Source organism: Candidatus Pantoea communis (assembly GCF_011752685.1).
GTDB lineage: Bacteria > Pseudomonadota > Gammaproteobacteria > Enterobacterales > Enterobacteriaceae > Pantoea > Pantoea communis.
Window position 1 is genome coordinate 1 of sequence record NZ_VWXC01000011.1, and the last position, 114,519, is coordinate 114,519.

At 53.3% G+C, this 114,519-nt stretch carries 111 protein-coding genes (1 of these 111 only partly in view); 59 read left to right on the top strand and 52 right to left on the bottom strand.

Annotated features, from left to right (window positions below; translation table 11 throughout):
• Positions 1-286 precede the first annotated feature (286 nt).
• From F3J37_RS15190 to F3J37_RS15210, 5 genes are all read right to left on the bottom strand, one after another.
• Positions 287-1,042, bottom strand: a complete 756-nt coding sequence (locus F3J37_RS15190) for an ABC transporter ATP-binding protein (protein ID WP_166934148.1) — start codon at positions 1,040-1,042, stop codon at positions 287-289.
• 3 nt (positions 1,043-1,045) lie between these two features.
• The gene (locus F3J37_RS15195) at positions 1,046-2,068 is read right to left on the bottom strand and encodes a FecCD family ABC transporter permease (RefSeq protein ID WP_166934150.1); all 1,023 of its coding nucleotides are present in this window, start codon (positions 2,066-2,068) and stop codon (positions 1,046-1,048) included.
• A gap of 1 nt (position 2,069) precedes the next feature.
• On the bottom strand, positions 2,070-3,041 hold the full coding sequence (locus F3J37_RS15200; RefSeq protein WP_240154106.1) for an ABC transporter substrate-binding protein: 972 nt from the start codon (positions 3,039-3,041) through the stop codon (positions 2,070-2,072).
• A 237-nt stretch (positions 3,042-3,278) separates the two neighbouring features.
• Positions 3,279-4,169: an oxidoreductase gene (locus F3J37_RS15205; protein ID WP_058961275.1), complete on the bottom strand. Its 891-nt coding sequence runs from the start codon at positions 4,167-4,169 to the stop codon at positions 3,279-3,281.
• Between the two features lie 155 nt (positions 4,170-4,324).
• Positions 4,325-5,074: a DeoR/GlpR family DNA-binding transcription regulator gene (locus F3J37_RS15210; protein ID WP_166934154.1), complete on the bottom strand. Its 750-nt coding sequence runs from the start codon at positions 5,072-5,074 to the stop codon at positions 4,325-4,327.
• 82 nt (positions 5,075-5,156) lie between these two features.
• On the opposite strand from F3J37_RS15210, the gene F3J37_RS15215 reads away from it, so the two are divergent.
• The 4 genes from F3J37_RS15215 (at position 5,157) to F3J37_RS15225 (ending at position 6,368) form a co-directional block, all read left to right on the top strand.
• Positions 5,157-5,747 (top strand): NUDIX hydrolase, encoded by a 591-nt coding sequence (locus tag F3J37_RS15215; RefSeq protein WP_166934156.1) that lies wholly within the window; start codon positions 5,157-5,159, stop codon positions 5,745-5,747.
• Positions 5,744-6,118: an NUDIX hydrolase gene (locus F3J37_RS15220; protein WP_097117790.1), complete on the top strand. Its 375-nt coding sequence runs from the start codon at positions 5,744-5,746 to the stop codon at positions 6,116-6,118. The genes F3J37_RS15215 and F3J37_RS15220 overlap by 4 nt, the downstream gene beginning before the upstream one ends.
• A 68-nt stretch (positions 6,119-6,186) precedes the next feature.
• Positions 6,187-6,321: a hypothetical protein gene (locus F3J37_RS28375; protein ID WP_255464781.1), complete on the top strand. Its 135-nt coding sequence runs from the start codon at positions 6,187-6,189 to the stop codon at positions 6,319-6,321.
• A complete protein-coding gene (locus F3J37_RS15225; protein WP_166934158.1) occupies positions 6,276-6,368 on the top strand; it encodes a hypothetical protein in 93 nt (30 codons plus the stop codon). The genes F3J37_RS28375 and F3J37_RS15225 overlap by 46 nt, the downstream gene beginning before the upstream one ends.
• Positions 6,369-6,397: 29 nt before the next feature.
• Here the strand turns inward: F3J37_RS15225 and F3J37_RS15230 are convergent, their stop codons facing one another.
• Positions 6,398-6,940: a carbapenem self-resistance protein CarG family protein gene (locus F3J37_RS15230; RefSeq protein ID WP_166934159.1), complete on the bottom strand. Its 543-nt coding sequence runs from the start codon at positions 6,938-6,940 to the stop codon at positions 6,398-6,400.
• A 270-nt stretch (positions 6,941-7,210) separates the two neighbouring features.
• Positions 7,211-7,960, bottom strand: a complete 750-nt coding sequence (locus F3J37_RS15235) for an SDR family oxidoreductase (protein WP_058961280.1) — start codon at positions 7,958-7,960, stop codon at positions 7,211-7,213.
• Between the two features lie 131 nt (positions 7,961-8,091).
• On the opposite strand from F3J37_RS15235, the gene F3J37_RS15240 reads away from it, so the two are divergent.
• Both F3J37_RS15240 and F3J37_RS15245 read left to right on the top strand, forming a co-directional pair.
• Entirely contained in the window at positions 8,092-8,997 is a 906-nt protein-coding gene (locus F3J37_RS15240; protein ID WP_166934161.1) for a LysR family transcriptional regulator, read from the top strand.
• A gap of 209 nt (positions 8,998-9,206) precedes the next feature.
• A complete protein-coding gene (locus F3J37_RS15245) occupies positions 9,207-10,079 on the top strand; it encodes a DMT family transporter (protein WP_166934417.1) in 873 nt (290 codons plus the stop codon).
• A gap of 43 nt (positions 10,080-10,122) precedes the next feature.
• Here F3J37_RS15245 and F3J37_RS15250 read toward each other — a convergent pair whose 3' ends face one another.
• The 4 genes from F3J37_RS15250 to F3J37_RS15265 all read right to left on the bottom strand — a co-directional run bounded on the left by F3J37_RS15250 (position 10,123) and on the right by F3J37_RS15265 (position 14,975).
• Positions 10,123-11,016, bottom strand: coding sequence for an SDR family oxidoreductase (locus F3J37_RS15250; RefSeq protein WP_166934163.1), 894 nt, complete (start codon positions 11,014-11,016; stop codon positions 10,123-10,125).
• A gap of 268 nt (positions 11,017-11,284) precedes the next feature.
• Positions 11,285-11,455 (bottom strand): KGG domain-containing protein, encoded by a 171-nt coding sequence (locus F3J37_RS15255; protein ID WP_034827492.1) that lies wholly within the window; start codon positions 11,453-11,455, stop codon positions 11,285-11,287.
• Positions 11,456-11,695: 240 nt separating this feature from the next.
• Positions 11,696-12,796, bottom strand: coding sequence for an ABC transporter substrate-binding protein (locus tag F3J37_RS15260; RefSeq protein ID WP_166934165.1), 1,101 nt, complete (start codon positions 12,794-12,796; stop codon positions 11,696-11,698).
• Positions 12,797-12,845: 49 nt separating this feature from the next.
• Positions 12,846-14,975, bottom strand: a complete 2,130-nt coding sequence (locus tag F3J37_RS15265) for a TonB-dependent siderophore receptor (RefSeq protein ID WP_166934167.1) — start codon at positions 14,973-14,975, stop codon at positions 12,846-12,848.
• Positions 14,976-15,393: 418 nt separating this feature from the next.
• Here F3J37_RS15265 and F3J37_RS15270 point away from each other — a divergent pair, with 418 nt between their 5' ends.
• Positions 15,394-16,281 (top strand): MurR/RpiR family transcriptional regulator, encoded by an 888-nt coding sequence (locus tag F3J37_RS15270; RefSeq protein WP_166934169.1) that lies wholly within the window; start codon positions 15,394-15,396, stop codon positions 16,279-16,281.
• Between the two features lie 2 nt (positions 16,282-16,283).
• Here the strand turns inward: F3J37_RS15270 and F3J37_RS15275 are convergent, their stop codons facing one another.
• Positions 16,284-17,201, bottom strand: coding sequence for a DMT family transporter (locus tag F3J37_RS15275; RefSeq protein WP_166934171.1), 918 nt, complete (start codon positions 17,199-17,201; stop codon positions 16,284-16,286).
• Between the two features lie 119 nt (positions 17,202-17,320).
• Here F3J37_RS15275 and F3J37_RS15280 point away from each other — a divergent pair, with 119 nt between their 5' ends.
• The 3 genes from F3J37_RS15280 to F3J37_RS15290 all read left to right on the top strand — a co-directional run bounded on the left by F3J37_RS15280 (position 17,321) and on the right by F3J37_RS15290 (position 19,426).
• Positions 17,321-17,866: a GNAT family N-acetyltransferase gene (locus F3J37_RS15280; RefSeq protein ID WP_166934173.1), complete on the top strand. Its 546-nt coding sequence runs from the start codon at positions 17,321-17,323 to the stop codon at positions 17,864-17,866.
• On the top strand, positions 17,850-18,293 hold the full coding sequence (locus F3J37_RS15285; protein ID WP_166934175.1) for a GNAT family N-acetyltransferase: 444 nt from the start codon (positions 17,850-17,852) through the stop codon (positions 18,291-18,293). The genes F3J37_RS15280 and F3J37_RS15285 overlap by 17 nt, the downstream gene beginning before the upstream one ends.
• A gap of 218 nt (positions 18,294-18,511) precedes the next feature.
• Positions 18,512-19,426, top strand: coding sequence for an alpha/beta fold hydrolase (locus F3J37_RS15290; protein ID WP_166934177.1), 915 nt, complete (start codon positions 18,512-18,514; stop codon positions 19,424-19,426).
• Here the strand turns inward: F3J37_RS15290 and F3J37_RS15295 are convergent.
• The 3 genes from F3J37_RS15295 to F3J37_RS15305 form a co-directional block, all read right to left on the bottom strand.
• A complete protein-coding gene (locus tag F3J37_RS15295; RefSeq protein ID WP_166934179.1) occupies positions 19,423-20,604 on the bottom strand; it encodes a Gfo/Idh/MocA family protein in 1,182 nt (393 codons plus the stop codon). The two genes, F3J37_RS15290 and F3J37_RS15295, sit on opposite strands and share 4 nt — an antisense overlap.
• 10 nt (positions 20,605-20,614) lie before the next feature.
• The gene (iolE, locus tag F3J37_RS15300; RefSeq protein ID WP_166934180.1) at positions 20,615-21,538 is read right to left on the bottom strand and encodes a myo-inosose-2 dehydratase; all 924 of its coding nucleotides are present in this window, start codon (positions 21,536-21,538) and stop codon (positions 20,615-20,617) included.
• Positions 21,539-21,743: 205 nt separating this feature from the next.
• Positions 21,744-23,912, bottom strand: a complete 2,169-nt coding sequence (locus F3J37_RS15305) for a TonB-dependent siderophore receptor (RefSeq protein ID WP_205298963.1) — start codon at positions 23,910-23,912, stop codon at positions 21,744-21,746.
• 342 nt (positions 23,913-24,254) lie between these two features.
• Here F3J37_RS15305 and F3J37_RS28380 point away from each other — a divergent pair, with 342 nt between their 5' ends.
• The 6 genes from F3J37_RS28380 to F3J37_RS15330 all read left to right on the top strand — a co-directional run bounded on the left by F3J37_RS28380 (position 24,255) and on the right by F3J37_RS15330 (position 29,779).
• Positions 24,255-24,380, top strand: a complete 126-nt coding sequence (locus F3J37_RS28380) for a hypothetical protein (protein WP_255464775.1) — start codon at positions 24,255-24,257, stop codon at positions 24,378-24,380.
• A 44-nt stretch (positions 24,381-24,424) separates the two neighbouring features.
• Positions 24,425-24,556 (top strand): hypothetical protein, encoded by a 132-nt coding sequence (locus tag F3J37_RS28385; protein WP_255464776.1) that lies wholly within the window; start codon positions 24,425-24,427, stop codon positions 24,554-24,556.
• A 328-nt stretch (positions 24,557-24,884) separates the two neighbouring features.
• The gene (locus F3J37_RS15315; protein WP_166934184.1) at positions 24,885-25,781 is read left to right on the top strand and encodes an ABC transporter substrate-binding protein; all 897 of its coding nucleotides are present in this window, start codon (positions 24,885-24,887) and stop codon (positions 25,779-25,781) included.
• Complete coding sequence (locus tag F3J37_RS15320; RefSeq protein ID WP_166934186.1) at positions 25,778-26,701, top strand: amino acid ABC transporter permease; 924 nt, start codon at positions 25,778-25,780, stop codon at positions 26,699-26,701. Before F3J37_RS15315 ends, F3J37_RS15320 begins: the two co-directional genes overlap by 4 nt.
• Entirely contained in the window at positions 26,694-27,455 is a 762-nt protein-coding gene (locus F3J37_RS15325) for an amino acid ABC transporter ATP-binding protein (RefSeq protein ID WP_045814601.1), read from the top strand. The genes F3J37_RS15320 and F3J37_RS15325 overlap by 8 nt, the downstream gene beginning before the upstream one ends.
• 35 nt (positions 27,456-27,490) lie before the next feature.
• Positions 27,491-29,779, top strand: coding sequence for a molybdopterin-dependent oxidoreductase (locus tag F3J37_RS15330; RefSeq protein WP_166934188.1), 2,289 nt, complete (start codon positions 27,491-27,493; stop codon positions 29,777-29,779).
• A 37-nt stretch (positions 29,780-29,816) separates the two neighbouring features.
• On the opposite strand, the gene F3J37_RS15335 is transcribed toward F3J37_RS15330, so the two are convergent.
• Positions 29,817-30,200 carry a VOC family protein gene (locus F3J37_RS15335; protein ID WP_166934190.1) on the bottom strand — a complete coding sequence of 128 codons (384 nt, stop codon included), beginning with the start codon at positions 30,198-30,200 and terminating at the stop codon, positions 29,817-29,819.
• 383 nt (positions 30,201-30,583) lie between these two features.
• Positions 30,584-30,769: a biofilm development regulator YmgB/AriR family protein gene (locus F3J37_RS15340; protein WP_166934192.1), complete on the bottom strand. Its 186-nt coding sequence runs from the start codon at positions 30,767-30,769 to the stop codon at positions 30,584-30,586.
• A gap of 470 nt (positions 30,770-31,239) precedes the next feature.
• On the opposite strand from F3J37_RS15340, the gene F3J37_RS15345 reads away from it, so the two are divergent.
• From F3J37_RS15345 to F3J37_RS15365, 5 genes are all read left to right on the top strand, one after another.
• On the top strand, positions 31,240-31,641 hold the full coding sequence (locus F3J37_RS15345) for a hypothetical protein (RefSeq protein WP_166934194.1): 402 nt from the start codon (positions 31,240-31,242) through the stop codon (positions 31,639-31,641).
• Positions 31,642-31,992: 351 nt separating this feature from the next.
• The gene (locus F3J37_RS15350) at positions 31,993-32,217 is read left to right on the top strand and encodes a hypothetical protein (protein WP_100704068.1); all 225 of its coding nucleotides are present in this window, start codon (positions 31,993-31,995) and stop codon (positions 32,215-32,217) included.
• Positions 32,218-32,366: 149 nt separating this feature from the next.
• Entirely contained in the window at positions 32,367-32,930 is a 564-nt protein-coding gene (locus F3J37_RS15355; RefSeq protein WP_034827547.1) for a fasciclin domain-containing protein, read from the top strand.
• A gap of 43 nt (positions 32,931-32,973) precedes the next feature.
• The gene (locus F3J37_RS15360; protein ID WP_166934196.1) at positions 32,974-33,528 is read left to right on the top strand and encodes an RNA polymerase sigma factor; all 555 of its coding nucleotides are present in this window, start codon (positions 32,974-32,976) and stop codon (positions 33,526-33,528) included.
• Positions 33,525-34,172 (top strand): anti-sigma factor, encoded by a 648-nt coding sequence (locus tag F3J37_RS15365; RefSeq protein ID WP_166934198.1) that lies wholly within the window; start codon positions 33,525-33,527, stop codon positions 34,170-34,172. The genes F3J37_RS15360 and F3J37_RS15365 overlap by 4 nt, the downstream gene beginning before the upstream one ends.
• Before the next feature lie 8 nt (positions 34,173-34,180).
• Here the strand turns inward: F3J37_RS15365 and F3J37_RS15370 are convergent, their stop codons facing one another.
• The 5 genes from F3J37_RS15370 to F3J37_RS15390 all read right to left on the bottom strand — a co-directional run bounded on the left by F3J37_RS15370 (position 34,181) and on the right by F3J37_RS15390 (position 38,538).
• Positions 34,181-34,495: a YicS family protein gene (locus F3J37_RS15370; RefSeq protein ID WP_166934200.1), complete on the bottom strand. Its 315-nt coding sequence runs from the start codon at positions 34,493-34,495 to the stop codon at positions 34,181-34,183.
• 163 nt (positions 34,496-34,658) lie between these two features.
• Positions 34,659-35,363 carry a helix-turn-helix transcriptional regulator gene (locus F3J37_RS15375; RefSeq protein ID WP_166934202.1) on the bottom strand — a complete coding sequence of 235 codons (705 nt, stop codon included), beginning with the start codon at positions 35,361-35,363 and terminating at the stop codon, positions 34,659-34,661.
• A 171-nt stretch (positions 35,364-35,534) separates the two neighbouring features.
• Complete coding sequence (locus tag F3J37_RS15380) at positions 35,535-36,851, bottom strand: MmgE/PrpD family protein (protein WP_166934204.1); 1,317 nt, start codon at positions 36,849-36,851, stop codon at positions 35,535-35,537.
• Positions 36,848-37,996 (bottom strand): amidohydrolase, encoded by a 1,149-nt coding sequence (locus F3J37_RS15385; protein WP_166934206.1) that lies wholly within the window; start codon positions 37,994-37,996, stop codon positions 36,848-36,850. Before F3J37_RS15385 ends, F3J37_RS15380 begins: the two co-directional genes overlap by 4 nt.
• Complete coding sequence (locus tag F3J37_RS15390) at positions 37,993-38,538, bottom strand: GNAT family N-acetyltransferase (RefSeq protein WP_166934208.1); 546 nt, start codon at positions 38,536-38,538, stop codon at positions 37,993-37,995. The genes F3J37_RS15385 and F3J37_RS15390 overlap by 4 nt, the downstream gene beginning before the upstream one ends.
• Before the next feature lie 329 nt (positions 38,539-38,867).
• Here F3J37_RS15390 and F3J37_RS15395 point away from each other — a divergent pair, with 329 nt between their 5' ends.
• Genes F3J37_RS15395 through F3J37_RS15405 form a run of 3 tightly spaced genes read left to right on the top strand, consistent with a single transcriptional unit; the run spans position 38,868 to position 42,485 of the window.
• A complete protein-coding gene (locus tag F3J37_RS15395; RefSeq protein ID WP_166934210.1) occupies positions 38,868-39,938 on the top strand; it encodes an iron-containing alcohol dehydrogenase family protein in 1,071 nt (356 codons plus the stop codon).
• Between the two features lie 31 nt (positions 39,939-39,969).
• Complete coding sequence (locus F3J37_RS15400; RefSeq protein ID WP_166934212.1) at positions 39,970-41,268, top strand: LLM class flavin-dependent oxidoreductase; 1,299 nt, start codon at positions 39,970-39,972, stop codon at positions 41,266-41,268.
• 17 nt (positions 41,269-41,285) lie between these two features.
• Entirely contained in the window at positions 41,286-42,485 is a 1,200-nt protein-coding gene (locus F3J37_RS15405) for an aminotransferase class I/II-fold pyridoxal phosphate-dependent enzyme (protein WP_166934214.1), read from the top strand.
• Positions 42,486-42,537: 52 nt separating this feature from the next.
• Here F3J37_RS15405 and F3J37_RS15410 read toward each other — a convergent pair whose 3' ends face one another.
• The 3 genes from F3J37_RS15410 to F3J37_RS15420 all read right to left on the bottom strand — a co-directional run bounded on the left by F3J37_RS15410 (position 42,538) and on the right by F3J37_RS15420 (position 45,918).
• Positions 42,538-42,939, bottom strand: coding sequence for an H-NS family histone-like protein (locus F3J37_RS15410; protein WP_097117820.1), 402 nt, complete (start codon positions 42,937-42,939; stop codon positions 42,538-42,540).
• Between the two features lie 219 nt (positions 42,940-43,158).
• On the bottom strand, positions 43,159-44,454 hold the full coding sequence (locus F3J37_RS15415; RefSeq protein ID WP_166934216.1) for a CitMHS family transporter: 1,296 nt from the start codon (positions 44,452-44,454) through the stop codon (positions 43,159-43,161).
• A gap of 333 nt (positions 44,455-44,787) precedes the next feature.
• A complete protein-coding gene (locus tag F3J37_RS15420; protein WP_166934218.1) occupies positions 44,788-45,918 on the bottom strand; it encodes an L-dopachrome tautomerase-related protein in 1,131 nt (376 codons plus the stop codon).
• 136 nt (positions 45,919-46,054) lie between these two features.
• On the opposite strand from F3J37_RS15420, the gene F3J37_RS15425 reads away from it, so the two are divergent.
• Together F3J37_RS15425 and fhuE are read left to right on the top strand one after the other, a co-directional pair.
• Positions 46,055-46,936 (top strand): LysR family transcriptional regulator, encoded by an 882-nt coding sequence (locus tag F3J37_RS15425; RefSeq protein ID WP_166934219.1) that lies wholly within the window; start codon positions 46,055-46,057, stop codon positions 46,934-46,936.
• Positions 46,937-47,298: 362 nt separating this feature from the next.
• Complete coding sequence (fhuE, locus tag F3J37_RS15430) at positions 47,299-49,500, top strand: ferric-rhodotorulic acid/ferric-coprogen receptor FhuE (protein ID WP_205298959.1); 2,202 nt, start codon at positions 47,299-47,301, stop codon at positions 49,498-49,500.
• 123 nt (positions 49,501-49,623) lie between these two features.
• Here the strand turns inward: fhuE and F3J37_RS15435 are convergent, their stop codons facing one another.
• The gene (locus F3J37_RS15435; protein ID WP_166934221.1) at positions 49,624-50,598 is read right to left on the bottom strand and encodes a nickel/cobalt transporter; all 975 of its coding nucleotides are present in this window, start codon (positions 50,596-50,598) and stop codon (positions 49,624-49,626) included.
• Positions 50,599-50,688: 90 nt separating this feature from the next.
• Positions 50,689-51,588 (bottom strand): LysR family transcriptional regulator, encoded by a 900-nt coding sequence (locus F3J37_RS15440; protein WP_166934223.1) that lies wholly within the window; start codon positions 51,586-51,588, stop codon positions 50,689-50,691.
• 156 nt (positions 51,589-51,744) lie between these two features.
• Between F3J37_RS15440 and F3J37_RS15445 the strand changes: the two genes are divergently transcribed.
• From F3J37_RS15445 to F3J37_RS15460, 4 genes are all read left to right on the top strand, one after another.
• Complete coding sequence (locus F3J37_RS15445; protein ID WP_166934224.1) at positions 51,745-52,257, top strand: SRPBCC family protein; 513 nt, start codon at positions 51,745-51,747, stop codon at positions 52,255-52,257.
• Positions 52,258-52,639: 382 nt separating this feature from the next.
• Positions 52,640-54,124, top strand: coding sequence for an OmpA family protein (locus F3J37_RS15450; RefSeq protein ID WP_166934226.1), 1,485 nt, complete (start codon positions 52,640-52,642; stop codon positions 54,122-54,124).
• Positions 54,125-54,137: 13 nt separating this feature from the next.
• Positions 54,138-55,721, top strand: coding sequence for a hypothetical protein (locus F3J37_RS15455; protein ID WP_166934228.1), 1,584 nt, complete (start codon positions 54,138-54,140; stop codon positions 55,719-55,721).
• 280 nt (positions 55,722-56,001) lie between these two features.
• Entirely contained in the window at positions 56,002-56,562 is a 561-nt protein-coding gene (locus F3J37_RS15460) for a hypothetical protein (RefSeq protein WP_240154107.1), read from the top strand.
• A gap of 17 nt (positions 56,563-56,579) precedes the next feature.
• Here the strand turns inward: F3J37_RS15460 and F3J37_RS15465 are convergent, their stop codons facing one another.
• The 5 genes from F3J37_RS15465 to F3J37_RS15485 all read right to left on the bottom strand — a co-directional run bounded on the left by F3J37_RS15465 (position 56,580) and on the right by F3J37_RS15485 (position 61,631).
• Positions 56,580-57,143 (bottom strand): class I SAM-dependent methyltransferase, encoded by a 564-nt coding sequence (locus tag F3J37_RS15465; protein ID WP_166934231.1) that lies wholly within the window; start codon positions 57,141-57,143, stop codon positions 56,580-56,582.
• A gap of 138 nt (positions 57,144-57,281) precedes the next feature.
• Positions 57,282-57,440 (bottom strand): hypothetical protein, encoded by a 159-nt coding sequence (locus tag F3J37_RS15470; protein ID WP_160867742.1) that lies wholly within the window; start codon positions 57,438-57,440, stop codon positions 57,282-57,284.
• Positions 57,441-57,636: 196 nt separating this feature from the next.
• Complete coding sequence (locus tag F3J37_RS15475; RefSeq protein ID WP_166934233.1) at positions 57,637-58,707, bottom strand: ABC transporter ATP-binding protein; 1,071 nt, start codon at positions 58,705-58,707, stop codon at positions 57,637-57,639.
• Positions 58,700-60,469 (bottom strand): ABC transporter permease, encoded by a 1,770-nt coding sequence (locus F3J37_RS15480; RefSeq protein ID WP_166934235.1) that lies wholly within the window; start codon positions 60,467-60,469, stop codon positions 58,700-58,702. The genes F3J37_RS15475 and F3J37_RS15480 overlap by 8 nt, the downstream gene beginning before the upstream one ends.
• Positions 60,470-60,542: 73 nt before the next feature.
• Positions 60,543-61,631, bottom strand: a complete 1,089-nt coding sequence (locus F3J37_RS15485; protein WP_166934237.1) for an ABC transporter substrate-binding protein — start codon at positions 61,629-61,631, stop codon at positions 60,543-60,545.
• 309 nt (positions 61,632-61,940) lie between these two features.
• On the opposite strand from F3J37_RS15485, the gene F3J37_RS15490 reads away from it, so the two are divergent.
• The 6 genes from F3J37_RS15490 to F3J37_RS15515 are packed head-to-tail and all read left to right on the top strand — an operon-like array spanning position 61,941 to position 66,769.
• On the top strand, positions 61,941-62,732 hold the full coding sequence (locus F3J37_RS15490; RefSeq protein WP_237449350.1) for a COG4705 family protein: 792 nt from the start codon (positions 61,941-61,943) through the stop codon (positions 62,730-62,732).
• A 19-nt stretch (positions 62,733-62,751) separates the two neighbouring features.
• Entirely contained in the window at positions 62,752-63,378 is a 627-nt protein-coding gene (locus tag F3J37_RS15495; protein WP_166934239.1) for a VTT domain-containing protein, read from the top strand.
• Positions 63,375-64,043: a response regulator gene (locus F3J37_RS15500; RefSeq protein ID WP_166934241.1), complete on the top strand. Its 669-nt coding sequence runs from the start codon at positions 63,375-63,377 to the stop codon at positions 64,041-64,043. Before F3J37_RS15495 ends, F3J37_RS15500 begins: the two co-directional genes overlap by 4 nt.
• Complete coding sequence (locus F3J37_RS15505) at positions 64,019-65,359, top strand: ATP-binding protein (protein WP_166934243.1); 1,341 nt, start codon at positions 64,019-64,021, stop codon at positions 65,357-65,359. Before F3J37_RS15500 ends, F3J37_RS15505 begins: the two co-directional genes overlap by 25 nt.
• A gap of 20 nt (positions 65,360-65,379) precedes the next feature.
• Entirely contained in the window at positions 65,380-65,988 is a 609-nt protein-coding gene (locus tag F3J37_RS15510; protein WP_166934244.1) for an undecaprenyl-diphosphatase, read from the top strand.
• Positions 65,989-66,007: 19 nt separating this feature from the next.
• On the top strand, positions 66,008-66,769 hold the full coding sequence (locus F3J37_RS15515) for a phosphatase PAP2 family protein (RefSeq protein ID WP_166934246.1): 762 nt from the start codon (positions 66,008-66,010) through the stop codon (positions 66,767-66,769).
• 209 nt (positions 66,770-66,978) lie between these two features.
• On the opposite strand, the gene F3J37_RS15520 is transcribed toward F3J37_RS15515, so the two are convergent.
• From F3J37_RS15520 to F3J37_RS15550, 7 genes are all read right to left on the bottom strand, one after another.
• Positions 66,979-67,266, bottom strand: a complete 288-nt coding sequence (locus F3J37_RS15520) for a hypothetical protein (RefSeq protein ID WP_166934248.1) — start codon at positions 67,264-67,266, stop codon at positions 66,979-66,981.
• 106 nt (positions 67,267-67,372) lie between these two features.
• On the bottom strand, positions 67,373-68,764 hold the full coding sequence (locus tag F3J37_RS15525; protein ID WP_166934250.1) for a heavy metal sensor histidine kinase: 1,392 nt from the start codon (positions 68,762-68,764) through the stop codon (positions 67,373-67,375).
• Positions 68,748-69,452, bottom strand: a complete 705-nt coding sequence (locus F3J37_RS15530; RefSeq protein WP_034829737.1) for a heavy metal response regulator transcription factor — start codon at positions 69,450-69,452, stop codon at positions 68,748-68,750. The genes F3J37_RS15525 and F3J37_RS15530 overlap by 17 nt, the downstream gene beginning before the upstream one ends.
• Positions 69,449-72,532, bottom strand: a complete 3,084-nt coding sequence (locus F3J37_RS15535; protein WP_166934252.1) for an efflux RND transporter permease subunit — start codon at positions 72,530-72,532, stop codon at positions 69,449-69,451. Before F3J37_RS15535 ends, F3J37_RS15530 begins: the two co-directional genes overlap by 4 nt.
• Positions 72,529-73,665, bottom strand: coding sequence for an efflux RND transporter periplasmic adaptor subunit (locus F3J37_RS15540; RefSeq protein ID WP_166934253.1), 1,137 nt, complete (start codon positions 73,663-73,665; stop codon positions 72,529-72,531). The genes F3J37_RS15535 and F3J37_RS15540 overlap by 4 nt, the downstream gene beginning before the upstream one ends.
• 335 nt (positions 73,666-74,000) lie before the next feature.
• Positions 74,001-75,092: an ABC transporter substrate-binding protein gene (locus F3J37_RS15545; protein WP_166934254.1), complete on the bottom strand. Its 1,092-nt coding sequence runs from the start codon at positions 75,090-75,092 to the stop codon at positions 74,001-74,003.
• A gap of 47 nt (positions 75,093-75,139) precedes the next feature.
• Complete coding sequence (locus tag F3J37_RS15550; protein ID WP_205298960.1) at positions 75,140-77,263, bottom strand: TonB-dependent siderophore receptor; 2,124 nt, start codon at positions 77,261-77,263, stop codon at positions 75,140-75,142.
• Between the two features lie 512 nt (positions 77,264-77,775).
• On the opposite strand from F3J37_RS15550, the gene F3J37_RS15555 reads away from it, so the two are divergent.
• The 3 genes from F3J37_RS15555 to fetB are packed head-to-tail and all read left to right on the top strand — an operon-like array spanning position 77,776 to position 80,129.
• The gene (locus F3J37_RS15555) at positions 77,776-78,687 is read left to right on the top strand and encodes a MurR/RpiR family transcriptional regulator (RefSeq protein ID WP_166934256.1); all 912 of its coding nucleotides are present in this window, start codon (positions 77,776-77,778) and stop codon (positions 78,685-78,687) included.
• A gap of 19 nt (positions 78,688-78,706) precedes the next feature.
• Entirely contained in the window at positions 78,707-79,375 is a 669-nt protein-coding gene (gene fetA / locus F3J37_RS15560) for an iron efflux ABC transporter ATP-binding subunit FetA (protein WP_166934257.1), read from the top strand.
• Entirely contained in the window at positions 79,362-80,129 is a 768-nt protein-coding gene (gene fetB / locus F3J37_RS15565) for an iron efflux ABC transporter permease subunit FetB (protein ID WP_166934258.1), read from the top strand. Before fetA ends, fetB begins: the two co-directional genes overlap by 14 nt.
• Positions 80,130-80,172: 43 nt before the next feature.
• On the opposite strand, the gene F3J37_RS15570 is transcribed toward fetB, so the two are convergent.
• From F3J37_RS15570 to F3J37_RS15605, 8 genes are read right to left on the bottom strand one after another with little or no spacing between them, the layout of a single operon-like run.
• Positions 80,173-81,021, bottom strand: a complete 849-nt coding sequence (locus F3J37_RS15570) for a VOC family protein (RefSeq protein WP_166934260.1) — start codon at positions 81,019-81,021, stop codon at positions 80,173-80,175.
• Positions 81,022-81,044: 23 nt separating this feature from the next.
• Positions 81,045-81,416 carry a peptidase dimerization domain-containing protein gene (locus F3J37_RS15575; protein ID WP_370662131.1) on the bottom strand — a complete coding sequence of 124 codons (372 nt, stop codon included), beginning with the start codon at positions 81,414-81,416 and terminating at the stop codon, positions 81,045-81,047.
• Between the two features lie 2 nt (positions 81,417-81,418).
• Positions 81,419-82,522: an alkylhydroperoxidase domain protein gene (locus F3J37_RS15580; protein ID WP_166934262.1), complete on the bottom strand. Its 1,104-nt coding sequence runs from the start codon at positions 82,520-82,522 to the stop codon at positions 81,419-81,421.
• 12 nt (positions 82,523-82,534) lie between these two features.
• Positions 82,535-83,539 carry a putative FMN-dependent luciferase-like monooxygenase gene (locus F3J37_RS15585; protein ID WP_166934264.1) on the bottom strand — a complete coding sequence of 335 codons (1,005 nt, stop codon included), beginning with the start codon at positions 83,537-83,539 and terminating at the stop codon, positions 82,535-82,537.
• Entirely contained in the window at positions 83,536-85,146 is a 1,611-nt protein-coding gene (locus F3J37_RS15590; RefSeq protein ID WP_166934265.1) for a dipeptide ABC transporter ATP-binding protein, read from the bottom strand. The genes F3J37_RS15585 and F3J37_RS15590 overlap by 4 nt, the downstream gene beginning before the upstream one ends.
• A complete protein-coding gene (locus tag F3J37_RS15595) occupies positions 85,143-86,000 on the bottom strand; it encodes an ABC transporter permease (protein WP_166934266.1) in 858 nt (285 codons plus the stop codon). The genes F3J37_RS15590 and F3J37_RS15595 overlap by 4 nt, the downstream gene beginning before the upstream one ends.
• Positions 85,997-86,941 carry an ABC transporter permease gene (locus F3J37_RS15600; RefSeq protein ID WP_205298969.1) on the bottom strand — a complete coding sequence of 315 codons (945 nt, stop codon included), beginning with the start codon at positions 86,939-86,941 and terminating at the stop codon, positions 85,997-85,999. The genes F3J37_RS15595 and F3J37_RS15600 overlap by 4 nt, the downstream gene beginning before the upstream one ends.
• Before the next feature lie 12 nt (positions 86,942-86,953).
• A complete protein-coding gene (locus F3J37_RS15605; RefSeq protein WP_166934269.1) occupies positions 86,954-88,576 on the bottom strand; it encodes a TIGR04028 family ABC transporter substrate-binding protein in 1,623 nt (540 codons plus the stop codon).
• 603 nt (positions 88,577-89,179) lie between these two features.
• Between F3J37_RS15605 and F3J37_RS15610 the strand changes: the two genes are divergently transcribed.
• The 12 genes from F3J37_RS15610 (at position 89,180) to F3J37_RS15665 (ending at position 100,183) form a co-directional block, all read left to right on the top strand.
• Entirely contained in the window at positions 89,180-90,073 is an 894-nt protein-coding gene (locus tag F3J37_RS15610; protein ID WP_166934270.1) for a LysR family transcriptional regulator, read from the top strand.
• 228 nt (positions 90,074-90,301) lie between these two features.
• The gene (locus F3J37_RS15615) at positions 90,302-90,712 is read left to right on the top strand and encodes a (R)-mandelonitrile lyase (RefSeq protein WP_240154108.1); all 411 of its coding nucleotides are present in this window, start codon (positions 90,302-90,304) and stop codon (positions 90,710-90,712) included.
• A gap of 10 nt (positions 90,713-90,722) precedes the next feature.
• Positions 90,723-91,466, top strand: a complete 744-nt coding sequence (locus tag F3J37_RS15620; RefSeq protein WP_166934273.1) for a carboxymuconolactone decarboxylase family protein — start codon at positions 90,723-90,725, stop codon at positions 91,464-91,466.
• Positions 91,467-91,782: 316 nt separating this feature from the next.
• Positions 91,783-92,778: an MsnO8 family LLM class oxidoreductase gene (locus F3J37_RS15625; RefSeq protein WP_166934275.1), complete on the top strand. Its 996-nt coding sequence runs from the start codon at positions 91,783-91,785 to the stop codon at positions 92,776-92,778.
• Positions 92,779-92,791: 13 nt separating this feature from the next.
• Positions 92,792-93,928, top strand: coding sequence for an amidohydrolase (locus F3J37_RS15630; RefSeq protein WP_166934277.1), 1,137 nt, complete (start codon positions 92,792-92,794; stop codon positions 93,926-93,928).
• Between the two features lie 81 nt (positions 93,929-94,009).
• The gene (locus F3J37_RS15635; protein WP_166934279.1) at positions 94,010-95,323 is read left to right on the top strand and encodes an LLM class flavin-dependent oxidoreductase; all 1,314 of its coding nucleotides are present in this window, start codon (positions 94,010-94,012) and stop codon (positions 95,321-95,323) included.
• Between the two features lie 19 nt (positions 95,324-95,342).
• Positions 95,343-96,275 (top strand): ABC transporter substrate-binding protein, encoded by a 933-nt coding sequence (locus F3J37_RS15640; protein ID WP_097117850.1) that lies wholly within the window; start codon positions 95,343-95,345, stop codon positions 96,273-96,275.
• A 9-nt stretch (positions 96,276-96,284) separates the two neighbouring features.
• Complete coding sequence (locus F3J37_RS15645; RefSeq protein WP_166934281.1) at positions 96,285-96,797, top strand: GNAT family N-acetyltransferase; 513 nt, start codon at positions 96,285-96,287, stop codon at positions 96,795-96,797.
• 9 nt (positions 96,798-96,806) lie between these two features.
• Positions 96,807-97,727, top strand: a complete 921-nt coding sequence (locus tag F3J37_RS15650; protein WP_097117852.1) for an amino acid ABC transporter permease — start codon at positions 96,807-96,809, stop codon at positions 97,725-97,727.
• On the top strand, positions 97,711-98,505 hold the full coding sequence (locus F3J37_RS15655; protein ID WP_058962363.1) for an amino acid ABC transporter ATP-binding protein: 795 nt from the start codon (positions 97,711-97,713) through the stop codon (positions 98,503-98,505). Before F3J37_RS15650 ends, F3J37_RS15655 begins: the two co-directional genes overlap by 17 nt.
• Positions 98,505-99,410 (top strand): ABC transporter substrate-binding protein, encoded by a 906-nt coding sequence (locus F3J37_RS15660; RefSeq protein WP_166934283.1) that lies wholly within the window; start codon positions 98,505-98,507, stop codon positions 99,408-99,410. The genes F3J37_RS15655 and F3J37_RS15660 overlap by 1 nt, the downstream gene beginning before the upstream one ends.
• Positions 99,411-99,850: 440 nt before the next feature.
• Positions 99,851-100,183, top strand: a complete 333-nt coding sequence (locus F3J37_RS15665; RefSeq protein ID WP_166934285.1) for a hypothetical protein — start codon at positions 99,851-99,853, stop codon at positions 100,181-100,183.
• A 45-nt stretch (positions 100,184-100,228) separates the two neighbouring features.
• Here the strand turns inward: F3J37_RS15665 and F3J37_RS15670 are convergent, their stop codons facing one another.
• Positions 100,229-101,590, bottom strand: a complete 1,362-nt coding sequence (locus F3J37_RS15670; RefSeq protein WP_034829781.1) for a putative bifunctional diguanylate cyclase/phosphodiesterase — start codon at positions 101,588-101,590, stop codon at positions 100,229-100,231.
• A gap of 412 nt (positions 101,591-102,002) precedes the next feature.
• On the opposite strand from F3J37_RS15670, the gene F3J37_RS15675 reads away from it, so the two are divergent.
• The 3 genes from F3J37_RS15675 to F3J37_RS15685 all read left to right on the top strand — a co-directional run bounded on the left by F3J37_RS15675 (position 102,003) and on the right by F3J37_RS15685 (position 103,803).
• Complete coding sequence (locus F3J37_RS15675) at positions 102,003-102,563, top strand: non-canonical purine NTP pyrophosphatase (protein WP_166934287.1); 561 nt, start codon at positions 102,003-102,005, stop codon at positions 102,561-102,563.
• Complete coding sequence (locus F3J37_RS15680; protein WP_034829783.1) at positions 102,560-103,354, top strand: SIR2 family protein; 795 nt, start codon at positions 102,560-102,562, stop codon at positions 103,352-103,354. Before F3J37_RS15675 ends, F3J37_RS15680 begins: the two co-directional genes overlap by 4 nt.
• Positions 103,355-103,428: 74 nt before the next feature.
• Entirely contained in the window at positions 103,429-103,803 is a 375-nt protein-coding gene (locus F3J37_RS15685; protein ID WP_045834108.1) for a YebG family protein, read from the top strand.
• A gap of 91 nt (positions 103,804-103,894) precedes the next feature.
• On the opposite strand, the gene F3J37_RS15690 is transcribed toward F3J37_RS15685, so the two are convergent.
• Entirely contained in the window at positions 103,895-105,001 is a 1,107-nt protein-coding gene (locus F3J37_RS15690) for a Fic family protein (protein ID WP_166934289.1), read from the bottom strand.
• Between the two features lie 726 nt (positions 105,002-105,727).
• On the opposite strand from F3J37_RS15690, the gene F3J37_RS15695 reads away from it, so the two are divergent.
• Complete coding sequence (locus tag F3J37_RS15695) at positions 105,728-108,190, top strand: membrane-bound PQQ-dependent dehydrogenase, glucose/quinate/shikimate family (protein WP_240154109.1); 2,463 nt, start codon at positions 105,728-105,730, stop codon at positions 108,188-108,190.
• An 81-nt stretch (positions 108,191-108,271) separates the two neighbouring features.
• Here F3J37_RS15695 and F3J37_RS15700 read toward each other — a convergent pair whose 3' ends face one another.
• From F3J37_RS15700 to F3J37_RS15710, 3 genes are all read right to left on the bottom strand, one after another.
• Positions 108,272-109,732, bottom strand: a complete 1,461-nt coding sequence (locus tag F3J37_RS15700) for an MFS transporter (RefSeq protein WP_166934291.1) — start codon at positions 109,730-109,732, stop codon at positions 108,272-108,274.
• An 89-nt stretch (positions 109,733-109,821) separates the two neighbouring features.
• Entirely contained in the window at positions 109,822-110,514 is a 693-nt protein-coding gene (locus F3J37_RS15705) for an RraA family protein (protein WP_097117859.1), read from the bottom strand.
• Between the two features lie 3 nt (positions 110,515-110,517).
• Positions 110,518-111,495, bottom strand: a complete 978-nt coding sequence (locus tag F3J37_RS15710) for a hydroxyacid dehydrogenase (protein WP_166934293.1) — start codon at positions 111,493-111,495, stop codon at positions 110,518-110,520.
• Between the two features lie 479 nt (positions 111,496-111,974).
• Here F3J37_RS15710 and F3J37_RS15715 point away from each other — a divergent pair, with 479 nt between their 5' ends.
• The 4 genes in view from F3J37_RS15715 to F3J37_RS15730 are tightly spaced (at most 39 nt apart) and all read left to right on the top strand, a layout consistent with a single transcriptional unit that may run on beyond the window.
• Positions 111,975-112,373, top strand: coding sequence for a DoxX family protein (locus F3J37_RS15715; protein WP_058961083.1), 399 nt, complete (start codon positions 111,975-111,977; stop codon positions 112,371-112,373).
• Between the two features lie 39 nt (positions 112,374-112,412).
• Positions 112,413-112,889, top strand: a complete 477-nt coding sequence (locus F3J37_RS15720) for a GlcG/HbpS family heme-binding protein (protein WP_034829790.1) — start codon at positions 112,413-112,415, stop codon at positions 112,887-112,889.
• A gap of 2 nt (positions 112,890-112,891) precedes the next feature.
• Positions 112,892-113,548, top strand: coding sequence for a sugar dehydrogenase complex small subunit (locus F3J37_RS15725; RefSeq protein WP_166934295.1), 657 nt, complete (start codon positions 112,892-112,894; stop codon positions 113,546-113,548).
• A gap of 21 nt (positions 113,549-113,569) precedes the next feature.
• Positions 113,570-114,519, top strand: partial view of a GMC family oxidoreductase gene (locus F3J37_RS15730; RefSeq protein WP_166934297.1) — the 5' portion only. Its footprint extends 643 nt past the window's final position; the window shows 950 of its 1,593 coding nt (coding positions 1-950); it begins with the start codon at positions 113,570-113,572; its stop codon lies beyond the right edge, outside the window.

Sequence of the window (114,519 nt, forward strand, 5' to 3'; positions counted from 1 at the left end):
TGGCGATGGCGCCAGGGCTGGTGCTGCCGGAAAGAAGAGTGCGGCATTACCCAAGGGCGGTAAAAAAGAGGCCACAACGTTATCCGTTGCGGCCTCCATTAAGATCTTAACTGACAAGCATTACGCCATTGGCGGGCTTGATAGCAGCGGCTATCGAATAATCTCGTAGGTGACGCGCGTGTATGTACTGCAACCACGATTGTGGCAGTCCATTATTGCAGGAATATTTTGTTACTGAACATACCGTTTCCTGATGACTGTATAGCCGTGGACTTCAAGCGCTGACTCATACGTATTGAATATTGAGCGCACCCTGTGCTGATGTGGTGATCTGCGCCTGAACCCGCCACGTTGTGTGTATGCGTTCGGGTGTGAGGACGGCTTTGGGCTTACCCGTTGAAACCACGCGCCCCTGATCGAGTACCACAAGGTGTTGGCAATATTTTGCCGCCAGATTCAGATCGTGAAGAGCAATCACCACCGTCACGGGCAGCGAAGAGATAAGACGCATCAATTCAAGCTGGAATTGGATGTCGAGGTGATTGACGGGTTCATCCAGCAGCAAAACATCCGGTTTTTGCGCCAGTGCGCGGGCGATTTGGCAACGCTGGCGCTCACCGCCGGATAATCGTTGCCAGCAGCGGTCGACCAAATTTTCCAGTTGCATTAACGCCACCGCCTCGTCAACGGCGCTGGCATCCTCTGCCGTCCAGAACTGGAATGCGCCACGATGAGGTGTGCGCCCGAGACGAATAATGTCAATCACCGTGAGTTCATCATCGGCTTCGGCGTGTTGCGGGACAAAGGCCAGTTTACGCGCCAGCTGATTGCGCGAAAGTTGATTCAGCCTCAGTTCGCCAAGGGTTATCTTCGCGCCTGTATCAGGCATTAGCCCAGCCAGCGCACGCAGTAGCGTAGATTTTCCTGAACCGTTGGGCCCAAGCAAACCTACGGTTGCAGACTGAGCTGCGTCGAAGGAGACCGTGGTGAGGATGCGACGCGCTTGAAGTTGGACGCTGAGGTCACTGACCGATATCGTCATCGTTTAGTTGCCCTTTCGTTGATAGAGAAGGAAGGCAAAAGCAGGGGCGCCCACTAATGCAGTCACCACGCCGATGGGTAAAACCTGATGTGGGATCAACGTTCTCGACATCAAGTCGGCAAGGATCATGAAATGGCAGCCCGACAGGAATGTCACGGGAAGGGTGATAAGGTGTCGCTGTCCAACCAGCATGCGGGTCACGTGCGGGATGACCAATCCGACAAATCCCACCGCCCCAATTGAGCTGACAATCACCGCCGTGATGAATGCCGTAATCAACAGCAACACCACCCGCACTTTCACAACCGGAGTACCTAACGTTACCGAGACATCGACACCAAATGAAAACGTGTCCAGCGTGCGTGCATAGCACATGATCACCCCAAATCCGCTGACGATGACGATGGCGCACAGAACGGCATCTGGCCAGCGAACGCCGCTTAAACTGCCTAAGAGCCAAAACATCACACCGCGCGATTGCTCCGCATTGGCTGATGTGCTGACGATGTAAGACGTGAGCGCATTGAACAGCTGTGTTCCGGCAATCCCGGCCAAAATGATGCGCCCGGTGTTTTCCCCCATCCCTCGTGAGAGCAATATGATCAAGCCAAATGCCAGGCAAGCGCCGGCAAAGGCACCACTGCCAACCGTCAACACGCCGCTGCCAATACCCAGTAGCATCACCATTACGGCCCCGGTGGAAGCACCCGCAGAGATACCCAACAGATAAGGTTCCGCCAGCGGGTTTCTTAACAGCGATTGCAACACCAGGCCACAAATCGCTAAGCCACCTCCACTGCAGGCAGCCATAAAGGCCCGGCTCATCCGATATTGCCAGACGATGCCAGCTTCAACGGGAGGGAGATCATAATGCGTCAAGCCCACCCCGTTGGTGATCGCCTGGAAAGTGGCGCTCAATGAAATGGACATATCGCCAATGCTGGATGAGAAGATCATCATCACGGGCAGGCTGATAAGGCCCGTGATGAAAATAAAGCCGATCTTAAATGGGTAAGCCCGATTCATACTATTTAAACGCGGCAATCTTTTGACCGATCAGCTCAACCGCATCGACATTGCGCAGGGACGGATTGAGTGACATCGCAGGCACGACCACGATATGACCCTGCTTAACCGCGTTCATTTCTCGTGTAACGGGATCGCTGGTGAGAAAAGCCTGTTTTATGGCGACATCATCGGCTGGATACAGCCTTCTATCCATGCTGGCGATGACGATGATATCGGGCTGAGATTGTGCGATATGTTCCCAACTCACGGCGGGCCATTCATCGGAGGAATCAATGATATTTTTGAGGCCTAGAGTCTGAGTGATCCAGCCCGGCGCACCATCACTGCCTGCGATCCACGGATCGCCTTTAAGGCGTGTGCTTGAGAACCAATACACCACCTTAAGGGGTTTGCTGGTGTGAAGCGCCGCCTGTTGTTGTGCCTGAGCGATTCGTGCAGATAACTTCTCCTTTAAGGCATCACCACGCTCCGTCACATCGAAGATGTTGGCAAGCGCGGTGATTTCATCATAAATCACCTCAATCGAGTAAGGTTTCACGCGCGCACCGTCGCCGTTTGAAGTGGCGGTGACCGATTTGCCCTGACAATCAGCAGGTGAAATCCAGGTTTTGATGCCAAGCTGTTCAAATTGATCGCGAGTAGCGACTTCACCCTGAGGCCCAACATGCCAACTGTACTGCGCCAAAACCAAATCAGGTTTTTGCGCGACGACGGCTTCAAACCCCGGTGAGTTGTCCGCGAGGCGTTTAATACCACTGCCAGCCTGTGCTAATTCAGAGGGGAGAGGGCCGAACCAGACGGCGGTTCCCGCGATTTTACTCTCCAGGCCAAGTGCCAGAAGGAGTTCTGTTTCATGCTGACCAATGGTCACCACGCGTGCAGGTGGTCGTGAAAAGGTTTCCGTTTTACCGCAGTTTTCAATGTTGAGTGGAAAGGCGGAAGCCAGTGCGGCTGAACTGCTGAATACCATTATGAGTGCTAAAAGGCGGGTCGAAAAAGTGCGCATGATTTACCGATTACGTAGTGTTATGTTATAATATAACATAATGGCAAGTCTGATGTATTCATGTCAATTGATTCTGATACCCATTGTGAGTGTTAAGTGTTAAGTGTTAAGTGTTAAGTGTTAAGTGTTAAGTGTTAAGTGTTAAGTGTTAAGTGTTAAGGCTATTGAAGCGAAGTCCGTGGCCCGGACTTCACTCTGATCTTAACCCGGACCATCACTTCCTGCCGCCAGCAGAGGCACCACCACATCACTGATCGGTGTCGCGATGCCTTGTGCTTTGCCGCGTCGCTGCACCACGCCATTACGGATGTCCCATTCAAGCGGGCGATTGGCCTGACGATCCGCCAGGATCGAGGTGCCTAAATCTGCCGGGGCGCGATGGAAGCCAGCCATAATTTCCTGCGGCACGTTGTCGCTCAGATTGGCGCCTTCCGCACGCGCCACAGTCAGACACTCCCGCAGATAGGCCAGACCCAGCTCGGTGATATCTTCGCGCTGAAACATCCCGGCGCGGCGATTGGCGAGCACCATTAAACCGGCGACGGCGTTTTGCAACAGTTTGCGCCAGGCAATGGTGAGGAAATCTGCCTCCAATTCGACCGCACAGCGCGAGTCTTGCAGTGCTTGCACAATACGCTGTGCTGGCGCGACGTCGGGCACAGTCAGGCGCGGCTTCGCGCGTAACCACACCGAGGCATCAGGCTCGCGCTGAGCCGGGAACCACACCACAGAAGGCAGTACCGTTGCGCCATTGACTAATGGAGACAGCTGTTCAACTTGCTCCACGCCATTTTGCAGCGCGCACACCACCGTATTCTCATCACACAACACCGCCAGCCAGGGTGCAATTTCCGCCACCTGGGTAGTTTTGACCGCCACAAACACCAAATCAAAGGGCCTGGCGATCGCTTCAGGATTGCTCAGCACCGGGCCAGGCACCACAACCTCACCGTCTCCGTGGCGCAGCAGCAATTGTGTATGTGCCGTACGCCCACACAGTGTTGGCGTGCGATTCATTTCATGCAGCGCGGCAGCCACAGTGGTGCCGATGGCGCCGGGTCCGACAAGGGCGATGGTTGGAAACTCAGTCATGCAGCTATTCTCCTGTTTATCCAGTGCTGCCCTCAGGGTCAGCGAAAACTCTCTATTACAGCCTGGCATTGTGACTGAATGATGTGCGTTCCATCGGCCAGATAGAAAAATCATAGCGCGGAATAATCACTCAACGCCTGCCGTGAAAGGGCGAATTACAGCAGGGCTATCTGTTTCTGTTGCAGCAGTCGCTGCATCTCAGCATCAGGTTCTCCATCAACAATCAGTGTGCTGGCCAGTGACAGATCGCCAATGGCGAACGCCGATGCTGAGTTGAGTTTCTCTTTAGAGACCATCACCACCGTTTCCGCCGCACGCGCCGCCAGTGCACGTTTCACACCGGCTTCTTCGTAATTACCCGTGGTTAACCCTGCGGTTTTGTGTACTCCGGTGACGCCCATAAAGAACAGGTCTGCATTGATGTGTGCAATGGCTTCGATCACCGCTGATCCCACGGCAACCACCGAGTGACGATACAGTTGGCCGCCAATCAGAATCACCTCAACCAGAGGAAAATCAACCAGGGCGACGGCAATACTCGGACTGTGGGTCACCACGGTAAAAGCCAGTTCTTTGGGCAGCAGTTGCACCATTTCCGCTGTGGTTGTACCGCCATCAATGATCACCACCTGACCCGGTTGAATCAGTTGCACCGCTTTTTGCGCGATCAGGCGCTTAGAACTGATTTGCACGTTTTTGCGTGTTTCGAAAGGGGCAATAGCAGCAGAAACCGGCAGCGCACCCCCGTGGACACGTTGCAGTAAACCCTCGCTGGCCAACTCCCTTAAGTCACGGCGAATCGAGTCCTCAGAGACGCTAAAGCGCTGGCTAAGCTCGCTTGACATCACTTGCTGCTCATCGGCAAGAATCGTCAATATCTGCTGTTTACGTTGACTGGAAAGCATAATTCTCTCATTCGTGTTTTTGCTTGTATGTGCACGATTATGCATGATAACGTCTGTTTTGTCAGCCATCGGGAGACCAAACATGCAGCATAAAGTGCGCAATATTCGTGAGCAGTTGTTATCCGACAACTGGTACACCTTAAAAAAATACACCTTCGATTTACAGCGTGCCGACGGCAGTTGGCAACAGCAAAGCCGCGAAGCTTACGACCGTGGCAATGGTGCGGTGATCCTACTTTATAACCGCCATAAACAGACAGTCGTCCTGACACGGCAATTCCGCTTTCCCATCTTTATCCATGGGCATGATGGCTTTTTGATCGAGGCCGCAGCCGGTTTGCTGGATAACGCCTCGCCGGAAACGCGCATTATTGCCGAGGCAGAAGAAGAAGCTGGTTACACTGTCACAAATATTGAGAAGGTGATGGAGGCTTATATGAGCCCGGGTTCGGTGACGGAGAAGTTGTTTTTCTTTATCGCGGAATATCACGATGGCGACCGAAAGCATGCTGGCGGCGGTCTGGAGGAAGAGGGGGAAGATATCGAAGTACTGGAGTGGCCTTTCGCACGCGCCATGGACGCGATCCGAAACGGTGAAATCGAAGATGCCAAAACCATCATGTTGCTGCAACACCTGGCATTAAACATTCAATTTGAGGAGAAAGTGCAATGATGATTCTGATCGCAGGTCCGGTTCGCAGTGGCACTCACGGTGATCAGCAACTGATTGAGCAAAATATGCAGAAACTTGATCACATGGCGTTGCAGGTTTATCAAAAGGGCCATACCCCGGTGATAGGTGAATGGCTGGCGTTACCGCTCGCCAATGCGGCGGGTTCGCAGCGGATTGGGGATGAAATCAGTGAAGCCTTCCTCTATCCCGTTGCGCATCGTCTTATTCAGAGTTGTGATGCCATTTTACGCATGCCTGGCGCTTCAACGGGTGCGGATCAGGATGTGCAAGTTGGCAAGGATTTGGGGTTGAGTATTTTTTACGATATCGAACAGGTCCCCTTGGTTCAGGCCCAGGCAGGATACATATAGACAGATAGGGCAAGCTCTGTTTTGCCGATTTGAACACCAAGGGTGGAGGTAGTGTTATGGAGGATGTGATGACGGAGAGAGCCTACTATTTCAGCGATCTGCTGGAGATGGATACGGTTGGGGCGATCTCACACCTTACGCCTGCGGTGGCACGCATGTGCAACGCACCGGGGACGTTGGCGATATCGTCATTACCCGAGTGAAAGAAAAGAAGGGCGAACTTTCGGTGCAGTATGAAGTGCGGGATTAATGAGCAGGCGAATTAACGCCTGCACTGCGCTACTTAAATTCATCTATTTTTAATTGTGCGAAAGCCTGATCAACATCGCTATACGTTTGTGAGGTGGTATAAGTGCCAGACAGTTGCCAATAAAAAACCGGAGCGCCAGGTTCTTCGCTGCTTTCCGCTACCCGATAGCGAGAGAATTTTATTTGCGCGGCTTCAGTCAGATCATCATTGTCCTGATTTGACGAGAATTTCATCGCGCGGATCAGGTAATAAACGCCCTGGATATTGTGCAGTTCAAAACCAATGATTTTGTCAGAGGAACCCGCAAGACGAAAATCCGACCAGGTAAAGCCATCATCATCCGGAACCGGTAAAATAAACCAGTTGCCGTTTTTATTGATGAAGGCAGATAGCGTCTGGCTGGGATGCGAGGTGTTATTGTCAAAGGTCGCAGAGACCAGCAAATCCGGGACGCCATCCTGATTAAGGTCGATATTATTCGCCCCTGCCAGCAACCCGACCCGCGTAGCACCCTGCGCACCGAAAACGGTACATAATGACAGAACGATAAACGCGAAAGTTTTTAATTTCACTGCACGCTTTCCTTACTGGTTAAGACAATATCAGGGATTAAAACCTGAATATTGAAAGACAGCATGGCATTGCTGCCTGATGGCCATCATGGCGTATTTTAAAAATTTTGCTCTCCAATCGCGCTGAATTATGGGTGTTTTTTCTGTGATGTGAAAGGGTGAACGGAATAATTAAAAGAAAAGAGATTAACCGACGAAGCGCGTCATCCGTTTACGCACTTCGTTAGAGGAAAACAGACCTAATGTGAACGTCTTTCCTGAACCCTCAACTCATACTTGCGCCATGCCGCCATCCACAAACAGTTCGGTGGCATTAATAAAGCTCGAAGCATCGGATGCGAGAAACGCGACAACCTGACCAATCTCACCGGGTTCTCCCAAACGGCCCAATGGCACCTGTGCGGCGAGCGCATCGAACAATCCCTGACGCTGATCTTCGGGCACTAAATCGCCCAAACCTGGCGTGCGCACCGGACCAGGGCTCACCACGTTGACACGGATGCCGCGATCTTTCACATCCAGCGCCCAAGAACGGGCAAAGTTACGCACGGCGGCTTTACTGGCGCTATAAACACTGAATCCTGCGGTGCCCTGAACCGAAGTGGTGGACGAGGTCAAAATCACCGAGGCTTTGTCGCTTAACAGCGGCAGCGCTTTTTGCACGGTAAACAGCACGCCTCGCACGTTGGTGCCAAAGATACGGTCAAAGTGCTCTTCAGTAATCGCACCGAGCGGTAACATATCGCCGCCGCCAGCATTGGCGAACAGGATATCGAGCCGGCCTGCCTGGCGTGCAATCTGGGCATACACCGCATCCAGATCGCTCAGCACAGAAGCATCAGCGCGGATACCGGTTGCCTGCGCGCCAATCAGCGTCACGGCGGCATCCAGTTCCGGCTGGCGACGACCGGTGATAAACACCCGTGCGCCCTGTGCTGCCAGCGCCTGGGCAGAGGCTAAACCAATCCCGCTGGTGCCGCCGGTGACTAATGCAATTTTACCGTTTAATGATGTGTTCATGAGTGTTCTCCCAAATGGATTTAAGTGTGTAATGACTGCGTTGCAGTGCATGGGAGGCAATGTAACCCTGCGCGGTTTAGTGATAAATGGTGTAAAATCGAAATCACTATTCCTGTGCATGGATAATAAAAATGGACCAGCTGTTGGAGATAAAGGCGTTTGCGCGCGTGGTGGAAGCGGGGAACTTCACCCGTGCGGCCGATTCACTGGATATGCCGAATGCCACGTTGAGCAAACTGGTGCAGGAGTTAGAAGGGCATCTGGGTGTACGCCTGTTACAGCGCACCACGCGACGCGTCACGGTCACGCCTGAAGGACGAGATTATTACGATAAAGCACTGCGTATCGTGCGTGACCTGGAAGATATTGATGGCGCATTTAACGCGGTAAACGGAACGCCTCGCGGGTATCTGCGCATTGATATTGGCGGCTCAACGGCGCGTGAGGTTCTCATCCCACTGCTACCTGATTTCGTTGCGCGATTTCCTGAGATTAGCCTCGATCTCGGCGTATCAGACCGGGCTGTGGATCTGATTAGCGACAATGTCGATTGCGTGATTCGTGGCGGTCCACTGGGTGATTCATCGCTGGTGGCGCGTCATCTTGGTGATGCTGAGATGATCACCTGCGCGGCACCCGCTTATCTCAAAACTTACGGCGTGCCAGCCTATCCGCAAGAGCTTAAAAATGGCCATCGCTGGATTAGCTATTTATCTCCGCAAAGCGGGCGCGCCTTCCCGCTGCGCTTTCTGCAGGGTAATGAGAAACAGGAAATGAAAATTGAGCATCGCATCGGCATTAACGAAAGCAATGCTCATCTGGCAGCTGCGGTGGCAGGATTAGGCATCATTCAGACATTTCGATACGCAGCAGCCAAAGATTTAGCGTCAGGCGCGCTGGTGGAGATACTGAAGGATTGGCGGCCCGCCAGCTATCCGTTTCACGTGGTGTATCCGCAAAACCGCCATCTGACCCAGCGTTTACGGGTGTTTATCGAATGGTTGCGTGAGGTATTTCCTGCGCGACTCAATGGATGACAAGCCAGAGGCGATCTGTTAACTTTTTGTTTCTGAACTCCCTATTTTGACTACAGGCCTGCGTAAATGACACTTTCAGCCGCACTTTCCCCGTCATACGAACATGGCCTGTATGCGATCTGCTGTCCGCCACCGCCTCCTGCACGCGTTGTGGTTCGCTAAGAACCGAAAGTCTTCACGCTTAAATTTCCAACGTTTGTTTTAGGAGCATTTTCATGCGTTCTTCGTCTTTGACGTCGCAAGCGGCGACGTCGGGCTTCGTGCTGCTGTGGGGCAGTGCGGCCATCTTCTCTCGCCTGGGTTTGGACAATGCCTCACCCATCGCGCTATTGATCGTGCGCTTCAGTGTGGCGCTTGCCGCATTAATGCTGGTGGGCATTTTTCGGCGTCGCTGGCTACCCGATGCGGGCAGCCGAAAAACGGTGATGTTCACCGGGCTGATTTTGATTGGTGCCTATTCGGTGTGTTACTTCCAGGCGATGGCCGAGAGTGTAACACCTGGCTTGATTGCCACCATCATGGGCATACAACCGATCCTGACGCTCTGCATCGTGGAAAGGCGCATGCAGGGCACGCGATTACTGGGATTGCTGATCGCGTTAGCGGGATTGATACTGCTGGTGTGGCGCAGTCTGGCGGCATCGCAGTTGCCGTTGAGCGGCATTGTCTGCGCTCTCGGCGCACTGCTGTGTATGACGTTTGGTGCCATCATGCAGAAAAAGGTGTCCCAGCATCCCGCGCAGGTACTGCCGCTGCAATACGCGGTGAGCCTGGCGCTGTGTGCTCTTCTGCTTCCGGTTAAAGCCTTCCATATCGACTTTACGTTGCACTTCTGGATTTCCGTGCTGTTTCTTGGGGTGATGATCTCGGTGGTGGCGCAGCTGCTGCTGTATCGGCTGCTGAGTGCGGGAAGCATCGTTAACGTCACCAGTTTGTTTTATCTGGTTCCGGTGATAACGGCAGTACTGGATTACCTGTTGTTAGGTAATGCGCTGCCGTGGTCGGGGATGATGGGAATGCTGGCTATTCTGCTCGGCATCATGCTGGTGTTTCGCACACCGCGCCTGAAAACATCGGGGTAAGATCGAACAGGGCGCATCAAAATGGATGCGCCCTTTATCGTAGTTAAACCGTGCCGGTGCCGCCATCAGAACACCAAACCTGTCCCGACGTGAAGCTATTGGTGGTTTCCGCAAACGTCACATAGAGCGGCGCGATTTCAGCAGGCTGACCGGGCCGACCCAGTGGCGCGGAAGCGCCAAATTGCTCCACTTTCTCCTGCGGCTGTCCGCCACACACCTGCAATGCAGTCCAGTAAGGGCCGGGTGCCACGGCGTTGACGCGGATTTGGTCTTTACCCAACTGCTTGGCTAAAGCTTTAGTAAAGGCCGCAATCGACGCTTTGGTCTGGGCATAATCCAACAGGATGGCGCTGGGATCGTAGGCCTGCACTGATGACGTGTTTATGATCGATGAACCCGCCGGTAGGTACTCCAGCGCCGCCTTCGTGATCCAAAACATGGCATACACGTTAGTCTTAAAGGTCGCATCAAAATCTTCTGTCGAGAGGGTACGAATCGATTCATTGAACTGCTGACGGCCGGCATTGTTGACCAAAATATCCAGACCATCGAGTTTTGTCGCCGCTTCCTTCACCAGTTGCTGGCAAAAGGCTTCGGAGCGAATATCTCCCGGTATGGCAATCGCCTTACGACCTTCCGCTTCAATCAGTTTTATCACCTCTGCCGCATCCTGTTCTTCATCGGGCAGGTAATTTATCGCCACGTCGGCACCCTCACGCGCGAAAGCAATCGCCACCGCACGACCAATCCCGGAATCGCCGCCGGTAATCAGCGCTTTACGACCGGTTAAACGACCAGTGCCACGATAGCTGGTTTCACCATGATCCGGGCGCGGTTCCATTTTTGCCGCCAGCCCAGGAAAATCCTGTAATTGTTTTTTAAAGGGAGGTGTCGGATATTGATGGGTGAGCAGCGTTTTATTAGTCAATGAACTCATCTTAATCTCCATGTTCTTCGCTAGTGATAAATTAAGCCTGGCATAAATGTGATATATGTCACGTCAAAAAATGACCAATTGAAATTTTTCAGCTTAAGCGAGGCGTTATTATGGCTGCGGCGATGGAAATAAAAGGCGTGACTGGAATGAGAGGGGAGAGCAGAATAAGCGCAAGACGTCAGTCATATATCGTCATTGCACTTATTCAATTGCCAGTTGAACCTATTGGCATCCTTGTCGTTGAGGCGACTAGCGCGCCCGATGCGGCTTAAGAGCCTTTGTTACTGCTTTTTCCGCCTTTTTTCCCGGCTTCGGAGGCTTTCTCGGGGTTGTCTTTAAAACTACCGCCGCCGCTGCTTTGCCCACCTTTTTTACCTGCTTCAGATGCCTTTTGTTTATCATCTGCGAAGTTACCGGAACCGCCTCTATGCTCGGCCATAAAATGCCCTCATTCATGCATTGCGATTACATAATCGTGGATAGCGTCACACGTTATGTCCAGACTGCAGAATTAAGGTTAGTGCCACTGTGAATATTAACAAGCGCGGCGGCAGCGTATAAGTGGATTATCGAGTGTTTTTTCGTATCTTATTTTTTAAGCAAATGAATTATGAAGGTTAATAATTAATTATTAATATAATCGAAGCGTATTTAACGCTTCGATTATAAATAAGGCCGATTAACTCGCAGGGATTTGAGTGAAATAGGTCCCGCTATAAGGTATGGGCAGGAAATCATGGAAGATTTGCTTTAACGTTTGCTCGGGTTCGACATCCGCGAACAGCTGAGGATAAAGTGTTTTTGCCATAAATTCCGTTGCCGCGATGTGCCAGGGGCTGAGGTAAAAATTCATCCAGATGACCGCGGAGTGGCCGTTACGTAGCGCGGCTAATTCACGCAATCCGTTTTGCTGCGAGGTCAGTTGGGCGAAGCTGCTTTGCACCGCTGGCAGTGCCACTTCTGGCCCCAGCTTCAGCAAACCCTGCGCCTCGTTATCGCCAAATCCGGTGGCGAAGTAGTAATCCGGTTGCGCCGCGATCACCATTTCTTCGCTCAAGCGACCAAACACGCCGTGCTGCGTTTTAGCCGCGATATTATCGCCGCCTGCGGCGTTTAACAGTTCACCAAGGCTGCCGTTGATGGCGGTGACACAGCACTCATTACGGCGGCCAAGATGCAACTGCAACAACACTGAAGGCTTCGCGCCGTGATAACTGGCCAGCCGATCACGAATCACCTGCATATGTGCGTCATAAAAACGGTTAAAGGCCTGCGCGCGAGCCTGCTGATTCAGCACCTCGCCAAAAATCTCCACGCTGCGACGGGTATTCTTCAGCAGATGCACGCGCAGATCGATTTTCACCACCGGAATATGGGCGGCTTTCAGCATACTCACCAGGCGCAGATCGGCATCATCGTAGCGCGCCAGGCTCGGCAGGATCACCACATCCGGTTTGAGCGCCAGGATCTGCTCAGGATTGATGGCATTCGGGCCGCCTGAACCGAGGGAAGGGATTTTTAACATTTGCGGGAACTGACGCGCAAAACTGTTCCACGTCTGGCTATCGTACTTTTTCAAATCCTGAGGCCAGGCAACGATATGCTGAAAAGGATTGCCCGGTTCCAGCAACGCCAGCGTGTAGAGCATGCGACTTTCGCCCAGCACAATGCGCTGCGGATGGTCAGGGATATCCACCTGATTACCGTCAATATCCGTGACGGTTTTTGCCAGCGCGGCGCCACTAAGCACCAGTAAGAAGCAGGCCAATACAATCAGCATTGGCCCCCAAAGGGAAGGGGCGCGCCGGGCGCCCGCTTTAACCACAGAATCAGAACTCAACGCTGGCCTCGACCATTAGGTTACGGGTTTCACCCTCACGCACGCGCAAATTGCCGCCGCTGGAGGTGTAATAGTGCTTGTTGAACAGGTTGTTCAGATTCAACTTAAGTTGTGTCTTTTCACCAAACAGCTGATTGTTCCAGGCGATAAAGCTGTCCGCCACCACGTAATCCGGCATCGTGAAGCTATTTTCAGGATCGCCCGCTCGCGAGCCGACATAGCGCGCGCCGCCACCAACGCGGAAATCACCGGGAATGCCGTTGATACTGAGGTTGTGGCTGAGATAGAGCGCGCCCGAATGACGCGGTGCATTTTGCAGCCGATTGCCATTGTTAGCAGAATTTACGCCATCATCAACAATCTCAGCCTTATCGTAGCTGTAGTTAGCGCTGATATCCCAACCCGGCAATACTTCGCCGTTTAGCTCAAACTCTGCGCCGCTGGAACGGGCTTTATCAATCGCGCGCGTTGAACCGTTAATGCTGAGCGACATGTCACGTTCATCAATGCGGTACAGCGCGACGCTGGCAAACAGCTTTGGCGAGATCTGCCATTTACTGCCGACTTCCCAGGTCGTGCCCTGTTCGGGTTTACCGACATTGCCGTCATCGTCCACATCGGTGGAAGGCGTAAAGGATTTGCTGACGCTGCTGTAAAGCGAGACATCAGGGGTGATTTTATAAATCAGACCCGCTTGTGGCAGGAATTTATTGCCTTCACTGTTCAGTGTTTCCACCACCGGATCGAAGCCTTTGGACGCACGCTGCTCGTAATGCTGATAGCGTCCGCCAAATACCGCAATCCACTGTTCCGTCAGTGAAATACTGTCTTTGGCGTAAACCGAACGGCTATGAATGCGGTTCAGGTTATTGGCGTTGGCGGTGTTTTCCGAGGTGCTATTGGTGACCGGTGACAGGATATCGTATTGCGGATCGGTAAAGTTAAACCCGGTGTTGGATTTCCCTTGATACTGATGCGCGCGATAAGTCTGGTTCATCTCATAATCAGTCCCGATCACCACATCGTGGGTCATGCCCAACAGCTGTTGTGAGCCGAGCAGATCCCATGAAACGTATTTCGTTTTGTGGTTAAAGCCACGGTTAGCATCAGCACGACGCGTGACAACGCCGGTGGAGGGGTTAATGGCGGTGACGCGCACTTCGTTGTTGTCGTATTGACGCTGATTCCAGCCAAAAGTGACGCGCGTGCTCCAGTCATCATTAAACTGCCAGTCATAGTGCGCATTAAGGGTTTTGTTGTGACCCCAGGCATGATTCGCCTTGTCGTCGAGACGATCTTTGTAGCCGATATCCAGCGGCTTGCCATTGATAAAGGCGGTGCCACGATCGTAGGGGATATCGTATTGATAATCTTCATAGCTCACGAGAAAGCTGGCTTTTTCACCGTACCACTGCAACGAAGGCGCGATCAGCGTATGTTTGTCGCTGCCAAAGTTGCGCCAGTAATCCTGATTCTGCTTTTCGGCGATCAAGCGGAAAGCCAGGCCGTTGCCCAGCGGGCCGGTGACATCGACGGTGCCAGCGCCGCCACCTTCGCTGAAGGAACGGCCGCTAACTTTGGTGTGCCAGTCATATTGCGGTTTTTTGCTCACCACGTTGATCACGCCGCCCGGATTTTGAATGCCATAGAGCAGGGATGCCGAGCCTTTTAGCACTTCGACGCGTTCGGTGGTGGCATCGAAGTTCAACCCCTGGCTGCTGCGAATGCCATCACGATAGATTGACCCATCAGAGTTGCTGCCAAATCCGCGACGTACAAAGCCATCTTCGGTGCCTGCCAGGGTATTGCCCTCTGTGACACCACTGACAAAGCGCATCGCATCAGTGAGACTGGCGGCCTGATAGTCTTCAAGCTGTTGTTGGGTCACCACACTCACCGATTGCGCTTCGTTCAGCCGCGGCGTGGGCGTTTTGCTGGCGACGGAACTGCTGGTGGCGTTATAGCCTTGCGGGCTACTTTCCTGCGCGGTCACCGTCAGGGTATTACTGCTTTCCGCTGCCAGACTGCCTGCTGCAGTGAAAACGCTGACACCGTATATAGCGGCGATAATGGCCGGATGGCATGTGGGTTTAAAAGCGAAAGTTTTGTTGTTATTCATTTAAATAAACCTGGTGTTGGTACGGAATTAATCTCGTCCATGAAACGAAGCTAGGATTAAATTATTTTCAGCAGAGAAAAGTGCATGAAATAAGCATTCTCTGTGGATCGTGCGCCTTAAACTGAGATGGCGTGATGTTATTGAGAATCATTCAAACATGAAAGAATGTAGTAGTAAACGGAAATAATGGCGTTGATACTACAGCAGGAAGAGAGTCCATTAACGCCATTTCCATTTGAGGTTTAATTGTTATAAATACAACAAAAACAGTTAGATAAATAGATTTCTTGCTGTAATCAAACGTTCCGCCCCAAAGGAGCAATAGCGATCAGGATGCTGGATTAAACAAGAAATATCACTACAATACCGTGCCTAAATGGGGGACGAAATCACGCCCTGATGATCAACAGGTAAAAAGATGGCCGTAAATAAAATAAAAAATCGGGTTGATGTATTAGGTGAGCGCTATCGCGCACGTGCGCCGTCATTATCGACCAGTCTTCAATCCGTCGCGCGATATATCCACGACAATCGTGAGGCAATATTAGACGCCACCGCCATGGAAATAGCCGATGCCACTCACACCTCGGATGCCACCGTGGTGCGCGCCGTTCAGGCGTTGGGATTTGCCGGTTTGCGTGATTTGAAAACCACGCTGAAAGCCTGGTTTGGCCCGGCGATGAATTCAGAAGAGAAGATGAGCGCCACCGTCAGCGAGCTGTCGTGTGACATCAATTCGGGGATCGATTTCGTACTGGGTGGCCATAAACGCGCCTGCGATGCCCTCTCGGAACCTCACAATCGGCAAGCGGTGGCGCAGGCTGTCGCGATGTTGATCGACGCGCGACAGGTAGCGCTGTTTGGCATTAATGCTTCAGGGATTTTGGCGGATTACAGTGCTCGGCTGTTCACACGTATTGGTATTCCTGCCGTCACGCTCAATCGTTCGGGTATTGCCCTCGCTGAACAGTTGATCACCTTACAGCGTGGTGATGTGCTGATTATGATGGCGCAGAAATCTGCCCATAAAGAAGGGCTGACTACCCTGAAAGAGGCGAAGCGGCTAGGGATGCCGGTGATTTTGCTGACCAATGCCTTAGATTCTGCCTTTGCCAAAGAAGCGGATGTGGTTATCAATGTGCCGCGCGGTGGGGAGAATGGTCGTATGCCTCTGCATGGCACCGTGCTGGTGTGTCTGGAGATGTTGATTTTGTCGGTGGCTTCAGCGACTTCATCGCGCACGGTAAAAACCATGAAACGCATTCAGGATCTCAATCGGTCGCTAAAGCCCACCAGTAAAAAATAGCGCTATTGACTGCCAGTGGTAGTCGGTCTGGCAGCTTTAACCATTCTGCTGCGCGTGACAAGCCATACCGCCAGCACGATCAACAATGCACCGCCCATAAAGCCCTGGTTGATCTGTTCATCCAGCACTAACCAGCCCCACAGGATGCCAAAAGGCGGAATCAGGAAGGTGACGGTGAGGGTGCGCAGGGGGCCAATATCGGCCAGCAAACGGAAGTAGATGATGTAAGCCAGCGCGGTGCAAATAAAGCCGACGGCCAGGATACAGGCCCAGACTTCAGGAATGTGCCAGTTCGCCGCCGGCGTTTGTGGCGCGCTGAAGGCAAAGAAAGGCAGCAGGAATAGCGAGGCACCTAACTGGCTGCCGAACGCGACTTTCGTGGCATCAAGCCCGCCGCGCGATCCAATCCAGCGCTTAGCGAGAAAGCCGGCAAAACCATAACAGGTAGTGGCGACCAGACAAGCCGCGATGCCGAGCACCAGCGCGTGCGAGAGCACCCCTTCGCCAGTGGTACTGATCAACATAATGCCGACAACACCGGCCACCATGCCCAGCACTTTACTCACGGTCAGTTGTTCATTGAAGAACGCCGCACCAATCACGACACCCATTAACGGCGCAGTAGCGTTGAGTATTGCGGAGTAGCCTGCGGGCAGCACGCGAGCGGCAAGGCAATACATCAGGAAAGGTAATCCTGAGTTAATCACACCCAGCAACATTGCCCAACCCAGTTTGCCTTCGAAGCGACGCGGAATGCGCAGTACTGCCATCACGATGATTAAACCCAATGCGCCACATAACACGCGCAAAAAAGCCGTATTTATCGCACCCAGCGCGGGAACGGCAATACGCATAAAAAGAAAACTGGCTCCCCAGATAGCCGCCAGCAGCAAAAGTCGCAACGAGTCCGATGTTCGCATGGTTCAGATTCAATCATTAGCAAGATGGGCTGACATCATAGCAAAAATTCTTAACACTCAAAGCGATGTCGCGGTGCTATGTTACTTCACTGCATCACAAAAAAACGGCGAGGAAATGAATGCATTGGGAGTCTGAAAGGCTGCTGTATCGGCCGATTGAGCGCAAGGATTTGCAGGCGCTTTTTCGCATCTATGGCGATGCACGAACACATCAATTTAACCCACGCGGGCCTTATCCAAGCCTTGATCATGCGCGAGACGTGTTATTACGCAGAATCAAAGACCGCGCTATTCATGGTTTCGATGACTGGGTCATCATGGAGAAAAGCGATCCTCAACACGTGATTGGTTTCGGTGGCGTTTTCGTTAGCGAATTTAACGGTCGCAGAACCAATAATCTCGGTTACCGTTTTGAACCGGATGCCTGGGGAAAAGGCTATGCGACAGAACTCGCGCATCGCGCTATCCGCCACGGTTTTGAAGATCTAAAACTGAAAGAAATTGTCGGTGTGGTGAGAGAAAACCACACCGCATCACGCCGCGTACTGGAAAAGGTCGGGATGACTTTCCTCGAAAGGGTGTTTAATCCGCAAGATCCGCCCGCCAGTTTGATGTTCACCATCACACGCCAACAATGGAGAGAAAGAAATGGAACAGGTCATTAGAGAACTCACTGCAGAGGATTACGCACAGTGGAAATCGCTGTGGTTGGGCTATCTCGACTTTTATGTCAGTGAGGTCACGGAAGAAGTCACCAATACGACATTTCAACGATTGGTTGCGGAAGGCGAACCGATGCATTGTCTGGTGGCGGAGGAGCAGGGCAAATTGACTGGGCTGGTGCATTTTATTTGCCATCGCAGCACCTGGACCCTGGGTGACTATTGCTACCTGCAGGATCTGTTCGTCAGCCCAGACGGGCGTAAACAAGGTACGGGTCGCGCGTTAATCGCAGCGGTGAATGCTGCCGCTGAGGCATTGAACTGCTCGAAAGTGTATTGGATGACGCGTGAGAATAATTACCGCGCCCGAGCGCTGTATGATCAGGTCGCGGCGAAGACGGATTTTGTGCAATACCGTGTTGCACCCTAATCAGCAATTTCACTCACACCGCTTGTCAATTCTTCCTACCATCCTGTACCATTTGGGAATCGATCATTTCCTAAATGGTATTTCCTCTACCGCAAACTCAAATCTTGATACGAGAACGCGGCCAACCATGCCAGCCCAGGAACGATTATGTTTTCGACCTATCCGACCAAAAATTTGATCAATTAGGAAGTAATCATTTCCAATTTTAGGAGTAACGGATGAATGCCTCAGAATTAAAAATAACATCGCGCTGGTCACAACCTGTCACCAACCTGCCTGATTTTTCCCATTATTACGCCACGGTAGACGGTGTTCGCATCCACTACGTTAGCGGCGGCAACCCACAAGGTGAAACCCTGGTGCTGTTAGCCGGGTTCCCGCAAAGCTGGTTTGCGTGGCGCAAGGTAATGGCTCTGCTTGGCGATCATTACTTCATTATCGCGCCCGATCTCCCCGGTCAGGGGGATTCCGATAAGCCTTACAGCGGCTATGACACCACTTCTCTGGCAGAAAAAGTACAGGGCCTGCTGCTGCAACTGAACATCCATCACTACTATCTTGCGGCGCATGATGTCGGTGCGTGGGTGGCCTGGCCGTTTGCCCTGCGTTATGCCAATCAGATAAAAAAACTGGCACTGCTTGATGCCGGCATTCCGGGCGTGACCTTGCCGGATGCGCTGCCTGCCACGCCCGATAAGGCCTGGAAAACCTGGCATTTTGCCTTCCATCTGCTGCCGGATCTGCCTGAAGCCTTAATTGCCGGGCGCGAAGAGATCTATCTGGATTGGTTCCTGAAACGCAAAGCCGTCAGCCCAATGGTTTTTGATGCAGACGATATGACGGAATACACGCGGTTGCTGCAACAAAACGGTGCTTTGCGTGCAGGTATGGCGGCCTATCGCGAAGTGAGCGTCTCGGCGGAACAAAACCGTGCATGGCTGCATGATAACGGCAAACTGACGGTGCCGTTGCTGGCGGTCAGTGCCGATCAGGGTTCGATCCCCGATATGGCGATTCCGCTTCAGGAGTTTGCGGCTGAGGTTTCAGGCATCAAAATCGCGCACTGCGGTCACTTCATCCCGGATGAGCAACCGCAGGCGCTGGCTGAAGCACTGCGCGAGTTTTTTAGTTAGTTGCGCAGACTGGCGATCTCCACACGTTGACCACTGGCAGATGAGCGCACCATCGCTTCAATGATCTGCTGATTCTCCAGGCCAAAGCGGAAATCCGGGAAACAACCGGCTTCGCTGCTGAGGCCTTTAATCAGGTCGTAAATTTCGATCACTTTCACATCGAAGTATCCCAGGCCACCGCCAGCGAAATCGAAGCCAAAGAAGCCACTAAACTGCTCGACCTGAGAACCGGCATAAATGGTTTTAAAGCCGCGATCGTGTTTCGCATCGCCATAACGTGCAATCTTCAGTTCGTTAAAGCGCTCACCGTCCATGATGATGGTGCCTTCGGTGCCCGAGATTTCCCAGGCAATGCCGAACACTTTTCCTGCGGAGATGCGTGAAGATTCAATCACGCCACCGGCGCGGTTCTCGAAAGTGACCAACGCCTGGAACTGATCGTCGTTTTCCACTTTCAAACGCGCCGCCTGTTTATCTGCCTGGGCACCATAGCCTGAACCACCACCTGCAGCAGGACGCGTGTCAATAAACAGCTGCTCCTGTCCTACCACGCTCTTGATCGGCCCCATCAAATATTGCGCCACGCTCACCACGTGTGAGCCTAAGTCACCGAGTGAGCCAGACCCGGCCTGTTCGCGCGAGCAACGCCAACTCCATGGCAGCTCGGGATCGTTGAAAAATCCCTGATCGAACCAGCCACGGAAGCGTGTCGGTGTGCCGATGTCACCGCGATCGATCATCTGCTTCGCCAACTGCGCTGCCGGCGTTTTGATGTTATTGAACGCCATGATGGTTTTCACACCTGCTCGTTCAGCTTCCTGGGTCAGGGTTTGCGCTTCCTGCAACGAAACGGTGAGCGGCTTTTCGCAGTAGACGTGTTTACCTGCACGAATCGCGGCCAGCGCCATGTCGAAGTGCATGCTATTAGGCGTGGTGATATCAACAATATCGATTTCAGGATTGTTCACCAGCGACTGCCAGTCCGCCGTGCTGTGTTGAAAGCCGTAGCGTCGAGCCGCTTCTTCGGCCAGTGCGGGGGTGACATCTGCCAGCGTATGCAGAACGGGTTGCAGCGCCAGGTTACGATACAGTAAACCCGCGCGGCGCCATGCATCGGCATGTGCCTGGCCCATAAAGCCTGAACCGATCAGGCCAACATTCAGTGTTTTTCCAGCCATCAGCGGCTCCTTAAGCGTTTGCAGGTAAAATGTGTTGGGCAACAAAACGTTGTGCGCGGGTCACGGTCTCTAATGGGGGCGCTTTCGCCGGATCCTGCTCGGCTTCCACTACCATCCAGCCCTGATAACCGCTGCGAGCGATAAACTCTGCCAGCGGCCGATAATCAATACCGCCGTCGCCTGGCACGGTAAACAACCCTGCGAGCACGGCTTCGTTGAAGGTCATACCGCTGGCCCGCACTTGTTGCAGGCGATCCAACCGCACATCTTTTAGATGGATGTGGCAAATGCGGTCGGCGAATTCCTCAATAAGTTGCGTATAGGAGAATCCGGCAGCGGTGGCGTGACCGGTATCCAGTAACAGGCCAACGGCGGGCGAACAGGCATTTAACAGCGCACGGATTTCCGGCAGAGTTTCGGCCACCATCATCAGGTGGTGGTGATAGGCGAGGCGTAAACCGTATCGATCAAACAAGGCTTCGGCAAAGCGGGAAAGGCGATCGGCATAGTCGGCGACCTGACTCTCCGGCAACAAACGGCGGGTGCTCAGTGGCACATCCAGCGCGTTGTCAGCCATCCAGCCGCATTCGCCGTACACCATCACGTTGGCGCCATTTTCCTGCAGCAGGGCGGCATGGTTGTGCACTGCATCCAGCTCCTGCTCAACGCTGCGTTCGGTGAGAAATCCGTCATGCCAGCCTGACACCAGTTGCAGTTGATGTTGTGCCAACAGCTGCTTCAATGCACCCGGCTCGCGCGGGAATATGCGACTTAGCTCGACGCCCTGAAATCCGGCCTGTTTCGCTTCCTTCAAACAGTGTTCGGCCGAGGTCCCTGCGCCGAGGTATTGCAGCACTTCATTGACCCAGGAGAGTGGGCTGACGCCGAGTTGAGGTGCGGGGTGACCTGTGCGATAAAACGCTTCTTTGATCATCGGTTATATCCTGTAGGGGAGATAGCGATGAAATTAGCGGATGCGATGTGCTGCGGCGAGCGGTTATTTGACGTAAAACCATCAAAATTTGCAGGCTTAACGTCAAAAAAATATTGATGTGATTTTGGATGGAAATTAATGGTTTAACAGGGAGATAGGAAAGCAAGTCAATAGGGGTGGCCCTTAGAAGGCCACCCATCAGGACTCAGAACGACAGGGTGACGCCAGCGTAATAGGCGCGGCCCGGTTCGTTGTAAGTTGAAGCACCTTCATCTTCACGATAAATGCGCTTATCAAACAGGTTGTTAATACCCGCATTAGCACGCAAATTTTTAGTGATGTCGTAATTGAGGTTCAAGCCGACAATGGAATATGGCTTAATTTCACGTTGTGAAAGACCTCCAGGTCTTCCCTCAATAACTGTTTCTGCATTTTGGCGCGGTTTTTGGCGGCCATACTGCGTCCAGTTGATATTGGCGCTAAGGCTATCAGTTGCTTGCCACTCTAATTGTGAGTTGATAGTAAATTCAGGAATGACCGATAGAGGATTTCCCGTCTTCTTACTTTCTGAACGGAACATGTAAGTCGCATTAGACCGCCACTCAAGTGTGTCCGCAATCAATGGAATAGTGAGGTTCCCTTCCAGCCCCTCTACAATGGCTTTGCCTCCATTCTCCCACTGAAGCACGTTGTAAGTACCATTGGTGTAGACGACATCAGTACCGGATACAATTTTGTTTTTGTAATCGTTACGGAAGTAGGTGATACCAGCGACATAACCCGCGTGGTTAAACTCTAGTCCCACTTCTTTATTAACGCTCACTTCAGGATCGAGATTGTCATTCCCTAATAAATAACATTGGGATAGGCCAATTGGACAGCCATTGCCACGTGTTGATAGTAGGTAGCCGGGAGTTGATTGATATAAGTTAGGCGCCTTGAATGCCCTCGCAATACCCGCTTTGAGCGTAAAATAGTCGCCCAATCCTTGCGAAATATTCAGGCTTGGACTCCAGTTAGCGCCAAAAGCATCATGATAATCAAAGCGTAAACCCGGAATAATTTCAGTGCTGTCAGTGGCGGCAATATTATCTTCAAAATAAAGAGAACTTATCGTGGCGGAGTTAGTACTGCTGCGCTGAGACGGATCGCCTGAACTACCTGGCAAGTAAAGGTTTGTACTTGCAGATTGCATTGAAGCAGGGTCATTAAGCTCATCGCGGTTCCATTCCGCTCCCAAGGTCACGGTTTGGTCCACCAATAATTCCAGTGGGAAGTTTATTTCTCCGCCAGCACGATAACTTTCCAGACGACTGGTCGAATAAACATTACTGTTAATCATCCCTTCAACACTTCCGGCAGTGCCTTCTTTCAAGCGAGTGTTATTGGTCTTCTCGTAGTTGAAATTAAGTTTGGATGTGCCCCAATCCCAGATACCGTTATGAGTGACGCCATAGCTCTGACGATATAAGCGGTTTGTTTCACTGCCGTACAGAGATTCAACTAAACCACCTGCACTGCTATTTCCATTGCTATTCTGCGTGTCGCCCGCATAGATATTGCCCTGACGGCTATAGCCGTAGGAGAAATCAACGATCTGAGTAGGGGTGATTTTCCATGACAGTACACCGTTAATATCTTTATTACGTACCCCTTCCCGTCCCGCAGCATAAGAGCCGTTTTGAGCGGTATTGATATCATAAGCATCCGCATCGGTGCGGTTAGTATTGCCATACAGACGCATGGTTAATGCATCGCCAGCCAGCGGGCCACTCAAATTGAAGTTGGCGCGACGCGTGTCACCCTCTTTACTGTTTTCGGGCTGATTGGTGAACAGTGACAGCGATCCATGCCAGTCATTGGTCGGGCGCTTAGTGATGATGTTCACCACGCCGCCAGCCGCACCGGAACCGTAACGCGCGGCGGCTGGGCCGCGAATCACTTCAATACGTTCTACCATCTCCGCGGGCACCCAGTTGGTATCACCTCGCGAGTCACGTTCGCCGCGCCAGCTGTAACGCACGGAGTTACGCGAACTGACCGGCACGCCATCTATCAGGATTAAGGTGTTTTCCGGGCCCATGCCGCGAATATCAATCTGACGGTTGTTACCACGACTACCGCTGGCCCCGTTACCGGTCAGGTTAACGCCTGGCATTTTGCGGATGATATCGGAGAGGTCGTTAACCGGTGGGCTTTTCTTAATGTCCTCAGCGGTAATAGTGGAAACGCCAGGCTGTTGTTTCAGACCCTGTTCTGCAGTGACGATCATCGATTCATCGTCAGCCAGTTTTTCCGTGGGTTCTGCGGCATAAGCAGGTGAGGTGAGCAAGGCTGCCACAATCAGTGCAAGAGGGCGCTTCCTGACATACAAAGTTACATTCACTTAAATCTTCTCCCTGAAGTATTAACATATGTAAGCAAATGCGCATGATAATGAGAATGTTTCTCATTGTATATGCGATAAACCGGCGTCTCCTTTTTTTCTCCATGATTGGTGCTAAATGCGGGGGAAACGTGAAGAAACGTAAAGCCAGAGTGACGTTTGTGCTTAAAAAACGTTGCGGAGGAAAAGCGTTCATCAAACTGTCATCAATTCCTTGCAAATCAGTAGACTAAAATCAGTGATAACGCACAGTAACTACATGGGAATCCGTTTAGCTTCGAGCCTGCACCAAAATGAGAGCTAAGGACTCGTATAAATTAAGGAGAAAGTGTGCACTGGATCATACAAACCTTTACATTCCTGCGGCTGATTTCGATGACCATTCCTCTGGCCAAAGTTAGCGAAAAGATGGATTTCTGGCTGCAACCTCAACATGGTGGCAACAGCTTTAGTTAGTTCACTCGACGCTCTACAGCTTCCGGGAGGACAGCTGGGATGGTATGGATGACGAACTGGGCGATAAGAAAGTGTCGTGGCAATACTGGCAGGCCGCCGAGCAGAATTTACCCGATACCGTTCCACGCCATGCGACGAAAGAGTTTGAGCCTATACGCAAACGCTTAGAACGATAATGTCTTGTTAAGAAGAAAACGATCATAAGCCATGGTAAAAGCAGGCTGTTGAATACCTGACTAAATCTGAATACCTCACTTCAAACCGCGCCATCGCTGGCGCGGTCATCCCCGTCACCACGGGCGCCGAGTTCTATTCCCGAAATCTGGCAATGGATATCCGTTTTTCGCATTTGTGATCGCTGCACATCTTACTGAGAATGGCTCCGGGACGTTCAGAGGATGAAAATTTCTTTCCGCCGAGAGGTGAGAAAGAAGAAAAATACATCGCTACCTCAACGCCTTTTCCCGACAGGGAAACATTTATATATATCAGGAGAAGGTTCCAGTGAAACTCGCCAAAGGTATCACCCTGCTTGCACTTGCATTGAGTGCGCACACCGCGTTTGCCGCCGATCAATCCGTCCCAACTGACAGCTCACTCCATGTTCAGGCCGACCCAACGCTAAAAAGCCTGCTGCCGGCGGATGTGGTTAAACGCGGCTATATCGTGGCAGGAACCAACCCAAATACGCCGCCAACGACCTTCTATAAAGAAGACAACAAAACGCTGGCCGGCCGTGAGATTGACGTGATGAACGCTGTGGGTGAGCGTTTGGGGATTCAGGTTCAGTGGCGCGACACCGGCGGCTTTGACAATATCATCCCAGGTTTGAAAACCGGTCGTTATGACGTTGCGCTCTCGAACATTAATGCCACCGCGACCCGCGCCAAAATTATCGATTTCGTCAGCTATTACGATGCCAGTCGGTTGGGCATTATCTCGCGTAAGGATGCCAACCTGGCATCATTTAAAACGCTGGACGATGTCTGTGGTAAAGAAGTTGGAGCTGGCTCGGGTACTACGCAAGTTACGCGTCTTGAAGAAGCCAGCAAGGCTTGTGAAGCAGCAGGCAAGAAGCCGATCAAAGTCTCTCCATTCCCGGATCGTCCTGCGGGTGTACAAGCTGTAGTGAGTGGTCGCGTGCCGATGTTCTTTGGTCCATATGAAGGCCTACTGTGGCAGACCAAAGTGATTAAACCGCTGACAATGAGCGGTGAAATCACCGTGAATGACGCACCCGTTTCTATCGCTTTCCCGAAAGATTCTGCGCTGGAGCCAGCTGTACAGGCTGCGCTGAACTCGCTGATCAAAGATGGCAGCTACAAAAAGATCCTCGACAACTGGGGTATCGGTTTTGGCGCAGTCAAAGAATCCAAACGTAATCAGGAAATCTTTCAATGAGTGATGTTCGTGACCACACCGACGATCTGCGGATCGTCGGCAAACGTTACTACGGACGCTGGCTGAGTGCGCTGGTAGTGCTGTTGTGCGTCGTGGCAATGGCGCACTCGATGATTAACAATCCACGCTTCGAATGGAGCGTGATTGCGGAAAACTTCACCGGCGAATCGATCCTGCAGGGCGTACTGATGACGCTGCAGTTGACCGCAATTTCGGTGGTGCTGGGCTTTGCTTTTGGTACGGTGCTGGCGCTGATGCGCCTTTCATCGAATCCGGTGCTGGTGGGCGTCAGCTGGTTCTACACCTGGTTCTTCCGTGGTGTACCGATGCTGGTGCAGCTGTTCCTGTGGTACAACATTGCCGCACTTTATCCGACGATTTCACTGTCGATCCCTGGATTAGGCGAGCTGTGGAGCACCCAATCTAATGCGCTGGTGAGTCCATTCAGTGCGGCGGTGATCGCGCTGGTGATGCATCAGTCTGCCTATGCCGCTGAAATTGTGCGTGCCGGCATCCAGAGCGTGGGCAATGGTCAGCTGGAAGCGGCGCGTGCACTGGGTTATCGCCCGGCGCAGATTTTCCGTCATACCGTGCTGCCGCAGGCAATGCGCGCGATTATGCCGCCCGCTGGCAACGAAATTATCGGTCAGTTGAAAACCACTGCCGTCGTGTCAGTCATTTCGCTGCAAGACGTGTTGTTCTCCGCGCAGATCATCTATCAGCGTACCTATGAAGTGATCCCGCTGCTGCTGGTGGCGACGCTGTGGTATCTGCTGATGACTTCGGTACTGTCGATTGGTCAGTTCTACGTTGAACGCTATTTTGGTCGTGGCGTTACGCGTCGAGAAAAACGCAGCCTGTTTAAATCCTTGCCAGGCTTCAGCGCGCAGAAACCTGAAAGGAGCGTAAGCAATGGCTGAAGCGATCGCCTTACGTAAAGTCACCAAACGCTTCTCTGGCGTCACGATTCTGGATGAAGTGAATCTGGATATTCCCGCTGGTTCGGTGACGGTGATCCTCGGTCCTTCGGGTTCGGGGAAATCCACACTGCTGCGCTGCATCAACCATCTGGAAAAACTGGATGGTGGCACAATTCGCATCGGTGGCGAAATCATTGGCTACAAACAAAAAGGCCAGGCACTGCACGAATTAAGCAGTGGTGAGATTGCGCGTCAGCGTGCGCAAATTGGCATGGTGTTCCAGCAGTTCAACCTGTTCCCGCACCGCACTGTTTTGCAGAACATCGTGGATGCGCCGATGCGCGTCAAAAAGCAAAACCGTCAACAGGCGACCAGCAAAGCGCTGTCACTGCTTAAGCAGGTGGGGCTGGCAGGGCGCGAAGAGGAGTGGCCGCAGAATCTTTCCGGCGGACAGCAACAGCGTGTGGCCATTGCGCGCGCGCTGGCGATGGACCCGGGTGTGATGCTGTTCGATGAGCCGACATCGGCACTGGATCCAGAACTGGTGGGCGAAGTGTTGCAAGTGATTAAGCAACTGGCGCACTCCGGCATCACCATGGTGATTGTGACGCACGAGATTGGTTTCGCGCGCGAGGTTGCCGACAACATTGTCTTTATGGAAGACGGCAAAATCGTGGCGGCCGGACCGACTCAGCAAGTCCTCGACGACCCGGAAAACGGGCGCGTAAGAAACTTTATTGCAACGGTGCTTTAAGCACCGTTTTTCATTTTTGATAGCCAGGAACAGTGATGACGCAAAAACCGGTAATGCACAGCGCCCACTGGGGCGCTTTTCATGCCCAGCAATCGGGCGACCAGCTCACTATCGAACCCTTTAAAGGCGATCCCGATCCCAGCCCGCTGCTGCAAAATTTCCGCACCGCTTTGAATCATCCGGCACGCGTCTCGCGCCCGATGGTGCGTCGTGGCTGGCTGGAAGAGGGCCCCGGCCCCGATCAGCGCCGGGGCAATGACGAATACGTTGCGGTTAGCTGGGAGCAGGCTTACGAATTAGTGGCGCGTGAATTGAAGCGCGTGGGCGACACTTATGGCCCAGAGGGCATTTTTGGCGGTTCTTATGGCTGGTCGAGCGCCGGCCGTTTTCACCATGCGCAAAGCCAGGTACACCGATTCCTGAACACCACGCTGGGCGGCTATGTGCGTTCGGTAAACAGCTACAGTTCCGGCTCTGCTTCGGTGCTGCTGCCACATATCGTCGGCGACATGAACGAAATTGCGCGGCGCGGCGTGAGCTGGGAAGAGATTGCTCAGCACAGTGAAATCGTCATCGCCTTTGGTGGTCTGGCGCTGAAAAACTCGCAGGTGGCGAGCGGTGGATTAAGTGAACACACCGAGCGCGGTTTTATGCAGCAGGCTGCACAACGCGGCACACGTTTTATCTCAGTAAGCCCATTGAAAAGCGATCTACCCGACGAAGCTAAAGGGGAGTGGCTGGCCTTGCGTCCAGGCACCGATGCCGCCTTTATTCTCGGTGTTCTGTCCGTATTGATTGAAGAACAGCTAACGGATGAAGCCTTCCTGAGTCGCTATACCGTGGGTTGGCCGGAAATGGTTGCCTATATCCGTGGTGAAGAAGATGGCACGCGACGCGATGCCGCCTGGGCGGCAGAGATCTGCGGCGTCAGCGCGGCCTTTATCGCTGATTTTGCCCGTCACTTACCCGGTAAGCGTGTGCTGGTCACCGTTGCGCATGCGCTGCAACGTTCGGAGCACGGCGAACAACCGGTGTGGCTTGGGCTGGTACTGGCCGCGGCGCTGGGCCAACCGGGTTTACCGGGCGGCGGTTACACCTATGCGCTGGGCGCGTTGGGTCACTACGGTAAGCATCACAACTTGGTGAGTTTCCCGGCGTTACCGCAGGGCAAAAATGGCATCGATCGTCTGATCCCGGTGGCGCGCATCTCAGACATGTTGCTCAATCCCGGCAAACCTTTCGACTACAATGGTCGCCGCATGACCTATCCGCATATTCGTCTGGCTTACTGGGCGGGCGGTAATCCGTTCCACCACCATCAGGATTTAGCGCGACTCCGTCAGGCATTTTGCCAGCTGGATACGCTGATTGTGCATGAGATTGCGTGGACGGCCAGTGCACGGCATGCCGATATCGTATTGCCCGCGACCATGACGCTGGAGCGAGAAGATATCGGCGGTGCGCCAACCGATCGCCATCTGTTTGCTATGCAGCCGGTCGCGCAACCGCACGGCGAAGCCAAAGACGATTACGCCATTTTTGCTGAGCTGGCGCGCAGGCTGGGACGTGAAGAGGCGTTTACCGAAGGTCGCGATACGCGTGGCTGGCTGAAACACCATTACGCGCAATTGCAGCAAAAGCTGGCAACGCATCAGGTCGACATTCCCGATTTTGAACAATTCTGGCAGCAGGGCGTGCTGGAATTGCCGCAGCTCAAAGACGGTGGACGGATGATGAACGCCTTCCGTGCCGATCCGGATGCTGCACCACTGCCAACACCGAGCGGAAAAATCGAAATCTATTCGGCGACGATTGCCAGCTTCGATTATGAAAACTGTCCGGGACATCCAGTTTGGCGAGAGCCGCAGCAAAAGCCGGATGCAGACCATCCGTTCTGGCTGATCGCTAATCAGCCCGCGACGCGTTTGCACAGTCAGTTGGATTTTGGTGATTACAGCCTGAGCGGCAAACGCGATGGGCGTGAGGTGTGCAGCCTGAATCTGGATGATGCGGCATCGCTGGGCATTCAAGACGGCGAGATTATTGAGCTTTACAACCAGCGAGGTCACGTACTCGCCAGCGCGCGTGTAACCGACACGGTGATGCCGGGCGTGGTGCAGTTGCCAACGGGGGCCTGGTACGATCCGGTGGATCCCACCGCGTTGCGACCGTTATGCCGCCACGGCAACCCGAATGTGCTGACGCTGGATATTGGCACCTCGTCGTTGACTCAAGGCTGCAGTGGCCAAATCACCGTAGTGCAGGTGCGTAAATACACCGGGGAACTGACGCCGGTGCAGGCATTCATCCCGCCGCAAAGTTAGCGTTCTCAATGGGCGGCCGCATGGCCGCCCCAGAACATTAATCTTCTAACTGCAACCACATTACGCGCAGACGATGCCCATCAGGATCGATAGCCGTGAAGGTGTAGCCAAAATCCATCTCGGTCGGAGACTGTACAATGGTGATCTCACGGAACGCGCCCCATTCGTCGTAGAGGAAATCTACGTTGGCTTTGTGCTGCACTTTAAAAGTGATTTCACCGTTGGCCGTAAAATGTTGCGTCTCCACTGGCGGTTGAACGGTATATTTCGACCACAAACCCAGTTTGAATCCATTCTCAAAAACAAACATCGCAAAAGTGGGCGTGACATTAATCGGCTTGATATCAAACAGCGATGCATAAAAGTCGGCACTCTTCACAACATTGGGGACGTACAGAATAGTCATATCGGCGGTGAACATGGTTTTTCTCCTTGTGTGTTTACCGCTGTAGAGTACGAGTCGTCTGTGACAGAAACTGTCAGGAGTCGAAACCATAGGCATATTTTTATCCTCTCACCCGCTAAGCGAAGTTGAGTGATAGCAGGCTAGACCCAGGAATGATTGATGACGGCAATGTCCGTAGATCTTATTTAAAGACCAGTGGACGCAGATGCCTGCAAAGAGTGAGTTAGTTAATCAGATCAAAAAGCCCCAGTTCTCTGGGGCAAGTTTTGTTGGTATACGAGAAGACGAACGTCCTTGTTCACTGGAAATTTCACACAACAAACATCTCAGGATTGAGTGTCATTCTGAGTACTCAAAACAACCGTCTCCAGTGCATTTCGATAAATATTCTGCACAGCTTAATTGTGTTCTGTTTCAAGTCTCAGAATAAGAGCAAGGATAATATCCTTATCAGTAATGCGTTTTTTTCTGGAGGTGAGTTCCAGGCGAACCTCATGTAAAACAGCAAGTTCGGTTGGGTGTTGCCCGCTGTTTACATTGGTGTTTTCAACAGGCTGAGACTCACGGGTCGCAGATATTTCCATAAAGCCTCATGCTGTGAATAATAAGAAATAAAATTTAGAACCGCCCGAAACGGTGGGCGAGAACATCCCACGGTTAAAAATAACCTCTGTATGTGGAAATCCAATAAACACTTACAGAGGCGATGCAATGCATCATTCGTTACGAGCGATTTATATCGCACAACAAACTTATACAAGTTTCTTAAACTTGTACAACGATAAATCATAAGTCCAGAGTGGTACGAGGTGTATTTTGTTTGCATTTTAATGTCTAATAAAGTTTTATTAACCATTTATGGTGATAATGAAGGATTAATCTCATTTTGTGCTGTTTTATTTGATGGATTAGTAAGTAAAAATAATGTTTTTTGTGAGTGGTTAATTTTCATACTGCTCAGTCCAGGGTTGTACAATTTGGCTTAATTCGAGATTGACCTGGAAGTTCGTGTGTTCACCCAACTCAGGTTCTGCTGAAAATCATCGCTAAAGACATGCTGAAGATATTTATTTTCATGTTGGCCTTTCAAATCACCCAAAAAGAGCTACAACTTAATTTCAGAAAAATAATTGTTGAGGTGCGTTTGAACGCATTGGATTTTGATGTTGAGTTTTATGCGGTCCAGTTGAGAAAACTGGCGGCTTTTCACCAGTCAGGAAAAAGTCTTACTGAAGTAAAAATTCAGGTTGATGCAACTATTCAGCATATGAAAGAGAGTCTGGGCAAAGATAAGACACAGCAGGTCGCGAAATGGTATGAGCTACTCAAGGCTCTGGAAAAGTTCAATAGAAACACCGCCCATCCTATGTGGATGGCAGTGATTAAGCACGCTAAACACCGTATCAAAAGCCGCATACAGACAGCGGTTTATTGCAGACAGCATTTTAATCGCTGAGTACGACTGATGAGTAGGGTTGAACTCACCGTTCTGGCGACCATCTGTGCTATCTACTAAAACTCCCCCTGAGCTTAAAAGTGGAAGCTGTGCCTGACAGGGCACAGCTTTTTTTCCGCCTGTAATGCTGCGCAACGGTCTGTAATGGCAGAAATCTCCATTTTATCTACCCTCTGAATAGCGTCTTAAAGGAAGTCAGTGTAGGTGAGTTTTTCTGATGGAAGGTAAGGGGATTTCGACCTTCTGCAGTACCGCCAGGTGTATTGCGTGAACTTTTGGTCGCACTCTTGCTCAATATCTTGATAATGCACGCAGGATTAATTATTTGAACGCGGTAAACGGAGAGATGAAATGGTCAATGACTACTTTGCACCACCCCCAATGGGCATGACGCCGGAACAACACAAGCGGACCATCGCTGTGGCGGCCGCTTTAGCTGTGGCGAAGGAATCCGTCAGTGCCTCTACCTCCGCCAGCGGTTCAAAAGCGTCATGGGATCTTCAGGCGGTGGCCAATGAGATCTCCAACCTGGCGGATGCGATTCAGGACGCTCTCGAGCCAGAAGACCAGATTTAACCGCAGGTGACTGCACACATGACGGCTGTTTTGGCCGTCTTGTGATTTTTTTTTTAAAATATTTTCTCCAGCCTGCATCTAGTTACGCCCCTCCTTACGTATATCCCGTTGTGAGCAACTCCTTCGCTCCCCTAAAACGAGGATTTATGATGAAAAAGTTAATCACCACTGCAGTCATCTCAGGCGCGTTAATGTTCACTGCCACCACCTTCGCAGCCATGAATTCTGATTCTGTCATGGTCGGCGGTGCCGCCATGTACCCGCAGAAAAACATCATTGAAAATGCCCTCAACTCTAAAGATCACACCACCTTAGTGGCCGCAGTCAAAGCGGCGGGATTAGTCGATACACTGCAAGGCAAAGGTCCCTTTACCGTGTTCGCGCCAACTAATGCCGCATTTGCGAAATTGCCTGCTGGTACCGTGGATAATCTGGTGAAACCGGAAAACAAAGCCAAATTGACCAGCATCCTGACTTACCATGTTGTGGCCGGCAAATACGATATGAAAGCGCTGGAAATGAAAATTAAACAAGGCGGCGGTCATGCGGAACTGAAAACCGTTAATGGTCAGCCTTTATGGATTATGAGCAACGGTCCTCACAATATTCAGTTGAAGGATGGCATGGGCAATGTGGCCAATATCAGTACTTATGATGTGAATCAGAAAAACGGTGTGATCGACGTCATCGACACCGTCCTGATGCCTAAGTAATTGTCTATACTCGGAAGGCATTTCAATGCCTTTCGGAAAAAACATGGATAACGTTTTGGCTCAACAGCAGGTGAAATTATTGCGGGCGATTGCGCAAGGCGATCGCCCGGCATTTGAACAACTGTATCGACTCACTTCTCCGCATTTATTTGCACTTGCATTGCGCACCTTGCGTCAGCCAGCCTGGGCGGAAGAAGTGCTGCATGATTGCTTCCTCACCATCTGGAACCGAGCCGACAGCTATGATGCCGCACTCAGCGCGCCCATGACATGGATGACGCATATTGTGCGTAACCGTTGTATTGACTGGTTACGCAGCGGGCAGGCGCGAGAAGCGCTGGCGTCAGAGGAATACAGTGACAGTACTCAGGAAATGGATACCGCTCATGCAGAGCAGCCGTTCGATGATTCGCAGGCGGCACGTTTAAAACATTGCATGCAGCATCTCAGCAGTGAGCAGCGTCAAAGCGTCACGCTGGCTTATTATCAAGGGATGTCTCACAGCGATATTGCAGCCTGGATGCAGCAGCCAGTGGGATCAGTGAAAAGTTGGATCCGTCGTGCGATGGAGCATCTTCGGGAGTGCGTGGGCTTATGAAACAGAATAATCAACATGATGACGCGCTCGCAGCCGAATATGCATTGGGAACACTGCGCGGCAATGCGCGTTTGCGTTTTGAAAGGCGGCTACAGCAGGAGCCTGAACTCGCCGCGAAAGTCGCCAGCTGGCAGACGATGTTAACCGGATTAGATACGCACTTGCGGCCTCAATCACCGCCTGAACGCGTCTGGAAAAAGATCACGTTAAGCCTGCCGGCTAAAACTCCGGTTAAACGCGCCAATCCTTACCTGGGTTGGCTGGTTGCTGCGGGTCTGGCGGCCATTACGCTGGTCTCTTATTACAACTATCGCCCGGAAGAATTCGCACCGCTGATTATTCTCGGTGATGCGCAGCAGCAGGGGCAGTGGGTGGTGAGCCGCAGTAGCGATAGCCGCTATCTGCAACTCGCGCCGCTGAAACCCGTTGCCATTGCGACAGCTAACAGTCTGCAGCTATGGCTGATCCCTGCCGGCAAACAGCCGGTTTCATTAGGGCTGCTGGCAAACAATTCAGCCACTCGGATCGAGATGGATCAAAAAAAGCTGGCAGCAGGGACAACGATTGCGATCAGTCTTGAACCTCAAGGCGGTTCGCCAACGGGGTTGCCAACGGGGCCGGTTTTGTACAGTGGCTTACTTTAGCGCGGCCTCTACTTTTTTGCTGGCGAGAACATCGCCAGTTTTGGGCAGCTCACCTGTTCAATATGCTGGTGGTAGCCTGACTGATCCTTCTTCTTCAGGGCATCAGCGGCGTTCACAATCGCATCGTGATTCTCTGAGCTATTCAGAAACACCTGCTTAATGCGTTCATTCGGTATCTCTTGCGCCAGATGGCAGTGCGCGCGCAGATCGGTGATGATCTGCTGCTCTCGTAATGCGTAGGACAGGTTGCTGTAGGGTGACTTAGCCACAGAAATAAATGAAATCATGACCAGCAATGAGCAAGAGCCAATTTTCCAGAACATAGTGCCTCCGTTGAGCGTGCGGACGCTTTAGCAAAGTGCTAAAGCTGCGGCGATGCTATGCATTGAAGCGTGGTCGATGATCAGTGGTTTCGAAAGTTTTTTTCATGGTTATCAGAGATAGCGCAAAACAAAATGAAATACTGCTCGTTGTGGGCTTCAAACATCATGCCTCACGATAGCCATTCTGTTCCCGCAACTGGTGGTAATCCTTCCAGCGCTTAAGTAATTGAAAGCGCGTGCCTGGATAAACTTCGTCACTCGCCTGAATTTCTTCAATACGATCAACCCTGAAGTTACGAAAATCCTGACGCAACTCACACCAGCCGCACAGTAAGCGTACGCGATCGAAATAGCCCAGCACCACCGGCCAAATTACCCGGGTTGAAGTGGCCTCTTTGAGATCTTTGTATCGTAAGATGATCTTGTTGCGCGTATGGATTGCCTTACGAATTTCAGGCAGATGGGTCTCAAACAGCACTTCACCGCGCGTGGCAACCAGCAGCGATTGATGATCGAGCGCGTGGGATAAATGTTCCGGCAACACGGCATAGATTTTTGCCAGCGCGTGTTGTGCAGCGGATTTCAATTCAGCATCAGTGTGACGGCTGACCCAGTCAAGGCCCAACGCCAGCGCATCAATCTCATGACGGGAAAACATCAAGGGCGGTAAGTGACCGTCAGATTTCAGCAAATACCCCAGTCCGGCGCTGCCCTCGATTGCCACGCCTTGCTGCTGCAGGCAGATGATGTCGCGATAGACGGTACGCACGCTTATGCTGAGTTGCTCCGCAAGATGCTGCGCAGTCACCGGATAGCGGTGACAACGTAACAATTGCACAAGCTCCATTAGTCGCTGGGTTTTGGTCATGGTGTGTGCCTAAGCTAAGAGTCTGGCAGTCAGGAGCGGTCCAGCCGCACGCACCAGAGTTGACTCCAGCGCAAGTGCGGCGACCTGTAGTTTAATACGGCACTCGTCATCCCGATAGACGCAACTTCGTCTGTAATTTGGTGAACTAAAAGCGCTGCAACGGACGTGATATTAAACGCGTAATAACTGCTGCAGCACCGCCAGATCAGCGGTTGTCTGCAATGCACTGCTCTGCTGCACCTGTTGCCATCGCTCACCCGATTCCTGACTCAACGCCAGACGCAGTTTACTCTCCACATCGACGCCATCGGCCAGTGATTGCTGACGGGTACGACGCTGTTGCAACTGCGTGCCATCGCGCAAGGTAAGGGTAACCAGATGAAAACGCAATGCGGGATTGATCGCATCGGGCGGTGCGCTGTCATCGGGCGTGCGACGCACCTTCGCCGCCAGCGGCAGTACTAAGTGATTGAGATCGCCCTCAGCGAAATCTTCCAGCCGCAGATCGTTATAGATCAGCATTGCGGCAATCACGTATTCCAGACTGAAACGCGCTTCAATCCCATTGGTGGGCGATGTGACGGAAGCGGCAATATCGCCCCCAGGCGGGAAAGCTACGCTGATATCGGTGATGTTATCCAGCAGCGCTTCCAGCGAATTGCCGCTGGCTAACCAGCCATCACGCAGAATGCGCGCGGCTTCCGCTGCGCTATGCGTTCCGGCGCAGGTCGGGAAGGGTTTGTACTCCAGACCCGGCATCACGATGCGCCACGTCTCACCCCAATGCTCGACCAATTTTTCAGGTTGAGCTGCGCCGTTGCTGCTGGCCGCAAGGAAAGCCTCAACCACACCATCCTGTTTGCCATCGAAACCGGCCAGCGTCAGCTGGGCTGCAGTAACCGCACGTTCCGCCGCTAAACCCGCGTGGAGCGGTTTGACAGCGGAACCGAACTGCGCACGCAGCCCGCTGGCCTGGGTGGTGGCGATGCCGAGCATGTTGGCCGTTGCGCCGACATCCAGTTTTAATAGACGAGCCAGCGCGGCGGCGGCGGCCAGGGTGCCCAGCGTCGCGGTATTGTGATGACCTAACGCATAATGCTGCTGGCTGGCGGCCAACCCTAGTCGTCCGGCCACTTCCACACCGATGGCGTAAGCATCAAGGAAATCATCGATTTCCGCAGACTGTTGCTGTTGCCAGGCAAACAGCGCGGGCAAAATCACCACGCTGGGATGACCGCGAAAATCAGCGTGGAAATCATCGTAATCCAGCGCGTGAGCGGCGTAACCGAGCAGCAGCGCCTGCGATCGCGGACTACCATCGCCATAAACGGTTCGTAGTGCCGGCAAGCCGCTATCCGGCACCTGACCTTGCAGCACCGGCCAGCTGACGGCGAGAAAATCTTTTACTCCTTCACGCGCCGCTTCACGTGCAGCGGCATCGGGTTGGCTATGGACGATAAGCTCAGCGAGGGCGGCAGTGATACTCATTGCGGCGCCACACTGTTCAGTGCCGCGACGGCGAGATTGGCCAGGTAACGTGAGGTCAGCAGCAGCACGTCATCGTTAATACGAAATGCCGGATGATGCAGCGCATAAGGTTCACCGGTGCCAATCATCATAAAGGCCCCCGGCAACTGCTGTTGATAAAAGGCAAAATCTTCACCAATCGGGCTGGCTTCGACCACGCGCGCTTCAAAGCCGCTGGCGGTTGCCTGCTGCAGGGCGAAATCGGCCCAGTGTGCATCATTCACCACCGACGGTGGACCTGCGTGCCAGTTGAACTCAACGCTGGCAGCAAAGGCCGCGCCAATGCCTTGCACGATCTCGCGGAAACGCTGCTCCAGTCGCTCTCGCGTCTCCTGCGAGAACGAACGCACCGTGCCTTCCAGCCACGCGCTGTCCGGGATGACGTTCCAGGTACTGCCGCTGTGAATCTGGGTAATTGAGACCACCGCATTGTCGCCAGAAGGGGCATTACGGCTGATCAGCGTTTGCGCGGCAGAAACAATCTGCGCGGCGATCACAATCGGATCGTTGCCCTGATGCGGCTTCGCAGCGTGGCTACCGGTGCCGATAATTTTGATATCAAAGCGGTCGACGGCGGCGGTCAGTGGGCCAGCTTTGCTGCCAATCACGCCCGGTGGTAATGAAGGATCGTTATGAATGCCGAAAATAGTTATCGCATCCTGCAGTGCGCCGGTAGCAATCACATCCGGCGCTCCCTGGCCGGTCTCTTCGGCGGCCTGGAACAGAATACGCACGCGGCCCGCTAAGCTCGCTTCCTGCTGTTTCAGCAATATCGCCGCACCTAAGGCTGCGGAACTGTGGAAGTCGTGGCCGCACGCGTGCATCACGCCCGGACGCTCTGAACGGAAGGTCACATCAGACTGCTCTTCAATCGGCAGTGCATCAATATCGGAACGCAGCACGATCAGTGGCCCATTTTCGGGGCCAACTTCCGCCACTAATCCGGTTTTCAGCGGCAGATCCAACACACGGATTTGGTGCTTTTCAAGTTGCTGGCGAATACGCGCGGTGGTTTCAAACTCTTCATTAGAGAGTTCAGGAAAACGGTGTAACTCATGGCGGAAGGCAATCAAATGCTGGCCCAGTGCGCTCTCATCAAAACTCATGCTTTGCTTCCTTGTTGTGTGGCCTGACGTGTCATCCACGCATCATGCGCGCTGTCATCCAGCACTTTCTTCATATATTGGGTGATGTGGCCTTTGCCGAGATCGGTGGTGTGCATCAGCTGGAAGCCGCGCTTTTTATACATCTCGATCAGCCACGGATGGCTGGTGGCGGTACCCAGTGATACCGCTGGCGCCCGCAGTTTACCCAGCAGGATCTCTTGTTCCAGCCGATCCTGTACCTGACGGCCATACTGTTTACCGGGATAGTCGGGATGGGCACCGAACCAGCCAATATGCGGCAGGCCAAACGGCCCAGGCAGCGGTCCCCATGGATAGCGCACGGTGACCGAGGAAACCATCACGCCTTGTGCGTAAAGTGCATAAACGCCGTGATTTTGCAGGTGGCGCAGCGTCTTTTCACGGTCTGCGGTGGCGGCATCAAATTTGATGCCCAGTGCCAGCGTTGGCGCATAGGCGGCGTGCATCAGCGCCTGATAGGTTTCAACCTCATCTTCTCTGACCTGACGAAATTCAAGTGACATAACTATCCCCGGAAAAACCGCCTGGAAGCGGTAAATTGAATGCAGATTGAGCAGCGCATAGCGGTTGAAACAGCGCAATTTAAAGCGCTAATTCAAAATACCCAGCGTGCTAAGCAACTCAGAATATCAGTAATGCCTTGTGCTTCTATATGTGAAAAATGACTAAGCTAATGCGAATTTGTGAAAATGAAATGGCGGCTTTTCCATTGCTTATATCGCGATTTACCGTAGTATGCATAAATTACATAGCGCTATAACTATTTCGCATTAACCCCATGAAATAAAATAACTTTTCTCGTTATAGCCTTATTCTTAATCAGGGTGACGACGTGTTAGCGATCAAATCTCCGCGTGCTTATGCACATGAAGCTGGCCTGCGTAAGCGTGCTGGTGAATTTATCAAACCTTATGCCACACATATCCGCATCTTCACTTCTCCCAACGCCTGGCAAGCGGTTAACCCGGAATTAAGCCAGAGTTTAGAAGCCAACGGTATCCGCTGGGAGTTGGAGTATCTGCACGGTGAATGCACCGATGCCGTGATCGAAGCGCTGAAAACCAATGTTGAGCAACAGCAAGCCGAGCTGCTGTTTGCCGTGGGCGGTGGCCGCGTGCTGGATGCTGCCAAAGCGGTGGGTAGCCAGTTACCGGATCTGAAGGTGATTAACTTCGCTACTTTGGCGGCGACCTGCGCTGCATGGTCACCGGTTGCCATCATTTATAACGAGCAGGGCGGCCACGTGCGCAGCCAGCCGCTGGGGAAAATGCCGGAGCTGGTGCTGGTGGACAGTGAAGTGATCGCCTGCAGCGATGTGCGCTATCTCAAAGCGGGTATTGTCGATGCGCTGGCGAAGTACTACGAATTTGCCCCTTACCTGCGCAGTAACCCGCACGATCTGGCGCTCGATCTCAAAGTGATGACGGCGCAACGAGCGCTGGATGTTTATCGCCAACTGGGTGAAGCCGCCGTCAGCGCCAATGAAAAACAGCAGGTCACGCCGGAGCTGGTGAAAGTTATCGATGCCAACATCGTCCTGGCGGGTCTGGCGAACAGCGTGCGCGATCAACTGCCCACCCCCGGTTTTGCCCATGCCATTCATAACCGTCTGACGCACCAGCCTGAGCTGCATCATTGGCTGCACGGTGAAAAAGTCGGTTACAGCTTGTTGGTGCAATCACTGATTGAACACGATGGCGTGCCGGATGCGGAACTGCTGGCGTTGCTGCGTCAGTATGCGATGCCACTGACGCTGGCGCCGTTGACCGGCGAGCGCGCGGCGGCGATTCGCACTATTGCAGAACAGATTAAATTCCCGGCGGCCAGCGCTGAACGTCTGCCGTTTCGTATCCATGCGGATGCGTTAGAGCAGGCGCTGCTGGCAACCGAAAACCGTTTCTAACTTTTACTCTTTTATCGACCAGGACAACTTCATGGCTACTGCACAAACTCAACGCATCCGCTTGGGCCTCTTCGTACAACCCGTAGGGCAACACGTCAGCGGCTGGCGTCTCACGGAAAAACTCGGCGATCCCACTGACATTGACTGGCTGATCACCATCGCAAAAAAAGCCGAAGCGGGTAAATTCGATCTGTTCTTCGTCGGTGATGCGTTAGCCACCAGCATGTACCGTTTGCCTTCGACCATGGCGCGCCTTGAGCCGCTGACCATGCTGTCGGCGCTGGCGGTGAACACCAAACGCATTGGTCTGGCGGCCACCGCGTCCACCACCTTTAGCGATCCATTCACCATGGCGCGCAGCTTCTCGTCGCTGGATCACATCAGCCGTGGTCGCGCAGCGTGGAACGTGGTGACGTCGTTCTCCACCGACGTGGCGCGTAACTTTAGCCGCAGCGATATGCCAAACCACGCCGAGCGCTATGCACGTGCACGTGAGTTCCTCGAAGTGACCAACAAGCTGTGGGAAGGTTGGGAAGCGGGGGCGGTACAACCGAACAAAGAGACCGGTGAATACTTCGTAAATGACAAAATTAAGTCGATTGATCATGACGGCGAGCACTTCCAGGTGCAGGGTCCGCTGAACATCACGCGTTCTCCGCAGGGACGTCCGGTGATCATCGAAGCGGGTTCATCAGCAGACGGTCAAAAACTGGCGGCCGAAACCGCCGAAGTGATCTTCACCGCTGCCGCCAGCCTGGAAGAAGCGCAAACCTTCTACCGCTCGCAGAAAGATCAGGTGATTGCCGCCGGGCGTAATCCGGATCACGTGGTGATCATGCCGGGCGTGATGCCGATTGTTGGACGCACGCGTGAAGAAGCCAAAGCGCTGTGGAAAGAGCTGAACACGCTAGTGGATATCGAAAACGGTCTGCGTCAGCTGTCGCTGCGTTTCAGCATGGATCTGAGCCAGTATCCACTCGACGGCCCCGTGCCAGAAGTGCCACTGGGTGAAGGCAACCAGAGCCGCGTCAAGCTGATGACGGATATGGCGAAGCGTGAAAACCTGACCTTGCGTGAACTGGCCGCCGTGGCTGCGGGATCGCGTGGTCACCGCGTGATTCTCGGCACTGCAGAAGATATCGCCGATGACTTTGAGCTGTGGCTGAAAGAGGGCGGAGCCGATGGCTTCAACATCATGCCTGCCATCATGTCAGAGCAGCTGGATCTGTTCGTTGAGCTGGTGATCCCGGAACTGCGTCGCCGTGGCTTGTTCCGCGATGATTACGAATTCGCCACGCTGCGCGAGAACCTCGGTCTGCCAACGCTGTAACCCTACAGGAGCTGAACATGGTCACCTTATCGAAGCGTGTGCAGTCCGTGTCGCTCTCTGCCAATGCGGCGGCGCGTCAGTTGACGCGCCAGCTGAAAGAGCAGGGCGTGGATATTCTGGATCTCACCACCGGTGAGCCGGATTTTGATACGCCACAGCACATCCGTGATGCTGCCGTTGAAGCTATGAATAATGGCGAGACGCGCTATACGCCGACCAATGGCACCACGCCGCTGCGTAAAGCGGTGCAGGCCAAACTGGCACGTGAAAATCAGCTGGATTATGCGTTGGGGCAGATTTGTATCGCCAACGGGGCGAAGCAGATCATCTTCAACGCCTTCGCCGCCACCTTGAATGACGGCGATGAGGTGATTGTGCCGGTGCCATACTGGCCGACGTTCCCGGATAGCGTGCGTTTTAACGGCGGCGACGCGGTGCTGCTGGAGTGCCCGCTGGAGCAAGAGTACAAGCTGCAGCCGCAGCAGCTGGCGCAAGCGATCACCGACAAAACCCGCTGGCTGGTGCTGAATAATCCCGGCAATCCATCCGGTGCGGTGTATAACGCAGCAGAATTAACTGCACTGGCGGCGGTGCTACGTGACCATCCCAACGTATGGATCATGCTGGATGAACTGTATGAACACATTCTGTTTGATGGACGTGAACACGTTAGCCTGTTGCAGGTAGCGCCAGATTTAGCCGATCGCATTCTGCTGGTGGGGGGCGTGTCGAAAACCTATGCCATGACCGGCTGGCGCATCGGCTTTGGTGCCGGTCCGCAAGCGCTGATTGATGCCATGGTGGTGGTGCAGTCGCAGAACAGTTCTGGTGCCAGCGCCATCAGTCAGGCGGCAGCGGTAGCGGCGCTGAACGGCGGCCTGGATTTCCTGCCACCGCAACGTGCGGGCTATCAGGCGCGTCGCGATGCGATTATGGCGCAGCTAAGCCCGGTTGAAGGCATTGAGGTGCTGAATCCCGAAGGGGCGTTCTTTATCTTCTGTCGCTGTGCTGGCCTGTTGGGCAAATCGCGTGCTGATGGACGTACGCTGGAAAGCGAACAGGATGTGCTGAATTATCTGCTGGAGAGCGGCGTATCCGGCGTAGCGGGCAGTGCCTATGGCTTGTCACCGTATTTCCGTTTGTCGATTGCCACGGATATTGAAAGCGTGCGCGAAGCCGGAAAACGCATTGCGGCAGCCTGTGCAGTGTTGAAATAGGGATTTAATCGGTCGCCAGGAATGGCGACCCTACAATATCCATGCGGATCGTTTAAATCAGAAACTCATCCATCGAACCGCCCGCATCTAATACGGATTTGATCGGTGAAGGCGTACGACCCTGGCCAGTCCAGAATTTTTCCTGACCGTTTTCGTCGGTGAACTTATATTTCGCCGGACGTGGAGCGCGTTTCGCTTTCGGTTTGGTTTCGCTCTGGTTTAATTTCGTTAATTCACTAATATCGATGCCATCATTCAGCAGCATCTCTTTATACAGCGCCAGTTTTTCTTCTTTTTCGCGCTGAGCGGCATTATTCGCTTCCGCTTCTTCACGGCGTTCTGCAACCACCACGGCGAACTTTTCCAGCATTTCGTCTAATACCGCAATCTCAACATCACGCGCATGGGCGCGCAGTGTACGAAGATTGTTCAATGCTTTGAGTGCATCGCTCATGAATAAACCCTTATAACTTTTATAACAAAGATGAAAGGGGGCATTCTACGTTAATTTTAATCAAATGAAAATATTACCCATAATGCAGAATTGTCCGGAAAATAAGCTTTCAGCAGAGTGGTGTCAATATCGAACAATGAGACATAAAGCAGATATTTCACTCAAGCCAGTCGAGGGTGTAGCCGCGGAAAATAGCGGCTACAAGGGGATAAATATATTCTATAGACTGCGATAAAACGGGAAGCAACCGGTGATCAGTGCGACCACTAATAATACAATTGAGGTGATAAACGACCAACGCAGCGTGAACCGTTGTGTCTGTGCATAATCCAGTTTCAGCATGCCGACCAATAAATAGGTCGAGGCAACCAGTGGGCTGAGAATATGAACTGGTTGACCGACCAGGGCGGCGCGAGCCATTTCAATCGGTTCGATACCGTAGTGTCCGGCAGCCTGCACCAGCACCGGCAGCATGCCGAAATAGAACACATCGTTCGATACCATCCAGGTCACGGGAATACTGATCAAGGCAGTAATCACCGCCAGATAAGGGCCGAGTGCAGCGGGAATAGTCTGCACAATCGCCTGTGCCAGGGCGTTCGCCATACCGGTTTCAGCAAAAATGCCGGTAAACACCGCCGCAGCGAAAATCAATCCAGCTACGGCAAGGATGGCGGGCGCATGGCGGCCGATCTGCTCCTGCTGTTGGCCCAGTTGCGGATAATTGACAACGAACATGATGGCGGTGGCCAGCATAAACAGATACGCCATGGGCATGATATCCAGCACCAGGAAGGTCATCAATGCAATGGTCAGCGCCCAGTTAAACCAGAAACGCCAGGCCACGCAGTGTTTCTCTTCAAACTGCAGCACGGCAGGTTCCACCGGGACATGCGGCTGGAAACCCAGACGTTTGCGTTCACTTCTGCCGAGCATCACCGCCAGGATAAAAGTCCATGCCACGCAGGCCAGTAGCGGAATCAGCAGCGGGACAAACAGAGCAGAGACGTCAGCCTGAACGGCGGCGGCCGCACGCGCCGTGGGTCCACCCCACGGAAACATATTGCCCAGCCCAGTGCACTGTAATAGCAGAGCGGCAACGCTGAGCTTTGATAATCCAATGCGTTCATATATCGGCATAAACGCGGAAAGTACGATCATATATACGGTCGCGCCATCACCATCCAGGGCAACAATAAAGCCAAGCAGTGCGGTGCCGACAAATATTTTCACCGGATCGCCATCGACTGCAGAAACGATTCTTTTAATAATCGGATCAAACATCCCGGCATCCGTTACGCTCATAAAATAGAGCATCGCGAATATCAACATGACGCCAGTGGGCGCAACGGTACGCAATCCTTTGATCACCATGGCACCCATATCCGCGCCATGGCCAGATAACAATGCGAATAGCGTGGGGATAAGGATTAATGCAGTCAGAGCGGAAAGCTTTTTGCTCATTAATAAGCCAATAAAGCAGATTATCATAAGCAGACTGATGATCAGCAGCATGACGAGGGTTCCTGTCCAGAGGGATAGAGCACGTTTGTGGGTAGCAAACGCAACGTGTTCGGAATAAATAAAAAACCGCGAATGATTATTTATTAATCAAATTAACCTTCTGCAACCTCGTCTATCTGGCAATATTATCCAGCGTTTTTTTCGGCAGGCACAAGGTTAGGTATACGCAAAAGTTGTGCGTAACCTCTTAGTTTTAATAAATTTAAAATAGCGAACGGTGATGATTTATCTGGGTGTTATTTCCTCCTGTTTATCAATAAAGAGATCGTTGAATAAGCGCGGCGTGACTACCGCGCTAAATAGCTTTAATCGGCACGTTATGGCTTATTGATGATCCCGCGGCGAAGGCTTAATCGGTAACGGCAGACGGTAAAGCTTCACCGGATATTCCACGGTTGAAGGTTTGCCGCCGGTGGTCGCAGGCGTGCGATTGATCTGTCCGGACGGCATCCACAGTGCGCCGTCAGATACCCACATCGCGTCAATCCACACCAGGCGGGGATCCTGCACCACGGTGGTCACTTTGCCATCGGGCGCGATGCGCTTAATGCTGCGGGTATTGATATCTGACGCATAGATATTGCCTTCGGCATCGATGGCTGTTCCGCCGGTGCTCCAGGTTTCGCGTACTTTCTCCGCATGCTTCGCCACTTCTGCAGCCGATAGGGCACTGTCGTTCAGATAACGGGTTTCAATCCGCGCCAGCGGACCCGGAATCGCCTGGTAGTAGAGCCATTTGCCGTCCGGCGAGACTTCCAGCTGATCGAGGCCGACGCGTTTTTCACGGCCATCACGCAGAATCAACTTTTTGCCATCCGCATAAATTGGCTGGTGATCAATCGAGAGAGGGTGATTATCCAGCACCCGCCAGCTTTTGCCGCTTTTCAGGTTCAGTACCACTAATCCCACCGCACCCGGATCGGTGATATAGGCAAAATCGCCATTAAAACGCACATCATCCAGATAGCTGGTGGGTTGCAGCGTCGGTGCCTTGAACACATAGCTATTCAACACTTTGCCAGTGGCCAGACTAATGTGGACCAGCTTAGCGCCACCGGGCACGGCCTGATCGCCAGTACCAATTCCTTTATTGCCCGAATCCATCACCCACAGATTGCCATCCGGGCCGATACGCAACGCATTCACGTGGTAGAAATGATGCTCCGGATCGTTAGCGTTCCACTGGTTCCAGCTCTCATCGGGAAAGGCTTTCAGCTGATTATTGATCACTTCCGCCAGCTGCAAACCCGCACCTTCCGATTGCGTTAACGAGGCGAACAGGCGGTTGTCATGACTCACGGTAATGCCATTCCACACGCGTGGCGAGGTGGCGACCTGCTCCAGACGACTGTCCTGTTGCATCGGTAACGTCACGGGCAGCGTGTCTTGTGCCAAAACCTGTGCGCTGCTGGCCAAAGCGATCATCGCGACCAGTGTTTTCAGTGAATGTTTCATCCTTTACTCCCTTGTTAAGCGCCACAAGGTGACGCGAACAGCGTGTTGCTCTGTTGTTAATGTCATTCCATCCTGGCAGCGTAGAGTGATAAATTATATTCTCTGAATTTTATCAATTGATTCCTGGTGGGAATGAATGGAACTGAAAGATCTGCATTATCTGCTGGCGGTGAAGGAGACAGGGCATCTGGGTAAAGCGTCGCAATCCCTTGGTATCACTCAGCCCGCCTTAACCAAATGTCTGCAACGTCTGGAGAAGTTTTACGCCACGCGGTTAATTCTCAAGGTGGGGCGTGGGATGCAACTCACCGAAGCGGGACTACTACTTTGTGAACGTGCTCAAAAAGTCGTGCACATGATGCAGGTCACCCGGCAGGATTTACAGGCGCTGGGTGCGGGAACGGCGGGCGTTATCCGGTTAGGCGTGGCGGCCACGGCAGCGGAATTTATGCTACCGGTACTGAGTAAGGACTTGTTGCACAAAGCTCCCACCGCCAGACTCGAAGTGACGGTCGGGATGAATGATTTGCTGCAAAAGCTGCTGCGTGAGAACAAAGTCGATTTGATTCTGGGTTTTCTGCCGCAGGGGAACAGCGAGTTCATTACCCGGCCGCTTGTTGAGGATCCGGTGGTGATTGCCGCCAGCCGTCACCATCCGCTGGCGAATATTCATCCGACGCCTGAACAGCTTGATGAATATAACTGGTTGTTACCTTCCGATAACGTCGCGACGCGTCAGTGGCTGGAACAACGCTTGCGCAGCGGTGGCTATGCGGCGCCGCGCGCGCAAATGGAAAGTAATACGCTGTCCCCGCTGCGCGCCGTGCTGGCGCAAACTCAGTTGTTGAGTTTTCTTTCCCGCCGCTTATTAAAAGGTGAGGGCGGTGAGTTGATTGAAATTCCACTGCCGCTGGTCATGATGCCGCGTACCTTTGGCTGGCAATTCCGCTCACTCAGTGAGCTTTCACCCGCTTCACGTCTTCTGGTGGATTTGGCGGAAAAACGCTGGCCCTGGTGATCCCCGGAATACCCTCAGGACAAGAACCTGTGATTTTTCACAGGTTTGCTCTATTAACGTGCGTGATAATTACCGAAAATAACTCCCCTTTATTATTAATCATTGAAGAATAAGGAAATATCCAAATGTAAAATTGCCGGATAACCGGTAACAATTTCTTGCAATAGTAATCTTAATGCGTATATTTCTCATTTGCTTTCTTAACGGCATCTTTACGGTCGTTCTGTTTGTGCCAGGACGGCACGGTCGGGAAATACCTCATCCTGATATTCCTTTTCAGCACGTTATTTATGGCTGGATCTAACAGACGTCAGCAGCTATGCCGCCAACACAAAATAACGATAAGTTGATTGAGGAATATTATGTCTTTCAAAGAAAAGCGCGTCAGGGAATCAGGCCGTGCACCGCAACGTGCATTGCGTATCTCTGTACTGGCAATGATGGTGGCGTCAGGTATTGCCCAGGCCGCAGATAGCACCAAAACAGAACAAACCCTGACCGTGGATGCCAGCGCCAGCAGCGATGCGCAAGAGCAAGCCGCAAAAGATTACAGCGTTCCGGTCACTCGTGCCGGCACCAAAATGGCATTGACCGCGCGTGATATTCCGCAATCGGTCAGCATTGTCAGCAAGCAGCGTATGCAAGATCAGCAGCTGCAATCCCTGAATGACGTCCTATCGAATACCACAGGTATCAAAGGCGTCAGCGGTGATATGGATCGTACTAACTACTATTCGCGCGGTTTTATCATCGATAACTACATGATCGATGGTATTCCAACGGCGTTTGCTTCGCGCTGGAACCTCGGTGATGCCCAAACCGATATGGCGCTGTATGAGCGCGTTGAAGTGGTGCGTGGTGCAACGGGCCTGCTGACTGGCCCAGGTAACCCGTCTGCTGCGATAAACATGGTGCGTAAGCACGCCGACAGCAAAGAGTTCACCGGGAATCTGGAAGCGAGCTACGGTAGCTGGGACAAACAGCGCTATGTCGCCGACCTTTCTGCACCATTGTCGCCTGAAGGCAACGTGCGTGGCCGCGTAGTGGCGGGTTACGAAGATAAAAACAGCTTTATCGAGCGTTATGGCTTCGAGAAGAAATTCATCTACGGTGTGGTGGATGCTGACCTGACCGATAAAACCAAGCTGTCTGTGGGCTATGAGTTCACGCAGGTGAATACCGACTCGCCGATGTGGGGTGGTTCACCGCGTTGGTATACCGATGGTTCACAGGTGAAATTGCGTCGCGGTTATAACACCTCAACGGATTGGGCGTATAACGACAAAGAAAACAAAAAAGTCTTTATTAACCTGCAGCAGAACTTCGATAACGGCTGGAACATCACGCTTAACGGCACGCATAATGAAATGTTCCTCGACAGTAAGCAGTTGTATATCGACGGCTATGTGAATAAAGATTCCGGTCTGCTGGTTAACCAGTACGACCCTTCCTATGCCTATGATGCGGTTGGCGGGACGGGCTATAACACCGGCAAGCGTAAAGTCGATGCGGTAGATGCCTTTGCCAGTGGTCCCTATGAACTATTGGGCCGTCAGCACGAGTTGATGTTGGGTGTGAATTACAGCCGTCAGGACAACAAGTATTACAGCGCCTGGACCAATATTTCACCGGCTGAATTGGGCAACTTCTACAACTACAATGGGAACTATCCTGAGTCCGACTGGAACCCTCGTACTCCAGCGTCTGATACGCAACTGGTGCGTCAGAAATCGGCCTACCTTGCCACTCGCATTACGTTAGCCGATCCGCTGCATGCCATTTTAGGCGCACGTTACACCAACTGGAATCGCCAAGGTTTAACCACCCGGCAGGAAGAAAACAACATCACGCCATACGGTGGTTTGATCTGGGACTTCTATGATAACTGGTCAGCCTACGCCAGTTACACTTCCGTATTCCAGCCGCAGGATAGCCAGGATGCCTCCGGCCAATTCCTGAATCCTGTCATCGGTAAAAACTACGAAGCGGGTGTGAAATCTGACTGGCTGAACAGCCGTCTGACCACCTCGGTGTCGGTATTCCGTACAGAACTGGATAACGCGCCAGTGAGCACCGGAACGTACACGGCTTCAGGCAACGAAATCTTTGAAGGTAAGAATGGCGTGGTGAGCCGTGGCGTCGAGTTCGAAGTGAACGGTGCACTGACAGATAACTGGCAGATGACTTTCGGCGGCACCACTTATGTAGCCGAAGATCGTGAGGGTGAGAACTACAACTCACAGCTGCCTCGCACCTCGTTCAACCTGTTCACCAGCTATCGTTTGCCGATGCTGGATCAGCTGACGCTGGGTGGTGGAGTCAACTGGCAGTCGAAGACCTACAAAGATATTACCGGACCGGAAGGTGTGGGCACATGGCGTGCACGTCAGGGCAGCTATGCGCTGGTGGATCTGTTCGCGCGCTACGATGTGACCAAAAACGTCACCCTGCAGGCCAACCTGAACAACCTGTTCGACAAAGAGTATGACAAAAACGTCGGTAACGGCGGGATCGTTTATGGTACGCCGCGTAACTTCTCGGTCACTGCGTCTTATCGTTTCTGATTTCAACCAACCGGGCGCGCAGCAATGCGTGATCTGCCCGGATTCACGCGGGCGTTCGTGAGTGAATGGCAGGGGCGGCAAGGATGCCGGCCCGGCGTTGTTCACATCTAGCTTGATAAATTATCAACATCCCGCCGCAATATAATCCCCGTTCGCACTGATCTGCACTACGGTTAAAAACAGCACCAGCGCAAATAAGATCAGCAACGCGCCTCCGGCAATACGTACCATCCCCAGTATTTGCTGCGTGCGTGGCGATGACTCAGCCAACCATAACTCTCCCGCGCGATGGCGAAAATGGCGTACAAACAGGGCCAACGCGACCAGTGCCATACCGGTGCCGAGTGCCATGGTCATCACCGCAAACATGCCCCAACGGGTAATACCAATCACGCTAGCAAACAGCAGCACTGTGAGTGCGCCGCTGCAAGGGCGTACACCCGTGGCAATTATAATGCCGATCCACGCTTTCCAGTTATCCACTGATTCCGTAGTTATGCCGTGATGGTGGCCACAGCCGTTATGATGCTGCTCATGCTCATGCTCATGCTCATGCTCATGCTCATGCTCATGCTCATGCTCATGCTCATGCTCATGTTGGTGCAGATGCTTATTGCGGGCTCGCCAGGCTTGCACCATCATCATCACGCCCAGCGCGGCGATAAACAGCGCGCTGGCTTTTTCCAGATACCAGCGACTGGTGCTGAGATCGCCGGTCGTCAGGTTAAAGCCAACGGCCAGGATAAACACAAAGGCGATGGCGCTAAGGCCCTGCACCAGGCTGCCAAGAAACGGCACGGTGAGGGCGACACCACGCGGCGGTTTATGAGTGGTAAGCCAGGTGGTAACGATAAATTTGCCATGGCCGGGGCCAACCGCGTGCAAAATGCCATAAATGAAGGTCACGCCGATCAACCACAACCCCGCGCTGTATTGCCCGCTATTGATTTGCAGCAGATGCGTCACCAGCAGGCAGTGGAGTTGGATCTGCGTTTGCAGTGACCAGGCGAGAAAAGCCGTCCAGTGGGAAAACAGCACGGCGAGCGCGGCAAAAATTGCCAGCGCTGCAAGGGTAAATCCGGTTTTGGAGGTCATCATCACTATCGACTGTCATGGCGCTAAAAATGACTAGCATGCGCGATCACACCACGAAGTAAAGCGGGATTGTGAGCTTAGGCGATGGAACGCTTAAACAGCAGTGGAAAACAGTAATTCACGCAACCAGCGGTGTCCGGCATCGCGGTGCGTGCGTTCATGCCAGACCACGATTTTATTAAAACCCTGGATCGCTAAAGGAGGAGGCAAGACCTTCAAACCAGGTAAATCGTGCGTTAAGCGACGCGGCACCACGCTGATCAAATCACTGACGCGTAAGATCTCAGGTAAGACTAAAAAACTGCACACCGAAAGTGTCACACGTCGCGAACGTCCAATCGAGGCTAACGCCTCATCCGTCACGCCCTTGAAGTTGCCTCCCAAGTAGGAAACCAGGGCGTGGTCCTGTGCGCAGAAACTGTCGAGCGTTAAATCTTTCTGCGCAGACAGCGGGTGGTCCTCGCGCATGAGACACGCATACTCTTCATCGTACAGCGAGCGGGCGTGTAGATCGGGTGGGGCACTGTCTGGCGTGATCAACGCGATATCGATGTCACCTCGTTCAAACTGCGCAGATAACTGCTCGTTGTTAACGGGCAATACCGCCACGCGGATACCCGGTGCCTGCACTCGTAATGCGGCCATAAAAGGCACAATGACCGCACGCAGGGCATAATCGGTGGCCGCGATTTTGATGGTCATTTCGGCGGTCGCAGCGTCAAAGGCTTTGGGCTGCAACAGTTCTGACACTTCTGCCAGTATGGCCTTCACGGGCTGAGCCAACTCCAGTGCCCGCATGGTCGGGACAACGCCGCGCTGCACCCGCGTGAACAGCGGATCATCAAAACACTCTCTCAGACGCGTTAGCATGCCGCTAACTGCAGGTTGCGTCAGGGCTAAACGCTCAGCCGCGCGGGTGACGCTGCGTTCATCCAGTAAGGCATCCAGCGCTTTGAGCAAATTGAGGTCGAGGTTGCGGATATCGGTTTTCATCATCTTCCGGCGATGGCGTGGCAATACCCCATCATACGCTGCCACCAGATATCACGAAAACGTATATTAAAAATAAATAATGGCAATTGGTCTTATTTCATAGGGAGTCAGATACTTCACCCACGATTTATCCACGGTGAGACGAATGAAATGAAAATGAACGCGATTAACTGGCCAGAGGGATTTGTACCGGGCTTTAGCGATAACTATTGTTCCAACGAAGTGATCGTTGCAGGTTTAAGCACCCAGGATATCTGGCCTCTGCTGAATACGCCGTCACTTTGGCCGACTTATTACCAGAACTCGGCGAATGCGCGCTTCTATGACAATAAAGGCCCGGAACTGGCGCAGGGTGTCCGCTTCTATTTCGAAACCTTTGGCTTCCCGGTGGAAGCGCAGGTCACCGAGTACGTGGCACCCGAAGCGGGTGAAGCCGCCCGTGTTTCCTGGCACGGTTGGGCGGGCGAAGTGGGTAGCGACGACCGTTTAGACGTTCTGCATGCCTGGCTGATTGAAGATCTGTCTGACAATCGCGTGCGCATCCTGACTCAGGAAACGCAAAACGGCAAGCCGGCGGTCGAGCTGGCGAGCGCGAAACCCAATCCGATGATCAACGGTCATCAGGATTGGCTGGATGGACTGGTCGCGGCTGCGAAAGCGCGCAAATAATCCTTTTTTTTGCGCTAACGCGATGCAATGGGTTTAGATAGTTATGGTGGCCGCACTACCAGCATTTTGACTCATTAACTGGAGCGCTATCGTGTTAGTGGGGGATAAGTCATTACTTTGCGCTGCAATTGAGTGATTGTGGCGTAAATTATTCTAAAATTGACTAAATACAGTAATTAAACTTATGATATTAACGGATTTCCCATCTCTCAATTTTCGCTTCACTCGCCCATCTCATTGAATATAATAATTAAGACATTCGCCACTAAAGTTGTTACGCTCTTGGCCGATATCAACCAGTGAATATTTTTTACCAATTCTACGTATCTCAATAAATCATTTTCCCTCCAGACGAGGGAGATTTTTCAATCAAGGATTTGATGTGAATTTACCCTTTTCTAAAAAGGCAGCATCCGTTTTGATTGCTGCTTCACTCGCGACCAGCTGCGCCTCTATGAATGACTTTGCACGAGATTACGGTACTGCTGCTGGCTGTATTGGCGGCGCTGCGCTGGGTGGAGGTATCACTTATTTGGTCACGCACGATGCGAAAAAGGCATTAGTTGGGGGATTGGCCGGTGGCGTCGCGGGTTGCGTGGTCGGTAATGTGTGGCAAAACCGCGAGCAGGCGTTAGCGAAGATCGCGCAAGAAGAAAAAATCCGCATTAGCACTCAAGCGCTGAAAGCTCAGCAAAATAGTAAACAAGATCAGGTCGGCATTGTTGCGCAAGTTGAAGATGGAACAATGTTCAATGTTGATAGTGCAGAACTGACAAGTAGTGGTTTGCGCCAGGTACAAAAAATAGCTGCGGCCATGAAGGGGGGACAGCAAGATAACAGCGCAGTTCTGCTGGTCGTGGGTCATACCGATGCCAGCGGAAATGCTGGGTATAATCAGCAATTATCAGAAGCACGTGCCCACAATGTTGGCCTGGTGCTGGAGCAAAGTGGTATTAAAGCCAGCCAGCTCTATTTCCAGGGAGTAGGATCATCGCGCCCTCTGGCAGATAATGATTCAGCGACTGGTCGCGCTCAAAACCGCCGTGTTGAAATTGTTGCTCTGGCAAATGAATCATTACTCCGTCAGCGACTGGCGCAAGAAAGCAACAACCCTCTGTATTTACAGCACAGCTCGGCGGTTGATAGCCGGCTGGCCCGGACTGAAACGCCGCGTAAAAAAGCCCATCCTGACAATAAAGCGAAAGCAGCATCCCCCACTTCTGAAGCGGCCAAATCGCAGGAGCAAGATCAGGTCACTCAGCCAACTCAAGCGATTGCCGAAAGTAACCCCGCTAACTTTATTGATTTTGGGGGTAAACCCACCTCCTCACGTGTAACGGGTCTGGCGAGTAATTTAAAACCGCTATCGCAGGGTTTTAGTCTTATAAGCCAGGCGCAGGCGAGTAGTGTCACGGGGAGTTGCCTGACAGACCTGCCGCGAGTCAGTGGGCTGGCTAAGAATTTAGCGACGGGTCAATCTATTGGGCAGCACGATACTCGCGAATATCTCCCGAATATGAATGGACGTGCATGGGCTGGATTGGTCAACGGTAATCTTGTGACGTTGAGTCCAGTTTTTGTGCTGAAGGAGGGCGCACAAATTACGCGCAATCCACAGGTCTTTGTGACGCCAAAATATGCCCAGGGAAACAGAAAAACATTGCCTGGCATGACGGGTGTCGCCAATAGCTGGGAAGGGGAAGATAGCATTCTTTATCGGGTTTACATCGAAGATGCGCAGAAACAACCGGTTTCATGTGTTGATCTTCTCATACCTAAATCAGGCCAACCCGCTAAGCAGGGCCAGCTTTTTTATAGTAATCATCGTCAGCCGTGGCTGGCTGAATACGCGCCTCAGCGTGGATAAGGAATAAATCATTATGGAAATTTTAAATACTGTGTTGCAGGCGATTGCGACTTACCGTTATATCTTTTGGCCATTATTTGGTCTGATGGCATTGACCATTATTACCATTAAGTGGTGGGAACAAGTCCGTTATTTCTTCCTCAATTTAGCTTGTGCTTTACCTTTGGTGGGACATATTACTCGTCTGGCAAAAAGTCATGAGTCTCGTCGCATGGGGACCGGCGGACTCGTGTGGCATCCTGCTGAGGAAGCACTGTGTGGCAAATTTTATCAGTATCATAGCATTTCCAACCGCGATGCCGACTTCTATCTGCGTTGTGTTAATTACCTAAATAAGGTCGACGAGCGCGGGCGTAAGCCTACCAGCATTGTCTTGTGGTTGTGCAGTATTGCCCTTGTCATTCTGGAAGCGTTCATTTTTGCTTTGGTGTTGTCACCCTTTATTGCCAACAATATTTCGGCAAATCAGGCTGAGTTATCAGCGATTGTCGTTTCGGTTCTCATTGGGGTGATTTTGGTACCGGCCACACACCTGATGGGTACCCAGCTTCACAAAAATACCCTACTCAGTAAGATTCGCTATTGGCATAAAGAAGCAAAGCTGGAACACCAGGCTGAAGCACTGGTAAAAGACAATCGCGTTTCTCTGGAAAATAGCCGTATTGATGATGATGCGCCCGGCTATTTGCAGATGCTTAACCGCGTGCGCCACGGTATCGGCGCCAAACCAGAATATGTGCAAACGATCGTTACACTGTTGTTGATCGTGACGTTTGCTGTGGGTGCCTACTTCATCCGCGCCGCAACCATTAATGCTGCTGAAACACAGGCGGTGAATGGTACCCCGTTTAGTCAGACGAGCACTGCTGCCACTAACGCTTCGCCTTTCGAATTGCCTCAGCAAGCAGTCGATGATAATCAGCAAGCGGATAAACAAGCAGCGAAAGAAGTGAGTGACAATCGCGTCTTTGCTTCCAAACTGACGTTTATTATTTTGTCTGTCATTTTTATTGGTGTGCAAATTATCGGTATCTTAATTGGTTATTACCGATCATTAGTGGGCATTGAATCTAAGTTGGCTGCGAAATACATCGGCAATTTTAGTAGTTCTGAAGAGTTCGCTGCCTGGTATGCCATGCAACGTGAACGTGTAGAGCGTGATGCTCAGGACAAACTTGCTAGCCTGCAAAATCGTATGGCAATGCAGAGAGCCAGTAGTGCCAGTGTGGCTCAGAGTGAAGTGCGCACCTTTGACGATTACGTGCGCGGAAAAATGCGTGACAAGGCATTAGCGGATGACGAGCACCAACAGTTTAATGCCACGCGTCCTGTCTACAAGCCAGAGCCGATTATGCATCAACATGAGCCGATTTTAGTTGCGCCAACCGCACCTCCCGCTCCTGTGGCTGCAACGCTAGAAATCCCAACGAATCCAGTGACAAATACCGATTACAAAGCGCAAATTGCAGCTCTGGGTGACCTTACCCTGCTTAATGATGAAGAATTACAGCTACTGGCTGACGATCTTGATCTCCCGTTAGATGGCTTGTTAAATCGGCGCAAAGTGCAATTGGTTTTGAATAAAGCACGGGGTTGAACAGGTGAAATTCATCACAAGTTGTTTTCTGTTGCTGGCGAGTTTGAGCGCTTTAGCTCAGGCGGCAGACCGTAATGATATTCCGAGCTGTTATGATTATGCTCATCTTAGCCAGTATCGCCCGGCCAGCAGTGGCCGGGAATTGGTCGTAATCATCGATCAAACTGTGAAAGTCCCGCTGGAGATTAAAAACGCTAGCTGGCAGCAAATTCTGCGGTTTACACAGCCGGGTGATCGCGTAGTGCTCTATCAGTTCTCGGCCTTGTTGCAGAATAATTTTATGCAACGCTTGTTTGATGGTCGGCTAGAACCTTTACTCACTGATAAAGCCATCCGAGACAATCAGGGCATGGAAAGCCTGAAGAACCTGGATAAATGTTTGGCAGAGCAGCGACAGTATTTTGCAAAATCTTTCGGCGGACTGATGGCGAAAAGTTTTGCTGAGCAAGGAGACAACATTGCGAAGAGTGAAATTCTCGATAGTCTGAAACGTGTTAGTCAGGATTTGCAATCTGACGCGTCTACTTCACATACGCTGTTCCTGATCTCAGATATGCTGGAAAACAGCGCATTCGATAGTTTCTATCGTAATAACGCGCTGCGTTTGATCTCACCAGACAAAACATTGCAGCAGGTTAAACAACAACATTTGCTGGCCGATTTCGCGGGTGCCAAAATTTTTGTTGCCGGGGCGGGCCTCATTGATACGGATGCGAAGAACAACTATCGTTCTGGAAAAATTCTCCAACAGCTTGAAGCTTTCTGGCGCGACTATTTCACCGCATCAAATGGGGTGCTGGTGAGTTTCGGCGCGCCGGCACTTAATGTTGAACTGCAATAATTTATTTGAGTCTGTTTTTAATGATGTGCGGCAGCCTGGCACCGATAAACATATGCCGGTGGCAGGTTGCGCATCACGCGCGTGCGCGTCCAGTAAAAGTGCTGTGATAACAGTGGCTCCGACAGCGATGTATATTGAAATTGCACAAACACGCCACCGGGAGTCAGCGCCCGGCTGATTTGCGTCAAAATCCTTTCGCGCAACGCCTGCGGCAGGGAGAGCAGCGGTAAACCTGAGAAAATAGCATCGTAGTCAGTGCCTAACGTTTCTGCGGAATCAGTGTGCACCGTCAAACGCAGATCGTTGAACGCATTAAGCTTATGGGCTAATTGCGGATTGATTTCGTACGCCGCCAGCGTTGCATCGGCTCTCATGCTATGCAGTAAATGATGCGTCAGCACACCATCGCCAGCGCCGAGTTCGGCAATCCGTTGCGTCTGCTGCCAATCTACGGCTTCAGACATGGTGCGACACAGCGCAGAAGAGGAAGGTGCGATAGAACCAAAAGCGCGCGGGTTGGCGAAAAATGCCTGTAAATAGCGGGTTTTTTCTTTGAGTAATGAATACGTCGTTGTGATCACGATTATTACCTCCGGGTTATTGGAGGTGATTCAACCATCAATTTCTTAAGCAAAGCTTAAAGCCGTATTCTTTTATGCCCAGATGACAAACTTGTCATGATAAAGAAATGTCCTGGTATAAGTTCAGTTAAATCTCCCTCATTGCAAGGATTCTGAGCCTTTTAATTGGGTTTCCATAAAATCAGTCACATGGTGCATCCAGCATCGCATACCAAACAGATCCAGGATTAATCCGCTCCAGACCAGCGCCACACAAACCAGTAAAGCTAAAGCGACATAATAAGGGAATGCTGACATAAATCCGTCCTGGACATTAAAACATGCATGGCGCGACAGTATTCTATAAATGGAGCACGCCAGCAACCTAAATAGAATTTTTCGCCAGGCTTACACAACGCGATAAGAATTTCTGGTTAATTTGTGTAATACAGATGCGTTAAATTTCCCCCCACCGCAGATGCGCAGTAGGGGGACAATTTATTTAAGGGAAGGGTTAGCTTTTAGCGAAAATCCACAGATCCTCTTTCGGCAGTGAGACGCGGAAGCGCTGATTCCCGCGGAACTCCTTGCCATACGCGCGCAGCGCAAAATCATCCCCTTCGGTGCGGAACAGGTATTCCCAGCGATCGCCTAAATACATACTGGTGAGCAAGGGCAGCTCAAGTGCGTTGTCATCAGCGGTGTCAGCGATATTCATACGTTCGACGCGAATCACCGCTGTCCCATCCTGTCCAACCCGCACATCGCCACTCGGTTTACCCCATAGCGCCCATTTTGCCCCGGCAATGCGCGCCCGGCCGCCTTCAACGTGGGTGATTTTGCCGTGCAGACGGTTATTGCTACCCATAAACTCAGCGGCAAACAGCGTTGAGGGCTGGCTGTACATCTCTTGCGGTGTGCCTTGCTGTTCAATCACGCCGTTATTCAGCAACAGAATACGGTCAGAGATCGCCATGGCTTCGTTCTGGTCATGCGTCACCATTAAGGCAGACAGTCCGAGACGAATAATCAGCTCGCGCAAGAACACGCGCGCCTCTTCACGCAATTTGGCATCCAGGTTGGAGAGCGGCTCATCCAGCAAAATCACGGGCGGGTTATAGACCAGCGCACGACCAATCGCCACGCGCTGCTGCTGACCGCCGGAAAGCTGATGCGGGTGGCGTTTGCCAAGATGCCCGAGCCCCAGTTGATCCAACACCGCCTGAACGCGTTGATTAATCTCTGCTGTGGCCACTTTGCGTAACTTGAGCGGGTAGGCCACGTTCTCAAATACGGTTTTGTGCGGCCACAGCGCGTAGGACTGAAAAACCAGGCCGAGATTGCGCTCTTCAGCTGGGATTTCACTTTTCGGCGTGCCATCAAACACCACATTTTTGCCGATAGTAATGCGCCCCTGTGACGGTTTTTCCAGACCAGCCACGGCACGCAATAAGGTGGTTTTGCCGCTGCCGGATGGGCCCAGCAGTGAAACCACTTCGCCTTTTTTCAACTGCATCGATACGCCTTTCAATACAGGATTATCGCCGTACATCAGATGCAAGTTATCTACCGATAATTCAATCATGTAATTTCACTCCAAAGCGTAACGCGATGCCGAGGCCGATGACCACCAGCACGATATTAATCAGGGAGAGCGCAGCCACGATATCAATGGCGCCCGCTGACCACAGTGAGACCAGCATTGAACCGATGGTTTCGGTGCCGGGTGACAGCAGATACACGCCCGTTGAGTATTCGCGCTCAAAAATCAGGAACATCAGCAACCACGAGCCAATCAGGCCATGGCGTGACAGCGGTACGGTCACGTGACGCGTGGTTTGTCCGGGGGTGGCACCCACGCTGCGTGCGGATTCTTCCAGTTCCGGGCCGACCTGCAACAGCGTTGAGGAGATCAGGCGCAAGCCATAAGCCATCCACACCACGGTGTAAGCCAGCCAGACGCTAAAGATGGTTTGACGCAGGGAACGCAGCCAAACGATAAAATTCTCACGCAGCCAGTCAGCAACCGGCAGGCTGGAGAGCCAGCCGTTTTTCAGGGACTGATCGAGCCACATCGGAATGAACAGGAACACCCAGAGAAAAGCCAGACCGGCTAACAGACCCGGCACGGCACGCGGCACCAGCACGCTGTAATCCAGGAAGCGTGTAACCTGATCCTGCTTGCGATGCATGGCGATGCCGACAAACAAATAACAGATCACCGCCACCGCGCCGCCGATCACCCCAATCAGCATCGAGTTGACGATGGCACGCAACAGATTGGGTTGATCCCAGATACTGCGGAAGGTCGCGATGGATATTTCATCCCACAGTGAGACGCCGACGCCCCAATGCGAGATGAACGCACGCATCACCACGCCCAGTAGCGGTACGCCGATGGTGATGGTCAGCCAGGCCAACACCACCGCACCCGCAATCCAGCGCCATTTACCCAGCGGCAGGGCGCGCGCTTGTGACGCTTTGCCTTTCATGGTGACAAAACGGTTGGCGGTGCGCATCAGCCAGCGCTGCAGCATCACCAGCGGCACGGTAAAGCAGATCAGCACCACCGCCACGGCGGCCATCAGGTGGTATGAAGGCGTGCCGAGTTTGTTGGTCAGCTTATACAGATAGGTGGCGAGCACCATGTTGCCTTCCGGATCGCCCAGTACCAGCATCAGGCCGAACACCTCTAACCCCAGGAAGAACAGCAGCACACAGGCATACAGAATCGAAGGGCGCACCATCGGCAGGCTGACAGAAGTCATGACCTGCAACGGTGAAGCGCCGACAGTGCGCGCGGCTTCCTCCACATCGGAGCTGACGCTGCGCAGTGCCGATGAGATATAGAGATAGGCGTGCGGCACGTGGGTGAGTCCGGCGATCACCACGATGCTGGTCATCGAGTAGATGTTCCACGGCACCACGCCAAACAGTTGATTCGCCCATTGAGACAAGAATCCCACCGGCCCGGCGGCAACCACATAGCCAAAGGCCAGCACCATCGGTGAGACAAAGATCGGTACCAGAATCAACGGCTCAATCAGGCGGCGTCCTGGCAAGTTGGTTCTGACCATCAGGAAGGCCAAAATACCGCCGAGTGGAATAGCAATGATCACCAGACCAAACGCCAGAATAAAGCCCGACTCCAGCGCCTTATAAAAATCAGGATCGGAGAAAATAAATCCAAAAGAACCGAGAGTCAGCTCTTTCTTTTTGGCAAAGAACGGCGCGGAGAGAAAACTCTGCACCACAATAAACATCAGCGGCACGTAAATAACCAAAGCCGTGATCAGAACAATCAATGCACGTGGCAAACTCTGCCACTTTTTCAGTAACCTGCTCATATGCCAACCCTATCATACACCGGAGGCGAAAGGAGATGTTATGCGCCGCGACGAGCGCATAACGTGGGGAGCATTATTTCCCGGCGGCGGTACGCCACTGTTTAATAAATTCCAGGCGTTTTGCCGGTTCCAGATATTCCAGCAGAGATTCATCCACCGGAATCGGCTTCAAGGCGTTGCCCAACATTTTGGTCATACCGTCAATATCGTTTTTGCCTTCAATATCATTACGCAGGGAAGGGATGTCCGCCTGATTTGCCAGAATACTCTGTCCCTTTTCTGACAATACATAATCCAGCCACAATTTAGCGGCGTTCTCATGCTCACCCTCTTCGGTGATAAACGAAACGCGAGACAGCACCAGGATATAATCTTTCGGGTAAGCGATGCCCAATGCCGGATCGTTCTTCGCTCGGGCTTCCGCATAAGAACCGAGAATATTAAAGCCAATCAAATTCTCGCCTGAAGAGACGCGCTCCATCATCGTGCCGGTCGAAGATTGTACCGTCAGACCCCCTTTCGCCATCCCCGCCAGGTTTTCTTTGTATTGCGGATCCACTTTGCTGTCCTGAACCGTCAGCATGAAACCTAATCCTGATTTTTCAATATCGTAAGTGGTCACTTTATTTTTGAATTTAGCCGGATCGGCTGCAATCATTTTAGCCAGTGCGGTGTGAGAGTCAGGCGCGGTGTCTTTTGGGATGAGTTTATTGTTGTAAATAAACACCACCGGTTCGTAGGTCGTGCCGTAGGCTTTATTTTGCCACACCGCCCATTTTGGAATTTTTCCCTGCTCAGGAGAGGCATATTCCGCAGCGTAGTCGGTGGCCAGCTTCAACGCGGTATCCATGGATGAGCTCCACACCACATCACCGCTGCCGCTGCCGGAGGCTTGTTCACTGATGTAACGATTGTAGAGTTCGGTGCTGTTCATGTCGTTATATTCAACTTTGATGCCCGGATAGAGCGACTCAAAGCCTTTAATCAACGGGCCAGCAGCCTTAGTGTCAGTGGTCGAATACACCACCACCTTTCCCTCTTTTTTCGCCGCATCAATGACTTTTTGATACTCAGCGGGATAACCAGCAGGCACAGCGGCGAGCGCAGAGAAGGAGAGCCCAGCCATTACAGCGGTTGTTAAAAAACGCAGTGAGGTTTTCATACAGATCCTTTTGGTTACATTTGTTACAAGAATTTAACAGTAACCCATTGCGACCCCGATGCAATCCGCTCTGTAAAGTTTTTACAGCTTTTGTGACCTTAGTTAAATTATTCATTTCTTCGATAAATTATTTCACTCTCACTATTGGACTAATAAATCATTTTTCAGGGATGCGCTCATGAAATCCTTAATTGAACATTAAGAAAGAGATTCATTTATTCAGTTTTCAGAAAAAGATAATCACAAGCGGAAAAACTATTTTTCCCTTTTAAGGGAGATTTAAGTTTACCCGGTCATCATGAGCGCAATATGTTGACGGGGAAACCGATCATGACTGACACCTTCTCAGAATTAAAAGCGAAAGTACCGCAAGCCACGTTGTTGTTTTGGGTGCTAAAAATGATGTCGACGACGGTCGGTGAAACCGGCGCTGACTGGATCAACTTTGGGCTGGGCTTTGGGCTTACCGGCACATCCCTTATTTCTGCACTGCTGTTTTTATTCATCCTGCTATTTCAGCTGCGCGCACCCCGTTATATCCCATGGCTTTATTGGCTGACGGTGTTAATGGTGAGCATTACCGGGACCTTACTCACTGACTATTTGACCGATCAAATGCAGGTGCCACTGCTCTATTCAGTGGCGATGTTTGGATCGGGCCTGGTGATGGTGTTGATGTTTTGGCATCGCACTGAAGGCACGCTGGAATTCTCATCCATCAATACCAAAGGTCGTGAAATCTATTACTGGCTCGCCATTATGATCACCTTCGCGTTTGGTACGGCGCTGGGTGATGCGTTAGCAGAAAGATTATCGCTTGGTTACCTGACCACCACCCTGCTGTTTGCGGTGCTGATTGCGGCAACTGCGGCGCTCTGGCGTATCGGCAGGCTCAGCAGCGTGGCCTGTTTCTGGACGGTTTATGTGCTGACGCGCCCATTAGGCGCCTCCCTCGCCGATCTGTTCTCTCAACCGATTAAAGAGGGCGGATTGGGTTACGGCACCACGCCGGTCAATATTATTTTCCTGCTGGCGATGGCGATATTAATCGGCGCATCAACGCTCTACGGCCACTCTTCGCGCCAGATATCCAAACTCTAACCCGATCAGGATTGAATATATGCTTCAGCATCTGATGGATTATCTCTCGGGCAGTCACCTGATTGCTCTGGTCAACGCCGACCCGTTGTGGGTGGTGGCGATCGTTGCGGTGATGATTTTATGCGAAACCGGTTTAGTCATTTTGCCGTTTCTGCCAGGTGATTCGTTGTTATTCACCACAGGCGCCTTTTTACCGGCCACCTCTCTTTCACCTGTCACGGTGATCGCCCTGTTAACCGTTGCCGCGTTTATCGGCGATACGCTGAATTACCATATTGGCAAAGGTGCGGTGGGGCGGTTTATTTTACGGCGCCAGTGGCTGAAAGTTCAGCATCGTGAAAAGACGGAAGCCTTCTTTCGCAAATATGGCGCCGCCACCGTGTTTATCGGTCGCTTCGTGCCGATTGTGCGGACGCTCGCGCCGTTTATTGCCGGCCTGTCATCCATGCCTCGTTCGACATTCCTGCTGTGGAACTTCGCCGGTGGACTGGCCTGGTGTGGCGGTTTTATTGCGCTCGGTTATTTCCTTGGCGATATGCCCTGGGTGCGCGATCACCGCGAGTGGCTGGCGCTCGGCATTATTGGCGTTTCACTGCTGCCGGTGCTGACTGCGGTGATACGTCCTGCTCAGCAGGAAGAGTCATGAGAGTGCTGCTGGTCGAGGATGACCGCATGATCGGGGATGCGGTCTATGCGGCGCTAAAGGATGCCGCCTACGCAGCCGATTGGGTACGTGATGGCGAACAGGCGCTGCTGAGTCTGGCCACGCACAGCTACGATTTGGTGCTGCTCGATCTGGGTTTACCGCGTCGCGATGGCGTGGAAGTGCTGCAACAACTGCGTCTGCAGGGCAACCAGGTGCCACTACTGATCGTGACCGCCCGCGATGCACTGGAAGATCGCCTGAATGGCCTGGACGCGGGTGCCGACGATTATGTGCTCAAGCCCTTTGCCATGAGTGAACTGCTGGCGCGTGCGCGTGCGGTGATGCGGCGCAAAGCAGGTAATGCCGCGCCGTTGATGAGCAATGGTCTGTTAACGCTGAACCCGGCAACCCGCCAGGTGTGCCATCTGCAACGTGACGAAACCCACACGCTGTCGGCTCGTGAGTATGCGCTGTTGCAGGCGCTGATCGCCCAGCCCGGTCAGATTTTTTCGCGCAGTGAGTTAGAAAGCAAAATCTACGGCTGGGGCGAGGAAGTCGAGAGCAACGCGATTGAGTATTTCATTCACTCGCTGCGGAAAAAGCTCGGTAGCGATGCGATTCAGAACGTGCGGGGCGTGGGATGGAAAGTCTCAAAAGACGCCTGAGTGAATCCGTGCAGTTGCGGTTGTCGCTGGTGCTGTGTGTCGCCGTTGGCAGCATCGCCTTTCTCAGCGGCGTACTGGGATTTCTCTCTGCGTGGGATGAAGCACATGAGTTGCAGGATTCGTCGCTGCAGCAAATCGCCAGTCTCGCCAAAGACGGGATGCTGACGCCCGGCAACGGCAGTTTCATTAGCCCACCGCTACAGGATGAAGAGGCATCACGCATTGTGGTGCACTTCATCATGCCTGATGCTGAGCCAGCCGCTGATTTTCCGCTGCCCACGCATTTGGATGTGGGTTTTCACACCTTGAAAGTGAATCAACAAAGCTACCGCGTGCTGATAGAAAATATGGCGGGTGGCGTGCGCGTCGCGGTGGCACAGCGTGCTTCAGTACAGGAAAGTGTCGCACTGTCTTCCGCGCTACGCACACTGGTGCCGTTTGGCATTCTGTTCCCGGTATTGCTGTATTTGATCGCCGATCTGGTGAAGAAGATATTCAGGCCCATCAGACAGTTGGCCGCAGAGGTCGATCAGCAGCGCGACAGTGCCGCAATGTCGCTGAATGGCGCAACCATTCCCCGTGAAATCCAGCCCTTTATCACGGCGATCAATCGCCTGCTGCAACGTTCTTCTGACGCTATCACGTTGCAACGACGCTTTGTCGCCGATGCCGCTCACGAGCTGCGCTCCCCATTAACCGCGCTGATGCTGCAATCCGAGCGGCTGGCAAGCAGCGAACTTCCACCTGAGAGCCAGCATCGGCTGCGCGATCTACGTGCCGGTATGGAGCGTGCCAGCTGGCTGGTGGAGCAACTGCTGACCTTAAGCCGCGCCCAGAGTGGGGAAGCGGTGGCACTGCCGCCGGTCGAGCGCACACAAGTGTTCGCGGTGGTGAAACAGGTGATTTCCGATCTGCACCCGTTAGCGGAGCACAAAGCCCAGGATCTGGGGGTTCTCAGCATCAGTGATGCGGTGGTGAGGGTTCGCCCCTCTGATCTCTATACCGTGCTGCGCAACCTGTTGCACAACGCTATTCAATACACGCCGGAAGGTGGATGCATCGATATGGCTATCGTAAAGCATCACGGACAGGTGTTGATCACCGTCGAAGATTCCGGCCCCGGTATTCCCGCTGATAAACACACGCGAGTGTTTGACGCTTTTTATCGCATGGAAGGCAATGACGCCAACGGCTCAGGCTTAGGTCTGTCGATTGTCCACGCCATGCTGGTTCGTATGCAGGGTGAGGTGGTACTCGCTCCCGCCTCACGCTTCCCGTCAGGTTTAAAGGTAAGTGTTTCCCTGCCACTGGCTTAATTGATTACAAGGAGATAGCGATGTTTCTGACATCTGAGAACGCGGAAAATATTAACGACACGGTTTTTCTGCTGTTAAATGCGCCGGCACATGCATCGACGGCAATGCTGAGTTTTGGCAATGCCTGCGCGTCGTGGCTGATATTTATCTACCCGCTGGCGTTACTGATTTATTGGTTTAGTTTTAATCGCAATCATCAACAGGTGGCGTTGTCCGCTTTATTGACGTCACTGATAGCCTTGAGTATCAACGTGATCATCGGGGATTTCTTCCCGCATCCACGCCCCTTTATGGTGCCGATCGGCCACACCTTTATTTCCCACGTCGCAGACGCTTCATTCCCGAGCGATCATATGACACTGGCCTGTGCGATTACGATGAGCTTGTTATTTAGCCAACGGCAGATATCAGGTGCCGTGCTGCTGGTGATGAGCGGATTTATTGCCTGGGGTCGAATCTATATGGGGGTGCATTTCCCCGGCGATATGTTGGGTTCGGTGCTGGTGGCACTGGGATGTGCATTCGCTGTGAATAAAGCGGAACCGCTACTCACACCGCTGTTTGATAAACTCTGCAATTTGCATACTTATTTATTGGGGTATTTAAAGCTCACGCGCGTAAAACATTAATTGACGGATGATTAAACCGATGCGATTTTTACGCAGCCCTTATATTGCGCTGTTCATCAGTTGTGCATTGTTGTTTGCTATTCCGTTATTTGCCTGGGGCATTCACTGGAGCTGGAATGCCAACGATCAATCCGCGCTATTATGGTGGTTTTATTTGCTGACGCAGACCGTGAGTAAACCTTTTGGCTTTATCACTTCGGCGTTAATGCTGTTTGTTTTGATTTATACCTTAAATATTCGCCGGGGAGAGTGGCTTAAATTTGCGCTGGTGATGCTGTTGCCGGTGATCGTCGGGCAAGTGGCGGTAAGCGAAATTAAAAAGACTAACCAGGAGCCACGCCCCTATGTGGTGTGGCTGAGTCAGACGGACACTGAGATCGGTCGTCACTTTTATCAGGATGCTCCTGTCCAGCGGCAGCAGCTGATTACCCAACGGTTGGCTAATAACACCCAGATTCCGGACTGGCAGAAGCAGCACTGGCTGCAGCAGGTCGATCCGGCGTTTCCTTCAGGTCATACAATTTTTGCTGCTACCTGGGCACTTATGGCGGTGGCGCTGCTGGTGGCGCGCGGTAAGTGGTTGCTGGCTGGCGTTATTATGCTTTGGGCGTATGGCGTGATCATCAGTCGTCTGGCACTGGGTATGCACTGGCCGGGGGATCTGTTTACGTCGATTATGATTGCGCTGTATCTGAGCTTGCCGGCGGTGTGGTGGTGGTTGCGGTGGCGGAGTGCGGGCCTTAACGCCTCTGCGACTGCCGGGCCGTCCTCGCGCCGCTAGCGCGGTGCCTTCAGCTTTCACGTCGTGCCAACGGAACGTTCGGGTAAGGCCGTCCTGGCCAACCCGAACTGCCTTGCGCATCCATGGGCCAGACTCCTGGCCCAACGTAAAAGCCTCAGCGCTGCGGATAGCCCTTGCAGCCGCAGAGGCGTTATGGCCATTAACATCGAGCCCTTTTTAGCTAAACTTACTCAAGCTATTGAGTAAGTTTATTGCTGTTGATAGACCGGAGAATGCACCGATTTATCCATCAAAGGGTGTTGCTGGTTGTCATTATCAAAATGGCGGGGTTGATCCTCATCTCCCATATTAATTTTCCGCTCGCCGAGATCGAAAGGATAATTCTCGTACAGTTTATTCGGTGTGCCGGGATGCCAACTGGCGGGGGTTAATAGCCAGGTATTGGCGGTGCGTTCGACACCCATATTGGCTTCAACCTGGGTAACGGCCAGCAGGGAAAACGCGGCTAAGAGAATCGTTACGAGTTTCTGTTTCATGGTGGTCACCTTGTGGTTAATAACAACGGTTGTGTTGATAGCGTTATTTTCTCACTGTGGTGGTGACCACACTCAAACCTGAAGATGACAATTTTGACAGGCGATATTATTGCGGAATCGAGAAGGTAAAGGTGCTGCCTTTACCGAGTGTGCTGATGACCGCGACTTTACCGCCGTGTAACTCTGCAATGGTTTTCACGATCGCCAATCCCAGGCCGGTATTTTCGGTGCTGGTACGTGAAGGGTCAGCACGATAAAAACGCTCAAACAGATGCGGAAGATGTTCGGGTTCGATGCCTTCACCATTATCCTGCACGCTAAAATGCAGCCAGTGGGGCTCGCGAACCGCACGCAAAATGATCTCACCGCCATTGGGCGTGTAGTGCAGAGCATTCGACAGCAGGTTAGAGATGGCGCGCTGAAAATGCAGCGGATCGGCGATAAATGACTCATCGCCCGTTTGTATCAGCGTGATGTTCTTCTCCTCCGCCAGAATGTCGTAAAAGCCAATCAGACGACGGAACTCATTGGCGCTGTTCAGCGACTCCTTTTTCAACGGCTCGCGACTGTTATCGGCACGCGCCAAAAACAGCATCGAGGAGACGGTGCGCGACAGTCGTTCACCTTCTTCTACTATCGCCTCTAACGTCTCCTGATAATCTGCCGCACTGCGCGGTTGATTCAGGGTCACGCTGGCTGCTAAAATCAAATTATTGATCGGTGCGCGCAGCTCATGCGCGAGGTCGGAAGAGAAGCGCGTCAGCTGGGCAAAGGAGGCTTCCAGTCGCGTGAGCATACTGTCGAACGAAGAGGCTAACACAATTAATTCTGACGGCCAGCGCTCGGTGGCCAACCGCGTGTGCAGCTCTTCCACGTTGATGGTTTCAATCTGGCGGCTGATCACCCGCAGCGGACGCAAGCCTCGACGCGCCAGACCATAGCCGCAGGCAGCAAAAAGCAGGATCGCCAGCGCAGCAGCAATCTGCATGCGCGCCCAGTAATTTTCGATGATTTCATTATTGCGTGAGACGTTGAGCGCGGCCTGCACCAGCCACAGCTCTTTGTCTTTGAGCGGGAAAGTGGTGGCGGTAATCAGATACTTCTCGTGCAGCTCACCGTCATGGTGCTTCCAGCTCTGGTAGTTAAAGTCTTTGGTCGGGGCAGGATAGGCGGATTGCGGTACGCGCATATTTTTCGACTGAGACCAGACCTTGCCGTCGGGGCTGATAATGCGCAACGAAAGGCGATCCTGCTCGGCGATGAACTCGAACAGCTCCTTTTGCCACTGCTCCTGCGGCCCCTGACGTTCGCTAATGGTGCTGGCAATCTCTTTCTGGAACTGCAGCGTGCTGCGCAACTCATTGACATCTTTGCTGTTGAGCTGGTCGCGTAACGTTTGATAGAGCAGGCCGGAGACGCTGTACAGGACTATCGCCATCGCCACAGAGAAGAACAGGGTGAGACGAAAAGTGATCGGGACGTTACGGGGTATCAGCATGCTCTTTTTCTTCCAGGACATAACCGGCACCCCGGATGGTGTGCAGCAGTTTTACCTTGTAGTTATCATCAATTTTGCCGCGCAGACGGCGGATCGCCACGTCAATCACGTTAGTTTCAGGATCGAAATTCATGTCCCACACCTGCTCGGCGATCACCGTACGTGACAACACTTCACCGCTGCGACGCATCAACAGGCTCAGCAGCAGAAACTCTTTCTGTGTCAGCTCGATGCGGTTGCCTTCGCGTGAGACTTTGTGCTTCACAAAGTCCAGCACCAGCCCGCCAATCTGCAACTGGGATTCATCACTGCTCAACACTGCACTGGGCGTCTGACGGCGCAGGATCACCCGCGCGCGTGCCAGCAGTTCACTGAAAGAGAAGGGCTTGATCAGGTAATCTTCCGCGCCCAGCTCCAGCCCTTTGACGCGATCTTCAATATCGTCTCGCGCGGTGAGAAACATGACCGGTGTGGCGCGATCGGCTTGCCGCGCCATCTCCAGTAGCTTCCAGCCATTGATACCGGGCAACATCACATCGAGGATTGCAAGGTCATAATCGTGGGTAAGCAGCAGGTGCAGACCATCAATACCGTTGGCGGCCACATCCACCACAAAGTCATTCTCGCGCAGGCCTTTGGCGATGTAATCCGCCGCCATCTGCTGGTCTTCTACCAATAACAGTCTCATGCTTCCTCCGTTGCGTGGGTCAGCGCATCCAGCCGCGAACCGGTACGGTCAAACAGCAGATACAGTACCGGCGTGATAAACAGGGTGATGAATTGTGAAAACACCAGGCCACCGACCACGGCCACGCCCATCGGCTGGCGTAACTCGGCGCCAGCACCCCAGCCGCAGGCAATCGGTAGCGCACCCATGATGGCGCACAGGGTGGTCATCATGATGGGACGGAAGCGCTGCAAACAGGCCTGAATGATCGCGTCATGCGCGCTCAGCCCCTGCTCACGCTGTGCCGAAAGCGCAAAATCGATCATCATGATGGCGTTCTTTTTCACGATACCAATCAGTAGCAAAATGCCGATCATGGCAATAAAGGTCAGATCCAGTCCCATCAATCTGAGCGACAGCAGCGCGCCAACGGCTGCAGAGGGCAGGCCCAGCAGAATGGTAATGGGGTGGATCCAGCTTTCATACAGCATACCGAGAATCACGTAAATCACAGCCAGCGCCAGCACAATCAACCACACCTGGCTGCTCTGCGACTGCTGAAACAGCGCCGCTTGTCCGGCGTAGTTACCAAACACCGTGGCGGGCAGGTTGATGGCGCTTTCCGCCTGACTGATGGCTTGCGTGGCATCGGACAGAGACTTGCCTGGCGCAAGGTCAAAGGAAATGGTGATCGCGGGCAACTGGCCCTGATGGTTCACGGCGGTGACGCCCTGTACGCGGCTGATATGCGTAAAAGTCGACAGCGGCAACAGATCGCCCGACGCAGAACGGACATAGATCTGTGACAGGTCACTCTCGTTCTGACGGAACGGTTGCTGCACTTCCATGATCACCTCATAGCTGTCTTCCGGTGCATAGATGGTGGAAGCCTGCAATGTGCCAAAGGCGGCGTACAAATTGCTGCGGATCTGGTCGAGATCGACGCCCAGCAGTGAGGCTTTATTGCGGTCAATGGTGAGCTGGGCCTGTAAACCGTTGAGCTGGGCATCACTGTTCACACCGACAAAAACGCCGCTCTTGTTCATCTCCGCCATCAGTTGATTAGTGTAGTCGTTGAGGCTTAAGCCGCTGCTGCTGCTCACCGATTGCAGCGTGTACTGATAAGTACTTTTCGCTGCACGGCCTCCAACCTTAAAGTTCTGCACCGGACTGAAGAACACCTGAATACCTGGCATGTAGTGGGTTTCGGCGCGCATCTGCTGCAATACTTGCGCCATGGCCGGACGCTGGCTGGCGTCCTTCAGTGTAATGTTGAGCTGAGTGGTGTCGTGATCCACTTTCGTCACCAATGTCTCAACCGCGCTGTCCCTCAACAGCGTATTACCCAACTGGAAGGCCACTTCTTTACGCGCGTCGTAGGACATATCCTGCGGCGTATCGATATTCGCTGTGACCTGGCCGATATCCTCCTGTGGGAAGAAACCTTTGGGTGCACTGGTATACAGCCAGGCGGTGAGCGCCACGGTTAGCACCGCGACCGAAAGCGTGACCGCGCGGTGATCCACCGCCCAATTCAATCCGCGCGCATAGTGCTGGCGCAGGTTCTCAAACCCGCGCTCAAACAGCCGGCTCCATGTTGGTTCAGGTTTGGCGTGATGAGGATCATGACGCATCAAAATTGGCACCAGCAGCGGGATGATGGTGAGTGAGGCGGCAGCCGAGACCAGAATCGCCAGTGACACCACCCAGGCAAATTCATGGAACAGCAGGCCCATGGTGCCGGGCATAAAGAAGATGGGGATAAAAACCGCCACCAGCGACAGCGAGATGGAAATCACGGTAAAGCCAACTTCCCTGACGCCTTTCAGCGCCGCCTTTTTAGGATCTTCACCCTGTTCGATGTAGCGCATGATATTTTCCAGCACCACAATGGCATCATCCACCACCAGCCCGACGGCGATGGTCAATCCCATCAATGAAATGTTATCGAGGCTCAAACCAAAGGCATACATCAGGCCAAACGCACCCAGCAGCGAAATCGGCACGCTCAATGCCGGGATCACCGTGGCGCGCACATGGCGCAGGAACAGCAGGATCACCATGATCACCAGCGCAATGGTCAGCAGCAGGGTAAGGTTGACGTCGTGGATGGCGTTGCGTACCGAGATCGAACGGTCATTCAGCAACTGCATGTGCACCGACGCGGGCATCTGCTGCTGTAATTTTGGTAACAGTTGCTTGATGGTGTCGAGCGTCGCCACCAGATTAGCACCCGGCTGGCGTGTCACACTCAGCACGATGGCGGTGTGATTATTCACCGCACTGTGGCTCAGGGTGTTTTCGATGCTGTCCTGCACGCTGGCAATGTCTGCAAGCCTGACCGGCTGGCCATTGCGCGTTGCCACCACCACCTGACTGAAGTCGCTGGCATTACGCAGGTCGCCGCTGGTCTGCAACATCATCATCTGACGTTTGCCATCCAGCTCACCCACAGGGGAATTGTCATTGGCTGCTTTCAGCGCGGTGTGCAGTTCTTCCAGCGTCATGTTGGTGGCAGCAAGCTTGGCGGGATCGACTTCCACGCGCACGGCATAGCGCTTCTGACCAATCACCGTGACTTCCGCCACGCCCTTGATCATCGACAACGACGGCGAGATCAGATCGTCCGAGTAACGGTTGAGATCGGAGAGCGTCATCGAGGGCGAATCCAGACTGATCTGTGCAATCGGCGCATCCGCGGGATTCACTTTGCGGAAGGTCGGCGGCGTGGTCATCTGCGAAGGCAGTTTTTTCAGTGACTGATACAGCGCGGCTTGAACATCAACCGAGGCCGAATCGATGTTAACCGAGGGATCGAACTCCAGCACGATGGTGGTGGCGCCTTCGAGGTTGGTCGACGTCATGGTCGCCACACCCGGAATAGTCGCCAGATTCTTCTCCAGCGGGGTGGCTACTGAGGAAGCCATGGTTTCCGGGCTGGCACCTGACAGTGAGGCGTTCACTTTGATGGTGGGCGTATCAAATGTGGGCAGGGCGGCCACCGGCAAATGCTGCCAGCACACTGCACCTGCCACCATGATGGCGATCCAAAACAACAGCACGGCTATCGGCCGCTGCAAACAGCGTTCAGAGAAGGTCATGGCTGCATTACCGCCTTATCAATGTTGCTGGCGATTTGCACCGTCATGCCGGGGCGTAAGTTATTCGCACCTTCATTCACCACTTTAGTGCCTTGCGCGAGTCCATTGATCACCGCCAGCGACTGCTGCACGCGCAGCAGTGTAATGGTTTGTGCTTGCGCCTGGTTGTGCCCATCAATCACATAGACGAAGTGACCATCGGGGCCGTTTTGCACGGCTTGCGGCGGCAAAACCACGGCATCGGGCGTGACGCCCGCATCAACTTTGACGTTCTGGAACAGACCGGGCCACAGCAGGTGCTGATGGTTATCGAAGTGGGCTTTGAGCGTAATGGTGCCGCTGGTGGTGCTGACGCTGTTATCAATAAAGTCGAGAGTGCCTGGCGTCGGCTTACCGCTGGCGTCCTCCACCCAGACGGTCACCGGTCCCTGGGTTTGTGCTGCCAGTACCGGTTTCAAATCGTTCTCGGGCAGGGTAAACGCGACACCAATCGGATCGAACTGAATGAGTGATACCAGTGGTAAGGTACTGCCGGGTTGCACCAGGCTGCCGGGATGCACATTCAGCGCCCCGGTTTTTCCACCAACAGGTGCGGTAATGCGCGTATAGCCGAGGTTGACCTGTGCAGTTTGCACATCTTGCTGTGCGGCCTTGAACTGAGCCTGATACTGCTGAAGGTTACTTTGCAGCGTGTCCCAGTCAGACAAAGAGATGTAGTTTTTCGCTTTTAACAGGCGACCGCGTTGCAGATCATTCTGTGCTTTCACCAGCAACGCTTTGGATTCCCCTGCCGCGGCCACCGCCCGATCATAGGCGGCCTGCTGGCTGGCATCATCAAGCGTAAACAGTTGCTGCCCGGCTTTAACGAAATCCCCTTCATGGAAATCGACACTTTTCACCGTGCCAGTGAGTTGCGCCTGGATATCCACCTGGTTGAGTGGCACCACATGGCCCTGTGTTGCCAGCGTAATCGGTAGCGGTTTCACCGTGGCACTGATCATGCTCACCAGCACCGGGGCGTGGGCGGGTTTCACGGCCGCATCGGCCGGTTGTTTCGGCCAGAAATACCAGCCGCTCCCGCCGACGATCAAGCCGACCATCAGCAGAAGGGAGTGTTTAGATTGAAAAGCCATGGTGCCTCGACGAGCGTTGTCATTTTTCACAAGTTTATCGAAGGCCACCGAACAGAATGGAAAGAGGCAGATGACAAATTTGTCATCTTCAGATGCACAGATACTTCAGTGGGTTACAAAAAGAAAAACGCCACAGTGTGGCGTTTTAGCGGGTGAACCAGATAGTCAGAAAACTCACGACGGCGAACAGGCTCACTGCAATCGCCAGATACTCGCTGGCGGGATGAACAAACATCGATTTCATAAAAATATCCTCGTGGTCATGAGGCTATTTTCGCGAATCAAGATTAACTCAACCTTAGGGCTAAACCCTGTGCGCCAGTTACCGCGAAAAATCAATTGTGCGTCCAGTAAGTGCCTGTTTCCGGGATGGGCAGAAATTGCTGGTTCATCTCCCACAGCGTGTCATTGGGTGACATATCGTGGAACAGCTGTGGATGGAACGTTTTGGCAAAAAATTCGGCGGCCAGCAGATGCCATGGGCTCATGTAGAAGTTTTGCCAGAAGGCGGCGGCGCGCTGCTGTTGCACGGCGGGCAGGGCCGAGACCGTGCTGTCCTGGGCTAACGCACGCAGGAAGGTGGTTTTGGCTTGTTCCGCATTCACCAGTGGCCCGAGTTGTAGCGCGCTGGTCTCTTCCGGGCCCGAAGATCCGGTGGCGATATAGATATCGGGATTAGCGGCAATCACCGCTTCCGGGTTGAGCTGACCAAACACGGCGGGGAAGCGACCGGCGGCAATATTTTCGCCCCCGGCGAAGGCGATCAAATCCGCCAGATTGCCATGCGCCACCGTGGTACAGCATTCGGCTTTCTTACCCAGATGTAATTGCAGCATCACTTTCGGCCGCGTACCGTGCCAGTTGGCTAAGCGATCGCGAATACGCTGCATGTGCTGCTGATAGAACGCGATAAAGCGTTCGCTTTTGGCTTCATCATTGAGTGCTGCACCGAGCGTACGCAGACTGGCAACGGTATTCGTCAGCGGATCAACGCGGAAATCGAGAAACAACACTGGGATATTCGCGGCCTGTAGCTGCAGCATAAACTGCGAGTTATTGGGCGGAGTACGCGCATACACCGGCAGGATCACCAAATCCGGCTGCAGCGCGATAATCTTCTCTACATTCAGCTGCGAAAAGTTAGAGTTGCCAATCTGGGTAATCTTGCCAATCTCCGGGAAGGCTTTGACGTAACGATCCCAGGTCTGTTTATCCAGATTGCGCAGATCTGCAGGCCAGCCCACCACCCGTTTCGCCGGGTTGCCGTCTTCCACCAGGGCGAGGGTATAGATCATCCGGCTTTCGCCAATCACAATCCGCTGTGGATTATCCGGAACCTTCACCTGGCGTTGCAGGCTATCCGTCAGGGTTTTGCTCTGCGCCGCCAGTGGCAATAACAGCAGCAAAGTCAGTAGCACTCTTTTCATCGCATTGCTCACAGTAGGCTCCGCCCTGAAAGGCGGAGCGCAGCAGATTAGAAGTCGACAGCGGCCTGTAAGTACATAACGCGCGGTTCCCCTTCAATCACGCGCAGATTCCCGGCACTGGATTCATAGTATTCGCGGTTGAACAGGTTTTTCACGTTGAGCTTCAGCTGGGTGTGTTTACCGATCAACTGGCTGTCCCAGGCGATAAAGGCATCGGCCACGGTATAGGCGGGCATCACGAAGCTGTTTTCCGGATCGCCAGCACGAGTACCGACATAGCGTCCGCCGCCGCCCAGGCGCAGTTCACCCGGCAGCCAGGAGAAACGCAGGGTGTGGCTGAGATACAGGCTGCCCATATTGGTCGGGGCGTTCACCAGACGGTTGCCGACGTTGTCAGGATTCACGTTGTCGGAAACAATCTCAGTTTTGTCGTAGCTGTAGTTGGCGATCAGGTTCCAGTCAGGCGCAAACTCGCCGTTGACCTCCAGCTCCGCACCGGTCGAGCGTGCTTTGGGAATGTTGCGCGTCACGCCGTTAATGAAAATCGACATGTCCTCTTCATCAATGCGGTACAGCGCCAGTGTGGCCGCCAGATTGGGCGCAACCTGCCATTTAGAACCGACTTCCCAGGTGGTGCCTTTCTCGGTGGACGCCACGTTGCCGTCATCGTCGGTTTGGGTTGATGGCGTAAACGATTTGCTGTAGCTGCCGTACAGTGAGACATCCGGCAATACTTTGTACACCACCCCCAACTGCGGCAGGAAAGCGTTGCCGCGATCGTTGAGTGTGGTTTCTGGATCGATAAAGCCGTTGCTGGAGGTTTGGGTATAGCGCTGGAAACGGCCACCCAACACTGCAATCCATTTATCCGTCAGATGAATGCTGTCTTTGGCAAACACCGAGCGGCTATAAAGATTGGTGCGCAGATTGCTCAGTGCATCGTTATAGGTGCTGTCGCTGACGATCGGCTCTTCGCCGTACACCGGGTCGTACATATTGAAGGTGCGTGAAACAGTGCCGCGATAAGATCGCGCTTTATAGGTTTCGTTCTGCTCATAATCGACACCCACCAACAAGTCGTGCTGCATGCCCGCGATAGTGGGAGAACCGCTGATATCCCAGGAGACATATTCCGTCTGATGGTTGAAGCCGCGGTTAGCATCAGCACGGCGCGAAACGATACCGGTCGTGGTGTTGATGGCGGTGGCGCGCACTTCGTTACTGTCATAACGGCGCTGCATCCAGCCGTAGTTGAGATGCGTATCCCAGACATCATTGAGGTTGTAACCGTATGAGACGTTCAGGCGCTTGTTTTTGCCCCAGGCATGGTTCGCATTGTCGTCGAGACGACGGTTGTAAGGAATATCGACGGGTTTCCCGCCAATAAACGCCGTACCACGGTCGTAGGGCACATCGTATTTATACTCGACGTAGCTGATGTTGAAGGACGCGCGATCGCCGTACCAGCTTAATGACGGCGCCAGCAGGGTATGTTCGTTAACGCCAAAATTACGCCAGTAATCCTCGCGCTGACGTTCAGCCACCATGCGGAAAGCAAAGCCGTTACCGAGTGGACCGGTGATATCGACCATGCCAGTGCCACCGCCGTAACTGCTGGATTCACCGCTGATGTGGGTGTTCCACTCGTATTGCGGCTTTTTACTCACCAGATTGATAATGCCGCCGGGATTCAGAATGCCGTACAGCAGCGATGAGGATCCTTTCAGCACCTCAACATGATCGATGCTGGCATCCATGGTCAGACCCTGGTTACTGCGTACGCCGTCGATGAAGATTGAACCGTCGGTGTTGGAGCCGAAACCACGCTTAACAAAACCATCTTCAGTACCGCCCAGGGTATTGCCCTGGGTGACGCCACTGACGAATTTCACCGCATCATTCAGGCTGGTGACCTGATAATCCTTCATCACTTGTGGCGTCACCACGCTGATTGACTGCGGTGTTTCGTTGCGTGGCGTTGAGGTGCGCAGTGTCGCCGCCGCATCGTCCTGGTTGTAGCTGCTGGAGGTGGTTTCCGAAGCGGCTGTCACGGTCAAGGTTTGATCCGCGCCGCTGGCTGAATAACTGTACAGCAGGGTGGAAGCCAGTAATACCTGAGAGCCAGAGAGCGTATATTTTACCGCTGATGAAAATAAGCAAAGATACTTCATTAAGTTAAATCCGCATCAAAAAGGGAAATATTCAGAAGAGCGGATGGTAATGAGATTGATTTCCATTTACAACAAAATAATGCCGATTTTTCATCTCATTGACGTATTTTATTGATTATTTTTTTATTGGATTCTGCGGCATAAAACACCTGCTTCATGCAACTGCCGTTGATATGTAGTTTTTAAATGCACTGTTTTATTTAGTATTATTCTAAAAATGTAGTAGTGAATGTAGTTTCATTAATCATGATTTAATTTGACTACATTTTATCGACGCTCGCCTCTCACTCTCCAGTGGCGTTAATAGATTGGAGGTATTCATTTATTTTAATTAAATTAAGGTATTCTTAATTTTCATCGGAATAATACGTTTACTGCTGCCTCTTTTGTGAAGGGGTAAAGGCGCATTCACGCTTTGCTTCGTGACCTGTTCTGGATTACTCTCGCGCTGCGTGACGTTGCGAAGGTCGCGTCTGGCAGCGTAACTTACTTATTAACAAGGTGTTTTAACCGTGACTGATTCCGTGCCTAAAACCAGCAAGCGGCCCTACGATCTCTACGGTGAGCGTTTTCACACCGCTAAACATCAGCTCACGCCGCGCCTGTTTAAAGTGGCGAATTACATCCATCAGCACCGGAGTGTGGTACTGGATAAAACCGCGCTGGGCATTGCCATCGATACCCAAACCTCGGATGCCACAGTGATCCGCGCCATTCAGGCGTTAGGATTCTCCGGTTTCCGCGACTTGAAGATTGTGATGGCGGAGTTCCTGGGCGTCACACAGCGCTCGCCGGCACGCGTGGCTTCCACGGTGAATGCCTTGTCACAGGATGCCAAAGGCAGTGTTGATTTTGTGCTGGATAGTTATCGTATTAGCTGCGATATGCTTGCCTCCAGCGCCAATCGCCAGGCGATTCAGCAGGCGATCGACCTTTTGCAGCAGGCGGATCGCGTGGCTATTTTCGGCATTGGTGCGTCTGCAATACTGGCCGACTACACAGCCCGTCTGTTCAAACGTAATGGCACATCCTCATATGTCCTGAATCGCACCGGCATTGCCCTCAGCGAACAAATTGCCGAGATGCGCCATGCCGATGTGTTGATCATGCTGGTACAAAGTAGCGCGCATCCGGAAGGGCTGGTAACGCTGGCCGAGGCTCAGCGGCTGGGATTGAAAATCATTGTGCTCACTGGCGCGCCAGACAGCATCTTTGCCCAACGCTCTGATGTCACCATTGAGATCCCCCGCAGTCGTGACGCGGATAAAATGCCGGTACACACTACGCCAATGATCTGTCTGGAAATTTTAGTGCTGGGGTTGGCGGCCACCACGCCGGTTGCCACCATGGAAAGCATGAGCAAACTGTATGAGATCAGTAATGCCTTGACGCGCCCCGGCGCGCGCAAAACCAACAAGTCCTGAACCTATTTTGGAAGCGAACATGACCAGCGATTCTTCTCTGCTTGAAGTGCAGAGGGTTACTTATGCTATGCAAGGGCGAACCTTACTGGCACCTGTTTCACTGCAACTTAACGCCGGTGATTTTTTGCTGCTGACCGGGCCCTCAGGCAGTGGAAAAAGCACGCTGTTGAAGATTCTGGCCTCGCTACTGGCCCCCACCGCTGGACAGATCCGCTTTAAGAACCGTGATATCGCCACGATAAAAGCCGAGCTGTATCGCCAGCAGGTATCGTACTGTTTTCAAACGCCGCAGCTGTTTGGCGAGACAGTGTATGACAATCTGGCGCTGCCGTGGCAAATCCGGCAACAGAAGCCGCCACGCGAGGCGCTGATGGCGTCTCTGGAGAGCGTGCATCTGGATGCTGAGATGCTGGATAAACCGGTTGAACAGCTGTCAGGAGGTGAGAAACAGCGCGTGGGTTTACTGCGCAATCTGCAATTCTTGCCCAAAGTGTTGCTGTTAGATGAGGTGACGAGCGCACTGGACGAAGAGAACAAGACACTTGTCCAGCAGCTGATTCAGCAGCGGGTGCAGGAGCAACAGTTGGCGGTGGTGTGGATCAGTCACGATCCCGATGAGATCCAGCATGCAGAGAAAGTGCTGCGACTGACGGCGCCGGAAAGAGGAGAGTCGCATGAGTCAGCATAATATTACCGACAGCTCATTGCTGTTGTCGCTGATGCTGGTGGTAATCGCACTGATCATCAGCCAGAAAGAGAAGCTCGGCATGAGCAAAGACATCATCTGGAGCGTGTGCCGGGCCATTGTACAGTTAGTGATTGTGGGTTACGTGTTGAAGTCGATCTTTGACCTCAACAACCGCTGGCTGACTATCCTGATGGTGCTTTTTATCTGCGTGAATGCGGCACTGAACGCGCGCAAACGCAGCCGCAACATCGACCACGCGCTAGCGATCTCCTTCGTGGCGATCACCACCGGCACTTCGCTCACCCTTACAATCTTGTTATTGAGTGGCGCCATTGAGTTTATCCCGATGCAGGTGATCCCGATTTCCGGCATGATTGCGGGCAACGCGATGGTGGCAGTGGGTCTGTGTTTCACCAATCTCAATCAGAGGTTTAGCGATAATCGGCAGAAGATTCTGGAGATGCTGAGTCTGGGCGCTTCGGTGAAGCTCGCCTCGGGTCGGTTGATTCGTGACAGCATCCGCGCGGCAATGATCCCGACAGTCGATGCCGCAAAAACCGTGGGGCTGGTGAGTCTTCCCGGCATGATGTCAGGATTGATTTTTGCCGGAATCGATCCGGTGAAAGCGATTAAATACCAGATTATGGTGACCTTTATGCTGATCGGTACCGCCAGCCTCTCGACCATCATTGCCGCGTATTTGTCGTATCGCCGTTTCTATACTGCGCGTGCACAGCTGAAGATCGGGATTTAATTGGGTAGGGCGCGGCCCTCTGGGCCGCCGTTGAATTTAGAGATTACTGCTGAAACCGCAGCGCCACGCCAAAAGCATGCTCAGCGCTGACGATCAGCGCGGATTCCTCTTCGTGGAACGGGATATCGCCCAGCAGCAAACTGGCTTTTACCTTGCGCAGATCCACACTGCGTAAGCTTAACGCCGCCATGCGTGCACTGCCGTTGTAATCGGGTGGTAATCCAGCGAAACGTTGTGTGACATAGCCGGCAGCCGCGAAGCGCACCGTCGCCACGCCGGCTTTTAATACGAAGGCACCTTGCTGGCAGGCGGTGAGCGCATTCGCCCCAAACAGCCGACTGTAAGGTTGTGCTGCCGCCGCAGGATCCTGCGCCACCACCACAAACTCGACAATATCAGTCACGCCATTGGGATGCTGACGCCATGCATCCTGCCATACCGCGTGTGGGGTCTCGTGCTGGCAGAAGAAACTGCGCCCATTCGGCACCAGCGCCGGTCGTAATTGCACGGTGCGGAAACGTGCCTGATCCTCATTGCCATCCGGCAACTGCACCGGACGGAAGAAGCTGGCAGGCAGAACGCCATCAATGTCCTGGCTCTCAAGATAACGCCATACTGCATCGGCATCCTCGGTCTTCCACACCAACCCGCTCAGGCCAATGGGTGACTGCCACACATCCTGACGTAAACTGGCACGCCCCGGCTCGAAGCCGAGCAGCTCAAGATAGTTATCACCAAACACGGCCAGATGATTACTGGATCCGAGCGAATGGTGGCCGCGGTCGGTGAGCTGAAACCCCAACCGACGAAAAAGCGCACTGGCCTCATCTAACTGATCGGCCACGTTGATCACCACGTGATCCAGACGGGGAATCGGTACGGAAATCGCCATCGCTTTCCTCCTTGCTCTTATGGTCACCGCGCCCATGCTGGCGCGTCCGGTTCGGATGCTGACAGTGGCTGCCAGTGGACGTGCGTTTCCGCGCCAAAACCGGCGGCAATGCCGGCAATCAGGATGGTGATTTGCGTATCGGTGTGCTGATCCTGACTGCGCACGATGCCCTCGATCTCCGCCGTCTGAGGCAGCACATTCCAGCTATTACCCGCCGTTAAACGCGTAACGCCAAGCGTCCATTGTCGATGACGACTGGGGAGTGCATAAAGCGCAGAAATGATATGGCTGCCGATCACAATCACATCAATGCCTTCATGTGGCCGTGCGGCATGCGCACCTTTACCGGTCAGGGTGATGTGAAAATGTTGGGTGGAGTGGGTTTGCCCGGTCATGGTCATCCTTGTGAGTGTTCAGGTAAAAAAGGCTCGCCCAGCGTCAACATCAAACGGTTTGCCCAGGCAAAGAAAGCAGCGGACTGGATCACATCAAGCAGTTCCAGCGTGGTGAAGCCCTGATCGCGTAATGTCTGCACCTGTTGCAGGCTGGCGGCAGCGGGGGTAATGGAAAGTGTCGCAGCCAGGTCAATCATCGCGGCCCAGCGTGGTGACTGGCCGTGTGCCAACTCTGCGCCCGGTGCCACATTCAGCAGCTTTTGTACTGCCGCATCGTCTTTTGATAACTGGCTGGCTTTGCGCGCATGGACAGAGGCGCAGAAGATGCAGCCATTCACTTTACTGACCACGGTGGCCGCCAGTTCACGCTCGGCACGCGGCAATCCGCCAGCGGTGTAAAAGATGCCTTTGTCGGTCAGCGTGCGCTGTTCCAGCAGCGGCAGATGGCGTGCCAGCAGGCGGAAGTAATCGGAGTTGCTGTGGCCGTTTTTCTTCAACGTAGCCTGTTCATCGGCGGTAAATTCGTTGAGCGGTTTGGCTGCCAGCCAGGGTTCCCAGCCTAACTCTTGCTGGGTAAAGGCGGTGAGGGCGGTTTGGCCGCTCAACGTCAACGGTGCATCGTGCCACTTGCCAGCCACGGCGTGCGCCTGCGTATCACTCTGCTCGCCGTTGAGCAGGCGTAAGCCGGTCAGTAGACGACTTTGAAAGCTCACAAAGGCGATTAACTGTGCGAGGGTGACGATGCCACGCGGCGTCCAGCCAGCGCTTTGCAGGTTTTGAATGTGTTTGGGCGCTGCATCCACCGGGTGCAGGCTGAGCAGTTCGGCAAAGGCGTGACCGGCCGCAAAACGCGCGTCATGTGCCTTGTTGTTCACCTGTTGCTGATAATGCGCCTGTAAGCGGGTGGCGCCGTGCCAGTCGGCGACCTGTGCGGCGAAGGCAAACCGCCATTGTAGCGGAAGGTCTGCATCATCTTCACCAAACAGCACCTCATAGCTGCCTTGCGTGTGCTGAGTGGCAGCATGGCGCTCGTTGCGTGCTAACGCGAGTTCCGAGGCAGGATCGATATCCGCTAAGGCGGCCAGTAAATCAACGGGTTGAGACATCATTTTCTCCTGTTAAGCCTGTTCCAGAGCACGTAGCTCAGGGGCGATGTGATCAGCGATTAATTCAATCGAACGCAGAATGTCGGCGTGTGGCGGATCGATTGAGTGCACCTGGAAGGTGATATCGGTGACACGTTGCAGGGTTGAGTCGGCGCGCAATGACGCCAGGACGGAAGGTGCATCGCCAAAGTGCGCATCAAGCTGACGCGCATGGCTTTCCAGCGTATGTCCGGTGATGACGTGGCCAGCAGCCTGAAACTGCTCAGCCTGGCGCCGCAATCCTGGCTCTGCGAGACGACGCGCATAGTCATTTGAATCGGCAACAAACGCGGTGCGCGAGGCGAGGATGCGCGGTGAAATACCGGCCGGCAGCGCGGCCAGATAGGCATCGATCATCGGATTTTGTATCGCCTCCAGCGGCAAATCTGGCTGGTCTGGCGGACGGGGTTGCGTGCGTGACAACATCAAGCCATGGCCAGCGGCACCTGCTCGCGCGGCACCTTCAACCGAGAATGTGGCGATCCACACGCGCTGTGCCAGCGTTGGCGCGGGCGGGTAGAGATGATTATCCGGGTGCGCGAGGGTATCGCCTCGCCAGGCGCTAAGCAGCGTGTGCAGCTGGTCGGCAAACACGCTGGCGCGTTGATCGATGGTCAAGCCAAAGGGCAGGAAAGAGGTTTTTGTGCCGCCCGATCCCAATCCGACTTCCAGCCGCTCATGACTGAGCAGGTCTAATACGGCGGCATCCTCTGCCACGCGCAGCGCGTTTTCCATCGCCAGCGTAATAATGCCAGTGCCAAGACGGATCGTGCGGGTGTACGCGGCCACGTGGGCGAGGAAGACCAGTGGCGCAGGCAGACCGCCTTCCTTCTCATGGAAATGATGCTGAGCGATCCAGGCGCTGTCGAATCCTAAACGTTCAGCGTGCTGGATCTGTTCGGTGGCGAGGCGATAGCGCTCTTGCGCCGATACCTCATCCAGCAGGCGAGTGAAAAAGCCAATGCGTTTACGCGTCATGCAGACTCCTTAATCAGCGGACGGATAGCGGGGATGGCGTCAATCAGTGCACGGGTATAAGTATGCTGAGGTGCGTTAAATAATGTGACGGTGTCACCTTGTTCAACCACTTCCCCCGCCCTCAGTACGGTCACGCTATGCGCAATGCGTCGCACCGTAGCGAGATCGTGGGTGATAAACAGATAGGTTAATCCCAGTTCCTGTTGCAGCTGTTGCAACAACTGCAGGATTTGCGCCTGTACGGTGACATCCAGTGCCGAGGTGGCTTCATCCAGCACCAGTATCGCCGGCTGCAGGATCAGTGCGCGCGCAATCGCCACGCGCTGACGTTGGCCCCCGGAGAGTTCACGCGGTTTACGGGTTAGCAATTCCAGCGGCAGTGCCACTCGCTCAGCCACAGCTTCAACCCGCTGGCGACGAACATCGGCACTGAGTTTTTCGAAATTACGCAGCGGTTCTTCGATAATGGCAAACAGCGTCTGGCGCGGATCCAGTGATGCAAACGGATTCTGATACACGAACTGGATTTTGCGTCGGAGTTGGCGCAGCGCTTCACCGCGCAGCGCACTGGCATCAATGCCGTCAATCACCACGCGTCCGCTGTCAGCCTGTTCAAATCCCAGCAGAATGCGCGCCAGCGTGGTTTTACCGGAGCCGGATTCACCGACCAGTGCGTGCGTGGTGCCGCGTGGCACTGTCAGGCTGACCTGTCTGGCGACCTGTAACTGCTGCTGTTTACCGAGTGAGAACTGCTTGTTGATGGCTGAAAGCTGGATCGCGGGTGTCGAAAACTTTGCTCCAGGTGAAATCGCCAGCGCCGTGTGGTCCGGTGAAGCATCCTGCAGCAGCTGGCGCGTGTAGGGATTTTGTGGCGCATTAAACACCTGAGCGGCTGGCCCTTGTTCCTGAATCTCGCCGTGACGGAATACCAGCAACCGGTCGGCGCGTTCAGCCGCCAGCGCCAGATCGTGCGTGACAAACAACACCGCGGTGCCCGACTCACGGCGCAGCACATCCAGCAGATCCAGAATGCGTTTCTGCACCGTGACATCCAGCGCACTGGTGGGCTCATCCGCGATGATAATTTGCGGTTGCAAGGCGAGGGCGATCGCAATCAATACCCGCTGCTTCATGCCGCCAGAAAGCTGATGCGGATACTGCGTCAGTCGCTGTTGCGGATGGCTCAACCCGACTTTTTCCAGCAATTCCAGCACCCGCTGCTGGCGCTCAGACTTGCTGATTTTCTGATGCAGTTGCAGCATCTCACCCACCTGATCGCCGATGGTTTTCACCGGGTTGAGTGAGTTGCCGGGATCCTGCGGCACCAGACTGATACTGACGCCGCGCAGGCCGTCCATACGTTTGGCTGACCAGTCGGCAATGTCAGTGCCGTTTAATACGATCTTGCCGCTGTCGCGGCGACCATTTTCGGCCAGCAGGCCAATGATCGCCTGTGCGGTGGTGGTTTTACCGGAGCCGGATTCGCCGACTAATGCCACCATTTCGCCTGCCTGCAAGGTGAAGCTCACGTTGTGCACCACTTCACGCCACTGCCCGCGCTGTTGATAGCTGAGGGAAAGATTTTCAATTGCGAGTAATGCACTCATGCGCCACCTCCGGCGATCTGTTGGCTAATGCGATTCGCCGCCAGCACCACGGCCACCACCACGATGCCGGGGAAAGTGGTGAGCCACCAGGCGGTGGCCAGGTAGTTACGCCCTTCAGCAATCAGTAATCCCCATTCTGGCGTAGGTGGCGGTGTGCCATAACCCAGGAAACTGAGGGTGGAGAGCGCCAGAATCGCCTGACCAAACTGCAGTGCGGCAAAGGCAATTACCGCCGTCAGCGAGTTGGGTAAAATGTGGCGCCACAGCACCAGCCAAAAGCTGCCGCCACTGCCGTAGGCCGCTTCGACATATTCGCTGCGCCGCACACGCACCACTTCACCACGCGCCAGCCGGGCAAAACTGGCGATGGAGGCAATCCCCACGGCCAGCGCGGCATGCACTGTGCCAAATCCCAGCAGAATCAGTACGCTGAGTGACAGCAGCAATGAGGGAATCGACAGCAGCACATCAACCAGGCGCATCAGGGTGTTTTCCGTACGCCCGCCTACCGCGCCCGCCAATACACCCAGCGTGGTGCCGCCAATCAGACCCATCGCCACGGCGGCAAAGGCGGCGGACAGTGACTGTGAAGCACCGTAAACAATACGGGTAAACAGATCGCGGCCGAGCTGATCGGTCCCGAGCCAATACGCGGCCTGCGGCGCTAAACGTTGCGCGCCGGGCACCCCTTGGGTTGGGCTGTAATGGGTCAATAACCCTGGCGCGAATGCCGCTAATAGGGCCAGCAGCATCACCGCCCAGGCCAGCCAGAGTCCGGGCTGAATCTGCCAGCTGCGTTGGGTACGTGGGGTGGCGTCGCGTTGGCGAGCGGTAGCGTAATCGACGAGACTCATCGGCTTCCTCCGGCAATAGGTTGCAAACGGGGATCGAACAGTGGCATCAGCACATCGACCAGCAGATTGATCAGGACAAAGGCCAGCGCAGAGGTCATCACCACCGCCTGTAACACCGCGACATCCTGGTTATTGACCGCCTGCTGCGTCAGTTGGCCGATACCGCTGAGACCAAATACGGTTTCGGTGATCAGCGCGCCGGCGATCAACTCGCCCAGCAGCAGACCGGCCACGTTGAGCACCGGCAGCAGCGCATTGCGCATCACGTGTCGCCACAGCACGCGATTGGCGCTGGCGCCTTTGGCTCGTGCCACCGCCACATAAGGCTGCGTTGAAATCTGGTCAATACTGCGCAGCAGGATTTGTGCCAGCGGCGCGGAGATCGGGATCGCCACGGTGATCACCGGCAGGATTAAACCCTGCAACGGCGACGGGTTGATCACCGGTATCCAGCGCAACTGAAACGAGAACAGCTGTATTAACGCGATGCCGAGCCAGAAGGTGGGCAGCGAGATAAATAGCGCAGGAACGGATTGCAGCAACGAACGCAGCAGACGCAGTGCGGGCAAGCGAGACAGTGCCGCCAGCGCAAAGGCCAGCAGCGTGGCCAGCGCAAAACCCAGCACCGCCAGCTGCAGGGTGGCGGGCAGGTTGCTGATCAACAAATCGCTCACTGACACGCCAGCCTGTACAGAATAGCCAAAATCACCGTGCAGCATCGCCAGCAGCGTATGGAAATATTGCTGCCACAGTGGGTTATCCGCGCCATAAGCCAGCCGCATCTCAGCGATCTGATCCGTGCTCAAGCCCAGATCCGGGTTCTGGAATTTAATCAGCACCGCATCGCCCGGCAGCACCTGCAGCAGCAAGAACGACAGGGTAAACGCGGCCCATAATACCAGCACGCTTTGACCCACTCTTCGCAGCAGAGAACGTTGCATCATCAGCCTGCCTTAGTGTTTATCCAGCCACGCGCCGTAGAACGAAGGACGACCTACGGCTTCAAAGCTCACGCCTTTGAACCAGGGAGCACCCGCGAACACTTGCGGCTCTTCGAAGATCGGGATCACGTAAGCCTGATCGAGCAGATAGCGTTGGACATCGCCGGTCAGAGCCAGACGTTTAGCCGGATCCACTTCCGCCGAGATATCCACCAGCAGTGCATTCAGCTTGTCGTCGCGGAAGTTTTGCACCTTGTCGCTGGAGCCGCCTTTTTGCAGCAGCGCGTTACGGTTGGTGGGGTAGAAACTGCTTTTGATCACATCCGGATCGGCACGGCCGACTTCCGTGACGTTGAGCGGCGTTTTCAGCGGATCGAGATTATCCAGCGTGGCGCTGCCCGCATCGCCCGCTTTCACCGCTAAGGCGACGCCCACCTGACGCCACTGCTGTGCCACCAGTTGCAACACTTCTTTGTTCTGCGGCTGTGGCAGGGATTCGTAGATGGCGAGGGCGAGCTTTTTACCTTCTTTCTCACGAATCCCATCGCTACCGACCTTCCAGCCTGCTTCATCAAGCAGCTGTTTTGCCAGGGCGGGATCGTACTTCAGCTTGTCGGCGAGGTTGACGTAACCGGCTGCAGAATGGGCAATAACCGACGTGGCCTGCGGATAGTTAGGCGAGAACAGTGTCTGCACCACTTGCTGCGCGTTGGTAGCGTGCAACAGCGCCCGGCGCACCTTCAGATCACTGACCAGCGCATTGTCAGGACGGAAGCTGATGCTGTCGTTTACACCGCGTGTGGGTGCGGCATAAATCGGGAAGTTTTGCTGCTGCGCCTGTTTTTCGTCATAGGCTTGCACCTGGCGGATAAATTCTGCCTGGCCCGCCAACAATGCGCCGATGCGCACGCTGTCTTCCGGCGTGACGATAATTTTGATGCCATCGAGATTGGCCGGGCCTTGCTGGGCGATATTTTTCGGCCCCCACTGATAATCTTTACGCGCGGTGAGATCGACTTCACGCCCGAGTTTTTCATCACTGACCACAAACGGACCGGAGCCAATAATATGGCGTGCGTCACCCAGTTGATCGAAGCTTCGTTGCAGGGTGCTCAGAGAAACTAAGCCAGATCCGATGGTCGCGGTGCCCTGTAAAAATCCCGGAGAGGGTTTCTTGAAATAGAATTTCACCGTCAGCGGATCGATGACTTCACTGTGGTCGTAGTTATTAATCACTTCTGAAACCGGTAAGCGAAGGGCTTTATTGCCAAGGCCGTAGGTATCAAAGTTTTTGGCCACCGCGTTGGCATCCAAAGGGGTGGCATCGGAGAAGGTGACGCCCGGACGAATTTTAAAAGTGTATTCAGTTTTATCGGCGTTGCTGCTCCAGCTTTCCGCTACCCAGGGTTCAACCTGCAGCGTCTTTGGATTCTGCCACGTCAGCTTATCGGTGATCTGGTTGAGGATACCGCCGTTGGGGTAGAAACCACCGGCAGGCGGGTAGAGGTTGGTATGCGGTTGCTGTTCAAGATACACCAGCGTACCTCCCTTGACCGGAGTGTCCGCCGCGTGTGCGTTAAATATCCCTGTCAGCAGGGCTAAGCTTAATGCCTGCAAGTGAAAATGCTTACTCATGGTGAATTCCTTATGATTCAATAGCCCGGCGGGCGGATTTCATCATCAAATGCCGCACCCGCGAGGAGAACCAAGGAATTGCACTAAGCTTTTGCGAAAAAAATAAAATGAATGGACTTGTGGGAAATAATTAAGATTCTTCGCCGATTAAAAGTGGCGTTAACTCTCTATAATGTAGAGGTTTTATAATTATGGCTTACAGCATGAGGGGAGTTTAATGAGAGCATATTGGATCCCGGGTTTAATGTTTATGCTGTCAGCGTGCTCAAGTTCCGTCGGGCATAATTTCGATACCGCGAACATTCAGAAAATACAGACCGGTAAAACCACCAGAGCCGAGTTGATAAATATGTTTGGGCCGCCTGATTCTGAATCCCCTTATCCGGAAGGGCAACGCCTTATGATGTGGAAATACAGCGAAGCCCGTACGCTGGATACCACCGCAGGCAAGACACTTACCGTGCAAACCAGGAATGGCCGGGTGTTTACTTACACATTGAGTAAGAGTTGAGGGCAGGGAAACGATATGTTCGTGCTACAGCAGCCCGAATTCTTCGTGTTTTTGAGCGTGTTATTGAACCCGGAAAGAGATGTGAGTAGGCGATGCTAAGAGAAAATTTCAGCGATCTGGTTTATCTGGTGATGGTCGCCCGGGAACGCAGTTTTACCCGTGCCGCTGCCAAATTGGGTGTCTCTCAATCCGCGCTGAGCCATGCGATGCGCGGCCTGGAAGAGCGCCTTAAAACGCGGCTGTTGACACGCACCACCCGCAGCGTGGCACCGACCGAAGCCGGTGAACAGCTTATCCAGAATATCGCGCCCTTGATATCAGATATTGAAAAAGCGCTGGTGGCATTGACCGAACATCAGACGCGTACCTCGGGCAATATCCGGATTACCGCCGGTGAACATGCGCTGCACTCTACCCTGTGGCCATTAATTAAACCCTATCTTCAGCAATACCCTGACGTGAACATTGAACTCTCCGTCGATAACACCCTGACCGATATTGTGAGCGGGCGTTTTGATGCCGGGGTGAGATTAGGCGAGCAGGTGGAAAAGGATATGGTGGCGGTGCGTATCGGTCCTGACTGGAGAATGCTGGTGGTTGCGACCCCCGATTATTTTAAACATCACGGTATTCCTGAAACGCCGTATGAATTGCAGCATCACAACTGTATCAATATGCGCTTGCCGACACTGGGTGGATTGTATAACTGGGAGTTCACCAAAGATAAAAAAGAGATTCGCGTCAAAGTGGAAGGCCAGCTTATTTTCAATAACCTCAGTTCGCGTATTGAAGCGGCACTTAGCGGCATGGGGATTTTGTATGCGCCGGAAGATTCTGTGCGGAAATATATTGATGAAGGTCTGTTGCAGTGTGTGCTGATAGACTGGTGCGAACCTTTTAGTGGTTACTATTTATATTATCCCAGCCGTAAACAGCACACCGCAGCCTTCTCTAAATTGATTGAAGCACTGCGCTATCAGGGTTGACTGACGAGTTATACCTATTGGTGAATTTTGCTCATAAACCCATCCTGATTTGACTACCTTATCAATCAATCCGCGTGATCCTACACTCTTAGCTGCTATCAATGTGGCCGCCCATTCCAGAGCGGTCACCACCCAAACCTGAAGCGCGGAGCTCCCATAATGAGAATGGCTGTTGCCCTCATACTGGCGTTATCTGTCTCAGTTGTTTCTGCAAAGGAGAACACATCGATGATCACTGTTTGGCAAAGTGGTGAAAAACCTTCGGTTAAAGGCAACTCAGAATATTTCACCGGTACGGTGCGTATTGATGCGCCGTTTCAGGGAAGCGAACCTGCACGTATCGGCGGCGCAACGGTGACCTTTGAACCCTCCGCGCGCACGGCATGGCATACCCATCCGCTCGGGCAAACGCTGATTGTGACAGCAGGTCTGGGGCGTGTGCAGGAGTGGGGCGGTGAAGCACGTGATATCCGTCCTGGCGATGTTGTGTGGATCCCGGCAGGCGTAAAACATTGGCATGGTGCCGCACCAGAAAACAGCATGTCGCACATTGCCATCGCTGAAGCTGAAAACGGCCAGGTGGTGGAGTGGTTGGAGAAAGTGAGCGATGAGCAGTACGGTTCCTCGGCCTCTTTGTAAGGAGTAAAAGATGACGAAAAGCATCAATGCCTCGTTAATGATGTGCGCTGCGCTCGCCTCTTCAGTGAGTCTGGCTGATGAAACCTCCGAGCCAGAACAGAAAAAATATGTCGCGCTACGGCAAAAACAGACTCATCCATTGACCCTGCAACAAAAGAGTATCGCGGTGATTGCGGCCCATGCCGCGACAGGCAATATTGCCAAACTGAATGACGCGCTGAATCAGGGATTGGATGCGGGCCTGACCCTCAGCCAGTGCCGTGAGGTGCTGGTCCAACTTTATGCCTATGCCGGTTTCCCTCGCAGCCTCAACGCGCTGGGAGAATTGATGAAAGTGATTGATGCCCGCCGCTTACAGGGCAAAAATGACCAGCCAGGCAACGAGGCCGGGCCTGTTCCAACGCCAGAAAATATGCTAGCCGCCGGTACGCGCAATCAGACGGCGCTGGTCGGCAATCCGGTGAAAGGGCCATTGTTTGAATTCGCCCCGGCGATTGACCAGTTCCTCAAAGCGCATTTGTTTGGCGACATTTTCGCGCGCGATAACCTCGACTGGAAAAGTCGTGAATTAGCCACTGTGGGCGCATTAGCCGGAATGAGCGGTGTCGAGTCGCAATTGCAATCACATCTGCGCATCAGCATGAATGTCGGCTTCGACAAATCACAACTTGCCGAACTGCAGGCGGTGTTTAACGCGCAGGGAGAAGAAGCGGTCGCTCAGCGAATTGAAGTGGTGTTGGCACAGATAAAATAATAAATCCCTTATAAACGCACCGGTATTTATTCCGGTGCGTTTTGCTGTTCAATATAAGAACGAAGAGTGTATTCCGTCAGACTTATATCCAATCGTGCAAACCTTTCCCGATTAGTTTATTACGCATAATCAATCGTTAATCGCAACGCTGATTGATGCACAACCCTCTGTTTTACATGATTTATTCACCCATCAATATTCCGTCCCCCTCTGATATGCATTAATTAAAAATGCATACGACAATAATATGTTTTACCCATTACCCGCCGCCATCACACACTGCTCGCCATCATCATTGAGGAAAAGGATTTGGCGTATGTCATATCGACTGAGCTTGTTAGATAAATCGCCGATTGCCGATGGAGAGAGCGCGTCGCATGCCCTGCATCGCACATTACAGCTGGCGCAGCAGGCTGAGGCCTGGGGCTATCATCGCTTCTGGCTGGCAGAGCATCACAACACTGACCGTCTGGCGAGCCCCTCTCCTGAACTGCTGATCGCCTGGATCATTGGGCAGACGCAGCATATTCGCGTCGGCTCTGGTGGCGTGATGTTGCAACACTACAGTCCTTACAAAGTTGCCGAAAACTTCAACCTGTTAGCTTCACTCGCGCCAGGCCGTATCGATCTCGGTGTGGGTAAAGCGCCCGGCGGTTTACCGCTCTCCACCCGCGCTTTACAGCAGGGCATCCATCAGGACGAAAAGGGCAGCTTTGCTGAACAGCTTTCACTGCTGGATAGCTGGCTGGATGTTCCGCCGGTGGGCGATGAAGAGATCCTGCGCGCCACACCGCAGCCGCCACGTCCGGCTAACCGATTCCTGCTGGGTGCCAGCGAACAAAGTGCCAGGCTGGCAGCAGAACTGGGCTGGCAACTGGTGTTTGCGGCACATCACAACGGCGATCCGCTGTTAATGGAACAGGTGCTTAACAGCTATCGCCATTACAGCAACGGCAAGCAGGCGCTGGTGGCCGTGCAGGTGGTGGTCGCCGATTCGCCGGCTGAAGCTGATTTGCTGGTGGATAATCTGCGCGTCTATCACGTCAGTGTGAAAGACGGCCCAAGCGTCAACGTGGGCAGCGTTGAGCAAGCTGAACGTTACGTGCGACAGGGCGGTTATACCGATTATGTCATTGAGCCGCGCACCCCATCGTTGCTAAAAGGCACGGCTGCTCAGGTGCACGCCAAACTGGACGCCTTGCACCAGAATTTTGGCATTGAGGAGTTCGTGATTGATACCCCGATTGCTGAGGAGCAGGCGCGAGTGAAGTCTCTCGAACTGCTGGCAACGCATCGACTGGTTGCGGCGTAATCCGGAGATAACCATGACTCACACAAGCGAACAGCAACTGATTGACTGGCGACGCGAGCTGCACAGCTGGCCTGAGCTCTCTGGACATGAAGTGGAAACCACAGCGCGTTTGCGCCGCTGGCTACAGGACGCTGGCTTGCGGTTGCTCGATTATCCGCTGGAAACCGGTCTGGTGGTTGAAGTGGGTCAGGGTGAAACGCTGATCGCGTTGCGAGCTGATATTGATGCCCTGCCGATTCATGAAGCCACTGGTCTCGCCTACCGCTCGCGTAATGCAGGGGTGATGCACGCCTGCGGCCATGATGTGCACAGCGCGGTGATGTTGGGCGCGGCGCTGCAACTCCATGCGCTGGGAGATCAACTGCCGGGGCGCATCCGTATTCTGTTCCAGCCAGCCGAAGAAAATGCCACCGGTGCGCGCAAGTTTATCCATGCTGGCGTGTTGCAAGATGTGCAGGCGATCTTTGGTATGCACAACGAACCAGGCTTACCGACGGGTGCCTTCGCCACGCGCGGCGGGGCGTTTTATGCCAATGCCGATAAGTTTGTGGTGCGCGTCGCCAGCCCTGAACAGGGAGTGGATGCCATTCTCGTGTCCAGCCAGATCATTCAGGCACTGCAATCACTCACCAGCCGCAGTTTTAACACCCTGGATAGCCTGGTGTTGAGCGTGACGCGCATCGATGCCGGTCAATCTGGCAACACTTTACCGAGAGAAGCCGAGTTTGGCGGCACGGTGCGCACCCATGACAAGCAGGTGCGGGCGCAACTGGAACAGGGCGCGCGTCAGATTGTCGAGCACATTGCGGCGGCAAACGGTGCGGCCGCGACCTTCAGCTGGCATCCGGGCCCGCCGGTGCTAGAAAACGATGCACGCTGGGCGCAGTTTGCCAGTGAAATTGCTCAGCAGGTGGGGTATCGGGTGCAAACCGCAGAGCTGCACCTCGGCGGCGAAGATTTTGCGTATTACTTACAACAGATCCCTGGCGCGTTTGTCAGCATTGGCAGCGCCAGTGAATTTGGTCTGCATCACGGCGGTTTCAACCCCGATGAAGCACTGATCGCGCCTGCCGCGCACTATTTCACCCAACTGGCGCAGCAGGCCTTGCAGCATCTCAATGCACGATGTCGTGACGCAATTCTGAGTTAGCCCATTTAACCCAATATCCTCCGCTTTGTATGGCGACGAAACCGTCGCCGTCAGGCTATGCCATGGAAAAGAGAGAACACTATGACTGCAAGACAACTGCGACTTGGCACTATTCTGCATGGCGCATCCGGCAATATGTCCGCCTGGCGTCATCCGGCGGCGCAGGCTAATGCCAGCATCAATTTTGACTATGCGAAGCATATTGCGCGCAAAGCGGAAGCCGGCAAGCTGGATTTTCTGTTTGTCGCCGACGGTTTGTTTATCAATGAAAAATCCATTCCCCATTTTCTCAATCGCTTCGAACCGCTGACGCTGCTGTCGGCGCTGGCGGGGGTGACTGAGCATTTAGGATTGGTCGGCACGGTCTCCACCTCTTACAGCGAACCTTTCACCGTCGCGCGTCAGTTTGCCAGCCTCGATCACCTTAGCGGCGGGCGTGCAGGCTGGAACGTGGTGACCTCGCCTTTGGAAGGATCGGCGAAGAACTTTTCGCGCCAGCAGCACCCGGAGCACGCGCTGCGCTATCGCATCGCCGATGAGTATTTGCAGGTGGTGAAAGGGCTGTGGGATTCGTGGGAAAGCGATGCTTTTGTGCGGAACAAAGAGAGCGGTCAGTTCTTCGATGCCGCCAAACTTCATACCCTCAATCACCACGGTGACTTCTTCCAGGTACAGGGTCCACTGAACATCGAACGCACGCCGCAGGGACGTCCGATCGTGTTTCAGGCCGGTGCGTCAGAGGATGGGAAGAAGCTGGCAGCGCGCCACGCCGATGCCATTTTCACCCACCAGCCGACGCGCGAAGAGGCGCAGGCTTTCTATAAAGATGTGAAAAAGCAGCTGGTGGCGAACGGACGTGAACCGCAGGATCTGCATATCTTCCAGGGCGTTGGCGTCATTGTCGGTGACGATGCCGAAGACGTTGAGCGTCAGTACCAAACTACCGCCGCACTGGTTTCCATCAAAGATGCATTGAACTACCTCGGCCGCTTCTTCGATCACCACGACTTCTCGCAATACCCGCTTGATGAACCCTTCCCGGATATTGGCGATATCGGCCAAAACAGCTTCCGCAGCACCACCGATGAAATCAAACGTAAGGCGCAAGCGCACGGTCACTCACTGCGTCAGGCCGCACTGGAAGCAGCCACGCCGCGTCCGCTGTTCTTTGGCACGCCAGAAGAGGTGGCGGATGGCTTACAGCTGTGGTTTGAAACCGAGGCCACCGATGGCTTCATTATTCAGGGCGGCACGCCGGATACCTTCGAACGCTTTGTCGATCGCGTCATCCCCCTCTTGCAAGCGCGCGGCCTGACCCGCAGCGAATATCCCGGCACCACGCTGCGTGCCAGCTTCGGTCTGAAAGACCCGGTTAATCAGTTCACACAACAATAAATTAAAGAGAAAACACGCTATGCAGAAGAAATCCCTTATTGCGCTGATGTTGCTGAGTTTAAGCAGTGCGGCTTTGGCTGAAGACGTGGCGGTGAACGGTCAGCAGATCAGCATCGAAGCCAATAAAACACCGGTGAACACTGCGGAAAATCCCGCTGCGGTGGCGCAAATTCCGGCCGGACATAAGTTTGCCGTACCGGGCTCATTTACCGTGGCAGTGGCCGCACTGAACTCCCCGCCATTAACCGTATTTAGCGATGACAACAAAACCCTGCTCGGCAGCGAAGTGGATATCGCCCGGCTGGTGGCCGACAGCCTGGGATTGAAACTCAATGTGGTGCCGACCTCGTGGGAAGACTGGCCGCTGGGCGTGGCTTCCGGCAAATATGACGCGGCGATTACCAATGTCACCGTGACCAAAGAGCGTAAAGAGCGCTTCGATTTCGCCACCTATCGCAAAGATTCTCTGGGTTTCTACGTGAAATCCAGCAGCCAGATTAAGTCCCTGAACAAAGCCGAAGACATCGCCGGGCTGCGCATCATTGTGGGTTCCGGCACCAACCAGGAAGCGATCCTGCTGGCGTGGGACAAAGAGAATCAGGCGAAAGGACTGAAGCCTTTCACGCCGGTGTACACCAAAGATGATGCCGCACAAACGCTGGCGCTGCAGTCCGGTCGCGCAGATGCCTACTTCGGTCCGAATGTGATTGGCGCGTGGAAAGCCGCGTTAACTCATCAAACCAAACTGGTGGGCAGCGTGGATGGGGGTTGGCCGAAAGCCGCACACATTGCGGTGACGGTGAAAAAAGACAACGGTCTGGTACAACCGATTAACACCGCGCTCAACGGCGTGATCAAGAACGGTGATTACGACAAGGTGCTGAACCGTTGGGGTGAAGGCGTGGAGCGTCTGGATCGCTCTGAAATCAACCCAGCCGGTCTTGGCGACTAAGGAGGCTGAATGAGCCAGCAATTTTTCCGCGAAGTGCACCCTGAAGCCACTGAGTTGCAGCCGATTATCACCGGTCTGTTTGGCGAGTATGCGGCACGTTACGGCGATTTCTTCAAAAGCGCTAACGAGGTGGAATTAACCGAATGGTACTTGCCGCCGCGTGGGCTGTTTATCGTGCTGGAGCGTGACGGCGAGATCATCGCCATGGGCGCCTATAAACCTTATGACGAGGTGACCGCGGAATTTAAACGCATCTGGACGCGCAGCGACCTGCGCCGTCAGGGATTGGCGCTGCTGATTTTGCAGGAGCTTGAACGGCGTGCGTTGCGCGCCGGTTATCAGCGCGTGTTTCTGACCACCGGATTTCGTCAGCCGGAAGCCGTGCAGCTGTATATTGGCCACGGCTATCAGCCGCAGTTTGCGCTACTCGAAGATATGGAAATCTACAGTCGGCCACCTCATGACGGGCGTTTACGCTTCATCAAGGTGATTGATGTGCACAGCGTGGCGCAGGCCAGCTAAGGAGTTGAGATGAGTCAGGAAAAACATTTAACCGTGGTGCCCGCACGCTATCCGGGGCGGATCATCGGGGCGATTGTCGCACTGTTTATTCTCGCCAGCGTGATTGATTCGGTGGCCTTTAATCCCCGCTGGGAATGGCGTGTGTTTGCTCGCTGGTTCTTTGATCCGGTGATTCTCACAGGGCTGGGGCAAACGCTGTTACTGACGTTGTTCGGCACGGTGCTGAGTTTGATTTTTGGCGGCCTGCTGGCGCTGGCGCGGCTCTCTTCGTCATGGTTATTGAGCACGCTGGCGTTTGGTTACATCTGGCTATTTCGCTCGCTGCCGCTGATTGTGGTGCTGATTATTCTCTATAACTTCTCCTACCTGTACGACACGCTGTCGCTCGGCGTGCCTTTCACGGCACTGTCGTGGGGCCATTTCCAGACCATCAATGTGCTGGGGCAGTTCCCGGCAGCGGTGATTGGATTGACGCTGGTGCAGAGCGCCTACAGTGCGGAGATTATTCGCGGCGGCTTTTTGGGTGTCGATCACGGTCAGTTTGAGGCAGCGTCGGCGCTGGGTTTGTCCTCGTCCCGTCGTACCTTCCGCATCATTCTGCCGCAGGCATTGCGCGCCATTATTCCCACCACGTTTAACGAAATCATCAGCCTCGCCAAAGGGACTTCCATGGTGTACGTGTTGGCGATGCCGGAACTGTTTTACACCATCCAGATGATCTACAACCGCACGCAACAGGTGATCCCGCTGTTAATGGTGGGTGCGGCCTGGTATCTGATTATCACCACCGTATTGTCACTGCTGCAGCACAGCGTTGAACGTTGGCTGGCCCGCAGCGTGACACGTGAACCGCAACCGTCGCGCTGGCGTCAATGGCGCAATCGCTCTGCTACCGCCAATGAGGAGCTTTCCCATGTCCGAAGCCATTGATTATCGCAATCTGCATACCACTGGTGCCATCAGCATTACCGGCGTCAGCAAGTCGTTTGGTAAACACAAAGCGCTGGATGACGTCTCGCTGGAGCTGGAACCTGGCTCGGTGACGGTGATTCTTGGCCCGTCAGGATCAGGGAAATCCACGCTACTGCGCACCATTAATCATCTGGAACGCGTGGATGAAGGGTTTATTCAAATCGACGGCGATTACATCGGTTATCAACGTCGTGGTGACAAGTTGTATGAGCTGAAAGAGAAAGCGATTTTGCGCCAGCGCATCAACGTCGGTTACGTGTTTCAGAACTTCAATTTATTTCCCCATCTGACGGTTTTAGACAACCTGATTGAAGCACCGATTGCCCATCGTCAATTGTCACGACGCGAGGCGATTGAAAGGGCGGGAGAATTGCTGGATATCGTGGGATTACGCCATAAAGCTGATGCCTGGCCGCGGCATCTGTCAGGTGGCCAGCAGCAGCGCATCGCCATTGCACGTGCGTTGATGCTGAATCCACGCGTGATGCTGTTTGATGAACCGACCTCGGCGCTCGATCCCGAGTTGGTGGGTGAGGTGCTGGACGTGATTAAGAAGCTGGCACGCTCTGGCACCACCCTGGTGATTGTCACGCACGAGATTGGTTTTGCGCGCGAAGTGGCGGATCAGGTGGTGTTTATGGTTGATGGTCGTATCGTCGAACAAGGCAGTACGCACCAGGTGTTGAACCAACCGCGTCATGAGCGTACGAAAAGATTTTTGGCGCGGGTGCTGTAATGGAAAGAGTGATAGTCAGCGCGCTGGCCGCATGGTTGTTCAGCTCGCCACTGTTTGCCGCAGAAACGCTGGATGCAAAAAACAACGAAACGCCAATCCACATTCCGGCTAACCCGCAAGCCATTGCCAAAATTCCGGCCGGTTTTCATTTTTTGACGCCGGGATATTTGACGGTGGCGACTTCCGCATCCAATTCCCCGCCGATTGGCTTGTGGGCATCAGACAATAAAACGCTGATTGGTAGCGACCCTGATTTCGCCCGGCTGCTGGCCGACAGTTTGGGGTTGAAACTCAAGCTGGTGCCTGCCGCCTGGGAAGACTGGCCGCTGGGCCTCACCGCCGGACGATATGATGTGGCGATGTTTAATATCGCGGTGACGGAAGAACGGAAACAGAAGTTCGATTTCGCGACTTACCGCGCGGATAACCATGCGTTCGCCGTGAAAAAGGACAGTGCGATCACGGCGATCAAAGGGCGCGAGGACGTGGCGGGTAAACGCATCATTGTGGGCTCCGGTACCAACCAGGAGAAAATTTTACTGAGTTGGGATGCGAAAAATCGTGCACAGGGGTTGGCACCGGTTCAGCCGATTTATCTCAATGATGATGCTTCAGCGACGCTGGCGTTGCTCTCCGGTCGCGCGGATGCTTCTTTTGGCCCACAAGCCATGGCGGCATGGAAAGTGGCGTCACGCGGTCAAACCAAAATCGTCGGTCACGGTCCGTTCCGCGCCTGGGTGGCAGTGACGACTAAAAAAGGTAATGGGCTGGATGTGGCATTACAGCAGGCGATCAATGGAGCGATAACCAGCGGACAGTACCAACAAGTGCTGGCACGCTGGGGAGAACAGGAGGAGGGCGTGGAGGCGTCACAGGTCAATCCGCCTGGGATTGTTTATCAATAAATGATTTTTTGTTAATTGAGAGAAAACTCACAGCTTGATTGTTGTGAGTTCTTTCTTTTCAGCGTTGTTGTGAACTTATTCATTCTTTTATTTATTTTTTTTGGCATGAATTAAACGGTAAATCTCATTTTTTGACCGTGAAATAAACTCGCCTTGCATTTAATTAATCGCTTCAGATGGTTTTTTATCTTCTCTTACAAGGATCGGTATTGTTTAGCCTCTCGGTAAGGTGTCATATTGGTGTTTCCAGAGGGAATGTGAGATTGAAAAAGAGTAAAAAGGATTTTGAATGAGTCTGGCTTAACCTGCATTACCCAATCAACGTATAAAAGATTGGGGTTAACATGTTAGTTGAAAATATAAGAGGTCAACTTAATATCTGCCACGCGCAATCCCTACAGTGCAGAGAAATTAAGCGGCCGAGATTGGGGGGCGTTTTCATGGAGTCAAGAGTCAGGAAACTGGAAGAGACGGTTGCCATCATCGCTACAGATGTTGCCGTTATTAAATCGAATTACGCCACTAAACAGGATATGGCTGGAGTCAGGACGGAAATCGTTGAAGTCAAATTAGAAATAGCAGAATTACGGTCGGAGGTTCGAGAAGTGAAAGCCGATGTTGCGTCTATAAAGGAAAATTACGCGACCAAGGCGGATGTACTGGCGATCAGGGGCGATCTGTACCAGGCGCTGAACAAACAAACCAAATGGATGGTTTCAATGCAACTCGTCACGTTAGGACTGGCGTTAACGATCGCCAAAGCGATATTTTAATCCTGTGCACAATGGCGGCTCAGCCGCCGCCATTGCAAAAGTCTCTTATGTGGTGGCTTTACGGATCCAAAGCGCAGCCTCTCCCGCAGGGAGTGGACGGGCAAAGTGATACCCCTGGAACAGGTTACAGCCTTTGTCGCGCAGGTAGTCGAAATACTCTTCGCTTTCGATCCCTTCAGCCAGCACGTTCAATCCCATTTCACGCGACAGTTCAATCGTTTTGTGTACCACAATGGCGGCGGATTCATTGTCAAAAATATGCATGATAAGCGATTTATCGATCTTGATATCATCAATCGCGAAATCACTGATCGATTTCAGCGATGAATAGCCTACACCAAAATCATCGATCGCCCATTTAATGCCTAACTGACTGAAGTGCTCAATGACACTGCTGATTCTTTTTTGATCGTAAATAAAGGTGGTTTCAGTTATTTCAAACTTTAATCTTTCCGGACTGATTTTGTGATGTGAGAGCGTCAGCAAAGTATCCTGGGTAAAATCGCGATGCATCAACTGCAGTGGACTGATATTGATCGAAAACATCAAATTACTAAGATGATACATGCGATCCCAGTCAGACATTTGCTGCAGGGTTCTCTCCATCACCCATTTGCCAATCTCAATAATCAGCCCACTTTTCTCCGCCACAGGAATAAACACCTCGGGCGAGATAAAACCTTTAACCGGATGTTTCCAGCGCAGTAAGGCTTCGAAGCCTATCAACTTTTTATTGGTATCCACCTGTGGCTGATAGTACAGCTCCAGTTGGTTCTTTTCGATGGCGTTGGAAAGCTCCCGTTTAATTAGGTCTGTCTCCGAATAATCACCGCGTGACGTAAACACGGTTAACAGTAGCGCGATAATCGACACACTGCAGTTAACAATATAGAAGCCAGGTTCCTCAGGTATGCTCAGCCTGAAAGCCCCACTTTGCCAGGTTAATCCCGTGGCGATAAACAGCAGATAAAACGCCAGGCAAATGAGAGGAAAAATTTTACTGAGGTAATTTGATTGCTGGCGTAGTACCAGCGCGGAACCGATGGTCAGAGCCATCAGATAATTGTATTCCGAGCGCTTAACAATTGAATGATAATTATCCAGCAATAGTAGCAGGATAATACTGAATAAGAGTGCATGCACGATGATGTAAAGGTTGCGTTTTAAGCCACTGCAGAAGGCCGCACTGGTGATGTAACCACCCAGTAATGTGCTGGCAGCATATAACCAGGCAATGTCATGGTGACCCCTGACAACGTTAAACAACACCATGTAAATACCGGCAACAATGCTGGATGTCCCGGCGATCAACAAGGTTAAACGCAATTTCTTTTCCAGGCTATCGCCTTTCAAAACAAACGGCAGATTGCGAATGATTGAAAATCCTGAACTGAAATAAGAGATCATTAGCTATTCTCAGTTTTATAGTCATAATTATTTAATGTTTTCAGTCAGGTATATTAAGGAAAAGCGTGACGGCTGTCATAACTGTTTTCACGTTATTTACACTCATTCAAGCTGCATTATGATTTGACCTATGTTAGAGGAAATGAGCATTTATCCGGGTAAAACTGGCCGATTGAGGTGACTTAAGTCGATTATTTCCGCCTGCATGCGGCGCGTTAAAAGAGGTTGAAAACTCGCAGCGCATTTTATGATTACCGCGATTGTGCCTACCCTATGGCAAGTCCACACGTTAGAATGAAATCTAAATGCCTTAAGGTAGTTGCAGTGCCAGAGGCAAAAACAACAAGCGCTGGACACGTATTCAGCCTGGCCTGGCCCGATTGTGAAACCCACTTTAAAACGACTGGTTGCAATGAAAATACGCTTTCTATCTGCCAATGAGCTAAAGCTTACCGAAGTGCGCACCATCCTGGAGCCGGTCGGCGTCGAAGTCATTCCCATCGCCCGCCGCATCGAAGAGATCCAAACAGAAAATGAAGTTGAACTGGTACGTGACAAACTCACCAAAGCCTTTTCCATCATTGGGCGTCCACTGTTTGTTGAGCACACCGGCCTGTATCTGGATGGGTTGAATGGTTTGCCTGCCGGATTGACGCGCATTTTCTGGAGCCGACTGAACGCTGAGCGCTTCACTAAACTGGTCAGCGGGCTGGACACCCCAAGCGTGACCGCCAAAACCGTGCTGGGTTATTGCGATGGCCGTAAAATGTACCAGTTTGAGGGCGAGCTGCGCGGCACCATCGCACCGGCACCGGCCGGACCGCGCGAGTTTCAGTGGGACTGCGTATTCATTCCAGAAGGCCATTCGCAGACCTTCGCTGAAATGGGTGAATTCAAAAACGAAATATCCATGCGCCGCCTGGCACTGGATCGCTTCGCCACCTTTTTAAAAACATCACGGGGACTGGCATGAAACCGGAACTCAAACGCGCCTACGATGCAGGCAAACTGATCCTGTTTGCGGGCGCGGGTATTTCACGCAATCTGGGTTTGCCGGAGTGGCATGAGCTGATTGCGCATCTGGCCAAAGAACTGGGTTACGATCCGAAGATCTTTAATACTTATGGCACACATCTTTCGCTGGCGGAGTACTACAAGCAGCGCAAAGGTTCGCTCGGTCCGTTACGCAGCTGGATGGATCGTGAGTGGCATCGCCCGGATATTGACGTGCGCAGCTCTGAAATTCACACCATGATCACCCAAGGTAACTTCTCACGCATCTATACCACCAATTACGATCGCTGGCTGGAGATGGCGCACGAAGCTCACAATGTGCCGTACAGCAAAGTGGCGAATGCCGCAGATTTGGTGTCATTGACCGAAGACAAGCGTCATATCATTAAACTTCATGGTGATTTTGACGATGATACGTCCATCGTGCTGGATGAGAGCAGCTACTTTGAGCGCCTCTATTTCGATTCGCCGCTGGATATCAAACTGACGCATGACGTGATGGGCAACTCGGTGTTGTTTGTCGGTTACAGCATCAGTGACTTTAACATTCGTCTGTTATTCTACCGCCTGACGAAAATGTGGGGCCGCACGGGATTAGCGACCGCACGGCCGAAATCCTACCTGTTTACCAACCGCAATAATCCGGTGGCTAAAGAAGTGCTGGGGCAGTGGGGCATCGAAATGATCGTTTCAGAAGAGGACGATCCGCGCAAAGCGCTGGCGACGTTCCTGGAAGAATTACTGGCTTAATGAGCAGAAAATGTTTGCTCAAAAAAGTTTGCTTAGAATATACTGTATATAAATACAGTTAACCGAGGTGCATCATGGCAGTCGAAACCAAATATGTTGTTGTCAGAAAGGGTGAAGAAAAAATGACGTTTGCCAATAAAAAAGACGCGGATGCCTGGGACAAAATGCTCGATATGGCGGACGCCTTCACCGACTGGCTGCAGCAGCATCAGCCTGAACTGGATGAGGCACAGGCTGAAGCGTTAGGCATGTTACTGGCTGAACAGAAGGATGCGGTGCAGCATATCCTGCGTACCAGCAAATTACCGGATGCGGTAAAGGAAGAAGCGTCAGCTGAAGTCGAGACTGAGGCCTCTGCGGAATCTGAAACCTCTGCGGAATCTGAAGCTTCTGCCGAAGCAGACACCGGTAAACCCGAAAAGAAAGTGCGCGCGGTTAAAGCTGCCTGATACTGTGCTGAGAGCTGAGAGCTGAGAGCTGAGAGCTGAGAGCTGAGAGCTGGGAGCGGCGAGAAGGTCGCTCCTGTTGCCTCACTAAACTTTACAGCTTGATCTGATAACGCGTACTACGCCCACCGCCCGGTAATTTCTCCAGACAACCTTTCTCCAGTAATTCCGTCAAATGGCGCGTCGCCGTGGCCTTACTGACCTTCGCCACTTTTTGATATTGGCTGGCGCTGATGCCGTCCTCAAACCCTTGTTCTCCGCCATCCAGTAAGCGATTCAATACGCGATTTTGTTCAGCGTTCAATTGGGCATTGTGATGTATCAGCCAGAATTTCGCTTTGTTCTGTATCCGCGTGACCGATGCCAGCGCCTCTTCCAGACTGTCATTGAGCACATCGAGGAACCACAGAATCCAGGCCGTGATGTCCAAATCGCCGCGCTGTGTCTCTTGCAAAATCCGGTAATAATCTGCGCGCCGGGTGAGAATCGATGACGACATGGCATATAAACGGATGCTTTGGCTGTCTGCTTGTGCCAGCGCCAAATCCGTCAGCGCGCGCGTAATACGACCGTTGCCATCATCGAATGGATGCAGCGTAACAAACCACAGATGACAGATGGCAGCGCGCAGCAGTGGATCGAGTTGAACCTCGTTATGGCTGTGATTAAACCAGCGAATAAACTCATCAAGCTGCAGTTCAAGCCCGTCGCGCGGTGGTGCTTCAAAATGCACGGTTGGGCGATCGATACGCCCGGATACCACTTGCATCGGCTCCTCACCGCGCAAACCACCCACGTTCAGACGCTTAATCGTCCATTCACTCGACGGGAAAAGCCACTGATGCCACTGGCATAACCGCTCAAAGGTGAGTGGCGTATCGCGCTGGGTGATGGCATCCATCATCATGGTGGCCAGTCCTTCGGATCGTTCGGAGACGGGATAGGGCTGTTCCAGCGAGACACCTAATCGCCGCGCAAGGGAAGATCTGACCGATTCGGCGTTAACACGCTCATCTTCAATGGCGGAGGAAGACAGGATATTGGCGAGTAGCGTATTCAGCGTTTGCGTATCGGTGTTATCGGAGATGCTTGCGCGGCCCAGCAAAATGCCGCGCTGCTGCTGAAGATAGCGCAATCGTGGCAGGAGTTTTTCCTCCTGCCAGCGAAAATTTGGCCACTCAGGTTGCTGCCATATCCACATAATTCGCCTCATCTCATTTGCCAATGAGCCAAAAGGTGATGCTATTAGGCTCATGTTCTGAGCCATAAAAGTGGTTATTCGGCTCGTATATTGAGCTGAATGATACGATTTAATCGGCTCAAACGCCAGTGAATATGCGAATTTGAGTCCTATGAGAAGGCTAAAGGTGTGGCGATTTCAGGCTGAAATTTTCGCGGCAGTGGAAAAGGAGTTAAGTGCCTGATGGCGGCCTGAGCGCCGCCATCAGTAAGAATGAAGTGACTTTGGTTGTAGCAGTGATGGAGAGCAGATCAATGGGTGAAAAGTGAAAATGTTCCGGAGTAGTAACTCACCATCCACGCCACATACACCAGCCAAACCAATAGCAATCCTGTTAAGCCTAATTTACCTGTCATGATGCATTCCTCTTGTTATTTGGCGTCATGTGCCCTGTAACGAATAAGCTGACAGGATGATGAGATGACGATCTTGCGCCAGATCAAAAACAGCAGGATTTTGTCGCGGAAATGCACAGGTAAAAAATGATCCAGGCAGAGAAAAGGTGTTGGGTCTCGCTTCGCTAAACCATTTATCACAGAAATTATAAAGAATTTAAGCGGATAAAAAGTGCCGCTTATTGAACATATTTGCCAAATATCCCGGCATAACCCTCCAGATATTCTAGAGTTAATCGCGAAGTTTAAAAAACACACAATCCTGCAATCGTTTATGGCAAAGGACATTATTTTGAACATCGCAAACCAAATACCCAGACTTTCGTTCTGGAATAAACTATTTGCTCTTATTCTGCTGTTGTTGGGGATTATTCTGGCCGCAGGCGGGGGCTGGCTGGTGGCCTTAGGCGGAAACTGGTACTACGTGCTGGCCGGCATAGGGCTGATCATCTCTGCTGTACTGATATTCATGAAGCGCACCAGCGGTGCAGGCTGGTTCGCGCTGGTGTTTGTCGGTACGCTGATCTGGACCATCCAGGAATCGGGGCTGGATTACTGGCGCTGGGTGCCGCGCTTTGCCTTGATGCTGATTCTCGGCATCGTGTTTGCCTTTCAGTTACCCAATCTGGCGCCGCGCGTCAGTCGGGGTGCTTCACGCGCGCTGGCGGCCGTGCTGATTGTCGCCTTTGTGATTGCGGCTGCGCTGCCCTTTGCACCACTTAATGAAACGCCGGCTACCGATGTACCCGCTGCGGGTTCGGCCAACTTCATGGCGGATACCGGTAATGGGAAAGCGTCCACGCCAGACAATGGTGACTGGTATACCTACGGCGGTTCTCTGGCATCGCAGCGTTTCGCCAATGCCAGCCAGATTACCCCGGATAACGTGAAAGACCTCAAGCTGGCCTGGCAATTCCGCACCGGTGATTTACCCAAAGCGCGTTGGGGCGGTGAAAACACCCCGATTAAGGTGGGCGATACGCTCTATACCTGTACCGCACGCAATATGGTGTTCGCGCTGGATGCCACTACCGGCAAAGAGAAGTGGCATTTTGACCCGAAAGTCAGCGACAAATCTATTCCGTACACCGCCGCCTGTCGTGGGTTGACCTGGTATGACAGCCAGACCAACAGCCATGCAACCACTGGACAGGAAACGGCTGTTGCACCGAACGGTGATAACAGTGACTGCCAGCAGCGCATCATTCTCGGTACGCTGGATGCCCGCATCATTGAGTTGAACGCTAAAACTGGTGAAGTGTGCCGCAGTTTCGGCAATCAGGGCACGGTCAATCTCGCAGAAGATATGGGGGAAACCTACGACGGCTATGTGGCTATCAACTCAGCGCCGGTGGTGATACGCGACACGTTGGTAGTGGGACATCAGACGATCGATGGACAGCGCGCATTTGGCCCGCCGGGCGTCATCAAAGCCTATGATGTGCGCACGGGCGCGCTGAAATGGGCATGGGATGCTGCCGACCCGGATACGGCGACACCGAAGAAAGGACCTAATGCCTATAAACGCGGTTCACCGGATGTCTGGACCTCGTTCACCGGTGATGACAAGTTAGGATTAGTGTATCTGCCGGTCGGGAACTCCTCCGGTGACTATTGGAGCGGTACGCGCTCGCCTGCCGAAAACAAGTATTCGGTCTCACTGACGGCATTAAATATCGATACCGGCTTACCGGCCTGGACTTTCCAGACAGCACACAAAGATGTGTGGGATTACGATCCCGGTTCTCAGCCCACGCTGGTGGATTATCCGGATAAAAACGGCGGTAAGACACCGGCAATTATCATGCCGACCAAACAGGGTGAGATTTATGTGTTAGATCGCCGCACCGGTAAATCGCTGTTTGGTGTGGAGGAACGCCCTGTACCCGGCGGCGGCGTTGAGCCGGATCAGCGTTCGCCAACCCAGCCTTATTCGTTGTTCCATCACCTGAGCAAACCGGACCTTACGCCGCAGGATATGTGGGGCTTAACACCGGTGGATCAGTTGGTGTGCCGCATTCAGTTCCAGCAAGCCAGTTATAAAGGGCAGTACACACCACCGGAAGCCGATCGTCATTCGATTGAGTATCCGGGTTATAACGGCGGTTCTGACTGGGGCAGTGTGGCAGTGGATCCGACTCGCGGCATCATCATTGCTAACTACAACGATATGCCGAACTACAACATTCTGGTGCCGCGTGCGAAAGCCGATGCGATGGGCTGGAAACCCCGCGATGAAATCCCGTATAACCCACACGATACCGGTCATGCGGAAGGGGCAGGCGATCCACAAATCGGCGTGCCTTACGCGGTGAACGTGAATGCGGGTTGGCGCTTGCCGTACACCGGCATGCTGTGTAAAGAGCCGCCGTACGGTGGCATCCGCGCCATTGACCTGCGTGATGGCCGCACTATCTGGGATCGTCCACTGGGCACCGCACGTCGCAATGGCCCGTTTGGTCTGCCAACCGGATTGCCAATTAACATTGGTACGCCGAATAATGGCGGCTCTGTGGTGACATCCAGCGGCCTGATCTTTGTCGCGGCAGCCACCGATGACTTGATCCGCGCCATCGACATGAAAACCGGTAAGGAAGTGTGGAGCACGGAACTGCCTGCAGGAGGCCAGGCCAACCCCATGATCTACACGCAAAATGGACGTGAGTATCTGGTGATTGTCGCGGCAGGGCATCACTTTATGGAGACGCCGGTGGGCGATTATGTGCTGGCATACGCGCTGCCTGAACAGAAATAACCACCATTGAAAACGGGATTAGGCTGCGGCCTAATCCCGCCATAAACACATTGTCATCACATCTCTGTGGTCATCACGTTCTCAGGGATTCACCTCTTCCAGGCGGCGATTCAGCGTGCGTGGACCAAATACACCAATGGTAAACACCACAATCGCCATCGCGCCGGAAATCACGGCAAACACTGAACTGACCCCCATCTCACTCAGCACCCAGGCAATGGTAAAACCTGACAACATGCCGCTGATACGACTCACCGAATAGACCAATCCAATCGCTTTAGCGCGGAAACGCGTCGGGAACAGTTCGGCCTGATAGGCTCGGTAGGAGAAGGTCATACAGGTGCTGGCCAGCGACAATAGCAGTCCCAACGTCACCAGCATCACCGGTTGCGACTGCCAGGAAAACACCGTGCCGACGAGGGCAATGGCCAGCGCGGAACCACTCACCAGCCACTTACGCTCAATGCGATCGGCAAAGGTCATTGCCACCAGCGGCCCCAACGGGCTGGCAAAAGCAATCAGGAAGGAATAGAGCAAACTGTGGGTAAAGGTCACACCTTTTGCTGCCAGCAGTGTCGGGATCCAACTGGCAAAACCGTAATAGCCAATCGACTGAAAGAAGTTGAATACCAGCAGCATGAGGGTGCGACGGCGGTAAGGCGGACGCCACATCTCATTTTTCACTGCCGGTATAGATTCAATGGGTTGCAACAAATGGTTATCAATGGCAGGCAGCGCCGCGCCGGTGGATTTAGCCACGCGCGCTTCCAGTCTGCGTACCACGTCTTCCGCTTCTTTGTAACGGCCTTGCTCAACCAGCCAGCGCGGGCTTTCGGGTAAGCCCATGCGCAGGATCCACACCAGCACCGCGCCGATACAGCCAAACAACACCACCCAACGCCAGCCGCTCAGGCCGAGAATTTCCTGGGGGACCAGCTGCCATGAGAGGAAAGCGATGGTCGGAATCGAGGTGTACTGGATGGCCTGCACGAAGGCATAAGATCTGCCGCGCAGACGCGCCGGAATGAATTCGGAGACATAGGCATCAATGGTGACCAGCTCGGCGCCAACGCCAATCCCCGACACAATGCGCCAGAACACAATGGAAAACGGATGGTGCTGAAACGCCATAATGCCACTGGCGATCGCGTAAACCAGTAATGCGATAATAAACACCTTTTTGCGCCCGATGCGGTCGGCCAGATTGGCAATCAACAAGGTGCCGAGGAAAACCCCGAGGAACATCGCCGCGACAAACGCCCCCAGGCTATGGGGATCAAAAAAGTTATGGCTGCCGTGGGAAAAAATCCCCTCACGCACCATACCGGGACCGATATAGGCGGTCAGGAACACGTCATACACTTCAAACCACCCCCCCAACGCCAGTGCAAAAATAATCAGCCACAGCGGGCGGGCGGCAGGTAAGCGTTCCAGACGCGCAGAGAGTTGCGCACCAAATGCTTTGCCTTCTTCTGGTGTGAAGTTGTCACGCCAGGTCATCGGCGGGGGGATCGACTCGCTCAGCGAAATTTTTTTCAGCACGGTAGGGTACTCCGTTGTTTTTATAATGGTTTGTTAAGGGCTGGCCGGATGGCCATGCCCGATAACACAGGTGATTCAGGGTTTTAACGTTAAACCGGGCAGCCTTTCGCACGCAGAATCGCGTTGAAGCGCTCAGGGTCGTTGTTGCCTGCCACGTTGCTGGCGCGGATCTTCTCCTCACGCTGTGCATGTTGCTGTACGCGAGGCAGCAGCACACTCAGCTCATCCTGCGGGATTGCAATCACGCCGTCGGCATCGGCGACGATCAAATCGCCCGGTGACACCACCAGTCCTGCACAGTGCACGGTGGTGTTCACTTCACCTGGGCCTTCTTTGGAAGGGCCGCGCAGAGTGTTACCCCGGGCCCAGCAGGCAATACCGCCTTCTGCCCATTCATTCAGATCGCGCACGGCGCCATCAATCACGAAACCGGCAATCTTTTTGGTGACGGCAGAGGTGCGCATCAAGCCACCGATCAGCGCCTGAGTCAGATCGCCCGAGCCATCGACCACAATCACATCGCCCGGCTGCGCCATCTCGATGGCTTTATGGATCATCAGATTATCGCCAGGACGCACCTTCACGGTGATCGCCGGGCCGCACAGCACCAGGTTGGCATCGTTGTGATACGCCTGTAAGCCAAGCGCACCAACACTGCGCCCCATGGAGTCGCCAATGTTCGGCACCGGCAAGGCACGGAAGGCATCAATCACGCCCGCATCAATCTGTGCTCCGCGCTCACCGATGAAATAGCCAATCGGCCAGTCTTTATGGATGGTCATAAGTTAACTCCGGTTTAACACCTGCGGATTGACGCAGGCGGATGGGTTGATCTGTTGGTTATCAAGAAAAGCCAGACACTGACGTGCTGCGCTCTGTGCAACGGCATCCAATGCCTGCGGGGTGGAACCGCCAATATGCGGGGTTATGATCAGGTTGCTGAGCGCGCGGAAGGGATGATCGGCAGCCAGCGGCTCAAGGGTCACCGTGTCCAGCGCTGCGGCACGCAGTTGCCCGCTTTGTAATGCGGCAGCCAGCGCCTCTTCATCAATCAATTCACCGCGTGCGGTGTTGATCAGTGTGGCGTGAGCAGGCAACTGTGCCAGGCGTTGCACGTTGAGCATCAAGCGGGTTTTTGGCGTGACCGGACAGTGCAGACTCAGCACGTCCGCCAGCGGCAATAATTCGTCCAGCGAGGTACAGCGTTGCGCCCCTTCAAAGTCGCCATCTACCGGGGCAGCAGGATCGAAAAATGCGACCTGCATCCCAATCACACTCGCGAAGCGCGCCACGCGGCGGCCGATTTCGCCAAAGCCGATCAGACCCAGGGTTTTGCCCTGCAGTTCTTCGCCATCACCGCTGCGGGTCCAGCGCCCGGCGGCGACTTCCTGCTGAAAATAGGGCAGACGGCGCGCGCAGTTCAGCATCAGCGCCAGCGTCAGTTCGGCAACAGATTGCGCATTGGTGGCGGGCGTGGTCAGCACCGGAATGCCACGTTCGGTAGCGGCAACCACATCAATATTGGTGACGCCCACGCCGTGTTTGCAGATGATTTTCAGCGTTGGACAAGCGTTGATGGCTTTCGCGTTCAATTCAACGGTGCGCGAGATCACCGCGTCATACGCCACGCTGCTCATACGCTGTTCAACTTCGGCAACGTCATTGGCGTCATCCAGATAATCGACCACACAGCCTGCTTCAGCGAGCAGTTCACGGCCGCCCTGGCCGAGGCTGGTAGTGGTCACGAGAAAGCGATAAGTCATGTCGGTTCTCCGATAGGGTTTACGACATCCTGGCATCGACAACCGATAAAAAATATTCTGCGAAGGTTATTAATTCATTCCTGACAGGAATAATGACCTGAGACGGAAGCTGAATCGTCACACGCTATAACGTTGGAATTTTGTTAACAAACAGATCGCATGTTGCTGGGATTGTGTTCTGCTATACGCTTTAGGATTTTTACTTAAAAAATCGTTAAAAACGCAGAGTTAGCGGAGCGCAGCGGCCGTATATCAGCAGGCTAAAGACCGCATAAATAGTGTGATCTACTTCAAAAACCTCCCTCAGTACCCTGACACCCCTCAGTTATTTTATCGTCGTTGTTTTGAGCAAAGTGCGCCGCAAAGTTGCACAACTCATGCATTGCGCGTTTTTTAGCCGCACGAAATGATAAATGTAACTAAAGTTATAGAGTGTACCGTTTGGTTCATTAACAACTACATAATAGAACGGTTACATCATGTCTCACTCAAAAGATCTCTTTGCTGTGCTCGGCCGCGTCATGGCGGTGGGTCTGTTCTTCGCTTCGGGTCTCGACAAAATCACCCACTACGCAGACAACCTACAAACCATGGCGAACAACGGTGTTCCGGCCTTTTTCCTGCCGCTGGTGATCCTGCTGGAAGTGGGTGGCGGTCTGGCCATTGCCTTTGGTTTTCTGACACGGTTCACGGCCATTTTTATGGCGGTGTTCTCGGTTCTGGCCGGATTCCTGTTCTATCAGGGATACAGCCACGCACACCTGATGGTGTGGTTAAAAAATATCTCCTGCGCTGCCGGTTTCCTGATGCTGTGTCTGAACGGCGGCGGTAAATGGAGCCTCGATCATCTGATTCAGCAACGTCTAGCACGTCATTAAGATTTTCACCTAACCATTTAATTATTCAGGATAAAACCCATGAAAAAACTCCCGACAGTGCTGCTGTGCGGTGGACTTTTCTGTGCCGCGAGCCAGGCCGCCGAACCCGTTAACCAGGTCGCCGTATTAACCCATCACCAGGCGCAACAGTTGGTGGAGAAAGCTGAGCAGATTATTGGCAGCCATCACATCGGCGGCGCGATTGCGGTGGTCGATCCTTTTGGTCAGCTGATCGCTTATGAGCGTCTGGATGGTGCCACACTGGCCAACAGCGAACTCGCGCCGAAGAAAGCGCACTCAGCCGCCGCCTTTGGCGTGCCGACGTCCAGCTTCCAGCAGAAAATCGCTGCCGGTAATGTCGGCATGCTGGGTAACCCGGTGGTGGTGCCGCTGCCTGGCGGTGAGCCAGTGAAAGTGAACGGTGTGGTTGTGGGCGCCATTGGTGTCAGCACGCCAGATGGCAACGTGGATGCGGAAGCGGCACAGGGCGCGCTGTCGGCGTTGAAAGCAGGTTAGCCATGGAAAGAAGACGTTTTTTACAACTGATGATGGCCACACCGGTCATCGTTTCAATCCCGTTGCAACCCCTGTTGGCCGCACCTGCTGATGCCTCACAAGCGCTGCTGTTGCGCGCCAGTGAACTGTTAACCGGACGCCGTGGCCTCGATATCGGCATTTCTGAACGGTTATGGATGCTGCTGTGTGAACAGGATGCAGGATTCCCGGCTCAGCTAGCGCGCCTGATGACGCGTCTCAATGCGTTGCATAGCGAAGATCGTGAGCAGATCGTCGCGCAACTCGATGACGCGGATGTGAAGACCGCGCTAACGATTATTTCGCCGTGGTATCTCGGCTATACCGGTCATCCGTCTACGACCAAAGCGGTGGATGACGCGCACTTCGTAACTTTCCTGTCGGCGCTGATGTATGAGCCAACGCGTGATCACACCATTCGCCCAAGTTATGCCAGAGCGGGCGGTGATTACTGGGCCGAAGTGCCTCCGGGCGTCACAGCGCCACCGATGTCCACCTTGATCCGCGAATGGGGCGATCAATCGCCTCTCGCCGCAAAGCAGATTAAACAGCCTGATGCACCCTGGTTACTGATGGTGCAGGGCAAAGCCAAAACCCTCGTGGAAGCCGAGGCGATGCTGGCGCAGCACAATACCCTATAACAAGAATCGAGCAGGTACATCATGAGTGAATTTGATGCCGACGTGGTGATCGTCGGCTCCGGTGCGCTGGGCGCCAACGCCGCTTATCAGCTGGCGAAAGCGGGCAAATCGGTGATTATGCTGGAAGCAGGGCCTTATATTCCACGCTGGAAAGTGGTGGAAAACTACCGAAACGGCGCCAGTAAACGTAACTGGTGCACGCCATATCCGAATCTGCCGTGGGCACCCAACTCTTACACCGAAGGCTATATCGATGCCAAAGGGGATGACGATTTCGAATACGTCACCAGCTACTTACGCGTAGCCGGCGGCAGTACGCGTCACTGGGCATCCGCCTGCTGGCGCTTGTTACCTAACGACTTTAAGCTGAAAAGCGTCTACGGCGTTGGCCGCGACTGGCCGTTTGAATACAGCGAGCTGGAGCCCTGGTATGTCAAAGCTGAGCGCGAAGTAGGGGTGGTCGGCACCGCCGATGAGGACCAAAGTGGGCAAGGGCGCGGTCACTATCCGCCACGTTCAGCGGAATATCCGCTGCCGCCGGAAGCCAAGCCGTATATGGTGCAGCGCATGCAATCAAAGCTGGGCCCGATGGGTTATCAGGTGATCCATGAGCCGCACGCCCGCGTGTCACGGCCCTATGATGGCCGTCCGGCTTGCGCGGGTAACAACAACTGCGAACCGATCTGCCCGATTGGCGCGATGTATTCCGGCGATATGCACGTCGATAAAGCGGTGGCGCTGGGCGTGCAGTTACGCACCGAATGTGTGGCCTGGAAGCTGGAGAAAGGCGCAGGTAACAAGATCGTCGCGCTGCACTACCGTCAGCCCGATGGCAAAGACACGCGCCTCACCGCCAAAACTTTCATCATCGCTGCTCACGGGCTGGAAACGCCGAAGCTGCTGCTGATGAATGATGTAGCCAACAGTTCCGATCAGGTCGGTCGTAACCTGATGGATCACACCGGTTTGAG

Excerpts from the sequence above, each read along its gene's own strand:
- F3J37_RS15190 (WP_166934148.1), bottom strand. The coding sequence starts at position 1,042 with ATGACGATATCGGTCAGTGACCTCAGCGTCCAACTTCAAGCGCGTCGC.
- F3J37_RS15195 (WP_166934150.1), bottom strand. The coding sequence starts at position 2,068 with ATGAATCGGGCTTACCCATTTAAGATCGGCTTTATTTTCATCACGGGC.
- F3J37_RS15200 (WP_240154106.1), bottom strand. The coding sequence starts at position 3,041 with ATGGTATTCAGCAGTTCAGCCGCACTGGCTTCCGCCTTTCCACTCAAC.
- F3J37_RS15205 (WP_058961275.1), bottom strand. The coding sequence starts at position 4,169 with ATGACTGAGTTTCCAACCATCGCCCTTGTCGGACCCGGCGCCATCGGC.
- F3J37_RS15210 (WP_166934154.1), bottom strand. The coding sequence starts at position 5,074 with ATGCTTTCCAGTCAACGTAAACAGCAGATATTGACGATTCTTGCCGAT.
- F3J37_RS15215 (WP_166934156.1), top strand. The coding sequence starts at position 5,157 with ATGCAGCATAAAGTGCGCAATATTCGTGAGCAGTTGTTATCCGACAAC.
- F3J37_RS15220 (WP_097117790.1), top strand. The coding sequence starts at position 5,744 with ATGATGATTCTGATCGCAGGTCCGGTTCGCAGTGGCACTCACGGTGAT.
- F3J37_RS28375 (WP_255464781.1), top strand. The coding sequence starts at position 6,187 with ATGACGGAGAGAGCCTACTATTTCAGCGATCTGCTGGAGATGGATACG.
- F3J37_RS15235 (WP_058961280.1), bottom strand. The coding sequence starts at position 7,960 with ATGAACACATCATTAAACGGTAAAATTGCATTAGTCACCGGCGGCACC.
- F3J37_RS15240 (WP_166934161.1), top strand. The coding sequence starts at position 8,092 with ATGGACCAGCTGTTGGAGATAAAGGCGTTTGCGCGCGTGGTGGAAGCG.
- F3J37_RS15250 (WP_166934163.1), bottom strand. The coding sequence starts at position 11,016 with ATGAGTTCATTGACTAATAAAACGCTGCTCACCCATCAATATCCGACA.
- F3J37_RS15255 (WP_034827492.1), bottom strand. The coding sequence starts at position 11,455 with ATGGCCGAGCATAGAGGCGGTTCCGGTAACTTCGCAGATGATAAACAA.
- F3J37_RS15260 (WP_166934165.1), bottom strand. The coding sequence starts at position 12,796 with ATGCTGATTGTATTGGCCTGCTTCTTACTGGTGCTTAGTGGCGCCGCG.
- F3J37_RS15265 (WP_166934167.1), bottom strand. The coding sequence starts at position 14,975 with ATGAATAACAACAAAACTTTCGCTTTTAAACCCACATGCCATCCGGCC.
- F3J37_RS15270 (WP_166934169.1), top strand. The coding sequence starts at position 15,394 with ATGGCCGTAAATAAAATAAAAAATCGGGTTGATGTATTAGGTGAGCGC.
- F3J37_RS15275 (WP_166934171.1), bottom strand. The coding sequence starts at position 17,201 with ATGCGAACATCGGACTCGTTGCGACTTTTGCTGCTGGCGGCTATCTGG.
- F3J37_RS15280 (WP_166934173.1), top strand. The coding sequence starts at position 17,321 with ATGCATTGGGAGTCTGAAAGGCTGCTGTATCGGCCGATTGAGCGCAAG.
- F3J37_RS15285 (WP_166934175.1), top strand. The coding sequence starts at position 17,850 with ATGGAACAGGTCATTAGAGAACTCACTGCAGAGGATTACGCACAGTGG.
- F3J37_RS15290 (WP_166934177.1), top strand. The coding sequence starts at position 18,512 with ATGAATGCCTCAGAATTAAAAATAACATCGCGCTGGTCACAACCTGTC.
- F3J37_RS15295 (WP_166934179.1), bottom strand. The coding sequence starts at position 20,604 with ATGGCTGGAAAAACACTGAATGTTGGCCTGATCGGTTCAGGCTTTATG.
- iolE (WP_166934180.1), bottom strand. The coding sequence starts at position 21,538 with ATGATCAAAGAAGCGTTTTATCGCACAGGTCACCCCGCACCTCAACTC.
- F3J37_RS28385 (WP_255464776.1), top strand. The coding sequence starts at position 24,425 with ATGGATGACGAACTGGGCGATAAGAAAGTGTCGTGGCAATACTGGCAG.
- F3J37_RS15320 (WP_166934186.1), top strand. The coding sequence starts at position 25,778 with ATGAGTGATGTTCGTGACCACACCGACGATCTGCGGATCGTCGGCAAA.
- F3J37_RS15325 (WP_045814601.1), top strand. The coding sequence starts at position 26,694 with ATGGCTGAAGCGATCGCCTTACGTAAAGTCACCAAACGCTTCTCTGGC.
- F3J37_RS15330 (WP_166934188.1), top strand. The coding sequence starts at position 27,491 with ATGACGCAAAAACCGGTAATGCACAGCGCCCACTGGGGCGCTTTTCAT.
- F3J37_RS15335 (WP_166934190.1), bottom strand. The coding sequence starts at position 30,200 with ATGTTCACCGCCGATATGACTATTCTGTACGTCCCCAATGTTGTGAAG.
- F3J37_RS15340 (WP_166934192.1), bottom strand. The coding sequence starts at position 30,769 with ATGGAAATATCTGCGACCCGTGAGTCTCAGCCTGTTGAAAACACCAAT.
- F3J37_RS15345 (WP_166934194.1), top strand. The coding sequence starts at position 31,240 with ATGCTGAAGATATTTATTTTCATGTTGGCCTTTCAAATCACCCAAAAA.
- F3J37_RS15350 (WP_100704068.1), top strand. The coding sequence starts at position 31,993 with ATGGTCAATGACTACTTTGCACCACCCCCAATGGGCATGACGCCGGAA.
- F3J37_RS15355 (WP_034827547.1), top strand. The coding sequence starts at position 32,367 with ATGAAAAAGTTAATCACCACTGCAGTCATCTCAGGCGCGTTAATGTTC.
- F3J37_RS15360 (WP_166934196.1), top strand. The coding sequence starts at position 32,974 with ATGGATAACGTTTTGGCTCAACAGCAGGTGAAATTATTGCGGGCGATT.
- F3J37_RS15365 (WP_166934198.1), top strand. The coding sequence starts at position 33,525 with ATGAAACAGAATAATCAACATGATGACGCGCTCGCAGCCGAATATGCA.
- F3J37_RS15370 (WP_166934200.1), bottom strand. The coding sequence starts at position 34,495 with ATGTTCTGGAAAATTGGCTCTTGCTCATTGCTGGTCATGATTTCATTT.
- F3J37_RS15375 (WP_166934202.1), bottom strand. The coding sequence starts at position 35,363 with ATGACCAAAACCCAGCGACTAATGGAGCTTGTGCAATTGTTACGTTGT.
- F3J37_RS15380 (WP_166934204.1), bottom strand. The coding sequence starts at position 36,851 with ATGAGTATCACTGCCGCCCTCGCTGAGCTTATCGTCCATAGCCAACCC.
- F3J37_RS15385 (WP_166934206.1), bottom strand. The coding sequence starts at position 37,996 with ATGAGTTTTGATGAGAGCGCACTGGGCCAGCATTTGATTGCCTTCCGC.
- F3J37_RS15390 (WP_166934208.1), bottom strand. The coding sequence starts at position 38,538 with ATGTCACTTGAATTTCGTCAGGTCAGAGAAGATGAGGTTGAAACCTAT.
- F3J37_RS15400 (WP_166934212.1), top strand. The coding sequence starts at position 39,970 with ATGGCTACTGCACAAACTCAACGCATCCGCTTGGGCCTCTTCGTACAA.
- F3J37_RS15405 (WP_166934214.1), top strand. The coding sequence starts at position 41,286 with ATGGTCACCTTATCGAAGCGTGTGCAGTCCGTGTCGCTCTCTGCCAAT.
- F3J37_RS15410 (WP_097117820.1), bottom strand. The coding sequence starts at position 42,939 with ATGAGCGATGCACTCAAAGCATTGAACAATCTTCGTACACTGCGCGCC.
- F3J37_RS15415 (WP_166934216.1), bottom strand. The coding sequence starts at position 44,454 with ATGCTGCTGATCATCAGTCTGCTTATGATAATCTGCTTTATTGGCTTA.
- F3J37_RS15420 (WP_166934218.1), bottom strand. The coding sequence starts at position 45,918 with ATGAAACATTCACTGAAAACACTGGTCGCGATGATCGCTTTGGCCAGC.
- F3J37_RS15425 (WP_166934219.1), top strand. The coding sequence starts at position 46,055 with ATGGAACTGAAAGATCTGCATTATCTGCTGGCGGTGAAGGAGACAGGG.
- fhuE (WP_205298959.1), top strand. The coding sequence starts at position 47,299 with ATGTCTTTCAAAGAAAAGCGCGTCAGGGAATCAGGCCGTGCACCGCAA.
- F3J37_RS15435 (WP_166934221.1), bottom strand. The coding sequence starts at position 50,598 with ATGATGACCTCCAAAACCGGATTTACCCTTGCAGCGCTGGCAATTTTT.
- F3J37_RS15440 (WP_166934223.1), bottom strand. The coding sequence starts at position 51,588 with ATGAAAACCGATATCCGCAACCTCGACCTCAATTTGCTCAAAGCGCTG.
- F3J37_RS15445 (WP_166934224.1), top strand. The coding sequence starts at position 51,745 with ATGAACGCGATTAACTGGCCAGAGGGATTTGTACCGGGCTTTAGCGAT.
- F3J37_RS15455 (WP_166934228.1), top strand. The coding sequence starts at position 54,138 with ATGGAAATTTTAAATACTGTGTTGCAGGCGATTGCGACTTACCGTTAT.
- F3J37_RS15460 (WP_240154107.1), top strand. The coding sequence starts at position 56,002 with ATGCAACGCTTGTTTGATGGTCGGCTAGAACCTTTACTCACTGATAAA.
- F3J37_RS15470 (WP_160867742.1), bottom strand. The coding sequence starts at position 57,440 with ATGTCAGCATTCCCTTATTATGTCGCTTTAGCTTTACTGGTTTGTGTG.
- F3J37_RS15475 (WP_166934233.1), bottom strand. The coding sequence starts at position 58,707 with ATGATTGAATTATCGGTAGATAACTTGCATCTGATGTACGGCGATAAT.
- F3J37_RS15480 (WP_166934235.1), bottom strand. The coding sequence starts at position 60,469 with ATGAGCAGGTTACTGAAAAAGTGGCAGAGTTTGCCACGTGCATTGATT.
- F3J37_RS15485 (WP_166934237.1), bottom strand. The coding sequence starts at position 61,631 with ATGAAAACCTCACTGCGTTTTTTAACAACCGCTGTAATGGCTGGGCTC.
- F3J37_RS15490 (WP_237449350.1), top strand. The coding sequence starts at position 61,941 with ATGTTGACGGGGAAACCGATCATGACTGACACCTTCTCAGAATTAAAA.
- F3J37_RS15495 (WP_166934239.1), top strand. The coding sequence starts at position 62,752 with ATGCTTCAGCATCTGATGGATTATCTCTCGGGCAGTCACCTGATTGCT.
- F3J37_RS15500 (WP_166934241.1), top strand. The coding sequence starts at position 63,375 with ATGAGAGTGCTGCTGGTCGAGGATGACCGCATGATCGGGGATGCGGTC.
- F3J37_RS15505 (WP_166934243.1), top strand. The coding sequence starts at position 64,019 with ATGGAAAGTCTCAAAAGACGCCTGAGTGAATCCGTGCAGTTGCGGTTG.
- F3J37_RS15510 (WP_166934244.1), top strand. The coding sequence starts at position 65,380 with ATGTTTCTGACATCTGAGAACGCGGAAAATATTAACGACACGGTTTTT.
- F3J37_RS15515 (WP_166934246.1), top strand. The coding sequence starts at position 66,008 with ATGCGATTTTTACGCAGCCCTTATATTGCGCTGTTCATCAGTTGTGCA.
- F3J37_RS15520 (WP_166934248.1), bottom strand. The coding sequence starts at position 67,266 with ATGAAACAGAAACTCGTAACGATTCTCTTAGCCGCGTTTTCCCTGCTG.
- F3J37_RS15525 (WP_166934250.1), bottom strand. The coding sequence starts at position 68,764 with ATGCTGATACCCCGTAACGTCCCGATCACTTTTCGTCTCACCCTGTTC.
- F3J37_RS15530 (WP_034829737.1), bottom strand. The coding sequence starts at position 69,452 with ATGAGACTGTTATTGGTAGAAGACCAGCAGATGGCGGCGGATTACATC.
- F3J37_RS15535 (WP_166934252.1), bottom strand. The coding sequence starts at position 72,532 with ATGACCTTCTCTGAACGCTGTTTGCAGCGGCCGATAGCCGTGCTGTTG.
- F3J37_RS15540 (WP_166934253.1), bottom strand. The coding sequence starts at position 73,665 with ATGGCTTTTCAATCTAAACACTCCCTTCTGCTGATGGTCGGCTTGATC.
- F3J37_RS15545 (WP_166934254.1), bottom strand. The coding sequence starts at position 75,092 with ATGAAAAGAGTGCTACTGACTTTGCTGCTGTTATTGCCACTGGCGGCG.
- F3J37_RS15550 (WP_205298960.1), bottom strand. The coding sequence starts at position 77,263 with ATGAAGTATCTTTGCTTATTTTCATCAGCGGTAAAATATACGCTCTCT.
- fetA (WP_166934257.1), top strand. The coding sequence starts at position 78,707 with ATGACCAGCGATTCTTCTCTGCTTGAAGTGCAGAGGGTTACTTATGCT.
- fetB (WP_166934258.1), top strand. The coding sequence starts at position 79,362 with ATGAGTCAGCATAATATTACCGACAGCTCATTGCTGTTGTCGCTGATG.
- F3J37_RS15570 (WP_166934260.1), bottom strand. The coding sequence starts at position 81,021 with ATGGCGATTTCCGTACCGATTCCCCGTCTGGATCACGTGGTGATCAAC.
- F3J37_RS15575 (WP_370662131.1), bottom strand. The coding sequence starts at position 81,416 with ATGACCGGGCAAACCCACTCCACCCAACATTTTCACATCACCCTGACC.
- F3J37_RS15580 (WP_166934262.1), bottom strand. The coding sequence starts at position 82,522 with ATGTCTCAACCCGTTGATTTACTGGCCGCCTTAGCGGATATCGATCCT.
- F3J37_RS15585 (WP_166934264.1), bottom strand. The coding sequence starts at position 83,539 with ATGACGCGTAAACGCATTGGCTTTTTCACTCGCCTGCTGGATGAGGTA.
- F3J37_RS15590 (WP_166934265.1), bottom strand. The coding sequence starts at position 85,146 with ATGAGTGCATTACTCGCAATTGAAAATCTTTCCCTCAGCTATCAACAG.
- F3J37_RS15595 (WP_166934266.1), bottom strand. The coding sequence starts at position 86,000 with ATGAGTCTCGTCGATTACGCTACCGCTCGCCAACGCGACGCCACCCCA.
- F3J37_RS15600 (WP_205298969.1), bottom strand. The coding sequence starts at position 86,941 with ATGCAACGTTCTCTGCTGCGAAGAGTGGGTCAAAGCGTGCTGGTATTA.
- F3J37_RS15605 (WP_166934269.1), bottom strand. The coding sequence starts at position 88,576 with ATGAGTAAGCATTTTCACTTGCAGGCATTAAGCTTAGCCCTGCTGACA.
- F3J37_RS15610 (WP_166934270.1), top strand. The coding sequence starts at position 89,180 with ATGCTAAGAGAAAATTTCAGCGATCTGGTTTATCTGGTGATGGTCGCC.
- F3J37_RS15615 (WP_240154108.1), top strand. The coding sequence starts at position 90,302 with ATGATCACTGTTTGGCAAAGTGGTGAAAAACCTTCGGTTAAAGGCAAC.
- F3J37_RS15620 (WP_166934273.1), top strand. The coding sequence starts at position 90,723 with ATGACGAAAAGCATCAATGCCTCGTTAATGATGTGCGCTGCGCTCGCC.
- F3J37_RS15625 (WP_166934275.1), top strand. The coding sequence starts at position 91,783 with ATGTCATATCGACTGAGCTTGTTAGATAAATCGCCGATTGCCGATGGA.
- F3J37_RS15630 (WP_166934277.1), top strand. The coding sequence starts at position 92,792 with ATGACTCACACAAGCGAACAGCAACTGATTGACTGGCGACGCGAGCTG.
- F3J37_RS15635 (WP_166934279.1), top strand. The coding sequence starts at position 94,010 with ATGACTGCAAGACAACTGCGACTTGGCACTATTCTGCATGGCGCATCC.
- F3J37_RS15640 (WP_097117850.1), top strand. The coding sequence starts at position 95,343 with ATGCAGAAGAAATCCCTTATTGCGCTGATGTTGCTGAGTTTAAGCAGT.
- F3J37_RS15645 (WP_166934281.1), top strand. The coding sequence starts at position 96,285 with ATGAGCCAGCAATTTTTCCGCGAAGTGCACCCTGAAGCCACTGAGTTG.
- F3J37_RS15650 (WP_097117852.1), top strand. The coding sequence starts at position 96,807 with ATGAGTCAGGAAAAACATTTAACCGTGGTGCCCGCACGCTATCCGGGG.
- F3J37_RS15655 (WP_058962363.1), top strand. The coding sequence starts at position 97,711 with ATGTCCGAAGCCATTGATTATCGCAATCTGCATACCACTGGTGCCATC.
- F3J37_RS15660 (WP_166934283.1), top strand. The coding sequence starts at position 98,505 with ATGGAAAGAGTGATAGTCAGCGCGCTGGCCGCATGGTTGTTCAGCTCG.
- F3J37_RS15665 (WP_166934285.1), top strand. The coding sequence starts at position 99,851 with ATGGAGTCAAGAGTCAGGAAACTGGAAGAGACGGTTGCCATCATCGCT.
- F3J37_RS15670 (WP_034829781.1), bottom strand. The coding sequence starts at position 101,590 with ATGATCTCTTATTTCAGTTCAGGATTTTCAATCATTCGCAATCTGCCG.
- F3J37_RS15675 (WP_166934287.1), top strand. The coding sequence starts at position 102,003 with ATGAAAATACGCTTTCTATCTGCCAATGAGCTAAAGCTTACCGAAGTG.
- F3J37_RS15680 (WP_034829783.1), top strand. The coding sequence starts at position 102,560 with ATGAAACCGGAACTCAAACGCGCCTACGATGCAGGCAAACTGATCCTG.
- F3J37_RS15685 (WP_045834108.1), top strand. The coding sequence starts at position 103,429 with ATGGCAGTCGAAACCAAATATGTTGTTGTCAGAAAGGGTGAAGAAAAA.
- F3J37_RS15690 (WP_166934289.1), bottom strand. The coding sequence starts at position 105,001 with ATGTGGATATGGCAGCAACCTGAGTGGCCAAATTTTCGCTGGCAGGAG.
- F3J37_RS15705 (WP_097117859.1), bottom strand. The coding sequence starts at position 110,514 with ATGACCATCCATAAAGACTGGCCGATTGGCTATTTCATCGGTGAGCGC.
- F3J37_RS15710 (WP_166934293.1), bottom strand. The coding sequence starts at position 111,495 with ATGACTTATCGCTTTCTCGTGACCACTACCAGCCTCGGCCAGGGCGGC.
- F3J37_RS15715 (WP_058961083.1), top strand. The coding sequence starts at position 111,975 with ATGTCTCACTCAAAAGATCTCTTTGCTGTGCTCGGCCGCGTCATGGCG.
- F3J37_RS15720 (WP_034829790.1), top strand. The coding sequence starts at position 112,413 with ATGAAAAAACTCCCGACAGTGCTGCTGTGCGGTGGACTTTTCTGTGCC.
- F3J37_RS15725 (WP_166934295.1), top strand. The coding sequence starts at position 112,892 with ATGGAAAGAAGACGTTTTTTACAACTGATGATGGCCACACCGGTCATC.